Annotated in this window: 114 protein-coding genes and 2 tRNA genes (2 of these 116 running past the window's edge); 80 read left to right on the top strand and 36 right to left on the bottom strand. The window is 39.0% G+C overall.

The genetic code is table 11. The features are described 5' to 3' along the window. The 15 genes from LEP1GSC195_RS14705 to LEP1GSC195_RS14775 all read left to right on the top strand — a co-directional run. A protein-coding gene (locus tag LEP1GSC195_RS14705) for a hypothetical protein (protein WP_015682660.1) crosses the window boundary here: on the top strand, positions 1–5 show its 3' portion. It extends 469 nt beyond the left edge of the window; 5 of the gene's 474 nt are visible here — the last part of the coding sequence; the start codon falls outside the window, past its left edge; it ends in the stop codon at positions 3–5. Positions 6–23: 18 nt separating this feature from the next. After that, positions 24–1,265, top strand: coding sequence for a glycoside hydrolase family 172 protein (locus LEP1GSC195_RS14710; protein ID WP_015681980.1), 1,242 nt, complete (start codon positions 24–26; stop codon positions 1,263–1,265). Beyond that, on the top strand, positions 1,258–2,175 hold the full coding sequence (locus LEP1GSC195_RS14715; RefSeq protein ID WP_015681330.1) for a sensor domain-containing diguanylate cyclase: 918 nt from the start codon (positions 1,258–1,260) through the stop codon (positions 2,173–2,175). The genes LEP1GSC195_RS14710 and LEP1GSC195_RS14715 overlap by 8 nt, the downstream gene beginning before the upstream one ends. A gap of 147 nt (positions 2,176–2,322) precedes the next feature. Beyond that, positions 2,323–3,354: a heat-inducible transcriptional repressor HrcA gene (gene hrcA / locus LEP1GSC195_RS14720; RefSeq protein ID WP_015680692.1), complete on the top strand. Its 1,032-nt coding sequence runs from the start codon at positions 2,323–2,325 to the stop codon at positions 3,352–3,354. Positions 3,355–3,365: 11 nt separating this feature from the next. Further along, positions 3,366–3,938: a nucleotide exchange factor GrpE gene (grpE, locus tag LEP1GSC195_RS14725; RefSeq protein ID WP_015682340.1), complete on the top strand. Its 573-nt coding sequence runs from the start codon at positions 3,366–3,368 to the stop codon at positions 3,936–3,938. 22 nt (positions 3,939–3,960) lie between these two features. Further along, complete coding sequence (dnaK, locus tag LEP1GSC195_RS14730; protein ID WP_015680656.1) at positions 3,961–5,895, top strand: molecular chaperone DnaK; 1,935 nt, start codon at positions 3,961–3,963, stop codon at positions 5,893–5,895. A gap of 20 nt (positions 5,896–5,915) precedes the next feature. Beyond that, on the top strand, positions 5,916–7,043 hold the full coding sequence (gene dnaJ, locus LEP1GSC195_RS14735) for a molecular chaperone DnaJ (RefSeq protein WP_015682355.1): 1,128 nt from the start codon (positions 5,916–5,918) through the stop codon (positions 7,041–7,043). 24 nt (positions 7,044–7,067) lie between these two features. Further along, on the top strand, positions 7,068–8,030 hold the full coding sequence (locus tag LEP1GSC195_RS14740; RefSeq protein ID WP_015680752.1) for a Gfo/Idh/MocA family protein: 963 nt from the start codon (positions 7,068–7,070) through the stop codon (positions 8,028–8,030). Beyond that, complete coding sequence (locus LEP1GSC195_RS14745) at positions 8,030–8,596, top strand: YqgE/AlgH family protein (RefSeq protein WP_015681164.1); 567 nt, start codon at positions 8,030–8,032, stop codon at positions 8,594–8,596. Before LEP1GSC195_RS14740 ends, LEP1GSC195_RS14745 begins: the two co-directional genes overlap by 1 nt. Positions 8,597–8,618: 22 nt before the next feature. Beyond that, positions 8,619–9,368, top strand: a complete 750-nt coding sequence (locus LEP1GSC195_RS14750) for an SDR family NAD(P)-dependent oxidoreductase (protein WP_040507177.1) — start codon at positions 8,619–8,621, stop codon at positions 9,366–9,368. Positions 9,369–9,546: 178 nt separating this feature from the next. Then, positions 9,547–10,971 (top strand): circularly permuted type 2 ATP-grasp protein, encoded by a 1,425-nt coding sequence (locus tag LEP1GSC195_RS14755; protein WP_015682450.1) that lies wholly within the window; start codon positions 9,547–9,549, stop codon positions 10,969–10,971. Between the two features lie 9 nt (positions 10,972–10,980). Next, positions 10,981–11,949, top strand: coding sequence for an alpha-E domain-containing protein (locus LEP1GSC195_RS14760; protein WP_015681555.1), 969 nt, complete (start codon positions 10,981–10,983; stop codon positions 11,947–11,949). A 2-nt stretch (positions 11,950–11,951) separates the two neighbouring features. Then, entirely contained in the window at positions 11,952–15,209 is a 3,258-nt protein-coding gene (locus LEP1GSC195_RS14765) for a transglutaminase family protein (RefSeq protein WP_040506798.1), read from the top strand. Beyond that, entirely contained in the window at positions 15,210–17,744 is a 2,535-nt protein-coding gene (locus LEP1GSC195_RS14770) for a circularly permuted type 2 ATP-grasp protein (protein WP_015680550.1), read from the top strand. Beyond that, positions 17,737–18,618, top strand: coding sequence for a transglutaminase family protein (locus tag LEP1GSC195_RS14775; protein WP_040507178.1), 882 nt, complete (start codon positions 17,737–17,739; stop codon positions 18,616–18,618). The genes LEP1GSC195_RS14770 and LEP1GSC195_RS14775 overlap by 8 nt, the downstream gene beginning before the upstream one ends. Positions 18,619–18,751: 133 nt before the next feature. On the opposite strand, the gene LEP1GSC195_RS14780 is transcribed toward LEP1GSC195_RS14775, so the two are convergent. Continuing rightward, positions 18,752–19,114 (bottom strand): arsenate reductase family protein, encoded by a 363-nt coding sequence (locus LEP1GSC195_RS14780; RefSeq protein ID WP_015681347.1) that lies wholly within the window; start codon positions 19,112–19,114, stop codon positions 18,752–18,754. Between the two features lie 50 nt (positions 19,115–19,164). Here LEP1GSC195_RS14780 and LEP1GSC195_RS14785 point away from each other — a divergent pair, with 50 nt between their 5' ends. The 6 genes from LEP1GSC195_RS14785 (at position 19,165) to LEP1GSC195_RS14810 (ending at position 27,359) form a co-directional block, all read left to right on the top strand. After that, positions 19,165–20,250: a UDP-N-acetylmuramate dehydrogenase gene (locus LEP1GSC195_RS14785; protein ID WP_015681655.1), complete on the top strand. Its 1,086-nt coding sequence runs from the start codon at positions 19,165–19,167 to the stop codon at positions 20,248–20,250. Between the two features lie 45 nt (positions 20,251–20,295). Further along, positions 20,296–21,318, top strand: coding sequence for an endolytic transglycosylase MltG (mltG, locus tag LEP1GSC195_RS14790; RefSeq protein ID WP_015682559.1), 1,023 nt, complete (start codon positions 20,296–20,298; stop codon positions 21,316–21,318). 20 nt (positions 21,319–21,338) lie between these two features. Further along, complete coding sequence (locus LEP1GSC195_RS14795; protein ID WP_015682017.1) at positions 21,339–21,596, top strand: hypothetical protein; 258 nt, start codon at positions 21,339–21,341, stop codon at positions 21,594–21,596. Between the two features lie 158 nt (positions 21,597–21,754). Beyond that, positions 21,755–23,593 carry a hypothetical protein gene (locus LEP1GSC195_RS14800; protein WP_015681544.1) on the top strand — a complete coding sequence of 613 codons (1,839 nt, stop codon included), beginning with the start codon at positions 21,755–21,757 and terminating at the stop codon, positions 23,591–23,593. 67 nt (positions 23,594–23,660) lie between these two features. Beyond that, positions 23,661–24,251, top strand: coding sequence for a hypothetical protein (locus tag LEP1GSC195_RS14805; protein WP_015681053.1), 591 nt, complete (start codon positions 23,661–23,663; stop codon positions 24,249–24,251). A 120-nt stretch (positions 24,252–24,371) separates the two neighbouring features. Continuing rightward, on the top strand, positions 24,372–27,359 hold the full coding sequence (locus tag LEP1GSC195_RS14810) for a TonB-dependent receptor (protein WP_015680536.1): 2,988 nt from the start codon (positions 24,372–24,374) through the stop codon (positions 27,357–27,359). A 100-nt stretch (positions 27,360–27,459) separates the two neighbouring features. Here LEP1GSC195_RS14810 and LEP1GSC195_RS14815 read toward each other — a convergent pair whose 3' ends face one another. Then, on the bottom strand, positions 27,460–28,290 hold the full coding sequence (locus LEP1GSC195_RS14815) for a prohibitin family protein (RefSeq protein WP_015682250.1): 831 nt from the start codon (positions 28,288–28,290) through the stop codon (positions 27,460–27,462). Between the two features lie 24 nt (positions 28,291–28,314). Between LEP1GSC195_RS14815 and LEP1GSC195_RS14820 the strand changes: the two genes are divergently transcribed. Then, a complete protein-coding gene (locus tag LEP1GSC195_RS14820) occupies positions 28,315–28,809 on the top strand; it encodes an ankyrin repeat domain-containing protein (protein ID WP_198012783.1) in 495 nt (164 codons plus the stop codon). 330 nt (positions 28,810–29,139) lie between these two features. Here LEP1GSC195_RS14820 and LEP1GSC195_RS14825 read toward each other — a convergent pair whose 3' ends face one another. The 3 genes from LEP1GSC195_RS14825 to LEP1GSC195_RS14835 all read right to left on the bottom strand — a co-directional run bounded on the left by LEP1GSC195_RS14825 (position 29,140) and on the right by LEP1GSC195_RS14835 (position 32,018). After that, complete coding sequence (locus tag LEP1GSC195_RS14825) at positions 29,140–30,579, bottom strand: M20/M25/M40 family metallo-hydrolase (protein WP_015681280.1); 1,440 nt, start codon at positions 30,577–30,579, stop codon at positions 29,140–29,142. Between the two features lie 70 nt (positions 30,580–30,649). Continuing rightward, complete coding sequence (locus LEP1GSC195_RS14830) at positions 30,650–31,252, bottom strand: class I SAM-dependent methyltransferase (RefSeq protein WP_015682324.1); 603 nt, start codon at positions 31,250–31,252, stop codon at positions 30,650–30,652. 73 nt (positions 31,253–31,325) lie between these two features. Continuing rightward, positions 31,326–32,018: a nitroreductase gene (locus LEP1GSC195_RS14835; RefSeq protein ID WP_015681524.1), complete on the bottom strand. Its 693-nt coding sequence runs from the start codon at positions 32,016–32,018 to the stop codon at positions 31,326–31,328. Positions 32,019–32,135: 117 nt separating this feature from the next. Here LEP1GSC195_RS14835 and LEP1GSC195_RS14840 point away from each other — a divergent pair, with 117 nt between their 5' ends. The 4 genes from LEP1GSC195_RS14840 (at position 32,136) to ilvD (ending at position 37,765) form a co-directional block, all read left to right on the top strand. Then, positions 32,136–32,717, top strand: a complete 582-nt coding sequence (locus LEP1GSC195_RS14840; RefSeq protein WP_040506801.1) for a TetR/AcrR family transcriptional regulator — start codon at positions 32,136–32,138, stop codon at positions 32,715–32,717. Further along, complete coding sequence (locus LEP1GSC195_RS14845) at positions 32,714–35,374, top strand: TonB-dependent receptor plug domain-containing protein (RefSeq protein WP_015682420.1); 2,661 nt, start codon at positions 32,714–32,716, stop codon at positions 35,372–35,374. The genes LEP1GSC195_RS14840 and LEP1GSC195_RS14845 overlap by 4 nt, the downstream gene beginning before the upstream one ends. Further along, positions 35,371–36,018, top strand: a complete 648-nt coding sequence (locus tag LEP1GSC195_RS14850; protein ID WP_015680501.1) for a hypothetical protein — start codon at positions 35,371–35,373, stop codon at positions 36,016–36,018. Before LEP1GSC195_RS14845 ends, LEP1GSC195_RS14850 begins: the two co-directional genes overlap by 4 nt. A 70-nt stretch (positions 36,019–36,088) precedes the next feature. Then, positions 36,089–37,765: a dihydroxy-acid dehydratase gene (ilvD, locus tag LEP1GSC195_RS14855; RefSeq protein WP_015681650.1), complete on the top strand. Its 1,677-nt coding sequence runs from the start codon at positions 36,089–36,091 to the stop codon at positions 37,763–37,765. Between the two features lie 25 nt (positions 37,766–37,790). Here ilvD and LEP1GSC195_RS14860 read toward each other — a convergent pair whose 3' ends face one another. The 3 genes from LEP1GSC195_RS14860 to LEP1GSC195_RS14870 form a co-directional block, all read right to left on the bottom strand. After that, positions 37,791–38,810, bottom strand: coding sequence for a pirin family protein (locus LEP1GSC195_RS14860; protein WP_015682317.1), 1,020 nt, complete (start codon positions 38,808–38,810; stop codon positions 37,791–37,793). Between the two features lie 55 nt (positions 38,811–38,865). Then, positions 38,866–39,567 carry a hypothetical protein gene (locus LEP1GSC195_RS14865; RefSeq protein WP_015680964.1) on the bottom strand — a complete coding sequence of 234 codons (702 nt, stop codon included), beginning with the start codon at positions 39,565–39,567 and terminating at the stop codon, positions 38,866–38,868. Between the two features lie 240 nt (positions 39,568–39,807). After that, entirely contained in the window at positions 39,808–41,031 is a 1,224-nt protein-coding gene (locus LEP1GSC195_RS14870) for a PAS domain-containing sensor histidine kinase (RefSeq protein ID WP_040506804.1), read from the bottom strand. Between the two features lie 133 nt (positions 41,032–41,164). Here LEP1GSC195_RS14870 and LEP1GSC195_RS14875 point away from each other — a divergent pair, with 133 nt between their 5' ends. The 13 genes from LEP1GSC195_RS14875 to LEP1GSC195_RS14935 all read left to right on the top strand — a co-directional run bounded on the left by LEP1GSC195_RS14875 (position 41,165) and on the right by LEP1GSC195_RS14935 (position 55,412). After that, positions 41,165–42,916 carry a hypothetical protein gene (locus LEP1GSC195_RS14875; protein WP_040506806.1) on the top strand — a complete coding sequence of 584 codons (1,752 nt, stop codon included), beginning with the start codon at positions 41,165–41,167 and terminating at the stop codon, positions 42,914–42,916. Next, a complete protein-coding gene (locus tag LEP1GSC195_RS14880) occupies positions 42,913–44,940 on the top strand; it encodes a 7TM diverse intracellular signaling domain-containing protein (protein WP_015681919.1) in 2,028 nt (675 codons plus the stop codon). Before LEP1GSC195_RS14875 ends, LEP1GSC195_RS14880 begins: the two co-directional genes overlap by 4 nt. A gap of 97 nt (positions 44,941–45,037) precedes the next feature. After that, the gene (locus LEP1GSC195_RS14885) at positions 45,038–46,114 is read left to right on the top strand and encodes an alkene reductase (RefSeq protein WP_015681382.1); all 1,077 of its coding nucleotides are present in this window, start codon (positions 45,038–45,040) and stop codon (positions 46,112–46,114) included. 304 nt (positions 46,115–46,418) lie between these two features. Further along, on the top strand, positions 46,419–47,027 hold the full coding sequence (locus LEP1GSC195_RS14890) for a beta-class carbonic anhydrase (protein WP_015681353.1): 609 nt from the start codon (positions 46,419–46,421) through the stop codon (positions 47,025–47,027). A 390-nt stretch (positions 47,028–47,417) separates the two neighbouring features. After that, positions 47,418–47,771, top strand: coding sequence for an ArsR/SmtB family transcription factor (locus tag LEP1GSC195_RS14895; protein WP_040506808.1), 354 nt, complete (start codon positions 47,418–47,420; stop codon positions 47,769–47,771). A gap of 1 nt (position 47,772) precedes the next feature. Next, complete coding sequence (locus tag LEP1GSC195_RS14900) at positions 47,773–48,750, top strand: SRPBCC family protein (protein WP_015682704.1); 978 nt, start codon at positions 47,773–47,775, stop codon at positions 48,748–48,750. A 77-nt stretch (positions 48,751–48,827) separates the two neighbouring features. Then, on the top strand, positions 48,828–49,208 hold the full coding sequence (locus tag LEP1GSC195_RS14905; protein ID WP_015681145.1) for a hypothetical protein: 381 nt from the start codon (positions 48,828–48,830) through the stop codon (positions 49,206–49,208). Further along, positions 49,205–50,596 carry an MATE family efflux transporter gene (locus LEP1GSC195_RS14910; protein WP_015682025.1) on the top strand — a complete coding sequence of 464 codons (1,392 nt, stop codon included), beginning with the start codon at positions 49,205–49,207 and terminating at the stop codon, positions 50,594–50,596. The genes LEP1GSC195_RS14905 and LEP1GSC195_RS14910 overlap by 4 nt, the downstream gene beginning before the upstream one ends. Positions 50,597–50,609: 13 nt before the next feature. Beyond that, positions 50,610–51,032 (top strand): iron chaperone, encoded by a 423-nt coding sequence (locus LEP1GSC195_RS14915; RefSeq protein WP_015682389.1) that lies wholly within the window; start codon positions 50,610–50,612, stop codon positions 51,030–51,032. Between the two features lie 126 nt (positions 51,033–51,158). Continuing rightward, on the top strand, positions 51,159–51,905 hold the full coding sequence (locus LEP1GSC195_RS14920) for a helix-turn-helix transcriptional regulator (protein ID WP_040507180.1): 747 nt from the start codon (positions 51,159–51,161) through the stop codon (positions 51,903–51,905). Positions 51,906–51,989: 84 nt separating this feature from the next. Next, positions 51,990–52,877 carry a M24 family metallopeptidase gene (locus LEP1GSC195_RS14925; protein WP_015681618.1) on the top strand — a complete coding sequence of 296 codons (888 nt, stop codon included), beginning with the start codon at positions 51,990–51,992 and terminating at the stop codon, positions 52,875–52,877. Next, positions 52,874–54,109: an SMP-30/gluconolactonase/LRE family protein gene (locus LEP1GSC195_RS14930; RefSeq protein WP_015681968.1), complete on the top strand. Its 1,236-nt coding sequence runs from the start codon at positions 52,874–52,876 to the stop codon at positions 54,107–54,109. The genes LEP1GSC195_RS14925 and LEP1GSC195_RS14930 overlap by 4 nt, the downstream gene beginning before the upstream one ends. A gap of 4 nt (positions 54,110–54,113) precedes the next feature. Beyond that, positions 54,114–55,412: an SMP-30/gluconolactonase/LRE family protein gene (locus tag LEP1GSC195_RS14935; RefSeq protein WP_015682508.1), complete on the top strand. Its 1,299-nt coding sequence runs from the start codon at positions 54,114–54,116 to the stop codon at positions 55,410–55,412. A 720-nt stretch (positions 55,413–56,132) separates the two neighbouring features. On the opposite strand, the gene LEP1GSC195_RS14940 is transcribed toward LEP1GSC195_RS14935, so the two are convergent. Continuing rightward, positions 56,133–56,203 (bottom strand) — tRNA-Gly (locus tag LEP1GSC195_RS14940). A gap of 83 nt (positions 56,204–56,286) precedes the next feature. Here LEP1GSC195_RS14940 and LEP1GSC195_RS14945 point away from each other — a divergent pair. Together LEP1GSC195_RS14945 and LEP1GSC195_RS14950 are read left to right on the top strand one after the other, a co-directional pair. Continuing rightward, positions 56,287–57,792 (top strand): carboxypeptidase M32, encoded by a 1,506-nt coding sequence (locus tag LEP1GSC195_RS14945; protein ID WP_015681717.1) that lies wholly within the window; start codon positions 56,287–56,289, stop codon positions 57,790–57,792. A 34-nt stretch (positions 57,793–57,826) separates the two neighbouring features. Next, entirely contained in the window at positions 57,827–58,153 is a 327-nt protein-coding gene (locus tag LEP1GSC195_RS14950) for a hypothetical protein (RefSeq protein ID WP_015682270.1), read from the top strand. On the opposite strand, the gene LEP1GSC195_RS14955 is transcribed toward LEP1GSC195_RS14950, so the two are convergent. Next, positions 58,129–58,557, bottom strand: coding sequence for a DUF423 domain-containing protein (locus LEP1GSC195_RS14955; protein ID WP_015681186.1), 429 nt, complete (start codon positions 58,555–58,557; stop codon positions 58,129–58,131). The genes LEP1GSC195_RS14950 and LEP1GSC195_RS14955 overlap by 25 nt on opposite strands. A gap of 21 nt (positions 58,558–58,578) precedes the next feature. On the opposite strand from LEP1GSC195_RS14955, the gene LEP1GSC195_RS14960 reads away from it, so the two are divergent. Then, on the top strand, positions 58,579–58,914 hold the full coding sequence (locus LEP1GSC195_RS14960; protein WP_015682807.1) for a hypothetical protein: 336 nt from the start codon (positions 58,579–58,581) through the stop codon (positions 58,912–58,914). Between the two features lie 32 nt (positions 58,915–58,946). Here LEP1GSC195_RS14960 and LEP1GSC195_RS14965 read toward each other — a convergent pair whose 3' ends face one another. Then, the gene (locus LEP1GSC195_RS14965) at positions 58,947–59,705 is read right to left on the bottom strand and encodes a hypothetical protein (RefSeq protein ID WP_015682161.1); all 759 of its coding nucleotides are present in this window, start codon (positions 59,703–59,705) and stop codon (positions 58,947–58,949) included. Continuing rightward, positions 59,702–60,601, bottom strand: a complete 900-nt coding sequence (locus LEP1GSC195_RS14970) for a CPBP family intramembrane glutamic endopeptidase (protein ID WP_015681785.1) — start codon at positions 60,599–60,601, stop codon at positions 59,702–59,704. Before LEP1GSC195_RS14970 ends, LEP1GSC195_RS14965 begins: the two co-directional genes overlap by 4 nt. 78 nt (positions 60,602–60,679) lie before the next feature. Here LEP1GSC195_RS14970 and LEP1GSC195_RS14975 point away from each other — a divergent pair, with 78 nt between their 5' ends. From LEP1GSC195_RS14975 to LEP1GSC195_RS14995, 5 genes are read left to right on the top strand one after another with little or no spacing between them, the layout of a single operon-like run. Next, the gene (locus LEP1GSC195_RS14975; protein ID WP_040506811.1) at positions 60,680–61,582 is read left to right on the top strand and encodes a LysM peptidoglycan-binding domain-containing M23 family metallopeptidase; all 903 of its coding nucleotides are present in this window, start codon (positions 60,680–60,682) and stop codon (positions 61,580–61,582) included. Between the two features lie 45 nt (positions 61,583–61,627). Then, positions 61,628–62,803, top strand: a complete 1,176-nt coding sequence (locus LEP1GSC195_RS14980; RefSeq protein WP_015680800.1) for an acyl-CoA dehydrogenase family protein — start codon at positions 61,628–61,630, stop codon at positions 62,801–62,803. Between the two features lie 6 nt (positions 62,804–62,809). Further along, complete coding sequence (locus tag LEP1GSC195_RS14985; protein ID WP_015682488.1) at positions 62,810–63,841, top strand: phosphotransferase family protein; 1,032 nt, start codon at positions 62,810–62,812, stop codon at positions 63,839–63,841. Further along, on the top strand, positions 63,831–64,262 hold the full coding sequence (locus LEP1GSC195_RS14990; RefSeq protein ID WP_015681549.1) for a hypothetical protein: 432 nt from the start codon (positions 63,831–63,833) through the stop codon (positions 64,260–64,262). Before LEP1GSC195_RS14985 ends, LEP1GSC195_RS14990 begins: the two co-directional genes overlap by 11 nt. Then, on the top strand, positions 64,263–64,976 hold the full coding sequence (locus LEP1GSC195_RS14995; RefSeq protein WP_015680671.1) for a histidine phosphatase family protein: 714 nt from the start codon (positions 64,263–64,265) through the stop codon (positions 64,974–64,976). An 82-nt stretch (positions 64,977–65,058) separates the two neighbouring features. On the opposite strand, the gene LEP1GSC195_RS15000 is transcribed toward LEP1GSC195_RS14995, so the two are convergent. From LEP1GSC195_RS15000 to LEP1GSC195_RS15015, 4 genes are read right to left on the bottom strand one after another with little or no spacing between them, the layout of a single operon-like run. Then, the gene (locus LEP1GSC195_RS15000) at positions 65,059–65,748 is read right to left on the bottom strand and encodes a hypothetical protein (RefSeq protein ID WP_015682266.1); all 690 of its coding nucleotides are present in this window, start codon (positions 65,746–65,748) and stop codon (positions 65,059–65,061) included. Positions 65,749–65,763: 15 nt separating this feature from the next. Further along, positions 65,764–66,780 (bottom strand): aldo/keto reductase, encoded by a 1,017-nt coding sequence (locus LEP1GSC195_RS15005; protein WP_015682363.1) that lies wholly within the window; start codon positions 66,778–66,780, stop codon positions 65,764–65,766. A 1-nt stretch (position 66,781) separates the two neighbouring features. After that, a complete protein-coding gene (locus LEP1GSC195_RS15010; RefSeq protein ID WP_015681694.1) occupies positions 66,782–67,069 on the bottom strand; it encodes an acylphosphatase in 288 nt (95 codons plus the stop codon). Positions 67,070–67,090: 21 nt separating this feature from the next. Further along, positions 67,091–67,609, bottom strand: coding sequence for an RNA pyrophosphohydrolase (locus tag LEP1GSC195_RS15015; protein WP_015680774.1), 519 nt, complete (start codon positions 67,607–67,609; stop codon positions 67,091–67,093). Between the two features lie 72 nt (positions 67,610–67,681). On the opposite strand from LEP1GSC195_RS15015, the gene sixA reads away from it, so the two are divergent. Then, entirely contained in the window at positions 67,682–68,170 is a 489-nt protein-coding gene (sixA, locus tag LEP1GSC195_RS15020; protein WP_015680695.1) for a phosphohistidine phosphatase SixA, read from the top strand. Positions 68,171–68,228: 58 nt separating this feature from the next. After that, positions 68,229–68,300 (top strand) — tRNA-Pro (locus LEP1GSC195_RS15025). Between the two features lie 82 nt (positions 68,301–68,382). On the opposite strand, the gene LEP1GSC195_RS15030 is transcribed toward LEP1GSC195_RS15025, so the two are convergent. After that, positions 68,383–68,673 carry an LIMLP_16025 family protein gene (locus LEP1GSC195_RS15030; protein ID WP_002976077.1) on the bottom strand — a complete coding sequence of 97 codons (291 nt, stop codon included), beginning with the start codon at positions 68,671–68,673 and terminating at the stop codon, positions 68,383–68,385. A gap of 44 nt (positions 68,674–68,717) precedes the next feature. On the opposite strand from LEP1GSC195_RS15030, the gene LEP1GSC195_RS15035 reads away from it, so the two are divergent. Both LEP1GSC195_RS15035 and LEP1GSC195_RS15040 read left to right on the top strand, forming a co-directional pair. After that, complete coding sequence (locus tag LEP1GSC195_RS15035) at positions 68,718–69,812, top strand: hypothetical protein (protein ID WP_015681903.1); 1,095 nt, start codon at positions 68,718–68,720, stop codon at positions 69,810–69,812. A gap of 83 nt (positions 69,813–69,895) precedes the next feature. Then, positions 69,896–70,426 carry a DUF1697 domain-containing protein gene (locus LEP1GSC195_RS15040; protein WP_015681073.1) on the top strand — a complete coding sequence of 177 codons (531 nt, stop codon included), beginning with the start codon at positions 69,896–69,898 and terminating at the stop codon, positions 70,424–70,426. Between the two features lie 15 nt (positions 70,427–70,441). Here LEP1GSC195_RS15040 and LEP1GSC195_RS15045 read toward each other — a convergent pair whose 3' ends face one another. Beyond that, positions 70,442–71,032: a TetR/AcrR family transcriptional regulator gene (locus LEP1GSC195_RS15045; protein WP_015680891.1), complete on the bottom strand. Its 591-nt coding sequence runs from the start codon at positions 71,030–71,032 to the stop codon at positions 70,442–70,444. 137 nt (positions 71,033–71,169) lie between these two features. Between LEP1GSC195_RS15045 and LEP1GSC195_RS15050 the strand changes: the two genes are divergently transcribed. Continuing rightward, on the top strand, positions 71,170–71,919 hold the full coding sequence (locus tag LEP1GSC195_RS15050) for an SDR family oxidoreductase (RefSeq protein WP_015681929.1): 750 nt from the start codon (positions 71,170–71,172) through the stop codon (positions 71,917–71,919). Here LEP1GSC195_RS15050 and LEP1GSC195_RS15055 read toward each other — a convergent pair. Beyond that, positions 71,911–72,387, bottom strand: coding sequence for a crossover junction endodeoxyribonuclease RuvC (locus LEP1GSC195_RS15055; RefSeq protein ID WP_015681384.1), 477 nt, complete (start codon positions 72,385–72,387; stop codon positions 71,911–71,913). The genes LEP1GSC195_RS15050 and LEP1GSC195_RS15055 overlap by 9 nt on opposite strands. A 133-nt stretch (positions 72,388–72,520) precedes the next feature. Here LEP1GSC195_RS15055 and LEP1GSC195_RS15060 point away from each other — a divergent pair, with 133 nt between their 5' ends. The 4 genes from LEP1GSC195_RS15060 to LEP1GSC195_RS15075 all read left to right on the top strand — a co-directional run bounded on the left by LEP1GSC195_RS15060 (position 72,521) and on the right by LEP1GSC195_RS15075 (position 76,141). Next, positions 72,521–74,197: an acyl-CoA dehydrogenase family protein gene (locus tag LEP1GSC195_RS15060; protein ID WP_015682189.1), complete on the top strand. Its 1,677-nt coding sequence runs from the start codon at positions 72,521–72,523 to the stop codon at positions 74,195–74,197. A gap of 101 nt (positions 74,198–74,298) precedes the next feature. Continuing rightward, the gene (locus LEP1GSC195_RS15065; RefSeq protein WP_232227808.1) at positions 74,299–74,529 is read left to right on the top strand and encodes a VOC family protein; all 231 of its coding nucleotides are present in this window, start codon (positions 74,299–74,301) and stop codon (positions 74,527–74,529) included. A gap of 143 nt (positions 74,530–74,672) precedes the next feature. Next, positions 74,673–75,467, top strand: a complete 795-nt coding sequence (locus LEP1GSC195_RS15070; protein WP_156827657.1) for a hypothetical protein — start codon at positions 74,673–74,675, stop codon at positions 75,465–75,467. Further along, the gene (locus tag LEP1GSC195_RS15075; protein ID WP_015681677.1) at positions 75,431–76,141 is read left to right on the top strand and encodes a hypothetical protein; all 711 of its coding nucleotides are present in this window, start codon (positions 75,431–75,433) and stop codon (positions 76,139–76,141) included. The genes LEP1GSC195_RS15070 and LEP1GSC195_RS15075 overlap by 37 nt, the downstream gene beginning before the upstream one ends. 62 nt (positions 76,142–76,203) lie before the next feature. On the opposite strand, the gene LEP1GSC195_RS15080 is transcribed toward LEP1GSC195_RS15075, so the two are convergent. The 3 genes from LEP1GSC195_RS15080 to LEP1GSC195_RS15090 are packed head-to-tail and all read right to left on the bottom strand — an operon-like array spanning position 76,204 to position 78,631. Continuing rightward, entirely contained in the window at positions 76,204–76,887 is a 684-nt protein-coding gene (locus LEP1GSC195_RS15080) for an START domain-containing protein (protein WP_015681263.1), read from the bottom strand. A 3-nt stretch (positions 76,888–76,890) separates the two neighbouring features. After that, positions 76,891–78,144 (bottom strand): serine hydrolase domain-containing protein, encoded by a 1,254-nt coding sequence (locus tag LEP1GSC195_RS15085; protein WP_015680766.1) that lies wholly within the window; start codon positions 78,142–78,144, stop codon positions 76,891–76,893. A gap of 13 nt (positions 78,145–78,157) precedes the next feature. Then, positions 78,158–78,631, bottom strand: coding sequence for a TIGR04452 family lipoprotein (locus LEP1GSC195_RS15090; RefSeq protein WP_015681012.1), 474 nt, complete (start codon positions 78,629–78,631; stop codon positions 78,158–78,160). 23 nt (positions 78,632–78,654) lie between these two features. Between LEP1GSC195_RS15090 and LEP1GSC195_RS15095 the strand changes: the two genes are divergently transcribed. Next, positions 78,655–79,365 carry a class I SAM-dependent methyltransferase gene (locus LEP1GSC195_RS15095; RefSeq protein ID WP_015681999.1) on the top strand — a complete coding sequence of 237 codons (711 nt, stop codon included), beginning with the start codon at positions 78,655–78,657 and terminating at the stop codon, positions 79,363–79,365. 15 nt (positions 79,366–79,380) lie between these two features. Here LEP1GSC195_RS15095 and LEP1GSC195_RS15100 read toward each other — a convergent pair whose 3' ends face one another. After that, entirely contained in the window at positions 79,381–79,872 is a 492-nt protein-coding gene (locus LEP1GSC195_RS15100) for a TerB family tellurite resistance protein (protein WP_408605942.1), read from the bottom strand. 120 nt (positions 79,873–79,992) lie between these two features. Here LEP1GSC195_RS15100 and metG point away from each other — a divergent pair, with 120 nt between their 5' ends. From metG to LEP1GSC195_RS15120, 4 genes are read left to right on the top strand one after another with little or no spacing between them, the layout of a single operon-like run. Beyond that, positions 79,993–82,038, top strand: a complete 2,046-nt coding sequence (metG, locus tag LEP1GSC195_RS15105; RefSeq protein WP_015682566.1) for a methionine--tRNA ligase — start codon at positions 79,993–79,995, stop codon at positions 82,036–82,038. Between the two features lie 4 nt (positions 82,039–82,042). Beyond that, positions 82,043–83,341, top strand: coding sequence for an adenylate/guanylate cyclase domain-containing protein (locus tag LEP1GSC195_RS15110; protein ID WP_015682064.1), 1,299 nt, complete (start codon positions 82,043–82,045; stop codon positions 83,339–83,341). Then, positions 83,338–83,940, top strand: a complete 603-nt coding sequence (locus LEP1GSC195_RS15115; RefSeq protein WP_015681510.1) for a phosphoribosyl-AMP cyclohydrolase — start codon at positions 83,338–83,340, stop codon at positions 83,938–83,940. The genes LEP1GSC195_RS15110 and LEP1GSC195_RS15115 overlap by 4 nt, the downstream gene beginning before the upstream one ends. A gap of 2 nt (positions 83,941–83,942) precedes the next feature. Next, positions 83,943–84,302 (top strand): rhodanese-like domain-containing protein, encoded by a 360-nt coding sequence (locus LEP1GSC195_RS15120; protein ID WP_015681031.1) that lies wholly within the window; start codon positions 83,943–83,945, stop codon positions 84,300–84,302. Between the two features lie 68 nt (positions 84,303–84,370). Here the strand turns inward: LEP1GSC195_RS15120 and LEP1GSC195_RS15125 are convergent, their stop codons facing one another. Next, a complete protein-coding gene (locus LEP1GSC195_RS15125; RefSeq protein ID WP_015682540.1) occupies positions 84,371–84,844 on the bottom strand; it encodes a nuclear transport factor 2 family protein in 474 nt (157 codons plus the stop codon). Between the two features lie 51 nt (positions 84,845–84,895). Between LEP1GSC195_RS15125 and LEP1GSC195_RS15130 the strand changes: the two genes are divergently transcribed. Then, positions 84,896–85,417 (top strand): SRPBCC family protein, encoded by a 522-nt coding sequence (locus LEP1GSC195_RS15130; protein ID WP_015682019.1) that lies wholly within the window; start codon positions 84,896–84,898, stop codon positions 85,415–85,417. A gap of 11 nt (positions 85,418–85,428) precedes the next feature. Here the strand turns inward: LEP1GSC195_RS15130 and LEP1GSC195_RS15135 are convergent, their stop codons facing one another. Next, entirely contained in the window at positions 85,429–87,306 is a 1,878-nt protein-coding gene (locus LEP1GSC195_RS15135) for an alpha/beta fold hydrolase (protein ID WP_015681508.1), read from the bottom strand. Positions 87,307–87,398: 92 nt separating this feature from the next. On the opposite strand from LEP1GSC195_RS15135, the gene thyX reads away from it, so the two are divergent. From thyX to LEP1GSC195_RS15155, 4 genes are read left to right on the top strand one after another with little or no spacing between them, the layout of a single operon-like run. After that, positions 87,399–88,322 carry an FAD-dependent thymidylate synthase gene (gene thyX, locus LEP1GSC195_RS15140; protein WP_015682479.1) on the top strand — a complete coding sequence of 308 codons (924 nt, stop codon included), beginning with the start codon at positions 87,399–87,401 and terminating at the stop codon, positions 88,320–88,322. A gap of 48 nt (positions 88,323–88,370) precedes the next feature. After that, a complete protein-coding gene (locus LEP1GSC195_RS15145; RefSeq protein ID WP_015681920.1) occupies positions 88,371–89,084 on the top strand; it encodes a FecR family protein in 714 nt (237 codons plus the stop codon). Beyond that, positions 89,081–90,478, top strand: coding sequence for a hypothetical protein (locus tag LEP1GSC195_RS15150; protein WP_015682511.1), 1,398 nt, complete (start codon positions 89,081–89,083; stop codon positions 90,476–90,478). The genes LEP1GSC195_RS15145 and LEP1GSC195_RS15150 overlap by 4 nt, the downstream gene beginning before the upstream one ends. Positions 90,479–90,488: 10 nt before the next feature. Further along, positions 90,489–91,772, top strand: a complete 1,284-nt coding sequence (locus tag LEP1GSC195_RS15155; protein ID WP_015681786.1) for a protein-disulfide reductase DsbD family protein — start codon at positions 90,489–90,491, stop codon at positions 91,770–91,772. A gap of 102 nt (positions 91,773–91,874) precedes the next feature. On the opposite strand, the gene LEP1GSC195_RS15160 is transcribed toward LEP1GSC195_RS15155, so the two are convergent. Next, complete coding sequence (locus tag LEP1GSC195_RS15160) at positions 91,875–92,816, bottom strand: NAD(P)H-dependent flavin oxidoreductase (RefSeq protein ID WP_015681168.1); 942 nt, start codon at positions 92,814–92,816, stop codon at positions 91,875–91,877. Positions 92,817–92,834: 18 nt separating this feature from the next. After that, positions 92,835–93,131 (bottom strand): hypothetical protein, encoded by a 297-nt coding sequence (locus LEP1GSC195_RS15165; RefSeq protein WP_002976080.1) that lies wholly within the window; start codon positions 93,129–93,131, stop codon positions 92,835–92,837. Positions 93,132–93,167: 36 nt separating this feature from the next. Between LEP1GSC195_RS15165 and LEP1GSC195_RS15170 the strand changes: the two genes are divergently transcribed. Then, complete coding sequence (locus LEP1GSC195_RS15170) at positions 93,168–95,120, top strand: PP2C family protein-serine/threonine phosphatase (protein WP_015682608.1); 1,953 nt, start codon at positions 93,168–93,170, stop codon at positions 95,118–95,120. An 84-nt stretch (positions 95,121–95,204) separates the two neighbouring features. Here the strand turns inward: LEP1GSC195_RS15170 and LEP1GSC195_RS15175 are convergent, their stop codons facing one another. Both LEP1GSC195_RS15175 and LEP1GSC195_RS15180 read right to left on the bottom strand, forming a co-directional pair. Further along, positions 95,205–96,242 (bottom strand): zinc-binding dehydrogenase, encoded by a 1,038-nt coding sequence (locus tag LEP1GSC195_RS15175; RefSeq protein ID WP_015681943.1) that lies wholly within the window; start codon positions 96,240–96,242, stop codon positions 95,205–95,207. Continuing rightward, positions 96,239–96,862, bottom strand: coding sequence for a hypothetical protein (locus tag LEP1GSC195_RS15180; RefSeq protein ID WP_015681349.1), 624 nt, complete (start codon positions 96,860–96,862; stop codon positions 96,239–96,241). Before LEP1GSC195_RS15180 ends, LEP1GSC195_RS15175 begins: the two co-directional genes overlap by 4 nt. Positions 96,863–96,944: 82 nt before the next feature. On the opposite strand from LEP1GSC195_RS15180, the gene LEP1GSC195_RS15185 reads away from it, so the two are divergent. From LEP1GSC195_RS15185 to LEP1GSC195_RS15215, 7 genes are all read left to right on the top strand, one after another. Beyond that, positions 96,945–97,763: an adhesin OmpL37 family surface protein gene (locus LEP1GSC195_RS15185; RefSeq protein WP_040506819.1), complete on the top strand. Its 819-nt coding sequence runs from the start codon at positions 96,945–96,947 to the stop codon at positions 97,761–97,763. 2 nt (positions 97,764–97,765) lie between these two features. Beyond that, on the top strand, positions 97,766–98,428 hold the full coding sequence (locus LEP1GSC195_RS15190; protein ID WP_015682546.1) for a rhomboid family intramembrane serine protease: 663 nt from the start codon (positions 97,766–97,768) through the stop codon (positions 98,426–98,428). Beyond that, entirely contained in the window at positions 98,428–99,870 is a 1,443-nt protein-coding gene (locus LEP1GSC195_RS15195; protein ID WP_015682009.1) for an MDR/zinc-dependent alcohol dehydrogenase-like family protein, read from the top strand. Before LEP1GSC195_RS15190 ends, LEP1GSC195_RS15195 begins: the two co-directional genes overlap by 1 nt. A 4-nt stretch (positions 99,871–99,874) precedes the next feature. Then, complete coding sequence (locus LEP1GSC195_RS15200; RefSeq protein WP_015682597.1) at positions 99,875–102,325, top strand: hypothetical protein; 2,451 nt, start codon at positions 99,875–99,877, stop codon at positions 102,323–102,325. Then, entirely contained in the window at positions 102,322–102,744 is a 423-nt protein-coding gene (locus LEP1GSC195_RS15205; protein WP_015682048.1) for an NUDIX domain-containing protein, read from the top strand. Before LEP1GSC195_RS15200 ends, LEP1GSC195_RS15205 begins: the two co-directional genes overlap by 4 nt. Then, on the top strand, positions 102,737–103,876 hold the full coding sequence (locus LEP1GSC195_RS15210; protein ID WP_015681529.1) for a carbon-nitrogen hydrolase family protein: 1,140 nt from the start codon (positions 102,737–102,739) through the stop codon (positions 103,874–103,876). Before LEP1GSC195_RS15205 ends, LEP1GSC195_RS15210 begins: the two co-directional genes overlap by 8 nt. Positions 103,877–103,975: 99 nt before the next feature. After that, positions 103,976–104,173 (top strand): hypothetical protein, encoded by a 198-nt coding sequence (locus tag LEP1GSC195_RS15215; protein ID WP_002976060.1) that lies wholly within the window; start codon positions 103,976–103,978, stop codon positions 104,171–104,173. On the opposite strand, the gene LEP1GSC195_RS15220 is transcribed toward LEP1GSC195_RS15215, so the two are convergent. After that, the gene (locus LEP1GSC195_RS15220) at positions 104,170–105,300 is read right to left on the bottom strand and encodes a hypothetical protein (protein ID WP_015680523.1); all 1,131 of its coding nucleotides are present in this window, start codon (positions 105,298–105,300) and stop codon (positions 104,170–104,172) included. The genes LEP1GSC195_RS15215 and LEP1GSC195_RS15220 overlap by 4 nt on opposite strands. Then, entirely contained in the window at positions 105,297–105,917 is a 621-nt protein-coding gene (locus LEP1GSC195_RS15225; RefSeq protein WP_015681828.1) for a hypothetical protein, read from the bottom strand. Before LEP1GSC195_RS15225 ends, LEP1GSC195_RS15220 begins: the two co-directional genes overlap by 4 nt. A gap of 67 nt (positions 105,918–105,984) precedes the next feature. On the opposite strand from LEP1GSC195_RS15225, the gene prfA reads away from it, so the two are divergent. The 3 genes from prfA to LEP1GSC195_RS15240 all read left to right on the top strand — a co-directional run bounded on the left by prfA (position 105,985) and on the right by LEP1GSC195_RS15240 (position 109,408). Next, positions 105,985–107,046, top strand: a complete 1,062-nt coding sequence (gene prfA / locus LEP1GSC195_RS15230) for a peptide chain release factor 1 (protein WP_015681189.1) — start codon at positions 105,985–105,987, stop codon at positions 107,044–107,046. 81 nt (positions 107,047–107,127) lie between these two features. Then, on the top strand, positions 107,128–108,819 hold the full coding sequence (locus LEP1GSC195_RS15235; protein ID WP_015681866.1) for a S8 family serine peptidase: 1,692 nt from the start codon (positions 107,128–107,130) through the stop codon (positions 108,817–108,819). Positions 108,820–108,823: 4 nt separating this feature from the next. Next, positions 108,824–109,408 (top strand): hypothetical protein, encoded by a 585-nt coding sequence (locus LEP1GSC195_RS15240; RefSeq protein WP_040507187.1) that lies wholly within the window; start codon positions 108,824–108,826, stop codon positions 109,406–109,408. 25 nt (positions 109,409–109,433) lie between these two features. On the opposite strand, the gene LEP1GSC195_RS15245 is transcribed toward LEP1GSC195_RS15240, so the two are convergent. Genes LEP1GSC195_RS15245 through LEP1GSC195_RS15255 form a run of 3 tightly spaced genes read right to left on the bottom strand, consistent with a single transcriptional unit; the run spans position 109,434 to position 112,008 of the window. Continuing rightward, positions 109,434–111,044, bottom strand: a complete 1,611-nt coding sequence (locus tag LEP1GSC195_RS15245) for an ATP-binding protein (RefSeq protein ID WP_015680995.1) — start codon at positions 111,042–111,044, stop codon at positions 109,434–109,436. Then, the gene (locus LEP1GSC195_RS15250) at positions 111,044–111,646 is read right to left on the bottom strand and encodes a chemotaxis protein CheX (protein ID WP_015681255.1); all 603 of its coding nucleotides are present in this window, start codon (positions 111,644–111,646) and stop codon (positions 111,044–111,046) included. Before LEP1GSC195_RS15250 ends, LEP1GSC195_RS15245 begins: the two co-directional genes overlap by 1 nt. Positions 111,647–111,648: 2 nt before the next feature. Beyond that, positions 111,649–112,008, bottom strand: a complete 360-nt coding sequence (locus LEP1GSC195_RS15255) for a response regulator (RefSeq protein WP_084597419.1) — start codon at positions 112,006–112,008, stop codon at positions 111,649–111,651. A 188-nt stretch (positions 112,009–112,196) separates the two neighbouring features. On the opposite strand from LEP1GSC195_RS15255, the gene LEP1GSC195_RS15260 reads away from it, so the two are divergent. Continuing rightward, positions 112,197–112,586 (top strand): MORN repeat-containing protein, encoded by a 390-nt coding sequence (locus tag LEP1GSC195_RS15260; protein WP_015682151.1) that lies wholly within the window; start codon positions 112,197–112,199, stop codon positions 112,584–112,586. On the opposite strand, the gene metF is transcribed toward LEP1GSC195_RS15260, so the two are convergent. Together metF and LEP1GSC195_RS15270 are read right to left on the bottom strand one after the other, a co-directional pair. Beyond that, a complete protein-coding gene (gene metF, locus LEP1GSC195_RS15265) occupies positions 112,554–113,441 on the bottom strand; it encodes a methylenetetrahydrofolate reductase [NAD(P)H] (RefSeq protein ID WP_015681415.1) in 888 nt (295 codons plus the stop codon). The genes LEP1GSC195_RS15260 and metF overlap by 33 nt on opposite strands. 12 nt (positions 113,442–113,453) lie before the next feature. Then, positions 113,454–114,269 (bottom strand): SDR family NAD(P)-dependent oxidoreductase, encoded by an 816-nt coding sequence (locus LEP1GSC195_RS15270; protein WP_040506822.1) that lies wholly within the window; start codon positions 114,267–114,269, stop codon positions 113,454–113,456. A gap of 59 nt (positions 114,270–114,328) precedes the next feature. Here LEP1GSC195_RS15270 and LEP1GSC195_RS15275 point away from each other — a divergent pair, with 59 nt between their 5' ends. Next, the gene (locus LEP1GSC195_RS15275) at positions 114,329–115,084 is read left to right on the top strand and encodes a biotin--[acetyl-CoA-carboxylase] ligase (protein ID WP_015680838.1); all 756 of its coding nucleotides are present in this window, start codon (positions 114,329–114,331) and stop codon (positions 115,082–115,084) included. Then, positions 115,085–115,343, top strand: partial view of a type III pantothenate kinase gene (locus tag LEP1GSC195_RS15280; protein ID WP_015682199.1) — the beginning only. It continues 533 nt past the right edge of the window; the window shows 259 of its 792 coding nt (coding positions 1–259); the start codon lies at positions 115,085–115,087; its stop codon lies off the right edge, out of view. It begins immediately after the preceding gene.

The following is a 115,343-nucleotide window of genomic DNA, read 5'->3' on the forward strand; positions in this document are numbered from 1 at the left end:
AATAATTCAGACAGCAAATATCTATGTATTTTAAGTATTCTAAATTGTTCACTAAATCAAGTCGGAAGAAAAAGATTTCCTTTTTGGTGAGTTCTTTCTTTTTCTCTTTTCTTGGATTTATAATATTCATTTCTACTAATGTATTGTTTGCTGATGGATGGGAATCTTCGATTTGGAAGGATAAAACCTACCGCAACCAAAGGATTTCCAGTGCCGATCCTACCAATGGGAACGATGACTTTATCAAAATTCCAAAAAAGAAAACGGTGACTATCGCTGAGATTAAAACCAGGGGTGTCATCAAACATATTTGGATGACACTTGCCAGTAAAGATCTTATGGCTCGTAAAAATGCGGTGATCCGCATCTATTGGGACAATCATAAACATCCTTCCGTGGAAGTTCCGTTAGGTGAATTTTTTGGACAAGGCTGGGGAGAAGAATACATTTTAAATTCAGCTCCTTTGGTAGCAGCTCCCAAAAAAGGAAAGTCTATGAATTCTTACTTTCCTATGCCCTTTGAAACAGGAGCAAAAATTGAAATAGAAAATGAATCGGATGAGGATATCAGTAATTTTTATTTTTATATCGATTATGAAGAATGGAAAGAACCATTAGATTCCAGTTTACGTTTTCATGCCCAGTGGAATCGCAGTATTACACAACCTAACACCAGCAATGGGAAGGAAAATGAATGGGCCCTTCTTGGAGAAACAGAAAAGACTGTTTTTAAAAAAGAAAATTACTTCTCCGTTCTCGAAACAGAAGGCAAAGGGCAATTTGTCGGACTCAATTTATATGTAGATTCCCCAACTCCCCTTTGGTATGGAGAGGGAGATGATTTAATTTTTATTGATGGGAACCAAACAGAAGCCAATCTAAAAGGAACAGGAACCGAAGATGTTTTTAACACAGCTTGGTCACCAAAAGAAGTCTTTATGCATCCATACTTCGGATATCCACGAGTCTCGGATTCTGTTGGTTGGTTAGGTAGAACTCATTTATATCGATTTTGGGTGGAATCCCCCATAAGGTTTGAAAAAAATTTCCTATTCCTTTTAGAGCATGGACATGCAAATTCCTTGACCTTAGATTTAACCTCTGTTGCTTATTGGTATCAGAGTCTGATTCCAAAGCCAATGAAGGTTTTGCCGAAAAAAGAATTCCGCGTCAACAAACCGGAAATTAATTTTCGTCACATCCACAAGTGGCGGGATTCATTCCGAAGCGAAAAAGGTTATGGGGAAATTTGGGGAAATGAATGAGATTAATACAGATGTGTTTGCGAGAGAAATTGTTTCGCAATCCATCGATGCCATCGTTGTTTTAGATACAGATAGTAAAATACTTTTTAGTAATTTAGCATTACAGTCGTTAACTGGTTTTTCGAAAGAGGAATTAGACCAAAAAACGTTTTCTTTTCTTTTTCCTCCGAATGAGAAAGGGGAACAAAATTCCATAGAAACCTTTGTTAGTTCCAAAGATTCCCACTATATCGCCGGGTTTTTAAAAGAATTGGAACTTGTCACAAAACCAAAAGGCACCATTCCGGTAGAAATCCGTGCCTTTACCATTCGCAATGAAGACCAAATGTTTTATGCAGCAATCATTCGTGATGTGAGGGAACGTAGACGACTTGAAGAACAAAAAAATGTTCTTATCAATAGTTTGAAACGATTGGCCTACATGGACGAACTCACCATGTTGCCCAACAGGCGTTCCTTTGCTGAAACCTTACAAAAAACAGTCGCTACCGTCAAACGACGTAACAGGGAATCAGTTCTCGCAGTCCTCGACATCGATCATTTTAAGGTCATCAACGATACTTACGGCCATGACATTGGGGATTTGGTTTTGAAAAAAATGGCCAATATCTTTGTGGATTGCCTACGAGAAGAGGATACCGTGGGAAGGATCGGCGGAGAGGAGTTTGGTTGCATTCTGCCAGATACTACCACCGAAGGGGCTTCCATCGTTCTGGACCGCCTTCGGGAATCTGTGGCTAGCCACCGATTTTTCATTTTTGATAACTATTATCTCAATATCACTCTGAGTATAGGTTTTACTAAGGTGCACCCGATCCAAAAACCAGAAGAGATTTTGAAGTTGGCTGACATTGCGCTCTACCAAGCCAAAAATCATGGGCGTAACCAGATCCAAGTTTATCCTGTGTGACATAATTTTAGCAGATTCTTTTAAACTCTGCTAAAATTCCAGGCTCCAATCTTCTTCCTGCTCGACGAAAAAATACCAAATCCGTAAACTTTAAGCATAGATTAGCACTCTAATCATCAGAGTGCTAAAGGAAGTGCCAAGAAGGATATGGATCTTTCGCCTAGACATCGTTCTATTTTGAAAGCTTTGGTCGAGGAATTTGTTTCGGATAACAAACCAGTCGGATCCAAAACCCTTTCTGAAAAATACGATATCGGAGTCTCACCCGCTACCATTCGATCCTGCTTAGCAGAATTAGAGGAGATGGGTTTTATCGTGGCACGCCATACTTCGGGAGGTCGGGTTCCGACAGAACGAGGGTATCGGCTGTATGTGGATAGTTTGGTGACTCTTTTTGAGCTTACCATGCGAGAGAAACAAAGGATCCAGGAAGAGTATCTTCGGATGCAATTTCGATTGGACCAAGTGCTCATCGCCACATCCAAAGTATTGGCTTCCCTTTCGCAATCTGCGAGTGTGGTTCTTGGTCCGGAAGGATCACTCGACACACTCAAACATATTGAACTCATCCATGTAAATGGTGGAGAGGTTCTTATGATTCTTGTTATGCGGTCAGGAACTGTGCTTAATCGAAATATTTTTTTCGATTACCACATCTCGCAAGAGACCTTGTACCAAATTTCAAGATATTTGAATGATAACGTCAAAGGTTTTGATGTTCATGAAATTCAGAGTAATCTGATTCCTAAGATGATGATACAAAAGGAAGGTCCAGAAGGATTTTCTCAATTTGCACCATCGATTGCGAGAGCCATGGGATCAGATAGCCAATCTGTTGATAACTTATACATCGATGGATTGAAAAACTTATACGAAAACTTTAAGGATGAAGAGGAACAATTAGAAAACATCCTGCATCTATTTGATGAAAAGCAGTTCCTCAAAGAGTTTTTTAGCGATTATGTTCCGATGGATGGTGTTTATACCATTATTGGAAAAGATGGTAATGAGAAGTTAGGTGGTGTAACCATCATCACAACAAATTACCGAATGGGAGAGAAGAGGATCGGTTCCATGGGAATCATTGGTCCTCAGAGGATGAATTATAACAAAGCATTACCTTTGATTGAATTCACCTCAAAGTTAGTTTCAGAAATGATTACGAAATTGAGTAGATAGTAGGAGGAAAAATGGCAGAAGAAACAAACGGGTCCGTGGATGAACAAAATGTGTCCGTCGAAGAAGGGCAGACCATTACGGATGAAGCCATTGAACAAGCAGTAGAAGGTGCCGAGAAGGAACTCGATAACGCTAAAAAAGAAATCGAGACTTTAAAAGATTCTTGGTTAAGAGAACGTGCGGAGTTTCAAAACTACAAACGTCGAACTGCAAATGACTTGTTAAATGCAAGAAAAGAATCCATCAAGAAGTTTGCGGAAGGACTCACTGGTGCCTTGGACAATTTAGAACGAGTGTCCAATGTTCCGAACCAAACTCCGGAAGTAGTTGCTTTCGTTGAAGGGATCAAGATGGTTCAAAAGGAATTTTATTCCGTATTGGAAAAAGAAGGAATCAAACGTTTGGATCCGAAAGGAATGCCGTTTGATCCAATGCTTATGGAAGCAATTGCTTCTGAGGAAAGTGCAGAGTTTGTTGAGGAGACGGTTGTGGAAACTTACCAAGCTGGTTATTACCATGAAGAAGGTGAGAACAAACAATCCATTCGCCCTGCACGTGTAAAAGTGGGAAAACCACAAAGTTAATATAAGTAAGAAGGAGAAGATTATGTCTAAGGAAAAAATTATAGGTATCGATTTGGGAACCACTAACTCTTGTGTGGCGGTTATGGAAGGTGGAGACCCTGTTGTCATTCAAAACTCAGAAGGGGCAAGAACCACTCCTTCGATTGTTGCCTTTACCGCAAAGGGTGAAACCATTGTGGGTCAGTTCGCAAAGAACCAGGCAATTACGAATGCGGTAAACACAATTCGTTCTGCAAAACGTTTCATTGGTCGTCGTTTTAACGAAGCTGGTGATGAATCCAAGATGGTATCTTACAAAGTGATCCGTGCTGGAAATGATGGAGTCAAATTTGAAACCGTTTCTGGTGAATTCACTCCACAAGAGATTGCGGCTCGTGTTCTTCAAAAAATGAAAAAGACTGCGGAAGACTTTCTTGGTTACGAAGTAAAGAAAGCTGTGGTTACCGTTCCTGCATACTTCAATGACGAACAAAGACAAGCAACAAAAGATGCTGGTCGAATTGCTGGTCTCGAAGTGGAACGTATCATTAACGAACCTACGGCAGCGGCTCTCGCTTACGGTTTTGATAAGAAAAAAACTAGCGCCAAGATCGCAGTATATGACTTAGGTGGTGGAACATTTGACGTATCCATCCTAGAGCTTGGTGACGGTGTTTTCGAAGTAAAATCCACAAATGGGGACACTCATCTTGGTGGTGACGACTTTGATAACGTAGTTATGCAGTGGATGATTGATGAGTTTAAAAAACAAACTGGGATTGATATCTCTGGAGATAAAAACACAGTACAACGATTGAAAGAAGCTGCTGAAAAAGCTAAAATCGAGTTGTCTGGAACATCTTCCACTCAAATCAATCTACCGTTCATCACAGCAGATGCATCTGGTCCAAAACATTTGGACATGACACTCACTAAAGCAAAGTTTGATGAGATCACAAGATCACTTGTAGAAAGAACTCGCATTCCATGTATCAATGCATTAAAAGATGCAGGTTTGTCTGCGAGCGAAATTGATGAAGTCATCCTTGTGGGTGGATCGATTCGTATCCCTGCGGTCCAAGCTCTTGTAAAAGAAATTTTCGGTAAAGAACCGAACAAATCTGTAAACCCAGACGAAGTAGTGGCAGTTGGTGCTGCAATCCAAGGGGGAGTTCTTGCTGGTGATGTTACTGACGTATTGTTACTTGATGTAACTCCACTTTCTCTTGGTATTGAAACTCTCGGTGGTGTGATGACAAAACTCATCGAAAGAAATACAACCATTCCGACAAGAAAGTCACAAGTGTTCTCTACTGCGGCAGACAGCCAAACAACAGTTTCGGTTCATGTATTGCAAGGGGAACGTGAGATGGCAAGTGCCAATAGAACCCTCGGTCGTTTTGACTTAGTGGGAATTCCATCGGCACCAAGAGGAGTACCTCAAGTCGAAGTCACTTTTGATATTGATGCGAATGGTATCGTTCATGTATCGGCAAAAGACTTAGGAACAGGGAAAGAACAAAAGATTCGTATTGAGTCTTCTTCGGGACTCTCTGAAGAAGAAATTAAAAAGATGGTGAAAGATGCAGAAGCTCACGCTGAAGAAGATAAAAAACTTCGCGAAGCCGCTGATACTAAAAACGAATTGGAAGCGATTGTTTACCAATTAGAAAAAACCATCGGTGAATCTGCTGACAAACTCGATGAATCAGAAAAACAAAGAGCTCAGGACGAAATCAAACGTGGCCGTGAAGCAATGGAATCTGGTGACATCGAACGTATGAAAGCTTCTCGTGATTCCATCCAAGAAGTAGCAATGCAAATTGGACAAAAGATATATTCACAAGCAGGTCCTGAAGCTGGTGCTCCAGGTGCGGATCCTGGTGCAAACGCAGGTCAAGGTGCAAGTGAATCTTCTGCCGGTGGCGAAAAGGTCGTCGATGCGGATTACACCGTAGTCGATGAGGACAAAAAATAAATAGAGAAAGAAGCAAAACTATGAGCGACCGTGGTTACTACGAAGTATTAGGCGTTTCGAAAGGTGCCTCTGATGATGAGATCAAGGGCGCCTATCGTAAGTTAGCCATCAAATATCACCCTGATAAAAATAAGGGTGATAAAGAAGCGGAAGAAAAATTCAAAGAGGCTACTGAAGCCTATGAAGTGTTACGTGATGCACAAAAACGTGCGGCGTACGATCAGTTCGGCAAGGCCGGCGTCAATGCCGGTGCGGGCGGAGGATACGGAGCAGGTGCTTATACAGACTTCTCTGATATCTTTGGAGACTTCGGTGACATCTTCAGTGAATTTTTTGGAGGTTCAGGTGGCGGCGGTAGCCGTGGTGGTGGAAGAAGGTCCGGTCCTCAAAGAGGATCGGATTTACGTTATAATTTAGAAGTCAGTTTAGAAGATGCGGCCCTCGGTAAAGAATACAAAATTGAAATCCCACGACTGGAAACTTGTGTGGATTGTTCTGGATCGGGAGCATCAAAAGGATCTTCGCCAACGGTATGTCCTGATTGTTCGGGAACAGGCCAAGTCAGACGAACACAAGGTTTCTTTAGTGTCACAACCACTTGTCCACGTTGTAAAGGAAAAGGAAAAGTCATTTCCAATCCTTGTAAAACCTGTAAGGGCGAAGGCCTAACAGAGAAAAGACGAACCATTCATATTAAAATTCCTGCAGGTGTGGAATCAGGAAGCCGACTCAAAGTTTCTGGAGAAGGTGAGTCTGGCCCGAACGGTGGTCCAAGTGGGGATTTGTATGTAGTGACACATATCAAAAAACACCCAACCTTTGAACGCCAAGGGAATGACTTAATTGTTCAAAAAACGATTTCGTTATCCATGGCTTGCCTTGGGGGAGAAATCGAAGTGCCTTCCATTGATGGAAAGACCATCCAACTCAAAATTCCGGAAGGAACCGAAAGTGGACAAATCTTCCGATTGAAGGGTCACGGGATTCCTTACCTTGGTTCTTATGGAAAAGGGGACCAACATGTAATCATCAAAGTCGAAATTCCTAAGAAACTTTCTAAAAAACAGAAAGAACTTATGGAAGAATTTGCCCGCGAGTCCGGAGAAAAGGTGGGTAGTGGTGGAAAATCGAAGTTGTTTTTCCGCTGATCTTTTGGAGTATTGAGAGCATCTATGGAGAAAAAAGTCCGACTCGGAGTCATTGGTACTGGCCACATGGGCCAATACCACGTAAACGTTGCCAAACAGCTTTCTGATGCTGAACTCATCGGGATATTTGATGCCAACTTAGAACGTGCCACTCAAATTGCTGAGAAACACAAAACAAAAGCGTTTCCTACAGTGGAAGAATTGTTAAAGGAAACGGATGCCATTGTCATTGCCGCACCTACTTTCCTTCATCATAAGATCGCAAAGCAAGCGTTAACTGAAAAGAAACATGTTTTGGTGGAAAAACCTATTTCACAAACAGTGGAAGAAGCAAAAGAGTTGGTAGCTTTAGCAAAACAGAACAACTTGATTTTACAAGTGGGTCACGTGGAAAGATTTAATGGAGCCGTTTTGGAATTGGGCAAAATTGCAGAACACCCGCTCCTCATTGAATCCAGAAGGATTGCACCTTATAACAGTCGCATCACTGATGTTGGTGTAGTTTTGGATATGATGATCCACGATATTGACATTGTTTTGAACTTGGTAAAATCTGAAGTCAAAGAAGTAAAAGCAGTTGGTTCTTCGATTGTTTCCAATCACGAAGATATTGCTAGTGTGGTTCTTACTTTTGCTAATGGATGTGTTGCTTCCCTCAATGCGTCTCGTGCTTCCCAAGCAAAAATCAGAACTCTCAATATTTCTCAAAAAGATTCTTATGTATTTTTGGATTTTACCAACCAAGAGATTGAGTTGCATAGACAAGCAAGTTCAACAACTCAACTCGGAACTGGCGAAATCAAATACAGACAAGAATCTATCGTGGAAAAAATCTTTGTTCACAAAGATAATCCTCTCAAACAGGAACACGAACACTTTGTTAAGTGTATTAAAGGAGAATCAGAACCTATGGTGAAAGGTGATTCCGATATTAGTACATTAGAAGTGGCTTACAAAATCCTGGAAGAAATTCACGGCAAAAAATAATGACACAAAATCCTGATTCAACTCGCGGAAAGTTACTCATTTCCAATTCTAGCGTGATTCAGGATTTTTTTCACAAAACCGTCATCCTTATGGTTGATCATGATGATGACGGTGCTTTTGGTCTGGTTATAAACAAACCTACCGACCAAACAATGGAATCATTGATTAAAAATCTACCAGAGAGTGCCTATTCCAACAAACAAGTGTTCTCTGGTGGCCCTGTAGACAGTATGTTTGTATCTATCATTCATAATGGTAAACAAACGGAAGATCCTGGTGTGGAAATTGTGCCAGGGATTTATATGGCAAGAAGTTTTGATACTATGCTTGAAGTTCTTTCTTCTGATCAAATTCAGTTTCGCGTTTTGCAAGGATACGCAGGTTGGTCTTCCGGCCAATTGGAAAGTGAATTCGAAAGATTGTCTTGGGTAGTTTCTGATCAAGTAGACGAATCAATTATTTTTCGGGAAGACGAATCTGAGGTTGTTTGGCGAGAAGCTCTTCGAAACAAAGGTGGAATTTACAAATACTTTGTTGACCACACAAAAGATCCGTCTCTCAATTGATCCACTAAATCAAATTGCCGATATGAAACTTGCTTCCAAAAAGATTGTGCTTAGTTCAGGTTCCTCTCCTTTGGGAAAAGAACTTTTGTCTCTACTTCTTTTGGAAGGGGCACTCGTTGTAGTTGGTGATTCAAATCCAGAAGAAATTCCCAATCATCCGAATCTCCAAAAATATAAAATTGATCCTTCGAAACCGGATCAAATGGAACGATTGATTGAATCGGCTATTGAAACCTTAGACAAAATCGATGTATTCATTCTAAATTCAGAACAAATCACTTATGCGGAAGATGAAAAGGAAGATTGGAACAAACTAAAAATCCTTTTTCATTCGAATACACTGGCACCAATTCATACGGTGCAAAGGTTAACCAATTTAATTTCGGTAGGACTTCATATAATCGTTGTTAGTTCCGATTTAACAAAGATCCCTACTCCTGGATTCGGATTGTATGGATCGACAAAATCCGCTTTGGATTATTTCTGGGATTCCTTTCGTAAACAAATAGGGAGAGAGTTCCGATTTTCGAGGGTCATTGCCCTTGAGCCGAAACTTTCTGATCCGAAACGACTGGCACTTCGTGTTTTACAATCGGTGCTACGGCCGAAGAAGAGAAGGTATGAGCATATATCTCAGTTGGGAAATCGGTTTATGCTAAAATTTTTACCTTTTTTGCGTTTTTTCCGAACCTTGGCTTATGCATTTCGGTTAAAACAAGAGAAAAAGAAGAAAATTTCCCCTAACGATTTGTCGCCATCCACTGAAAACTAATCATTCCGTACTATTTATAAACACCTACATCCTTCCTTTTCCTACAATGCTTATTTTATAAACACCAAACTCCCTCCCCCTAACCTTGTTATGTCGGATGAGCCTGGAATCCATCCTTTTGGGTCATATCTTCCATTTGGTACAAATATTGCTAACTAAGTAAGCAGAGGGTACCCCCATGTTTATCGCCGACTATAGTGAAAAGAATATATATGATGAGATGTTTTCTAACGAAGGTTATCCGCGTAAAAGTTACGACTTTGTAAAAACGAAAATGGAGAGTTTGGGTGGGATCGAACTCGTAAAACGCAGTAGTTCTGCAGAAAGGGCACTCATGTCACTCGGTATCACCTTTACCTTGTATGGCGATGGTGGCGAACAAGAAAGAATTATGCCTTTTGATGTCATTCCCCGAATTGTACCGAGTGAAGAGTGGATCAGTTTAGAAAAGGGACTCAAACAAAGGATCCAAGCACTTAATTTATTTTTAACTGATATTTATGGAGAAGGAAAAATTCTCAAAGATAAAATCATCCCTAGGGACATGATTGAATCTAGTTCCGGATATCTCAAACAATGTATTGGTTTGAAACCTCCGAAAGATATTTGGATTCATATTACAGGAACAGATTTAGTAAGAGATGGAGCTGGTGCCTTCCATGTGTTAGAAGATAACCTACGTTGTCCTTCTGGTGTGTCTTATGTATTAGAAAATCGTGAAGTGATGAAACGAACTTTTCCCGAACTTTTCGAAAAGTTAAACATTCGCCAAGTTTATGATTATCCTTACCATCTAAGGTCCATGTTAGAAAACCTAACAGACGTTTCAGATCCAGTGATTGCTGTCTGGACTCCTGGGGTTTACAATTCCGCATATTATGAACATAGCTTCTTGGCTCAGAAGATGGGAGTGTACCTTGTAGAAGGATCGGATCTCATTGTAGAAAATCATAAAGTCTATATGAAAACGACCAAAGGCCTCCGCAAAGTAGATGTGATCTACCGAAGGATTGACGATACCTTTATGGACCAATCGAGTTTTAGGCCGGACTCTTTGCTTGGTGTCAAAGGAATCTTTGAAGCATTTAAAAGAGGGAATGTGGCGCTCGCCAATGCACCTGGAACTGGAGTTGCTGACGACAAAGTAATTTATTCCTATGTTCCAAAGATCATTAAATACTACTTAGGCGAAGATCCGATCATTCCAAACGTTCCTACTTACCTTTGTTCCGAAGGTCCAGATTTACAATTTGTATTGGAAAACATTCATAACTTGGTCGTAAAGGCAGCTAATGGTGCCGGTGGGTATGGAATGATCATTGGTCCAAAATCGACAAAACAGGAGCAGGAGGATTTTAAGGAACTGATCAAAGCAGATCCAAGAAACTATATTGCTCAACCAGTTTTGAATCTTTCCACAGTACCAACTCTCATTGCCGATAAAATTGAATCGAGACACGTCGATCTGAGGCCGTTCATTTTGTACGGTAAGGATATATATGTGATGCCAGGTGGGCTCACTCGAGTAGCTCTTCGAAAAGGATCACTTGTGGTCAATTCATCCCAGGGAGGCGGTTCAAAAGACACCTGGGTTCTAGGATAAGGATACTATATGTTAAGCCGAGTTGCAGAATCAGTTTTTTGGATGAATCGATATATCGAGAGAGCAGAAAACTACTCAAGGTTTATTGACGTCAATCACCAACTATCTTTGGATTTAAACGAAGAGGTTCCGAACCAATGGTTACCACTTGTACATACAACAGGTGACGTTGAACTTTTTGAGAAAAGATACTCAGAGCCAAGTCCGTTGAATGTCATACGGTTTATGACTTTTGATGAAGAAAATCCTAATTCCATATTCCAATGTCTCTCCAGAGCCAGAGAAAATGCTCGAACCATTCGTGAAAATATTTCTACCTCCATGTGGGAAGTGTTGAATGAATTTTATCTTTTGATTAAAGATTATCGTAAGGTTTATATGGAAACTTCGGAATTACATGGGGACACTCTTTCCATGGATTTGTCTGAGTTTTTAAGCACGGTTAGAAAGAGCTGCCAAAGTTTTTATGGATGTTCGGATGCTACCATTTCCCATGATGAAGTCTGGAATTTTTCACTTCTCGGAAGATTTTTGGAACGTGCGGATAAAACAACTAGAATTCTAGACATGAAGTATTTCATTCTACTTCCTTCTGTTCATGATGTTGGTTCAACCTTGGATTTATTGCAATGGTTATCATTACTAAAGTCGGCCTCTGCCCATGAGATGTACAATCAAAAATACAAACGAGTGGATCCAACAGATATCGCTGAGTTTTTGATTTTGAATGAAACGTTTCCGAGATCGATATTCTTTTGTTTACAAGAGATGCAAGAGGCTTTGGAAAAAATCTCTGGTATTAAGGAAGGATTGCCGCGTAACTTAGCCCAGGATGCGACCACAGTTTATTTGAATCGGCTTAGATCAGAAAATATAAAATCCATTTTTGATAAAGGTCTACATGAATACCTAGATGATATTCAAATTGAATTAAATCACATCGGTGCCAAAATCGTGGAACGATTTTTTACAAACTAACTATGAGTATACGAGTTGCACTTTCCCATATCACAACCTATCAATATGACAAGTCTATTAAACTATCTCCACATGTAGTCAGATTAAGACCGGCCCCACATACTAAAAATCATATTGTTTCTTATTCATTAAATATATTACCGGAACAAAAATTTCTAAATTGGCAACAAGATCCATTTGGAAATTATTTGGCTCGATTAGTATTTCCAGAAAAAACCAATATATTACAAGTAGCGGTTGATTTAGTTACTGATTTAAAAGTAATCAATCCATTTGATTTTTTTGTCGAAGAATATGCGGAGAACTTTCCATTTACTTATGATAAGGTTTTAAAGAAGGAACTGGCACCTTATTTAAAAGTTAAAAAACCGGGGAAACTTCTCGCATCTTATCTAAAAACAATTGATTTAGAACCAAGAAGGATCGTTGAATTTTTAGTGGCAGTGAATGCTAAAGTATACTCTGACGTTGGTTATGTGATCCGAATGGAACCGGGAATCCAGCCAACTGAATTGACATTATCTTCTCGTATGGGTTCTTGTAGAGATTCTGCTTATTTACTCGTCCAGATACTCAGAAATCTGGGGCTTGCCGCAAGATTTGTATCCGGATATTTGATTCAATTGAAAGCGGATGTAAAATCTTTGGATGGTCCATCGGGAGCTGAATCCGATTTTACAGACTTACATGCTTGGGCGGAAGTTTATATCCCAGGAGCTGGATGGGTTGGCCTTGATCCAACTTCTGGTCTTTTTACAGGCGAAGGCCATATTCCATTGGCTGCCACTCCGGAACCAGAATCGGCCGGACCTATTTATGGTTTTGCTGAAAAAGCAAAATTGGAATTTTCATTTCACATGAGTGTGGAAAGAGTTTTAGAAACGCCTCGTGTCACCTTACCTTACCAAGACGAAGATTGGAATCGAATCATTCGGTTAGGTGATTCCATTGACAAACGAATTAAGAAAAATGATATCAGGCTTACTATCGGAGGGGAACCTACATTCGTTTCTACTGAAAATAGCGAAGCTCCTGAATGGAATTTTGATGCTTTAGGTTTCGAGAAATATTCCAAATCAGAACAATTGATCAAGAAACTCAGTAAACACTTTGCACCAGGCGGACTTCTGCAATATGGACAAGGAAAGTGGTATCCAGGGGAACCTCTGCCACGCTGGGCGATGATTTCCTATTGGAGAAAAGATGGAGAGCCTATCTGGAACCATCCGTATCTGCTTGCAGACGATCGTTATACGGGATCGGCCACAACAGAGGATGCGAGAAGGTTCATTAGTGTTCTTGGGGAATATCTTCGAGTTCCTACTACATCGATCCATACGGCTTACGAGGATAATTTATATTATCTTTGGCAAGAAGCCAATCTACCTGCTCAAACAGAATCGATGTTAGATGATCTAAACACTTATGATGAGATGGAACGTAAACGTATTCTTAAAGTAGTCGATTCTGGTTTACATCGTGAAGTGGGATATACTCTTCCTTTAGATTATGATGTAGTCAATCAATCTTGGACATCGGATGAATGGATTTTTCGACGTGGGAAAATGTATTTAATCCCTGGAGATTCACCTGTCGGATTGAGATTACCATTACATTCGTTAGGTGGAAAGCAAACACCTTCATCCCCTGAAGATCCAGCTGCTCCCAAACCAGATCTGCCCAAAGCAAAGGAATTAGGCCAGTCACCATTTCTCACAACTACAGTTAGTTATGTGGCAGCAGAAGAACGAACGCGTACGGCTCTTTGTGTTGAACCTAGAAATGGAAACATCAGAGTATTTTTACCGCCAATCAAGTCATTAGAGGGTTGGTTACGTCTGATTTATGCGATTGAACAAACAGCCCTTGGTACGGATATTCCTATTGTATTAGAAGGGTATGAAGCACCGCATGATCCAAGATTAAATCGTTTTAAAATCACTCCCGATCCAGGTGTCATTGAAGTTAATTTTCATCCTTCCTCTTCTTTCGGAGAGATCATTGAAAAGACAAAAATTCTTTATGAAGAGGCGCACCAACTTCGTTTGACAGCAGAAAAATTTTTGATAGATGGTCGTCACTCGGGAACAGGTGGAGGAAACCATATCACTCTGGGTGGTGCTTCTGTGGGTGATAGCCCGTTCTTACGTAAACCTTCGCTTTTACGAAGTTTGGTGGCGTATTGGCAAAACCATCCAGGGCTTTCTTATTTATTTTCTGGTATGTTTATTGGTCCAACTTCTCAATCTCCTAGGATTGATGAAGGTAGAAATGATTCTTTACATGAATTAAAAATTGCATTTCAACAAATTGATTCCAGTAAACATACTTCACCTTGGATGTTAGATCGAGTGTTAAGAAATATTTTAATCGATATTACCGGAAATACACATCGAACAGAAATTTCTATAGATAAACTTTTTGATCCTGGATCTCCTACTGGAAGATTGGGACTCATTGAAATGCGGGCTTTTGAAATGCCACCTCATTATCAAATGAGTGTGATCCAACAAGCATTTATGATGGCAATCATCTGTCGGTTTTGGGAAGATCCTTATTATGGAAATCCCATTAATTGGAATACGGACTTACACGATCGATTTATGTTGCCCTACTTTGTTTATCGTGATTTTAAAGAAGTAATCCAAGATTTACAGAATAGTGGATTTGGATTTTTATCAAAAGACTTTGATCCATTTTTTGAATTTCGATTTCCTCAATATGGAATTTGTTATTTGGACGGTATGGAAATTGAACTTCGTATGGCCTTGGAACCTTGGAATGTCCTTGGTGAAGAAAATACGGCGCAGGGAACTTCACGTGGTGTAGATTCTGCAACAGAACGAGTCCAAGTAAAAGTAAAAGGCTTTCATCCAGAAAGGTATAAATTGAGCTGCAATGGGTACGAGGTTCCGCTACAAGCAACATCTGTTCATAATGAATATGTTGCTGGTGTTCGTTTCAAAGCTTGGTCACCTGTTTTTACTTTACATCCTCACTTACCTGCACAACAATCTTTGGTATTCGATGTTTACGATACTTGGAATCACAGAGCGCTTGGAGGATGTACTTACCATGTTTCTCATCCAGGAGGATTGTCTTACCAAACGATTCCTATCAATGGGTATGAAGCGGAATCCAGACGAATTTCCCGTTTTTGGACTCATGGTCATAAGATTGGAAAGAGTTTACCACCGGTCCGGTTGGAAAATAAAGCCTTCCCATCAACATTGGATCTTAGGATGGTAACATTCAAATAGATGATGACCCAAGATCCTTATCAGTTAATCGGAAATTATAAAACGATTCCTGGAGTTTATGATGAACTCTATGATGCAGATGGTCAAATTCGGAACAAATATAAGTTCTTAGTTAAATCCTTCCAAGAGCTAGGGCCTGCTGAACTAGTCAATCGACGACGTGATACAGATCGAATTCTTAGAGAAAATGGAGTCACATACAATTTATACCAAACTGATTCACCGGAAGCAAAAGAAAGGCCTTGGGACCTGGATTTATTCCCATTGGTTATGGAAAGTGAAGAGTGGAGACTGTTAGAGAGAGGTCTTAACCAAAGAGCTGATTTATTAGATGCGCTTGTAAGGGATGTATATTCCAAAAGACGACTGTTACACGAAAAAAAAATTCCTCCAGAAATTCTTTTTAACGAAACTTCCTTTCTACGTGCTTGTGATGGTATGTATGATTCGAATCACTTCCTCGCTAAGAATCCTGCCCTCCTATTTTTTGTTTGCGATTTGATTCGGGCCGCCGACGGAAACTTTTATGTTTTGAATGATAGAGTCCAAGCTCCCTCTGGTTCTGGATATTCACTCGAAAACCGTATTGTACTCTCTAGAATTTTTCCTAGTATGTACCGTGATGCAATGGTTCATCGAGTTGCGGTTTATTTTCGATCATTGCGAAAATCCTTAACTCAACTTGCAGGTGTTACTGGGCGCGAACCTGTGATTGTATTATTAACTCCTGGTCCATCAAATGAAACTTATTTTGAACATGCTTATCTTGCTGGTTATTTAGGTTACACTCTCGTGCAAGGTGGGGATCTAACTGTTAGAAAAAATAAAGTTTATATGAAAACTGTGGAAGGTTTGCAACAAATCGATTTAATTTTGCGTCGGGTGGATGACAATTTTATGGATCCACTCGAACTAAGAGGGGATTCACTACTTGGGGTTCCAGGGCTTTTAGAATCAGTGCGTTCTGGAAATGTAAAAATTGCCAATCCGATCGGAACGGGTTTTTTGGAAAACCGCGCATTGTTGCCTTTTTATTCAGACTTAAGCCGTTTTTATTTAGGTGAAGATTTAATACTTCCAATGGCACCAACGTATTGGATGGGAACACCACACCACTTTCAATTAGTTCTACAAAATCCAGAAAAATATGTTTTTAAAACTGTATCTCGTACGGATGAAGAAAAACCGGTTACCTTTATTGAACTGAGTGGGGACAGAAAGGATTCCTTTTTGTGTAAGCTGAAATTATCCCCCAATCGTTTTATTGCGCAGGAAATGATTGCTTCTGCCACTGTTCCAGTGTTAGGTGAAAATGGATTCCGCCCAGGTCGCGCTATTATGAGAACCTTTGTTTCTTCTTCCGGATCTGGTTACCAAACAATGGCAGGTGGATTGGTTCGAGTATCACCTTCATTAGATGATTTTTTTATCACTAGTCAAAGAGGAGCCTGGAGTAAGGATTTATGGGTTCTCGCAACGGAAACGCAAAAAGAGGAATCACTGCTTGTTCCAAAATCAGATCAAGTTTTGATTTCAAGAAAAAGCGCAGGAGTTCCAAGTCGGGTAGCAGACAATTTATTTTGGCTAGCAAGATATTTGGAACGATCAGAGAACCAGACAAGAGTTATACGAGAAGCTACTTTTAAAATTTTACAAGTGGAAGATGGTTACGAAAGAGAATCATTGGAGAATTCGTTAAAATTAGTAACTCACGTCACCAATAGTTATCCTGGCTTTATTGGGGATGATGCAAGTGAATTATTTGTAAATCCATTCCCAGAGTTGCAACGACTGACGTCGGATCGTCAAGTAGTGGGTAGTTTGGCTTTCCATTTAAGAAGTTTGGTAATTGCTTCTAAATCGGTTCGGGATCGTCTTTCTGAAGATATGAAAAAGATATTATTACAGTTAGAAGATCAATCCAATCATGAAATTGAATCTTATGATCAGATTATAGATTTTTTACAAAAGATCATAGTGAATCTATCTTCTTTAACTGGGTTGTCCTTTGAAAATATGAGTAGGGAAGCCGGTTGGTATTTCCTAAACTTAGGTCGCCGAATTGAAAGATCTATCAATATGATTTTGATGTTACAAGGAATGATTCGATGGGATAGTTTTAGAGATAAGGCTTCTTTTGAAACATTTTTACGAATTAACGATATCCGACTAACATACAATCGACGTTATAGTGGGAAAATAGATCAGGAATCGGTATTGGATATTTTGTTATTTGATACAACCAATCCTAGGTCATTTGCATACCAGTTAGAACAAATCAACTCAGATATCCAGTTTTTACCGGGTAAGGATGAGAAAGTTGTTTATTCGGAAGACCGCGCAGCCCTACAATTGTATACCCACTTTAAGATGAAAGACATATCTATTTTCTTTGAGTTGGAAAATCCATTAGAATCGGTTTCTGTTTGGTTAGAAGAATTGCATAATTATTTGAAACAATTGTCAGAAGCATTGTCAGCACGATACTTCAACTATACCGAAGAACAAACGAGGATCGGTGATGGCAATGGCTGATTTTAAAGTAATTCATAAAACAAAGTATAGTTACGACGATACAGTTGCTTATTGTCATAATATGGCACATATGTACCCATTGACATCCCCGCACCAAGATTGTTTTAGAACACATGTGACTGTGAATCCAAAACCGGTAGTGTCTTCCTTTCGAAGAGATTATTTTGGAAACCAAGTATTTTTATTTTCTGTTGAGGACCCACATCGATTTCTAGAAGTCGTTGTTGAGTCAACAGTTCGGACACATCAATCTCTCGGAACAGACTTATATAAATCCACACCTTGGGAAAATATATATTCACTTATCCATGAATCAACGTTAGATGCAGATTTGTTATCCATTGAATACATCCAACCTTCTTCATTCATTGCAGCAAAAGATAGTTATTCGGATTTTGCCAAGATGTTTTTTACAAATGGCAAACCTGTTTATGCTGCTGCCTTGGAGATGACTAGTTATATTTATCAAACGTTTCAATACGATCCAAAGGCAACAAGTATCAACACCCCTATTGATCAAATTCTTCATGAAAGAAAAGGAGTCTGTCAGGATTTTTCACATTTGATGATAGCTGCACTTCGATCATTAAAGATTCCTACACGCTATGTGAGTGGTTATTTGGAAACACTACCTCCTCCCGGTACTCAAAAATTACAAGGAAGTGATGCGACGCATGCTTGGGTATCTGTTTATTGTCCTACTTTCGGCTGGATGGATTTTGATCCTACAAACGGAAAGATCATAACGGAAGAGTATATCATAACGGCTGTTGGGCGAGATTACGCAGATGTATCTCCCTTAAAAGGAATTCTATTTGGTGGTGGAAAACATAAACTTAAAGTTGAAGTAGATGTGATTCGTGAACAAATATGAACTTTTAGAAAGAATTTTACTGAAGAAGTGAATTCTATTGGAGAGATTCAGAGGTTTGTGATAAAAGGAATGCATTGGGAGGCGGGTCTAGTTCCCCACCCTCAAATCGGGCGGGGTACACATATTCCCGCCGCTACCCCAACTTCCCCTTCCACTCCTCTTCTTTAAACCCGACCAAAAACCAACCGTCTCCTACGACAAACGGCCGTTTGACCAAATTTCCGTTAGCTGATAGTTCCTTGTAAATTTGATCTTCCGTGAGAGTCCCTAATTTTTCCTTCCAATTTCCCTCACGGTAATCCTTCCCCGAAGTATTAAAAAGTTTTTTAATATCACCTAAGTATTGTTTTGCTTTTTTTAGCTCGGTGACTGTCGGAGGAGTCTCGCGGATAGGGATTTGTTGGAAATCTACTTTTTTAGATTTCAAATATTTGAGGGCATTACGGCAGGTGCTACATCCGGAATATTCGTAAACTTTGGGGTTGGAACGACTCATAAGACTGATTTTCTTACTTACGATTTTTGCGGAAACTTTTTATTGGAACTATGTTTGTCCAAAACAATATTCCCTTGGCTCCACTTACGACAATGCGTTTGGGTGGTGAGGCAAAATTCTTCATTTCAATAAAGACAACGGAAGACCTGGCGAATGCCTTAGAATTTTGTAAAAAGGAAAATCAAAAATTTTTTATTTTGGGTGGAGGATCCAATACTATCTTCAGGGATTCTGGTTTTCCTGGCGTTGTCCTTCAAATGCAAATCCCTGGCATTCGTTGTTTGGATACAAATGAAAATCATACAATTTTTCAAGTAGGTGCTGGTGTCATTTGGGATCATTTCGTTGAATATACAGTAAAACAGGGATTAGCTGGAGTTGAATGTCTTTCTGGAATTCCAGGTTCTGTAGGTGCCTCACCCATTCAGAATATTGGAGCTTACGGCCAAGAAGTCAAAGACTCCATTCTAAAAGTGGAATGTATGAATGCTTCTGGCGAAATTATAATAATTTCAAATGAAGATTGTAAATTCCGCTACCGAAATAGTGAGTTTAAATCTGGAATTTATAAAGATTTTATTGTAGTATCTGTTACATTTCAATTATCTAAGTCGACTCCTCCTTGTTTGCGTTATCCAGAAGTACAAAAAGCATGGGATATTTTCAATGAAGAGAACCCTTCAAAAGAGATACCTGACTCGGAACGGCGCAATTTTCAAATGGAGACCATTAGGAATTTGGTGATCCAACTGAGAAAGAAAAAATCAATGGTGTTGGATGATAGTGATCCAAACACCCGTTCTGCGGGCTCTTTTTTTACGAACCCCATTTTAACGGAAACTCAAACCAACGAGTTTTTGAAAACCGCCAAAAACCTTGGGTTTGAAAATCCACCGCTGTACCCAGAATCACCGGGATTCAAGAAACTCTCTGCCGCTTGGCTAATTGAAAACTCTGGTATCCAAAAAGGCGCCAAATATCCCGGGGGAGTAGGCATCTCAGAAAACCATTGTTTAGGTCTAATCAATATAGCAGGCACCACTACCTCACTTTTGGAGATGGCTGAATCGGTAAGAGGAAGTGTTTTTGAAAAATTTTCCGTTCTGTTGGAAATGGAACCGGTCGTAAGACCCTAAAAAAGATTTGGTAATTGTCGATATAACAAAGAGAATGGGGATGGAATGAACTCGAAACTTAAAAAATACCTGATTCTATCAGGACTTGGTGTTTCCTTACTGCTGGTTTTGGCCTTAATTGGTTTTTTCGTTGTCGACGAAATCAAAGGGGGAGCTGTTGGTGATGGTCAAAACAAATACGAACTCATCATCGATTCAGGGGAGCCATCCTCGAGTGTAGTGCGCGAGTTAGCTGCTGCCGGAATGATTAAATCCTCCGTGTATTTCAACTATCTGATGAAGTTCACACGAGCAGGAAACAAAATCAAACAAGGTGTCTATGACATCAATGATGGTATGAGTTCCCGCAAAATTCTAGACGTCATCATTTCAGGTAAAGTAAAATTAGTAAACTTCACTGTACCAGAAGGATATAACAATCGTCAGATTGGAGATTTATTGGTTTCAAAAAAACTTGCGATCTCCCGAGAAGAATTTTTGAAAGTGGCTCAAAGTCCCGCACTACTTACAAAATACAATATCCCCGCAAAAACTTTAGAAGGTTATTTATTTCCAGAAACCTATTCGGTTCCACTAAATTATCCTTTGGAAAGAATCACTGAGATGATGATCAAAAGGTTCTATAAAAAATTAGAATCTATTCCTGAAGCAAAAGACATCAAACCGGCAGACCTTCATTTTCGTGTAGTTCTTGCATCGATTGTGGAAAGAGAAGCTGTAAGAAAAGAAGAAAGACCCATGATGGCGGGAGTCTTCCTCACTCGCATTGAAAAAAATATTAATTTGGAATCTTGTGCCACTATCCAATATTTGTTTGATAAACCAAAAAAAAGACTCTTTGAATCTGATCTAAAGATTGTATCTCCATACAATACCTATATCAATGGTGGATGGCCACCGGGACCTATTTCTAACCCCGGCTTACCAGCATTAGAAGCCTCATTCAAACCAATGAAATCTGATAAACTATTCTTTCTTCTAAAGCCAGATGGGTCTCATTATTTTTCTGCGACATTCAAAGAACATTTGGATGCAAAAAAGAAATTCATAGATGTTCTTTACCAATAGAATAGAAACCAACTAGCTTTATGGATGAAAACATTGTTGAATTAAACATCGCCATCGGTGGGATTTCTAAGGAACTTTTAGATGTTCAAAAAGCTTTAGATGCCTACCGAGAAAAACAAAAACGTAAAGAGGCCATAGACGAGGAAGCCATGACTTTTGTTTCCAAAGCGGAGCTTGTCATTGAAAAAGCCGAAAATGGAGGTCTCCAACTAACCTCAGACCAAATTCGTCGGATCAAAAGTAATCTCGTGAAAATTTTACAACGAATCCAGAAATAACCTCTTAACCAAACCTTCATAGAACCTTCACCGGCTTGTCATTCCTCTGTAACATATAAGGCGCATATTTATCTGTAGCTAGAGGGAGATTTTTTCGAATCCCTTTCGGGAAGACCCGCTGGCCAAACAAATTCGATTTTTTCGAAAGAGGATTTAAAATGAAAAAATTTATCAATAAAGGTCTGGTGTTGGCTCTCATCGCGGTGATGGGATTAGCATCAGTAGACTGTCAAAAGAAAAAAAATGATAATACTGGCTTATTGCTTGCTGCATTGTTTTTCTTGAACCAACCCGAATACACTGTAGTTCTTACTGGAACATTGAAAGGGGCAGATAATTTGCCTATGAAAGATGGAAAAGTATCCATTTCTGATGCAGAAGGAAGTTCTTTTTTATCAGGTGGACAGGGAACAATTTCTGATTTTACCACTTGTGCTACAAATGGTGCTCCACCTGCTAGTGGAACGGTGGATGGAGAATTTACGCTTCTATTTAAAACTCCATCTCTTAACGGAAAATTAGCATTTGCTCCAACTGATGCAGCTTCCGCTACGAATGCAAATGGTTGTTCTAGTGGTACAGCCCCATTTATCAATAGTCTTGCTTCAAGTGATTTTACAAACGTTACCGGCGCACCTGGTATACTATCTGTGAATTTAAAACTGGAAGACAGACAAAACATTGATCAGGTAGGATTGAGTGGAAATTCAGGATATTCCATTACCGTCAAATCAATCAACGTATTTGTAAAAGGGGAATACACTCTACAAAGCCCTACAGTTGGGGAAAACGTTTGCGATGGTCGTAGGTTAGGTGGAGGCCCAAGAATTGTATCTGGTTCCTTAACTGGATCAGAGACTTGGAACGGAGGAATTTTATTACAGGGAACTGTTTTTGTTGAGTCTGGAGTTACAATTAATGTTGCACCTGGAACTGCAATTTTTGGTCAAAGAGGTTCCTCTATCTTTTTTAAACGTGGTTCTAAATTAGTCGCTAATGGAACAGCTGCCGATCCAATTTGTTGGTCGTCCGCAAGTTCACTTGGTTCTCGTTTTCCTGGAGATTGGGGTGGAATCGTTACCATTGGAGATAGTGGGGCGACTCGAGGTTCCAATACCGAAGGAACAACTCCGCAATCCTATGGTGGAACAGGTTCATTACCAGGAACAAGTAATTTAGAGATGTCTTATAACATCGTTGAGTTTGGTGGAAATGAGGTAGCTCCAGGAGATGAGTTAAACAACTTAAGTTTATACGCTTCAAATACAACTTTAAACCATGTTCAAGCTCATAGAGGTCTCGATGATCAAATTGAAGCTTGGGGTGGAACAGGTTCTTGGAATAACATCCTAGCTACTGGTGGATTGGACGATGACTTAGACTTGGACGAAGGGTTTGGTGGTCCAACACTTGGTTCTGGCGCAACAATTACGAATTTCATTTCCCACAAATATCCTGCTGCCTGTGGTGGTTCAGTTTCTACAGATCCTCACGGTTTGGAATGGGATGGGATTCATAGTGATGGTGGGGTAGCATGTAATTCACCTAGTGCTCCGTTACTCGCTCGTTGTACTACGGCTACTTTAAATAAATTTACCCTAATTGGAGCTGGAATTGCTGGCGGACAAGCAGCAAGACTTAGAGAAGGTGTCCAGGCAACTTTATCAAATGGAATTGCTTACGGACATGCTTTAGGATTCCGTGTGGATGGAGCAACTGCAGCTACTGTTGTTACGTTTACAGCTGGAACTGTTCGTGGTCAACAAGGACAAACAACGAATACAGCAACGGGTGCACCTACTGTAAACAGTACGGTAACCTATAACGTATCTGCGTTACCGATTGTATCCGATGGTGGAATTAATACCGAATCGAATTGCGGGTTCGCAGCTACTAAGCCAGATTATACACTAAATGCAACTTATGCAGTAGCTGGACAAGGTGGAGCTGCTGATGGAAAATGGTGGGATGGATGGACGGTTTTTAGAGCTCGTTAATCTAACCATCTAAACTTGAAAAGAAAGAAACCCTAGCAAAAAAGCTAGGGTTTCTGCATTTGGAACTATGAAACAATTTTACATTATTATATTTTTTTTATTAGCATTCTCCAGCATTTTTTTCACCAGTAATTGCAATGAAAATGATTGGAGGAATGATCCTCAATACCAGAACAAGGAACTGGAAGCAAAGCTCCAAAAATCCAAAACAGAAATCTTATCTAAGAAGAAAAAAAATTATGAGCTAACCTTTGGCTATAATTCAAAACAAGATGCGATTAAATATTTTCTAGAAGAAATTCAAAAATCAGATAAGTCTATTCCGTTAAAAAGCTTTATTTCTTGGTCAGACCAAGTAGACGTAATTTTTCCAAATACTTACGGATTTGGGACAGCCCTTGATTCAAACTCACTCGAAGACTATAAAGTAATTTTATACGAAAGAGAAAAATTAGGAATGGAGATGATCCACTCGACATTATCAACTTCTTTTGCGATTCAAAATATTGAATGGGAAAAACCTCGGTTTTACAATGAATTAAAAGCTCATAAGCCAAAAGTTGTGATCCGAACAAAAGCAGGACTTCAAGAGTTAACTCAGATCAAGATGGTCTATGAGATAGGAAATAAATACATAGTAGGTGTTGTAGGGCCTTAAGGCTCTACATATAATATTACAATTTTGTAACAAACGATTCATCAATTCGTAACGTATCCGAAACTCCTTTTCATTTACCCCTCGGCTTTTATTCGAATGCTTGCCATTAGCAGGCAATTTATGAACAATTCAAAATTACTTGGAGCCATATTATTCTCTCTTTTCTTATGGATTCCAAATATAATTCATGCACAAACATCTGGAACCGTGCGCGGAACAATTATTGATTCTGAAAACGGAGAAGCAGTATTCGGTGCAACAATCGTTGTCCGGTCTGAAAAGAAATTTGCGAAAACAGATTTTGACGGTAAATACAATTTAGAACTTCCAGCAGGTAACTACCAAATAGAATACCAGATGTATGGATATGGACCTCAAACCAAATCTGTGACAATAATCGCTGGAAAACCAGTTCAGGTGAACGTTACTTTTGGTGCACAGGTATTACAAACCGTTGAAGTAAAAGATAGGGCCATCAATGAATCTGATGCTTCTTTATTGCAACTTCAGAAAAAAACAGCTTCGGTTTCAGATGCGATTGGTGCTGAAGCAATTAAAAAATCTCCAGACTCTTCTGCCAGTGAAGTAGTTAGGCGCGTAACAGGTATTACAATCATTGGAGGAAAATATGTATTTGTTAGGGGACTTGGTGAACGATATTCTTCAACATATTTAAACGATGCATACATACCCTCGACAGAGCCTGACAAACGAGTCGTTCCTCTTGACCTATTTCCCGCAAATTTAATCAAGAATATCAGAATCATTAAAACATTTGTTCCGGAAGAATCAGCTGAATTCTCCGGCGGGTTAGTTAAAATTGAAACTAAAGAATATCCTGACGATTTTACAATGACCTTGGGATTAGGTTTAGGGGCTAACTCTAACACGACTCGAAACAGATGGCTTTCTTTTAAAGGAGGCGATTTTTTAGGTAGAACAACGGAAAACCAAAAACTACCTGATCTCGTAAGTGCAGTTCCAAATTATCTCCCTTTTGAACCAGGAAGTCGATTTGGCGGTATCGATCCAAAATTGGTTAGTTTGGGTGCGGTTACATTCCCTTCACAATGGACACCTGATCAATCAAAAGCTCCTTATGATAAAAACTTTAATTTTACAGTTGGTAAAACTTTTAAATTAACTGATACAGGCCAGAGATTAGGTATTATTTTTGGTACAACACACTCTGTTGACTATAGGTTCAGAAGACAAAAAGATGCTCGCTATGTTCCCGTAAATTCTGTAGCACCAACGATAAATGAAGCTACTACTTTGAATCCTATTCAGACTCAAGATGCTGATTTATATGTAGAAGAAAGATTGTTTGGTAACAATTTGAATTTAGCGTATGAGCCAAAAGCAGGACAACAATTCTTCTTAAAAAATTTCTACTCTATCTCTTCTGAGAAATCGGTAAGAGATGCCAGTGGTTCAAATAATAGGGATAGTTTTGACTTCTATAGCTTAACAAATGATTTTATCAGTCGTCAGCTTTTTAATTCAAGTTTTGGTGGTAAACACGCATTAAACTTAGGTAGTTTAAGTAGACCACATACTTTAGATTGGCAAATGAATTATGGGGAAGCTAAGAGAGATGAACCGAATCTTACACAACAAGTTTGGCGTAGGCCTCAAGGCTCTTCAGTTACAACAATTCCAACTAGACTTGGAAACAACCCTGATGGCTCGCGATTTTATTCAACATCTGGTGATACAGTTCGAAGTGTAAGTTTTGCTTACGAGATTCCTTTTGACCAATGGAACGGATTAAAATCGTCCTTTAAGGTAGGTGGAAGTGCTCTTGATAGATTTAAAAGTTTTACATTTAGAGAGTTTGGATCTAAATCAAATATTGGTTCAACACAATCTGATTTATATCTAGTCCCTGGTGAAATTGTTTATAATCCATTAGAGTATGTTCGAACCAATTCCAATGGAGTTGGTAATAAAACTTTCTCCGAAAGACAAGTTGAGCCGAATGCTTATGATGCTTACCAAAAACTACATAGTTATTTTGGTCAAATTGATATGCCATTAATCCCAAAACTACGGTTTATTGGTGGTGCAAGATATGAAGATTCATTCCAAAAAGTTAAAACATTTGTATTAAAAGAACAATTTGATGTAAGGAAACCTGGTTACGGATGTGACTTTGAATCTGAATATGAAAGAATAGCATTAATCAACAATAAAGTTTGCCCTGCAGATAATAATGGTGTTGGTGTGATTCGTACTCGTGATGTTCTTCCGAGTGCCAATTTTGTTTATGAATTTCTTCAGGATCAAAACCTAAGGTTCGGTTACACTCAAACTTTAACAAGACCTGATTTTAGAGAGATGTCTCCTTTCGCTTTCACTCCTTACTTTGGTGGTGATAGAATCAGAGGAAATCCAAATTTACAAAGAACATACATTCATAACTTTGATTTCCGATATGAATACTTTATGGGTGGTGCAAACTATGTGGCAGCCGGTGTATTCCATAAAGATCTATCCAATCCGATTGAGTTGATTGGACAACCGGTGGCAGGTCAAATATCTCCATTTTTTACTTATGCAAATGCAAATCGAGCAACGATTCGTGGGGTTGAGCTTGATTTCAGAAGAGAATTTTTTGATAGATTCCGTTTCGAAACTAACGTATTTTTTATTAAATCTTTAGTAAACGTGATCTCTTGGGAACAATTTACTGTCGGAAAAGTTGGATTGTTAGATCCTAACGATAGGGGATTTTCTTATGATCCAACAAATATCCGCAGGCCCTTACAAGGTCAGTCTGACTTTGTTGCTAACTTGAAGTTCGACGTATATTTGAATAAATTAAAAACAACAACTATAGGTCTTTACTATAACTATTTTGGAGATCGGATTTTCATTGTTGGTGCAAATGGTTCACCTGATGCCTATGAACGTGGTGTTGGACTCACTGACATTGTATTCTCCCATAAAATGGATGATAAATTAGATTTTAAATTTGCAGCAAAGAACGTAACTGATCAAAGATTTAAAATCTATGTTAAGGACGAACTATTAAACGAAGAAAAACTATTCCGATCTTATCGAGAAGGGGTTTCTTTCTCTATGTCTGCTAGTTATAAGTTCTAAACATTCTGACATTACATTGGTAAACACTGACCCCGCAAAGCGGGGTTAGTTACTCTTGTTGATTTCGCCAACCACTCACTAAAAATTTAAACTCCTTACTTTATTTCCCTTCCGTATTTACGATAATCGGTAATCCATCTTTTCCATTCGGAACAAAAATCAATTTGTTGTTTGGGTTCTCCATTGCCTTCAATTGAATGTATCTCGGTGTCAATGATTCTGAAATCATCCGTTGCGCCTTTGCTTGCGCTTCCGCTTCAATGAGTACAGCCTTCGCTCTACCATCAGCAGAGATCTGTTGAATTTCGGCATCTCGTTTGGCAATATTGATTTCAAACTTCATTTGTTCTTGTTCTTGTTGTTTGGTGAGTTTGCTTTCGATAGCTTTAAGAATCGACGGGCTATACTCCACATCATCAATAATGACATCATCTATTTCAACATGTTTGTCTTTTAACTTTTCAGTGAGGGATTTTTTAATCTGGGCAGATACATTAGGTGTTTCTTTGGAAATGGAAACCATATTGTATGCGGATAGAATATTTCGTATTGCTGTGCGGAACTGTGGTTTTACAACTTTTTCATAGTAGTCTCTTCCGATTTCCATTTCTAAATCATAAATTTCGTTTTGGACTGGCCGGATGATGATCGCCGCACTTACTGTAATTGTTAAATCATCGCGTGTAAGCACCTCTACCTTCTCTTGGTGGCTCATCCATTGGATCGAGTAAACATATACACTATTCCAAGGCATATAGGTTTGTACTCTGGATTCTAGAGGTTTTTGGCTAAGTCCAGTGCTATAGGGCCGCCACATAAGTCCTACCTCTCCCGGACTAATGATGGAGAGACAGGATACAAAAGAGGAAAGGCTAACACCTAAAATAGTAAGGAACTGGAAACTGTTTGGAAAAATGGATCGACGTTTCATAGTTAAACCATTAGACTAAAACCGATGTTACAATTTCTATCCAGTCGATTTTTAATTCCGAAGCGGTTCTTTCTCATTTTTTTGACAACCCTCGGGCTTGGTGTTTCGTGTATGGAGGATGAATCCGTCGTAAAAGCTCCTATGAGTCCAGAACTACGTATTTTCCAAGCTGTAGAAAAGGGAAACTTAGAGCTTGTGAAAGAGCTTTTGTCAAATGGTGTTTCCATCAATGCTAAGGATTCCTTAGGCAATTCCACTCTCATCAAAGCAGTGGATGAAGAAGACCTTACAATCGCAAAATTTTTGATCGCAAAAGGTGCCAATGTCAATCTTCGCAATACCACGGGAGAGACAGCTCTCTACCGAGCCATCTATCGTGGCAATTTAGAATTAGTCAAAATGCTTGTATCGGCGGGTGCAGAGACCAAAGTCAAAACAGTGGGTGGGATCAGTCTTGTGGACCTTGCCGAAGAACGGGGCGAAGAGGGGATTCTCAAATATCTGGGTTCTTTAAAATAGGAAATCCAACTAACGAAGCGATTATACCTATACATAGAATAGCCTATTCGTTAGGCGCAAGGCTCTAGTAAATTCAATTAAACTTTTTTAACTATAGGACCCTGCACATAACAGCGACTAACGATATCTATAGAGATAAACTTTATCCATAGAATTAAAATTAGTAGATTCCAAATCTTTTTACTATAAAAGCAATAACGTAGCCACTATTCTAAGTTAGGTGGCTACGATTGTTTTCGGCGCGGATTAATTTTGACTTTGGGAAGCTTCTACTAATAACCGTCTGTCTGTTTCTCTAGTCACAGATAAATCTAGATTTTTATTTCTCTTCTACTGATTCATCTCCACAAGAGTCTCAAAAAGAATCTTTGTTCCCAGTTCCAAATTATCAATTGTCATATTTTCGTTTTTTCCATGCATCCCATCAATGTCTTCCGTTTTGAGAACTGCGGGAATGAGCCCGTATGCTTTGATACCCACTCTTCGTAAGTAAGAATTGTCTGTTTTTCCTGGAGAAAGGAAAGGAGTCACTGTACTGTTGGGAAATTTATTCACCGACACAGCAGCCAGTGTACTAAAAAACTTTGTATTGATAGGAGATACATCGGTGGGATTGATATCGGTAAAAGTAATTTCTGCTTTATATTTTTCTGCGATTTTTTTTACTTTCGAAGCAAACTCTTCGATATCCACTCCAGGTAATGTTCGTATGTCCAATCTACCGGAAGCTTCACCTGCAATGACATTCTCTCCACCTTCACCCTCAGAAGTACGAAATCCAGTAATGGACTTTGTATTGGTTGTCATCGCTGTAAGGTGACGATTACTTCGAATTGTTCCATGTAATAAAGGTTTAATCAGAGGGTTTCTAGCATTTTTTAAGAAGAATGATTTAGGAAAGGAGCTGATAGTCCCAAGTTGATAAAAGAATGCATCGGTTTCTTCTGTTATGCGAATGTCGGATTCTAACTCTCGAACTTCATTAAAAAATTGGATTAAGGACAACGCCGGGTACTGAGGAGGTGGAGAAGATCCATGCCCGCTGGTTCCGGTGATCTTTGCTCGTAACCAGATATTTCCTTTCTCCGCATATTGAATGTTAAAGATGGTGGCACCAGGAATCACAATATCTCTTGTGGCCACTCCACCTTCGTTGATGGCATACTCATAACCTTCAAAAACATGTTTTTGTTTTGAAGTCATATATTTCCCACCTAAGACAGATCCTGATTCTTCATCGGCCAAAGCCAGATACATAATTTTTCTTGTTCTTGGAATTCCCGATCGTTTTACCTCAAGAAAAGCAAGTAACTCCATAACGGCCATTCCCTTCATGTCAATTGCTCCGCGTCCCCAAACACGACCTTCACTTACCGTTCCCGATAGGGGTGGTAATTTCCACTCCTTTGCATCAAATTCAACGGTGTCCAAATGGTTTGCGAGGATGATCCCTGGCTCGGGATTAGGAACGGTTGCTGGCAGTTCAGCAATTAAATTGGGTCTTGTCGGGAATTTGGGATCAAAAACAAAACGAGAAGGGATCCCTTCCTTTGCGAGAACTCCTTGGATGTATTTTGCCACCTGGATTTCATTTCCACGAACAGAGGGGATCTTTAAGAGGTCGGATAGAAGTTTGACTGCTTCTGTTCTACGGACTTCCCAATTGACTTTGGGATACGACTGCTTTAATTCTGCATACTTTACTTTTTGACCGAAGGAACATTGTAAACTGAATACCGTTACCAATAAAAACGAAATAAAAAACTTCATGAAACTATTTCTCCCTCTTCTTCCAAAGAAAGAGAATCATGAATTTCAAAACTTGAAAGAAAAAACTAACTTAGATTTTTCGTAAAACAAGTCGGACGATGGCCGCCTTTCCTCTATGGAACGGACTTTCGTTTAGTTCAATTTCCAAAGCCTCTTCGTATTCAATGTTCATTTCTGAAAAGTCCATCCTTAAATCCTTTAGATTGCATAACATATCCGGATCTTTGGGTCCACCAGAGCTGTATTGTAACTGGTCGGGGGAGAATGCTTCTAATAATAAAATTCCACCTGGTTTCAAAGTCCTAACACAATTCCTATGAACAGTAGTGCGAATGGATTTATGAAAATGGCAATAGATCAAAGCAACCATATCCATTTGTTCAGGAGCATAAGGATAATTCAAAACATCAGAGATTTCATAATGAAAGGTTACATTTTTTTCTTTCGCGAGTGCTGTAGCCTTCTGTTTTCCTGCTTCTGATTGGTCAAAGGCAAATACATCCCAACCCAAACCCGCAGCAAACACAGCATTTCTTCCTTCTCCCTCACAAGGAAAAAGGATTCTTCCTTTTTTTAAATTTGGTAGACGAGTGCGTAAAAAATCGTTTGGGTCCTTCCCGTAAACATAGTCTTCACTCGCATAACGTTCATTCCAGAAAGTTTTAGAATACATACTGCCTCTACTGCTTGCAATTTTTTATGGTCGGATCATCATATACTAAACTCTCCAATTCAGAAATGTTTTTTTAATAGAAATGAAGTAAATCTTCGGCTGATTCTCGCGGGGTATGGAAACGATTGAGTTCAGAATCAGGTTTTGGATACCCAATACTTATTCCCATGATCACCTTTTCTTCTTTGGGTAACTCGAGAGAACTTCGAACCACATCGGGAAAGGCACCGAGGGCTGCTTGGGGGCAGGTTCCCAAACCTTCTTCTCTTGCTAGGAGGAGAACCGATTGAACAAAACAACCCAAATCAATGCCTACAAAAAAGTTAAGATCAAATTTAGATGTGATAAAAACAGCCGTGGGTGCGCCAAAAAATTCAAAGTTACGGAGCATAAATTGGTCCCTCGCATCTTTGTCTTTTCTATCAATTCCAGCCACTCCGTAGATTTTCATTCCTAAATCAAACATCCGTTTTTTGGCATCACTGGGATAGGACTCTGGCCAATTCGTTTCCGGCTGCGGAGTGGATGTGCGTGCCGCTTTTGTCAATTCTGCTGCCAAAAGATCTCGTTTTTCCCCACTGACAATATGAATCTTCCAGGGTTGGGAGTTTTTCCAACTGGGTGTACGTAAGGCTTTTTTAAAGATTTGTTTGAGGGTTTCTTCTGGAATGGGTTTGGGTAGATATTCTCGGATGCTGTGCCTGGTTTCCAAGGCTTCGGTGACGGTGGTTGCCATTTCGTGGATGGATATCATTTCAGAGTTCATTTACTTTTCTCCTAAACCACATACATACCGGTCGGTATGTATCGGCAAGAACTTTTCATACAGACCAGTTGGTATATTGTTTGCTTGGTTTCTAGATTAATTGATTTTGGAGGAGATATGAAAAAAGAACCAACTCGCATACGTCTCTTACAAGTCAGTCGGAATCTCTTTTTAAAACAAGGATACTCGGAGACGGGGCTCAATCAAATTGTAGAGGAAGCAAAAACGGTCAAAGCCAGTTTGTATCAACATTTTTCTTCTAAGGAAATGTTAGGTAAGGAGGTGCTTCGCCTTTATTCAGATGAAAACTTAACACTTCTTAGATCCTTAATGAAACGAAATCCGAAACCACTCGATTTTGTTAAGGCTTGGGTTCGTATTCTTTCAAGGGAGGCTAGGGAATCTCAACTCTATGGATGCGGAATGGCAAATTTCCGCGCTCAAATCGCACCACACGAATTGGAGATTTTGAAAGAAATTGAGAAAATCGCAAACAGTACGATTGATTGTTTGGAAGATTACTTAGAAGAGTCGGTGGAAAATGGTCACCTACCTTCTAAAGTAGATTGTCGTTTACTCGCCAAACATTTATTCTTTGTCTATGAAGGGGTTTTGCAAGGATACAGGTTACTTGATGACAGAAGGTCATTGGATGAATTATACCGAATGGCAGAAAGTTTGATCCCCGCTCCTAAATGAAACAATCGCACTTCCATTTATTTATATTATTCATTTTGTTTGGTTGGTATCATCCCACCTTAGCAGATGGTAATATAGAAGTTATATTTCAAATTGTAAAATCCAATTCAGGAAAACCAGTCACCAACGCCGTAGTCATTTCTAAAAAAGGAAAAACTAGTGGAGTTTCGAATGAAGAGGGAATCGCCAAACTTCGGTTTCCCGAACCAGGATACTATGAAATCAAAGTATCCACCGCAGACAGAACTGAATCTCTATTTCGAGAAGTTCGGTTCAAGGGCCAAATCATTTTGGTTACTATATCTGAATCAAATTTAGCGGGAATTTTAGTCAGTGGAGAAAGGGATAAAACTCCACTTTCAAGGTACGGTCTCGTCCAGGAAGAGATCAAACGACTTCCCGGAGTGTCTGGTGATTCCTTAAAGGCACTTCAAACCATTCCTGGTGTTGTGATTGGTGCTCCCGTGGGAATTCTACCATCGGTGTTTACAAACATTGGGACCAATTTACTGACAGGAAATCCTTATTCCAATAGTGAAAGGGGAGACTTGTCACTTCGCGGTGGAGGTACAAGACAAAACCAATATTACTTCGATGGATTTCCCCTTCCGTATCCTTTCCATTTGGGAAACCAATCTTCAGTTCTCAATAACAATCTTATCAAATCTTTTGATGTTTTTACTGGCGCTTTTCCAGCTAAATATGGTTATGCGACCGGAGGAATTATCGCCATAGAAGGAACCGACCGTGTGGATGAAAACAAAACTATAATTAATACAAATTTGTTTTTATCAGATGTTTATAACCAATCTAAAATCCTCCCAGGCCTCGCCATGATTAGTTCTGGTAGAAAAAATTATCCGAACTTAGTTCTATTACAAGTCTACCCGAAGGGAATTCCGGAAGATGCAAAATATGCGGAATACCAAGACTACCAATGGAAACTAATTTGGGATATCAATTCGGAACATCGTCTGTCCATCCAAACTTTTGGAACCAGGGATAGACAAGCCTATACCAAAGCCCAGGCTGATTTGGAAAGGGGAGGAGAGGATCCGCGCCCGCCGACTGGCCTCGACCGGATGTTTCGAACCGATGCGATTCGTTATATATGGAAAGGAAAAACCTTTCGAAATACTTTGTCTTATTCTCGAACTTCGTTTAATGAATTTTTTGAACTCAGGTTTACCAATCCACTGACGGCAGAAAATATCTTTGGCTTACAGAATAGAACCGCCGATTCCATTACCTATGTTCACAATGCTTTCGAATGGGAAATCTGGGAAGAACATCTCAAACTGGAAGCAGGGGTACAAGGTAGGTTTCGAGAAACCACTTTAAAGGGAGAAAATATTTCTTCTTACAACCGATTATTCTATAATGTATTTAATGATCTTTTGAATTCCAACGCGGCCTTCCGATCTGTGATTGATGGAGATCGGATTCGTTATCGTGAAAAATCTGCCTATGCAGAACTTCCATTTAAATATGGCGGATTTCGCCTAACACCCGGTGCCCGCGTTGACAATTATTCTGGAAGTAACGAAACCAATTTGGCTCCCCGGATCACCGGAGGGTACCTCTTTGAATCCACAAAAACTGGATTTATGGCGGGGCATGGAATTCATTACAATGCTCCTGTTTCCGTGGAAGCTCTGTCTGCCAAGTCAGGAAATCCTAATCTCTTTATGGAGAGAGCCGAACACAATTCTATTGGTGTGAGTCAGGAGTTTGCAAACAACTGGCAAATCAAAGTCGAGGGCTTTCGCAATATCTTTCAAAATATCATTGTCCCTGATACTTTTATTGTCGATCCCTATGCTTTGAATAATGACACTCGGATTTTTGTGAATGAAACAGCCAAGGTTCTCGCCAATCCTGTCACACCCAAAAATCTAAACTATTCCAACGCAGGGTATGGCCATTCGGAAGGCATTGAGATTTTTATCAAAAAAACCAAAGATCCAAGAGAACAGTCAGGATTATTTGGCTGGATTTCTTACACCAACTCCATCACCAAACGAATCAATAACCAATCTCGGATGAACAGTGATGAATCTAGAAATAGAAACTTACTCAATAATTCTAGAACCCTTCTCGCGCAAGGGAAGATGGGAACAAACTATATCAATTATTATGATGATAATAATTTGGAAGTGATCTACAATAATGACAAAGAGCAGTTATATGATTTGGACAGAACTCATATTCTCAACATTGTATTTGGTTATAAATTCAATCCGGAGTGGATGGTGGGCGGAAGGTTTCGCTATTTTTCAGGAACTCCTTACACTCCCATTACAAGTGCTACACGGGCAAACCAAGCGGCCACTTTCGGCTTGAACTTATATTTTCCGAACTATTCTGGAAATTATAACAGCGATCGATTTTTACCCTTCCACCAATTTGATTTGCGTATTGATCGAATTGAAAATTATTCCTGGGGTTATATCAATACCTACATTGAGTTTGTGAATTTCTATGGCCGTCGTAACCAAGCTGGGTTTGAATTTGATAATACAAAAAATTATCAGAGAAACCAAAACCCCGCACCAACTTATGATACAGTCAATTCTCCATTCATCATTTCCCAAACACCAAACGGAAAAATGGCAATCATTCCTCTGATTAATATTGGAATGGAGGTACGGTTTTGAACAGAATTCTTATCGGATTTAGTTTGATTCTTTCTTTGGTGTCTTGTTTTGAAAGCGGGAAGGAAGTGAAAAAAAAAGAAGAAGATAAACAAACCTTGTATCTGACTACATTATATTTGGTTCGGGAGTCCGGAAATTGTATCAAAACCAATACTTCCTTACCAACAAACAACCAATTTTGTAGCAGGCGGCCTTTAGGAGTTTGTTCTGTGAATCAACTCATCCTCACACAAGGGGAAGTAAATGTGATTTTAAATGAAGTTAAGAACATTCAAACAAGAACTGTCGATTGCCAAGAATCCATCCTTCAGTCGGGAATTCTAATCGCTAAGGCAACGACTACAATGGAAATCGATACCTTAAAATCTCAATATACATTTCGTGTTGTTGAGAGCTGTGAATTAGAAGGATTCCAAGTAGCAAATGGGACCAGGTTTGCCAATTTTACAGAGATTCAATGGTTGGAGTCTGCTCGAGGTAAAATAGCTAAAGCAGCCAAATCCGTTGCAGCCAATGGATTTTTACCACAAGCTAATCGTGATCGCGCTAACAGCTGTTTGAATTTGGAGTTTAAGGATTGGGAAAAAGATCTCGCACAAGGAAATCTTGAAAATAAAATCTTGGTCGAAATCAATCATCCATAAATTCAAAATCCGCTTTCCTTAACCTTGGCATCTTACATTTTGTCTTTAATCCAAAGGAAATTGAATTATTATGACTTTGAATCGATACAGCCGCACTCTTACCCAAGATGAATCCCTCCCAGCCTCCCAAGCAATGATCATTGGCTCTGGAGTTCCTTATGAAGATTTAAATAAACCTTTCATCGGAATTGGAAGTACTGGATTTGATGGAAATCCTTGTAATATGCACCTAACCACTCTTTCTGCTCTGCAAAAGAAAAGTGTTTTGGATACAAAACAAATGGTTGGTTTACTCTTTAATACCATCGGTGTGAGTGATGGAATCACTAACGGAAATGATGGGATGCGTTATTCCTTACCTTCTCGGGAAATCATTGCCGATTCCATTGAAACGATTGCGGGTGCTCATTATTATGATGGGATTCTCTTTACTGCAGGTTGTGATAAAAATATGCCAGGGGCCATCATGGCAATGGCAAGACTCAATCGTCCGTCCATTATGGTTTATGGTGGAACCATCAATGGCGGGAACTACAAAGGGGAAAAATTAAATATCGTCTCTGCCTTTGAAGCTTATGGAAAAAAAATTAACGGCAAAATCACGGAAGATGATTTTAAAGAAGTGATTAAAAATTCCTGCCCGGGCCCTGGAGCTTGTGGGGGAATGTATACCGCAAACACTATGGCAACGGCCATCGAAGTGATGGGAATGAGTTTGCCTTATAGTTCTTCTTCTCCTGCGCGCAGTGAAGAAAAAAAGAAAGAATGTATGAATATTGGAAAGTATATGTACAATCTTTTAGAAAAAGATATCAAACCTTCCGACATCATCACTCCTAAATCTATATTGAATGCACTTCGTGTGGTGACCATTCTGGGTGGTTCCACCAACGCTGCATTACATATGATTGCCATTGCAAGAACTATGGGTATCCCTCTCGACTTAGAACAAATTCAAAAAGTAACTGATACAACTCCACTCCTTGCGGATATGAAACCAAGTGGTAAGTATCTCATGGAAGATCTATTTGCTATCGGTGGAACACCGGCGATCATGAAATTCATGTTAAGCGAAGGTTTGATTGACGGATCTTGTTTGACAGTGACTGGAAAAACAATCGCAGAAAACTTGGAAGGTCTTCCTGACCTTCCGAAAGACCAAGACCTACTTCGCCCAGTGAGTAACCCGATTAAAAAAGAAGGACACATCCAAGTTCTTTATGGCAATATCGCCAAAAAAGGGGCAGTGGCAAAAATCACAGGTCATGAAGGCGAAATGTTTGAAGGAAAAGCCATTTGTTTTGATTCCGAAGTAGAAGCAAATACGGGAATTCGTGATGGGAAAGTAAAACCAGGCCATGTGGTTGTGATTCGTTATGTAGGTCCGAAAGGGGGTCCTGGAATGCCTGAAATGTTAAAACCCACTTCTGCTATTATTGGAGCAGGCCTTGGGGACAATGTAGCCCTCATTACCGATGGTCGGTTTTCCGGGGGAAGTCACGGCTTTGTTGTGGGTCATATCACACCAGAAGCGATGGAAGGGGGGGAGTTGGCTTTTGTTCAGGATGGAGACACCATTCTCATTGATTCCCGCACGAACCAACTGGAACTCAAAATCTCCTCAGAAGAATTAGAAAAACGTAGAGCCAAATGGGTGAAACCACCATACCGCATCACCTCTGGATATCTTTGGAAGTACATCCAGATGGTAAAAGACGCAAGTACTGGTTGCCTAACAGACCGTTAGGCGCTTTAAGGAAATTCCTACTCGTTTAAGTAGGAATTTCTTCTTTGCCGTCGGCATGTCTGGCAAATCTTCCTTTGCCGACATGAACCGGATCATAAGAATCCCAAGGCCAGCCGCCAAACTGTGTTTTACGATAGTCATCAAAAGCTTGTTGGATCTCTTCTTGTTTGTTCATCACAAAGGGTCCATATTGCACCACAGGTTCGGCAATGGGTTTTCCTTCTAAAATCAAAATCCTACCCGCTTCAGATCCATTCTTCAAAGTCACTGCTCTATCGGATTCGAGATTATATAGATGTTTGCCAGGGACAACTACATCATCTAAAATCAATCCTTCCCCTCGGAAGTAGTAAAGATTTCTGTTATTTCCTTTGGCACTTCCAGGGATGATAAAACTTACATCAGGATCTAAATCTAAAATATAAATTCCTACTTCGTTTTTAGGATCGCCTGCCCAGGAGTCTGGAGGCGGGTCAAGTGGTTTTTCGCCAAACAACGATCCTGCGACCGTTTTGATTTTTACTTTTTTACCATTGGAATCACTTACGAGTTTTACAGGAATGTCTTCGTTCCAAAACATTTTGAAATGTGGATCTACAAACTTATTTTTTGCAGGTAAATTGAGCCAAATTTGAAAGAGCTCCAAAGTATTATCACCCGATTCATTTATTAAAGGAAACATTTCTGAATGTTGGATTCCCGCACCAGCAGTCATCCACTGAACGTCACCATCGCCATACCTTCCCGCAGCACCTTGGGAATCAGCATGATCAATGAGACCCCTTTGGACTACAGTAACGGTTTCAAATCCGCGATGGGGGTGGCCAGGAAACCCAGGAATGGTTTCACCGTGGTACATCCTCCATCCATCTTTGCCAGCAAAGTCTTGGCCAATTTGTCTTCCTTGTAGCGAAGAGGATTCTGGGCCAAACTTTCCGTTTCCCTTGGGATAAAAATCTTCATGGTGGACACAAAACAAAAACGGATCCGATGTGGGCCATTGGAAGTCGAGTTTTTGGGCGTATACTATTGATTTGTGTTTCATGTAAAAATCCTGTCTTTGCGATACCTGTCGCTATCTATAAGACAGGAAATTCGAATCAAAAGTTTTTCACAATAGAAACATTAGCACCGAATGATCCAAATTCTTTGGAACTTTGAGAAGAGTTGATGTTAGGAACGGAACTGAGCTCAACGGGATTTTTGCCCGGTCCCCAATTGTAGCCGCTCACTTCCGAAATACTAAAAGAAGATATCTGATAGAAACCCCCATACTTTAAACCGAAAGTGTCAAAGAATTTCCAAACAAGTCCTATTTCATAAGATAAAGTGGCGCCACCGAGTCCCCGTGATAATCCTTCTTTGGATTGAAACATGGTTAAATCTGTTTTACTCACAGGGGTGCTAAAAACTACTTGTTTGTTCGAATTTAATGTTCCAGTAGATGAAGTTTCAATCCCGTAGGAGGCGAGTTTTAGCTGTCCGGCAAAAACAGTTAAATCACCTATCATGTACAAGTTGAGCCAATCAGTTAAGGAAGCAACAAATCCAAAACTCATCCCATAATTTTTAGTTCTGAACTCTACGGTTCCAGTAGAAAGAGCATACCCTTCTGTTACAGATTGTTCTCCGGTTCTTAAAAATGGAAATTTCAACTGAAATGATTGAAATGGTCCTTTAGAAGATAACTCAGAATAAGAAAAACTAAATTCATTGGAACTTGTACTGGTTAGGTAGTTTAAGGGACCTACTCCAATTTTAAAACCTACTTCATTGACCCCTGAGCGAACACGATCATTCAAATAAAGACCATTCGTACTAAAACTGGTTCGCGTGTCGTTGTAATGTTCTCCCTTTGCATAAACTAAACCGATAAAAAAATCTTCCGAGATTTGGTGTATCAGTATTTGTTTCTGTTTCGTTCTCTAGAGTTTGCGCAGAAAGAGAAACGGAAAACACGAGTAGATAAGTAATTAAATTTTTACACAAGCTTCGCATCAAAAAATATATACGAATTTTATAAAAATGAATCAGAAGAAAAATTATAGAGGTATTGTGTTTTGTCCTAAAGTAAAAAAGAAAGTTGAACCTTTATGCAACTCACTCTCCACCCAAATCGCACTGTTGTGTTTTTCCAAAAATTCCTTACATAGAATGAGTCCAAGTCCCGTTCCAGATTCTTGTTCAGTTCCTGGGGTTGATTTTTTTTTATCCAAGCGAAATAGATTCTCAATCTGTTCTTTCTCCATTCCCACGCCCTCGTCCTTGACAAAGAATACAACGGGACTTGCATGAGTTTGAGTTTCTTCAGCTATCCCTATCACAACCTGGTGATTGGGTTTACTATATTTGATGGCATTGGAAATTAAATTTCGCACCACAGTTTCAATCATAAACAAATCAGCAACTATCTGTAGCTTTGATGGAATTTGATTAGAAATATTCACATTCTTTTTGTTAGCTGAAAGATTTAATAGTCCGATAACTCTTTGGACAAGATCATAAAATAGAATAGGAATTGGTTGGAAACTTATAATCCCACTTTGAGAACGGGCCCAGTCCAATAGGTTTTCCAGTAGGGAATAAACCAAATCAGAGGATTCCTCTAACATCTTTAAATAATATACTCTTTCTGTTTCAGAAAAATGGGAATCTTTCTCGCTCAGGATTTTGGTAAATTCTCTTTGGGTTCCTAAGGGGCCACGTAAGTCATGAGCGATGATAGAAAAGAATTTATCTTTGGTTGCATTGAGCTCGGCCAATCGTATTGCCGATTGTTTTAGTTTATCCTCTGAAAGTTTTTGTTCTGTGATGTCTCTGATGATGGCACAATTGTATTGTTTTCCATCGTATTCAACTAAGTTTACGGTTACTTCAATGGGCACAGGTGTCCCATCTTTTCTTTTATTGATTGTCTCGATAGTGAAGGATTTACGATCTAAAATTTCTTGCCAATGAGCATTCCAACGATCCACACTAAACAACGGATCAACTTGGAACATTTTCATCGATAGTAATTCTTCTTTTGTATACCCATAGTTTTTACAGGCTGCGTCATTTACAAAAACATAGTTTCCATATTCATCTAACCAAACAATAGCTTCTGAAATTGTATCTATGGAAAACTGTGTGAATTGGAGAGCATGAATGAGATTTGAATGTTTCGATGAAGTATCGTCACATGTTTGTCTCAACATTTGGTTCTCTTCCTCCAAACGTTTTAGATCAGCCAATAGGGCTTCGTATGTCTTAGGTTGTAGAGACATGGATTAATGATAAAATATAATCTTGGAAATAAAATGCCAAGAACTAAGTGTTGGGATGCGTTTATTTCGTTTGGCTAGAAACTGACTTGACTTGCGGAGTTTTCCTAGATAGACCTAGACTCCCTGAAACTATATGTCTTGTTTATTTTGCCAGAAAGGATCTTCCCGTTTTTCCCGATTAGAGCCAGTGCGGGATGAAAGACAAACCCACTCTTTTCCGATTGATGACATCGTAGGGAACTCCCTGAATCCATTTCAAGAAATCTATGAATGTAAGGATTGCCATAGCCTTTGGTGGATCAAAACCCGAGGAACAGGTGATCCCAGGTCCACCTATCCAGAGTTTTACGAACAAACTGCCGAGCGAATTGATGATCAGCGTTCAGAATTGATTCGGAACCCTTCTGTATCGGGACTCATCAATCATAAAAATTCTGTATTTCCTTATTCGTTCTTTGAAGAGATTTTAGAAATCATATCCCAAAAAGAAAGAGAAGCATTAAAAACTTTATACCTCCGAAGAGATTCCGATTTGCCCTCTACGGTTAAGAGATGGCTTCTACAATGGTTTCAAAAAGAATATCCGAACGAATTTCAAGAAATCCAAAAAAAAGGATTCCCCACTTCCGCAGGCCACCTCTTTTCTTTAGAAGAAAATGAAACCGTCATTGTATCTGAATTTATAGCAAAAGACCAATTGGCTTTGATTACCTCTCTAGAAGAAAAGTACTTTATACAGGGTTATGATTTAACCGAAAAGAAAATCCTTTGGAAAGGCCCAATAGGTAAGCCGTTTTTGGAAGGTTTACCTATTCCCATTCTTTTTTACCAATCGGGTTATCTTTGTTTTTACCAAGGTTTTCAAAAAGGATCTGAATACTTTTCAAAACTAAACAGACCCGATACACTTTGTATTTATGATATTTCCGGCAAACTCATTATATCTATACCACTTGCTTTTAAGTGTTATGAAATCCTTTCTACAGAAGAACGTGATGTCTCTGAAAATAGAATTTCGCATAACTTTGGATTTACGATATTAGGCGATACATTGTATCTGCCCCACCAATTCCAAATCCAAGTTTATGATTTGAAATCGGGAAAATTAATCCGAAACATTTCATTACCAAAATTTGAAATTTTTTCAGGTAAGGCTTTTGAAACTGAATCAGGAAATCTTCTCTTCCATACATTAAAAGGAATTTTGGGAATCAATTCTTCAGATGAAATTATTTTTCAATACTTATCCCCATACCATCCTGTGTTCATTGATTCACAGTTCCAATTTTACTTTTACTACGCCATTGTCGAATCGGCCAATACAGGAGAGAAAAAAGAATTCAAACAAACTCATGATTCTGGAATTTCTTTGGTTCGAGAGTTGGCGTCTCCTCCTGTTGAATTTCCTGGTGGAGTTTATTTGCCATTTTCTTTAGATGGATCGCTTCTTTTGGATTCTCAGTTGAGAACCATTAAAGAATTTCCTTTCAGCACCACAGATACCATCGGCCCTCATTCCTTTGGAACGACAAAAACACCAGTCCTTGTCACAGAAGATCGCATCATCATTACAAATGATTTTTCCGGCATTTACATGATTGATTTTTCGGGAAATCTTTTGTTAGAAAAACAAATCCAATCAGAGGTGTTATCTGTCTTTACGTTTGATGGAAAACATACAATCATCATTCTCAGCTTTCATGATGACTATAGTGATGGTGAAGAGACAAAACTTCTTTTATTTTCCCCGAAAGGAGATGTAATCACAGAGAAATTACTTCCCGGCCCCCAAGGATTGTCGGTGAGTTTTGATGGGATTTGTGTATTCGCAAAGAACAATCAAATGTTTTCCCTATATTTATTTTCTGCGGATGATTCCAGATGAGCTTGTTTTTTAAAAGGTGGTTGTATCTTTCATTTTTTCTGTTTTTGAGTGTTTTTGGAATTTCTGCCGAAGACCTATCCATTGATATCCAAAAGAGTGATAAAGCCCCTGTTTATCTCGCTAAATCTATGTTAGTTTTGGAAGATCCAACAAATCATTTGGATTTTGATTCCATTCGTTCCCTCGCCTATGAATCAAAATTTATAAACGTTCCTTCCTCAGAGGAGGCTTTTAATTTTTCCTATTCAAAATCAACTTATTGGTTGAAAGTCCAATTAAAAAATACAAACCAAACTCCAAAAGAAATCGCGATTGTCATTTCTTACCCGCGATTACAAACACTGGATTTATACTTTCAAAATCCAAAAGAGATTAAAAAAATTCCATCAGGATACTCTGTCCCCATGGTAGAACGCCCTTACCAAAGTAGGTTTTTTGTATTTCCGATTTCGTTTCCAGAAAACACAAATGCTACGGTTTATTTGAAGGTAAAATCACCGAACTCAATCAACCTACCCATCCAATTATGGAATCGAGATTTATATGACCGTCATGAGATCAATGACCATGTCATTCAAGCCTTATACTTTGGAATTGCTTTTGCCATGATTCTTTTTAACTTGTTCGTATTTTTTATACTGAAGGATAGTAATTATTTTCTTTATGTTTTAGTCGTTTCCAGCACAGCATTTACCATTGCTTCGCATAATGGAATTGCTTCGGAATATCTATGGCAGAACTCACCTTGGATGGATCAATATTCGGTGAATTTATTTATCTCCATAGTTTTGATTCTCTTTTTAGTATTTATGAGAAGTTTATTAAACACTAAAAATTTAATTCCAAAATTAGATCGAATGAGTGTCGTTATAATTCTCTTACAGATCATTTTACCAATTTTATATATTTTTTCTTTTGAATCGTTTATTAAAATTATAGTTCTTAGCCATGCCTTCACGGCCTTTTGGATTTTGTTTGTGGGTACTATATGTTCTTTGAAAAAAGAAAGAATTGCTTATTTTTTTCTATTAGCATTCGCATTTTTATTTTTAGCACTGATTGTTTCTACAATGAGGGCGTTAGGACTCCTTCCAACCAATTCCTTTACTATTGATGGGCCACAATATGGTTCAACCGCTGAAATGATGTTACTTGCTTTTGCTCTTGCAGATCGTTACAACACCATTATCAAAGAAAAAGAAACTGCGGAAACACTAGTCAAACTAAATTTAGAAAAATCTAATTTCGAGTTAGAAGAAAAAGTCAAAGAACGTACCCAAACTCTAAATCGTACACTTAGTGCCATGAGACGAGATCTCTTTGTAGCAAAAAAAATCCAAGAGAATTCTCTCGTTACTGATCCAAAACTGATCAATGAATTAAATCTTGTGTATCGTTATCTTCCTGTATCGGAAGTCGGTGGAGATTTTTTTGACATTTGCCAATTGAACGAATCCAAATATAGAATTCTCATTGCAGATGCCACAGGTCATGGAGTGCATGCAGCGATGATTACCATGGCAATCAAAGGTTTGTATGATAACATTAAAAACTTTGAATTAGCTCCGTCGAAGGTGATGGAAATTTTTAATGAAGAGTTTATGGATAACTTTGTCTCACTCAATAGTCTCTTAACGGCATTGATTTTAGATATTGATCTATTCGAAAAAAAGATTCAGTTTGCCTCTGCTGGCCATCCGGCAGCAGTGCTTTTACAGAATGGCCAACTCTCTTTGTTAACAAAAACAGGAAGGATGATCGGACTAAAAAAACAAATCCATTATGAACAATCGGAACTATCCTTTGGGTCAAAAGATCGGCTTTTTGTGTTTACCGACGGAGTGTTTGAAGCTTTTAATTCTAAAGATGAGGAGTTTGGGGAGGAATCCCTCTACCACCTTTTCCAATCCACTCGCCATTTGACCCTTTCGGAAGTCGAAGACCATCTCCTAAAAACACTACAAAATTTTCTAAATGGTCAGGATCGCCAGGACGACTTAACCATCCTTGGCATCGATTTTTGATTTTTTTTTGGAAATTAGTTTAATATTAAATAATTATAACATCAAATCGTTCAAGTTATAGTCTATTTTCTAATAGTAAATAAAATTGGAGAACCTTGTGAAATCATTATTTTCAGAAGCGAAGTTAGGAAACCTTTCCTTAAAAAATAAAGTGGTGATGGCCCCCATGACCCGTTCCCGTTCCCTTGGAAACGTACCTGGTGACTTAGTTGCCACATATTATGAGCAAAGAGCAGAAGCAGGACTCATCATCACAGAAGGAACCTCACCTTCTCCGAATGGTCTTGGTTATGCGAGAATTCCTGGAATTTTCTCAGAAGAACAAACCAAAGCTTGGAAAAAAGTAACCGATAAAGTCCATGCCAAGGGAAGTAAAATTTTTGTTCAACTGATGCATACAGGTCGAATTGGACATGAGCTGAATTTACCGAAAGGAGCAAAAGTTCTTGGACCTTCTGCGATTCTTGCCAAAGGACAAATGTGGACAGATACAGACGGAATGAAAGACCATCCCACACCACAGGAGATGACCAAAGCAGAATTAAAATCTACATTAGAAGAATTTGTAACTGCATCTAAAAATGCAATCCAAGCAGGTTTTGATGGTGTTGAATTACATGCAGCGAACGGATATTTACTCGAACAATTTTTACATCCCTCCTCAAACCAAAGAACAGACGAATACGGCGGTTCCATTGAGAATCGAATTCGATTCGTTGTAGAAGTAGCGGAAGCTGTGAGTGTAGCGATCGGAAAAGAAAAAACAGCAATTCGTTTGTCTCCCTATGGAGCATTCAATGATCTTTTTCCATTTCCAGAAACACATGAAGAGTATTCGTTGTTAGCTGAAAAGTTAAATCAAATTGGAATTGTATACATTCATTTAGTTGACCATTCATCCATGGGTGCACCGACTGTTGAACCAGAAACGGTTCAAAACATTCGAAAGGCCTTTAAAGGAACTCTTATTTTAAGTGGCGGTTATGACGTCGAACGTGCAGAAAAAGATCTCTCTTCTGGACTTGCTGACCTTATCGCTTTTGGAAAACCTTTCCTTGCCAATCCTGACCTTGTCACAAGATTCCAAAAAAATATCCCTTTAGCTTCTTTTGATCAGACAACTCTTTATACACCTGGTGAAAAAGGTTACAGTGACTATTCTTTTGCAGGCTAACAACGATTAACAAAAAAGGTGCTTTTCTTTTTTAAGTTCTTTAGCGCCTCAAACTCTATTAAACTAAGGATTCTTTAGTGGCCTTGACCGGGCTACTTCAGGGTCCGCATTCGCTCCCGTCACCTTCCATCTAACGATGGCAGGTGACCAAGCCTTCCGTATCCCTGGCGCAGCAATCTCATCCTAAAAAGAACCTCCAATCCCTTGCCCATTTGTTAAATGCAATGAGCAGATTTAGCTGGGAAATCTTTCTTAAGAAAATACTCTTCTTGTGCATTCCGCTATATTGGACTAAATTTCCACTATGTCAAACACACTCATACAACAAGAAACAAGCAAAGTTCATAAAGAAGTCCTCGGTGCGAACGAAAAGTACGTATCAGAATTTGGAAAAAAAGGGGAATTGGCACTTCCTCCTGCGAGAAGTTTTACCATCCTTACCTGTATGGATGCAAGATTGGATCCTGCCAAGTATGCAGGCCTTGCGGAAGGTGATACCCATGTCATCCGCAACGCTGGGGGGCGTGCTAGTGATGACGCCATTCGATCCCTGGTAATTTCTTATAAACTTCTCGGTACTAAAGAATTTTTTGTCATCCACCACTCGGATTGTGGGATGCAATTGTTTACAGACCCGATCATCCGTAACCTGCTTTCCAAAAGTTTAAAAACAGCTACCATCGATTCCAATGGATGGCGCAACTTAGAAGAGTCTGGTGGTTCGGAGGAAGCTAAGTTCATTCCCTTTTTAACCTTCGAAAATTTGGAACAAAGTGTAATCGATGATGTGAAAAGAATTCGAAACCACCCCCTGATCCCTAAAGACATTCCTGTCTATGGATATTATTACGATGTGAAAACAGGGAAATTGGTAGAAGTAGTGGAGGCCACAAAGATAGGAAGAGCCTCCTAATAACTAAATTCTAGTCCAACAATATACGAATCTCCTTTTTGATCCCATCTAACAAATGTTGGCTGGGATCTTTCGATTTCCTAAAACTCAATAGTATCCTATAAAAATCTAACTTTTTTATCTGAACAAATTCCTCCAAATTTGGGCAGGTAATATCACATTAAAATATGAACTTATCAGAAATAAATTGCCGATTTTTGCGATTTGGGTTTCTGAAATTTGGAGATTGTGATAGAAGGAAGGCATTGGGTGGCGGGTCTAGTTCCCCTCCCTAATCGGGCGGGGATATTAATATCCAACCTGTACCGACGTTAACCCATTAAACCACCCCAAATCCCCTTGACAGTAAATGGAGGGTCCTTTAATTTAACCAAATGGTTAATTATCTATATGGTTAAATTAAAGGACCCTGAAGAAACGCTAAATGCTACATTCCAGGCCTTGGCAGATCCAACACGCCGGCAGATCTTGATGCAACTAGTTTCTGGGGAAGCAACCGTCCTCCAATTGGCCGAACCGTTTGAGATGAGCCTTCCTGGAATTTCCAAACACCTAAAAGTTTTGGAAAAGGCTGGGCTCATCGAAAAAGGCAAAACAGCACAATTTCGGCCCTGTCGTTTAAAGGTAGAGGCACTGCAAGAAGCCAACCAATGGTTGGAACAATACAAACGGTTATGGGAAGAGCGATTGGATCGTTTGGATGCATACTTACTAGAGTTACAAAAATCAAAAGGAAAAAATTAATATGTTTAAATCAGATGTAGTTCTAACATTAGAAGAGAAAATTGTTCGCATTGAACGTTTGTTTGATGCTCCTGTCCAACTTGTTTGGGAAGTTTGGACAAACCCTGTACATATAGAAAAATGGTGGGGACCTAAAGGATTTACAAACCCAACAGTCGAATTTGATTTCAAAGTCGGTGGATCTTATCGAATTGTGATGAGATCCCCTGAAGGAGTGGATTATCCAGTCAAAGGAAAGTTTTTAGAAATCACTCCATTCCAAAGTTTTGTGATTAGTGATTTAGTTGATGAACATCCTGATGAATGGGTAAGGGATGTTCAAAAAATGGCAGGAGTCACTGGCGATCGAGATATTTTAAATTCAAAATTAAGAGTTCTCTTCGAAGAGGCAGAGGGAAAAACAAAAGTGACTCTCTTTACTGAATTTGCGAGCAATCAAATTCGGGACGGATTTGCAAGTTCAGGTATGAAAGAAGGTTGGTCAGACAGTTTTGAAAAGTTAGAAACAAACGCATTACCTAATCCGAATCAAATCAGCTTAGAAAAGAAATTAAATCATCCTCAAGAGTTAGTTTTTAATGCACTTTCAAACCCACTAACAATTGATACCTGGTGGGGTCCGAGTGGATTTAAAACGACAACCCAAACTATGGATTTTAAAGTAGGTGGGAAATGGATTTTTACTATGCTTGGACCAGATGGAAAAGTTTGGCCAAACACGATCAAATATAAAGAAATTAGAAAATTTGATTACTTAGAATATCTACATGGATCCGGAGAAGAAAATAAAAATGATGATTTTTTAGTGAACGTATATCTAATTGCCCTCGATAAGAACCAAACATTAATTAAAATGCAACTGACTTTTCCTGATACAAACGTTCGAAATGCGGTGATTGGCTTTGGAGCCATTGAAAGTGGCCAACAAACACTTTCGAAACTCAATCAATATTTGGAGCACCAAAATGAATCTACATAAAATTAAACCATTTCTATAGTTTAAAGAAAAATCATTATAGCTGATCTAGAGAAAGCAGCCAAAGGAAATTAATAAACATGTTAAAAAGCATCATTGCCATCTTCGTTGGATTAATTTCCAACGTAATTCTATCCATCTTATTTGATACAATACTCAAAGTATTGAATATTCTCCCTTATGACCATATGTTTGTGGCAACACCAATAGTTTTGTTTGTGTTAGGTTATAGAATCATTTTCAGCATATTGGGATGTTATTTAACAGCAAGATTAGCGCCTCAAAATCCAATGAAACATGCATATATTTTGGGTGGAATAGGTTTGGTATTGGGAATTACTGGGGTCATCCTGGCGGGACATTTAGGTCCGTGGTGGTATTCTTGGTCTTTAGTCATACTCACCCCACTGATTGCTTATATAGGTGGTAAACTCTATGTATCTACGGAAAAATCCAAATGACAAGTGCTAGCTTATGGAATGATTTAAAGAAAGCTCTTGCTGGTTCTGAAGAAGATTATACCGAAGTTAGCATTAGAAAAGCAGTGTTTCTATTATCTGTTCCGATGGTTTTGGAACTTGTATTAGAATCAGTATTTGCGGTTGTGGATATTTATTTTGTTGGTGCCTTGGGAGCTTCTGCCATTGCAACAGTGGGTCTAACAGAAACTTATTTATTTCTTTTATATTCTGTAGCGATGGGTCTATCTTTTTCTGTCACAGCCATTGTTGCGAGAAGGATCGGGGAAAAAGAAAAAGATAAAGCAGGTGTTGCAGCAATCCAGTCCATTTGGATTGCTATCCTCGCATCAATTCCTTTTGCTATCGCAGGAATATTCTTTTCGAAAGAGCTTCTCACTCTCATGGGTGGAGATGAATGGGTGCTAACAGAAGGTTATCACTATATGCAATGGATGTTAGGTGGAAACATCGTAATCATTCTACTTTTTCTAATCAATGCGGTCTTTCGTGGTGCGGGTGATGCAGCAATATCCATGAAAGTCCTTTGGGTTTCAAATGGATTGAATATTATTTTAGATCCCATTTTTATCTTTGGATGGGGACCTATTCCTGCTTTTGGAATTACAGGTGCGGCCATTGCAACAAACCTTGGTCGAGGAATAGGAGTTTTATTTCAGTTATGGTTATTATTTCAAGGTGGCAAACATATTAAAATCCTCAAAACCCATCTGAAAGTAGAATGGGAAACCATTCGTGGCATTTTAAAAACTTCACTTGGTGGAATTGGTCAGATGCTAGTTGGTATGACTTCTTGGATTTTTATTATGAGAATCCTTTCCGAATTCGGAAGCCAAACGGTTGCCGGAGCCACCATCGCACTTAGAACTATGATGTTTACCTTGATGCCTTCTTGGGGTATGTCTAATGCCGTGGCAACCTTAGTCGGTCAAAACTTAGGAGCTGGAAAACCCGAACGAGCAGAACAATCTGTATGGTTCACTGGATTCTATAACATGGGTTATTTGATTCTTGTTTCTATCATCTATTTCTTCTGGAGCGAAAATCTAATTTCAATTTTCACAGAAGATCCGGAAGTCATTAAAATCGGTGGAAAATGGTTACAAATTGTATCTTTTTCCTATTTCATTTACGCTTGGTGGATGGCCGCAGGACAGGCATTTAACGGTGCTGGTGATACAATCACACCAACAAAAATCAATGTAGTCTTCTTCTGGTTAATCCAAATTCCTCTCGCTTATATTTTGGGCAAACACTTGGCTTATGGACCAACGGGAGTTTTTTGGGCGATTATGATTTCCGAATCTTCTGTCGGTGTTTTTACTCTCTGGTTATTCACGAAAGGAAATTGGAAAAAAACCAAGGTATAAAAGATATTTAGCTATGAAATCTAAAATTGCGAAATCAATCGATGAATATATAGATAACTATCCTAAAGAAGTACAACAGATCCTTCAAAAGATTCGAAGTACAATCCAAAAGGAAGTTCCAGAGGCAACGGAAGCCATTAGTTATGCGATGCCAACATTTGTGTTAAATGGAAATTTAGTACATTTTGCTGCATATGCAAAACATATAGGGTTTTATGCGCTTCCTTCTGGAAACCTTGCGTTCCAAAAAGAGATTTCAAAATATAAATTTGGTAAGGGTTCCATTCAATTTCCTTTAAATGAACCAATCCCCTATGATTTAATCAAAAAAATTGTGAAGTTTCGAGTTAACGAAAATTTAAAAAAACCAAAGAAAAAGATTCAAAAAAAAAAATCTCCAGCCCCAAAAAAGAAATCTAAGCCAAATCATGGATGAAGAGTTCTTAATTCTTCGGTGTTATTATTTTCTATTTTAACTGTTCATCTGTTCTATATTTCAGAGAAAGGAAGATAGATGGAGTTTGAAACAAAAAGTATCCTTTATTTATGGAATAGTCGAGTGATGTTTGCAACTAACAGTATGCAGACAGATTTTCACTCGCATTATGCTGCAACACTTGCCATTTCCTTAGAAAAAAATATCACCATCGAAACTGACTTAGGCAAAGAAGATTACAGAGTTGCTTTAGTAGGTCCCAATACATATCATAGAACTATTTCGCCTGGGGTGGAAATGGTAGCTCTACTCATTGACCCGGAAACTTATGAGTTTGGATCCATATCTAATTCTATTTCTTCTGGTGAAGTGAAAAGATTAGACATTCAAAATTTTTTACCTTTAATTGATACTCTTTGGTCATTGTATTACGGCGATCTAAGTGATGAAGAAGCAACCCAATTACAATTAAATTTACTACGCACAGTATATCCCTTCGATACATTAAAAACTATCATAGATCCAAGAATTCAAAAGATTGCAAAAAGAATCCGAATGGAAGTTCCGAATAGCATTCGAATGAAAGAAATTGGCAAAGATTTTTCTATTTCAGAAGATCGATTGATTCGCCTATTTAAAGAAAATCTTGGAATTCCGCTGCGAAGGTATTTGTTATGGGTTCGAATTCTGCGTGCAGTAAAAGAATTGAAGGCAGGTAATAATCTTACAGATGCAGCTCATGCCGCGGGTTTTTCTGATTCGGCTCATTTTTCCAGAACTTTTAAAGAAAACTTTGGATTTATACCATCTTTATTTTTCGGTCATCTCAAAACAGCAGAAGTCCGGTTCTGTGATTCTGATGAAAACCATTAATAAATCGTAAAAATACCGGAATCATTCAAGCACGGATGATTATAATTTGTTATTCTCTTTCTCTACCAAGGAAAAGAGAAACCTATGCCCTTAACACAAGAAAGAGGATTGTTATCTAAATTATCCTCGAAGTTTTCAAAATTCAAATCTGAATCGATCAAAATTCCCACTCTCGAAGAGAAATCAGGTTTTTTAAAAGCACAAAGACTGGCATATGATTGTGTTACGACCATTGAAAAGGAAATGAAACCTGGTTGGACAGAAAAACAAACTGCCAAACGTATGGATGAGTATTTACGTGATCATGGTGTGAAAGTGTTTCTACATAGACCATTTGCTTGGTTTGGTGAACATGCAAGGTTTGATGGATACAAACGTTTCACTCAATTCCATCCTGGTAAAAAACAGTTAATCGAAGAAGAATCATTTATATTAGATGTATCTCCCGTTGTAGATGGTTACATAGGTGATATTGGTTATTCTTCCTCTTTAATCAAAAACTCCGAACTCGATAAAGGAATGGAATACCTATTACATCTTCGAGAAGAAATTCCTAAATATTTTAGTTCTGCGATGACTTCATCAGAGATTTGGTGGAAAATTGATTCGGAAGCAAAAAAATCTGGCTTCGACAATGTACACGCATTGTATCCCTTTGCCGTTCTTGGACACCGAGTGTATAAGGTAAATCTTCCAAACATTTCCTTTCCCTTATTACCAATAAGCTTTGCCAGTTGGTTCAGTTTGCAGGGTTCTTATGAATTTTTATCCCACAAAGTTTTGCCTGAATTATTAACTCCAGATCATGAAGGGAATAAAGTTGGATTGTGGGCGATCGAACCGCATTTAGGTAAAGGAAAAACTGGATTTAAGTTCGAAGAGATCTTGGTAGTGGAGGAAAACAAAGCTTACTGGTTAGACGATGATGTTCCCCATGTAAGAAAGTATAAAATGACCAAGGAATCAAAATGAAAACTAAAAAATATCAATATATAGTTTTAATCTCTTTATTCTCAGTTAGTTGTAGTACTGGTAATATTAAAATTGGAAAGGCTTACAAACTGGGTAAAGTTCCGGATTCTATTCTCGAAGCAAGTAAACCAGATCCATTTTTAACCAATCTAACTGTCAATATACAGGAGTTACCTGGTCACGACGATCTCATCTTTGACAACAAAAATCAAATTGGATTTGCTTCTGGAATGGATGGTTGGATCTGGAAATTGGATTTGAAATCAAATTCAGCAACTGCTTGGGTAAAACCTCCGGTAAATCCTGCCGGATTACAATTTGCAAACAAAAAGAATGAATCCATATTAGTTTGTGCTTCTAGACTGGGAGGCGTAACTTATGACGATACACAAAAAGTTGGCTTGTATGAAGTAAACATCAAATCAAAATCAATTATTCCTCTAGTATTAACATTACCTAAAACAGAAAATTCCGACTTTGAAACTGTATATCCTGAATCCAAACGACCTAACTTTGCTTTAAAAAGTCTTAACGAAACAAATTCTAGAGCCTTTTCTTTATGTAATGATCTTGCTGTTTCCGAAGATGGAAATAGAATCTATATCTCCGAACCATTTGAAAGGTCTGATGCAGCTATGGGAAGTGGTGCTGTACCAGAGGCGATTGGACTCTACCCTCATGGCAAACTTTGGATGTTTGATAGAAAACAAAATACAATCTCTCTTGTCATGAGTGGATTTACTTTTGTGGATGGAATCATCATAGCGGACCATTCCCAATCTAAAGAAGAATCAGTAATTATCACCGAGACTACAAAGTTTAGAATCATCAAAGCAAACATCAGCGGAAAAAAAGAAGGCACATCAGAGGTTTTATTTGAAAACCTTCCTGGTCTTGCCGATGGATTGGAAAAGGATCCTAAAGGAAGGATTTGGGTTGGTATCATCAAACCACGTTCTGGTCTTGTGAACTTCATCCATAACAATCCATGGCTCAAACCATTTCTTTTATCCCTTCCACAACGAATCCTTCCGATTGCAAAAAAAACAGGAATTCTTGTTCTCGATTCCTCTGGAAAAAAAGCCATTTACTACTCGATGCATGATGGATCTAAAATTAAAGACATTTCTGTTGCCGTTCCAAACTTAGATTCTGTGTATTTTCCTTCTTTTGATACTTCATCTCGAGGGTTATATTCAATACCAATCGTTAGTCTTAAATTAGGTGAATGATTCAATGAAAATAAACCTCATCCAAAAAACGTTCCAGGCTCATAAGAAATTTTTTTCACTTCCAGCCATTAGTCTAATTTTGATTTTAATTTCTTGTCGAACACCGGAAGAATATTTCAAAAACCAAATCAAAGAGCCGGTAGACCTTCCTTACAATCCTTCATTTGAGTCTGTAAAATCGGATGGAGATCCTATCAAACAAAATGTAACTATCAGTGGATCTGTTTTACCTGCTCAAGATGAGATCCTTCTGCAAGAAGATTTGGGAAGAGCCTTCGTAGCTTCGATTGATGGTTGGATTTGGAAAGTAGATCTAAGCAGCAATAAAGCAGAACCATTTGTAAAAACTCCGCTTTTGCCTGGAGGAATGGTCTTTCATCCTAAAAATAGCGACATCATCTTTATGTGTTTAGCACGGGGAAAACAACATACTACAGACCTTGTTGATGGGCCTGGGATTTATGAATTAACCATTTCAACAAAACAATTACGTAAGATCGGAACTCGTGTTCCTATTGTAGATAAAACTAAAGAACCGTCAGACAACCAGATTGGTATTTTTTTTCCAAAGAACAAAGAAATAAAAATCCCACTCTCCGAACTTAATAATACTAACAGTCGCAATGTGGAAAAGGCAGATGACTTGGCAATTAGTAAGGATGGTGAACGAATTTATTTTACAGAACCATACGATCATCCAAACTCAATTCTTGGAGTGAGTTCCCAATCAAAACAGGAAGTACTGACATTAGGACGTAATGGTCATCTTTGGAAATATGATTTAAAAGATAATACAGCAAGCCTAATAGCGCACAAATACACATATTTAGATGGAATTCTTTTGGAATATACGCAGGGAGAAACAGAATCATCCATCCTTCTCAATGAATTATCAAAATCCCGCCTTATTCGATTACACCTAACGGGAGATAAAGAAGGAAAAGATGAGATTGTGATCGAAGGGCTTCCTGGGTTTCCCGATGGTATGGATAGGGATGCTGCCGGTCGCATTTGGATCGCTATCCCAGTAGCAAGATCCAAACTGGTTACTTGGTTACACAAACATCCATTTTGGAAACGCCTTGCCCTCTATATACCAGAAAGCCTCCAACCTGTTTCTAAAAAAACAGGAATCCTTGCACTTTCACCTAATGGATCTAAGTTGATATATTACTCTCTACATGATGGTAGTTTATTCTCTTATATCATTGTCGTTGTTCCAGGAAAGGAAAAATTGTATCTGGCCGTGTATCAGGACGGCTTCAAAGGATTCGTCACAATGCCTTATCCTAACAATCTTTAGTTGAAAAATTTGGGCGCCTCGCAATCTATTCATTAGTCGGATAATATATGTGAGGCGATCCCGCTCTCCGTTCCAATCTTTCCCTTCGGGAAAGGATTTCCACTACGATCGGTGGCGCAAAGAGGATCTCCATCCAAACAGAAGCTGATTCAACCGAGAACTAAGAGAAATATGAACTTTTTGGAACTAAATTTTTTAAGATTTCGAAAAGGAATATTCTGATCGGGAAGATTGTGGTATTTAGAAACCATTGGGAGGCGGGTCTAGTTCCCCACCCTCAAATCGGGCGGGGATACGAATATCCAATTCTGTACCGCACGGGCGAAGGGACTAGCCCTCTCCTCTGTTCGGACATCCTGTCCTTTCGGTGCTCCGAGGCACGGTGTTGCTAAGTCGAAAGCCATTGTGGCTGTTTGCTGTAACAGTCGTTCCCTATGGGTCACTCCTGGTCCAGCTCGCACCCTTCGGATTGATTCTTAGATTAAAATTGGATTTTGGGAAAAGTTTGGAGTCTGTCTTTTGCGGGCGAAGGGGCTCGCCCTCTCCTCTGTTCGGACATCCTGTCCTCACAACGCTCCGAGGCACGGCGTTGCTCGTCGAAAGCCATCGTGGCTTTCTTTCTGAAATAGTCGTTCCCTATGGGTCACTCCTATTTCAGGTCGCACCACTGTTCGAGCCAACTGGATCTTGAATGTTGATTGGTTTTTGAAAAGATTGTCATGCGGGCGAAGGGGCTCGAACCCTCGCCAGAAGCTTGGAAGGCTGCTGTGCTACCGTTACACCACACCCGCGACAGTAAATACATAGTTTTGGCTGGGGGTAACGGGTCAATGATTTTTGGTTCCAGAAAGTGTGGTAGGGAGAAAATGAGACTATGGCTCTGCCCCAAGCACTCGAAAATTACCGAAAACAATATCGTAAAATTAAACTTTTCCAAGACGTTGCCTCCGTCCTCCATTGGGATTCTGAAGTAATGATGCCAGAAGAGGGTCGTGAATACCGATCGGCGCAGATTGCGGCCGTAGCAGAACTCACCCACGACTGGATGACAGACAAATCTTTCTTAAACCAAATCCAATCGGCAAAACAATCCATAAGCGAGCTTCCCGAATCAGAACGATCTCTATGGAATCGCGAATTGGAAGTCCTTATGGAAGAAAAAGAGAAAGCAGACAAATTACCTTCTGAATTTGTTTCGGAATTTGCTAAGGTAACGAACCTGGCTCACGCAGAATGGGCAGAAGCAAAAAAAGCAAAAAACTTCCAATCCTTTGCCAAACGTTTAGAAGAACTTGTCCAACTCTCTAAAAAACAAGCAAATTACTTTGGTTATACGACAGAGCCTTATGATGCATTACTCGATAGTTATGAAAAAGGTGCTAAAGCAAACCAAATTCAAATTTTGTTTTCTGATTTGAAAGAATCTTTGGTTCCCATTGTTGCCACCGCCCCTAAATTCAAAAATCCGTTTCCAAGGCCTATTTCTGTAGAGAAACAAACCAAATTTTGTAATCGATTGCCTGCGCTCCTGGGACTCACAACAAAAGAATCTAGATTGGATACAAGCAATCATCCATTTTCTACAAGTTTGGGACAGGGAGACAAACGAATCACAACGAGATACTCTGAAGCCGATCCACTCTCTTCCATCTTTGGTGTGTTACACGAAACCGGTCACTCTCTATATGAATCTGGACTTTCGGCAATGCCCGATTGGCCAACACCCATTACGGAATTTTTAAGTTTAGGAATCCATGAATCCCAAAGTCGATTGTGGGAAAACCAAGTAGGGCGTTCCTTACCATTCTGGGAGTTTGTTTATCCCATTTTACTTTCTGATTTCGGATTAACAGAGAAAGAACTTCCCTTCCAAGAACTTTACCAATACATCAATAGTACAGAAAAAACAAAAGTGAGAGTCGAAGCTGACCAAGTCACTTACAACCTTCATATCATTCTACGATTTGAAATTGAAAGAGATCTCATCAATGGAAAAATTCAAGTAAAGGATTTACCAGAGATTTGGAATACAAAGATGAAGGAAAGTTTTGGCCTCAAAATTGATAATGATTCAGAAGGTGTATTACAAGACATCCATTGGTCGATGGGAGCGTTTGGTTATTTCCCGACTTATACTCTCGGAAATATTTTTAGTTCACAATTTTTTAAAAAATTTACAGAAGAGTTTCCTGATTCGCATAACAAGTTTTCTGCGAATGGTGATTTCTCTGACCTTTTGGGTTGGTTACGAAAAAATATCCATTCGAAAGGCAAAATTTATGATGTAGATACTTTGATGAAACAAACTACGGGTGAATCCCCCAATGCCAAACATTTGATTTCCTATTTGAATGGAAAAATCAAAGAAGTATCTAAATAACTGTTTTTAGATGATTAAATTTTAAAGGAAATATATGTCAGGATCAGAGCCCGCACTTGAAAAACTAAGCCAATTATCATACTTTGATAATCTTGCATTGTACTATTTATGTATTGAAACACCTCCTCAAACACTTGCTTTGGCGTTTATGCAAATGGATGAAAAAATTGCAGGTTCTATGCTCGGAGTTTTGGATGTACAAAAGAGAAAGTATGTACATGAACTAATGGCATTACAAAAAGATAGCCCGGAAGAGGCTAAAAAAGCCGCCGCCGAAGGGTTGTTACTCATCGCCGACGGATTAATTTCCAGAAATTTAATTAGTAAACAAGGGCATTATTTCTTTGGAACAAAGAGATAAAAGGACCCAACACCCAAACTAATCCAGCCAATTAAAAAACTCACTCCGCCTATGGGAGTGATGGCTCCAAGAATTCGAATTCCCGTAATGGCTAGGGCATACAAACTAAAAGAAAAAATTAGAATTCCTAAAAGGAACATCCAAGTTGCTACTTTTAAATATGTTTTGCTTTTGTTTGGAGATTCTAGAACTAGCGATTGTTGTAATAATAGAAATGCTGCTAATGCTGACAGTGTGTGATAAAAATGATATCGGTTTCCCGTTTCAAAAATTACCATGAGTTCAGGGCTCACAATTTTTTTTAGTCCATGGGCACCGAAAGCTCCGATGGCAACAGCTAAAAAACCGGAAAGGCAAATCAACAGGATTAAAACCGCAGAGGATTGCTTCTTGACAAGATTCATAAACGATACTTCCTATTGCCTATGACTTCAGATACATCCGGAAAGAATACTAAATTTGTTAGAGTTTGGCGACAACTCAATGTGGAGGATGTAAAAAAACAACTACTCTATATCGATGATCTTTATGGAACTTGTGGAAATTGTAAAAAACTAGGACTTAACTATCTAAAGGATAAAAAATGTCCCGATTGCGGAGTCACTTTCAAATATTTAGCAACTAAATTGAGTAAGGTGGCAGATATTGCCAAGATTCTAAGCCGAATCGATAAAGAAGGTTTGGATTTAACCTTAATTGAGAGAGAAGATTTTGAAAGATCCAGTGCCTCAGATGCCGCAAGGGATCTCTTCAAATCATAACAAAATTCTAAATTTCACTGGTCGTGATGGGGCTAGAACTTAAACGACCAACCAAATTGTGCCGTTTTGTTATGCGCTGATGTATCTTCCCAAGCATCAAAGGCACGAACAGCGCGAGAAACAGCTAACGCAGCAAATACGCCGACTGCATTTGGTGATTCCCAAACATTCCCGGGGCCTTTCACGTTGGCCAAATTGTCCCATAAATTCTTTTTCGGTAGGTTTTCTTGGGCATACATATATGCGCCACCTGCCAAAATCAAATCAAATAATAGATAAATACTCATACTGACAAATGTGTCTCGACCAGTAAATAGAGGAGAATTCCAGGAGTTGTAACCAACAGAAGCCATTGGAGAAATTAAATTCAAACCTTGAGACAAAACATGGTACTTTTCTGATAATGGAACTGCTGATTCATGGGGAGGTTTTTGAAGAAATTCCTGTTCCATGATTTGTTTCCACATTCTTTCTTGGCCTCTCCTTGGAGACTCAACACGAATGATGGAATCGGGTGACGTTTTTCCTACTTTTCCCACGTAGATATTAAAGTCATAGGGGTTTTTCCAACGGTTTTTATATCTGTAAACAAACCCTTGCGTTTTATCATCTGCATAAAAATCAGGATCTAGTTTGTTTAGAAGTGCCACCAAACGAAGATTAACGTCTTCTGGGCCACCCAAAATTTCCACTGTCTCACCAGCAAAGAGCGAACCTGCCATACTCGTTGAAAGTAAGACAACAAAACAAATATAAAATAAAAATGAATGGAACCCTTTAGCCGATTTCATGATTGGACTCCAGGAAGTTGAAGGTATGCATTGATTAAACCTAACGAATTGTATGTTGCATGGCAGGCCATAGCTATCCAAATATTTCCAGTTTTAATATAGATATATCCAAAGAACATCCCTACACCGCAAATGATGAATGGAATGGCGATGGATGTTCCTTCACCATAATGGAGCCAACCAAAAAGTAAGGAAACGATGAATAAACCTTCATGGGCAAGATTTTTATCAATAAATGCTTTTAGTAAAAAACCTCTAAAAAAGATTTCTTCGAGGATTCCCGTAATGATTCCGACAACATAAATTCCCCAGGCCAGTAAATATCCATTTCCATGCAGAGCTTCATAAAGTTTTTTCGCAAAAACTCCCGATTCAACTGGAACGGATAATTTTTCTAACAATAAACCGAAGAGAACTACAACAATGAAACAGATAAATCCGTTGGCTATCCCGCGCAGTAAAATAGGGATAGATAGTTCATCTTGAAGGTTAGTGACAGGAATTTGTAATACTTTTTTATAAAGTAGATATCCTAATCCCACATAACATAAGAACCACGGAATCGAATGTCCCAATAGATAATGAGGTTTTTCTGAAAACACCTTATCATAAAACTGAGACAACAGTAAACTTGGATTCTCAGTTATTTCTTTCTGGAATTGTTCTTTGATAGGTGTTACAATTTTTTCGTATTCAGTCAGCATGGTGGCAAAGTCCATTTTACCTTCCCAATATTCTTCATAGAGGGGGAGTAACTGGTCTTCGGGAATTCGATCACCAAGCACCGAATTGTTAACAAACGCTAAAAATATAACGGAATAGAAAAAGGAACATACATAAACGAGACCCAACGAATAGGCGGTGAGCCGAAAGATCTCAAAAAAACGATTCTGCATCTGCCTTACAGTTCCTCAATTTCGGCAAGAATCGTCATCGTTTTTTTGGGAAATGGCCGATATTCAAATTAGAAGATTATGTCTAAAACCGTCGATTTTCTGAAATGGACCCTGTTTCTATGCTGCAGCAGCGGATTCTCGTCACTCATTTCCGGTCCTATTAGTTTGGCGAATTTGGAATATTCCAATCCCTCTCTCAAGAATCTTCGTTCTGAAATCAAAGAAAACTTACGAATCTCTAAATCGGGAGCAAGAAGAGAAGAACTCATCCCCCTCAAATACTACCAATATAAAGTTCGCAAAGAGGATAATTTCTTTAAAATTATGGCTCGGACGGGAATGGACTTGGAGACTCTTTCCTCTGTCAATGAGCTAAGCTCTCCTCATGATTTATCACCAGGTATGATTTTAGAAATTCCCAATATGCGTGGAACCTTTCATCCGGAAGAAACATCAGGCGATGAAAAAACCAAGCAAATGTTAGTTGATAAATATAATATCGATCCAAATAAATTACAATATGATTCAGAACGAGAAAAATGGTTTTTACCTGGAATATCTATGGGAAAATCTGAAAAATCATTTTTCTACGGATTTGGATTTCAATTCCCATTGACTGAAGCTAGAATCTCATCTGGTTTCGGTAAACGATTAGATCCATTCACGAAAAAGGATACCTTTCATGGTGGGATTGATTTGGCCGCCGAACAAGGATCAGACGTTTTCGCCTCTATGGATGGTGAAGTTATTTTTAAAGGTAAACAAGGTGGTTATGGAAATCTAATCATTATAAAACATAGTTTAGGATATGAAACTCGCTACGGACATCTTTTTGATTTTGATGCAAACATAGGTCAGAAAGTAAAAAAGGGACAAAAAATTGGAGAAGTAGGACAAACAGGTAGAGCGACCGGTCCACATTTGCATTTTGAAATTAGAAGAAATTCAAAACGTGAAAGACCTATTTTTCGATCTCATTAAAAAAAGATTTACGTTTCATATTGATTCTTGTAATTCTGGGAATCAATGGACTTTGAAATTCCCCAAGAAGTGGAAACACTTCGCAAAAACATCCAAGACTTCATCACAAATGAAATCATTCCTCTGGAAAAACATTACGATTATGAAAAAGGTCGAATGCCAGAAGATATCAACCAACAAGCGCGCGCTAAAGTAAAAGCCTCCGGTTTTTGGACTCCACACCTTCCTAAATCAGAAGGTGGACTGGGTTTAGATTTAGTCGGAACTTGCATAGTATTTAGTGAACTGGGTCGTTCACCTATTGCTCCCTATATATTTAATTGTGATGCTCCAGATGAAGGAAACATGCATTTGCTTTCTCTTGCAGCAACGGAAAAACAAAAAGAACTCATTTTACATCCGTTAGTCAAAGGGGATTTGAGAACTGGTTTTGCTATGACAGAACCTGCCCCTGGTGCTGGTTCCGATCCGACAACCTTACAAACCAATGCGGAAAAACAAGGGGATAAATACATTATCAACGGTCGCAAATGGTATTGCACTGGAGCCAATGGTGCTAAGTATCTGATCGTGATGGCAAAGGTAAATGGAAGTTTTCGAAAAACTACCATGTTTCTCGTACCAACAGATGCCAAAGGTTATACCATGGTTCGAGAAATCGACCTCATGGGCTCCCATGGTCCCGGCGGACACTGCGAACTCAATTTTGAAAATGTAGAAGTTCCAGAAGATATGATCCTCGGTCGTATTGGAGAAGGATTTCGGCTTTCTCAGGAAAGGCTTGGTCCAGCTCGATTGACTCATTGTATGCGTTGGACAGGAATGGCAAGGCGAGCATTATCGATTGCGCGAAGTTATGCGAAAGAAAGACAAGTTTTTGGCTCTCGTATTGCGGACCACCAAGGAATCCAATGGATGTTTGCCGAAAGAGCTACTGAAATTGAAATGGCTTTCCTTCTCACATTGAAAGCTGCTTGGTTATTAAAAACTGGAAAAGATGCACGCCAGGAAACCTCTATGGCAAAGTGGAAAGTCAGTGAATCTTTGTGTAATACCATCGATATGGCGATTCAAATCTGCGGAGGAAAAGGATATTCACGTGACCTACCACTTGAGTTATTTTACCGCGATGCAAGGGCTGCAAGGATCGCTGATGGGCCATCTGAGGTTCATAAAATGGTAATTGGTCGAAACTATATATCAGAAAAATGGGACTTTTAAGGATTCATGGAAATTAATGAATTACAGGTAAAAGTAGAACTCCATTTATCAGCCGTTTGGAAGGAGAATGTAAAGGTCTCGCAAATCCATCATTTGAGTGGAGGTGCTTGCCAAGACAACTATGCTTTGGACTTGGCAACTAAAACCGGTAAACGATCGTTAGTTTTGCGTACGGACAAAGGAGGAAGTTTACTTTCTTCTCTTTCCAAACGAGATGAGTTTAAAGTTGCCGAGCTTGTTTACAAAGCTGGTGTCAAAACTCCGACGCCTGTTTTCCTCGAAGAAACTCCTGAGGTGATTGGTGCTCCCTTTTTTTTAATGGAAAAGATTGGTGGCAAAGCAACCGGCCGTTACATCACCAAAGACAAGGAATTGGATTCGTATCGTAAAACTAATATGGTTTCTGATTTGGCTGAGAACCTCGCCAAACTCCACACTGTAAAACCAAATTTGGTTTTAGATGAAGAGTTAAAGCAAAAACTAAAATTTGTCACAGTAGAAAATTATATCTCAGTTGCCATATCTGATCTAAGACAATCGTTAGATGAACTTCCTGAAGCACACCCTGCCATCGAACTTTGTTTGTTTTGGTTAGAAACCCATACACCTTCCGTTGATGATATTGTTCTGGTTCACGGAGATTTCCGAACTGGAAATTTTATGATGAATGCCGAGGGACTCCAAGGGATTTTAGATTATGAATTCGCCCACTTTGGGGATCGCCATGAAGACATCGCTTGGTTGTGTATGCGTGATTGGAGGTTCGGTCGCCTAAACAAAGAAGTCGGTGGTTTTGGAGATCGCAAAGATTTTTACGAAGCCTACCAAAAGACATCCGGCATCCCAGTTGATCCGTTTAAGGTAACATTTTGGGAGATTATGGGTAATGTTCGCTGGGCCATCGGGAGTGCACAACAAACGGAAAGACATTTATCTGGTAAAGACAAAGGGATTGAACTTGCAGCCATTGGTCGGCGCACAGCAGAAATGGAATGGGAAGCAATGCGACTCATTGAGGAATTAGAACATGCAGTATAGACCAGAAACAAAGGAACTTATTTCCTCCATACAGGATTTTTTAATGAAAGACCTTCTTCCTAAACTGGAAGGTGATGATCTATTGTCCTATAAAACATTAGTATCTTGGAATATGTTAGGTGTGATTGCAAGAGAAACAGAATCGTCTGAATTAGACTCTGATTGGAATCGTATCTTGAACTTAAATCTAAAAATCTCTAAATTGGAAGAAGATTACAATCGGGACCAGTTCTCTAATTTAAGTCGTAAAGAAAAATACAACGTTCTATTTGATTGGAATAAAAACCTTGCCAAAGATATTCGTGATCAAACGGAAAAAAATATAGGTGAAGATTTAAAACCAGGAGGAAAGGTTTGGAATTTCGCCAAAAATCAACTAAAGGAAACATTGAGCATTTCCAATCCGAGGTTCCAAACCTAAATGTCTTTATTGTATTTGGTGCGTCATGGGCAGGCAGACAGACTCGGAAAAAATTACGACCAGCTAACGGAACATGGTTGGAAACAAGCTAAACTACTTGGTGACTATTTCAAAAACCAAAGAATCGAATTTGATTCTGTGTATACTGGTACACTCAAAAGGCAAAAACAAACGGCGCAAGGGATCATCGAAAGTTTTACTAACGATCGCTTTTGTATCCCCGAACCTATAGAAAATTCCGCTTGGGACGAATTTGATTCAAAAATGTGGCTTGGTCTTGCAGCTAAGATTCGTCATGCGAATGTTGGTTTTGCTAATTTATATGAATCTTATAAGAAGGCTTGGGAAGAAGGAAAAGAGGAAACAAGGGACTACTTCCAAGAACTCATTCAAATTGTTTTAGATGATTGGGTTCATGGAGTTTGGGATCCTGTGGAACCATATACTTTTAAAGAATATGTAGATAAAGTTTCTTCTGGCCCAAAGGAAATTCCTGGAAACGTAAAGAGCACTCTTGTGGTTTCGTCCAGCACACCCATTGCCATCATGATGGGCCTTTCTTGCAAAATGTCACCGGTCGAATTTCCTGTGTTTATGAAATCAATCACCAATTCTTCTCTTAGTATCTTTCGTAGAGAGAACGATCACTGGGAGCCTGTTAGTTGGAATAATACTCCTCATTTACAAGATCCAGATTTAGTGACTTTAGTTTAGAGATTATAAAATAACGAATTGTAAATTGAATCGAAGTCAATTGGTTTGTTTCCAGTGAAATGAGAACAAACCAATTGAATTTTTATTGAGCAAAAGACGATAGAAGTTTGATTCGATTTTTTGCTTTTTGTCCCCAGCCTGTTCTTGGAAAATTTTTATATAAATGATCCATTGCTGCTAGCTCTTCTTCATTGGATTTACTATGACGAATGGTAATTTTTGGTTCTTCTTGGAATTTAAAATCAACGGTTACATGAAAACTCCCTAAAAAAACAACAGTTCCTGGTTGTAGATCCACTCGTGATTTTTCAATATCTTTTCGATCAAAGTCGATATCGATTTTATTCGGTTGTTTTGTACTTCCAAATGCAAAGTCAGAAGCACCGCGGTTTAATAGATGGACTGCATCATGAATTTCATACTGGCCTTCTTTTAAATTCTGGAAGTAGTAGTAGTGTTCGGAACTTTCATTGTATTCAAAGTTTTTTTCCCCTTTTTTTAGAGTTACCTTTTGAAACCTTGGATCAATCAATTCATCCAAAATCATTTCATTTTTAACGATTGTCATGTGAACAATAATCAGACTACTTTGAGCATTTTTGGGACCAAAACTAGAACATTCAGGAAAAAGGTAAGTGATTAAAAATAATATTAAAAACTTTCGAAAAACTCCAGAAGTAAACTTTTCGAACTTCGATATTTTTTTCTCCAAAGGAACCGAATTACCTTCAGGCTTTTTTTCTAAATGATTGTCATGTGGATTGGAACTCATTGGTTTTTAATTACCTTAACCCATCGGATATTGAATCTTTTTGGAAACAAGATTGATTTCTGTTAGAATTTCTTCTGATAAAATAACATCCGTTGCTTTTAATGATTCTTCTAGTTGGGCCACAGTATTGGCTCCAATGATGGTAGAAGCAACATAATCATGTTGTTTACTCCAAGCAACGGAAAGAACTGTGGAACTCAATCCATATTTTTCGGCAATTGCCATAAGCTCTACGGTGGATGCCAATGTGTTTTCATTTAAGAAACGATAGGCCATTCGTTTTTGTCTTTCCCCTTCAGCCATATAACGAACAAATCGAGAACCTTCTGGTGGAACAGATCCATTGTATTTTCCAGTGAGTACTCCTCCAGCAAGAGGAGAATAGGGAAGTAAGGAAATTCCTTCCTTTCGACAAACTTGTGCTAACTCATCTTCAAAACGACGATTTAGAATCGAAAAATTATTTTGAATGGAATCATAACGAATGAGGTTGTGTTTCTCTGAAGTCCAAAGACTTTTCATGAGCCCAAAAGATGTTTCATTGGAACAACCAGCATAACGAATTTTCCCTTCGTCCTTTAGCTCACTGAGGGCTTCCATGGTTTCATCGTAAGCTACATCATGATCTGGCCAATGAGTTTGGTATAAATCTATGGTCTCTACACCTAATCTTTGTAAGGAGCCTTCGATCGCACGACGGATATGATATTTATCTAGAGCCGTTTTTCCTTCACGAAGTGGGGGACTAAACCAACCATGACCGGGTCCTGCAACCTTGGTTGCTATGATGATTCCATCCCGAGGTTTTGTTTTTAACCATTTGCCAAAAATTTCTTCAGTTCTGTGGACCCAAGATTTTTGGGGAGGAACAGGGTATATTTCTGCCGTATCATAAAAATCGATTCCTGCATCATAAGCACGATCCAAAATTCTAAATGCCTCATCTTCGTTACACGATGATCCAAAAGTCATGGTACCCATACAAATTTCGGATACCACCATTCCTGTTTTGCCAAGTCTTCGTTTTTTCATGTTATTTTTTAATTAAAAATGTTCTGAATTGGTTTTTGGGATCACTCCATTCAATGACATGATCTTTCACCTTTGCTTTGGTAGGGCCTCGTTGCATGGCTCTGTACAAATCTTCGATAAAAAGTTTGTCACCCTCCATAACGGCTTCTACTTCTCCATTGGGTAAGTTTTGAGTATAACCTTTGAGTCTCATTTCCTGGGCTTTTTGGAGGATGTAATAACGAAATCCGACCCCTTGTACAATTCCCCTTATTACAATTCTCGCTCTTGCTTCTTCTGATTTTCCCAATGAATGTCTCCTTTCTAGAACCTACTTGGATTTTGATTTCTCTGCAATGTAATTTTGAATGGCCGATTTAAAAAGAGGAACAAACTTCTCATAGACGGATCGTTTGAACTCAACCACCGATTGGATGGTATCTTCAATTTCCATAAATTGAATGGTCAAAAACTCTTGTTCATGATGGACCAAATCACATTCTTCCAAAGTCCCGTCCCAATGGAAAAGGATCCATCTTTGTAATTGACCACGAAATTTTTGTAAGTGTGAATTGAGACCAAGAGAATTGGGAAAGTCGTAGGGAATCCAATCGGGATATTCCGTTATATAAGTTGCTTTTTTGATCCCAAGTTCTTCATATAATTCTCGTTTAGCGGCATCCAAATAATCTTCGTCTTCATCAATGCCACCTTGAGGGAACTGCCACGAACCTGGGAATTGTACTCGTTCCCCTACGATTACTTTTCCTAAAGAATTAAAAACCACCATGCCTACGTTTTTGCGGTAGGGTTTGTCTGTCATATTCCTTAGAATGTCTCTATCATTCATTTTCGCAAGAAATTCCTTAATTTTTTGTTTCTCCGTAAGTCCGTGGTTTCAATCTTGGGATTAGGAGATTCTATGAAGATCATTTTGGTTCGTCACGGTGAGGCTGAAAATGCAACTCCTACCATTTCCGATACCCAGCGGGAACTAACAGACAAAGGTATCAGTGATATTCATAAAATCGGAAGGTTTATTAAAAATTCTGCATTATCCGTAAAACAAGTCTATTATAGTCCTTATCTTAGAACTAAACACACTGCCGAAATTCTTTCTGATGAATTGAAATACAATGGGGAAATGTTGGCATCCGATGATCTGGCTGCTGGAAAAGGTTGTTCCGATATCATCTCTTGTTTGGTGAATTTTACCAATTCCGATACAGTATTGTTAGTTGGTCATAATCCAGACATTACTTACTTTGCAGCAAGACTCCTCGGAAATGCAACCGTAGCCGAAAATTTAATTTTCCAACCAGGTTCCACCATAGCCATCAATGTAGCTCGAGAAAAATTTGCGCATGGCCAAATTATTTGGGCGATTTCACTAGACAATTTAGGTATTTGATTTCTTATTAGTAAGACTTGACCCGTTTTGGATCGTAAGGTTTTTGGATTTCAGAACACGGGGTGTAGCGCAGCGGTAGCGCACTTGTCTGGGGGGCAAGGGGTCGCCGGTTCAAATCCGGTCACTCCGAAGTTCAATTCCTAAAAAACCCAGCAGGCCTGCGAACAAACCTGCCGGAAGAAAATTCAGGATGATGATTTACAAAATAAAACTTAAGAAGATTTGCTTTCGTTCCCTTCTTTGACTTTGTCCAAATACTTAACTACGTTATCTTTGAGTTCGTCAAAACGAACGATTCCCCAAGCAATACCCATTTTTACTTTTAAAGCATTGTCACTAGTGTCACTTTCACCTTGTTCTTTTAACTTTTGAAAGTTGGTTTCGAATTTGCTTTTTTTCTCGTTCAAGTCTACGACGAGTTTCTCCCAAACTTCTTTGGAAGTCTTTACGGCGCCAATTCCAGCATTTACGATATCTTGAAGCTTGTTTTCCACATTGCTCATCGGATGTTACTCCTTATGGTTCCATTATTTTGCAGTGCACAATAATGTCTAGAAAGAATTTTCTGGAGGAATCTGAAATCCTGAACCAAAATGGTCGGATGCGCGTAAAAACCTTATGGACTCTCCTTTCCATTTCCATCCTCGTTTTCCTGATTTTGGATTGCGGTGGTCAAATCCAGGAAAAGCCGATCGCTGGCTGTGAACGAATTTCTGGAACTCCCGGCCCCGAAGATTTAGATCTTATCCGAGACATTTCTACGGTCATCGTTTCTTCCCATGAACGTCGAAATGGACTGAAAGATATTGGAGCTTTGTTTGAAGTTTCGCTTCAAGATACCAATCAGAAATTAGAAGCCAAAAAAATAGAAACCAATTATCCTGAAAACTTCAGGCCGCATGGAATTAGTTATGCGAAAGTGAAAGGTGTGGATACTTTAGCAGTCATCTCTCATACATTAGTAGATGAAAATCCACATACGATTGAAATCTTTGAACGCTCCAAAGCTGGTAAATGGACACATACAAAAACTTTGAGTGATCCCACTCTCACAAGTCCCAACGATATCTTTATGAATGAAGCGGGTGAAATTTTTGCTTCCAATGATAATGGAACAAGCAACGCCTTCCGCAAGTATTGGGACATGATCATTCGCAGTGCTCGTGCTGACATCGCTTATTATGATGGAAAAACATTTCAGGCATTGGACGTTCCCGTAATGCTTGGGAATGGAATCTACATTCGTAAAAAAGGAAACGCAGAATTATTGTATCGCTCTGTGTTTGCAGAAAAAGCCATCCGAGTGTATCAAGTGGATCGTACTGCAGGAAAGATCAACTTAAAGTATTTGGAATCCATTGCCATTGGTGCAGGACCCGATAATATTTTAGAAGATGAGAATGGAATCCTTTGGCTTGCGGCCCACGATTCTACTTATAAATTCATTCGTCATGTGATGAATAAAACCAATTTAGCACCGACTCGCGTTTTTAAAATCAATCCGGAAAACAAAGAAGTTACGGAAGTGTATGCCAATGAAGGGGCGGAAATTTCTGCCGGAAGTACAGGACTTGTTTTCAAAAACAAACTTTTGATCTCCCAAGTGTTTGAAGATTTTCTTTTGGTTTGCCCAAGGCCTTAGGAAAACGACCTTTTTGAAATTATGGATCCGATGGTGTTGAAAGATGCCATTGGATTGATAACAAATTAAGGACTTAACTCACCATGAAATACATCGCCTTATTTAGAGGAATCAATGTGGGAGGAAACAGAAAAGTGGAGATGAAAAAACTAAAGATTCTTTTTGAGTCATTAGGGTTTAGTAATGTTTCCACTTATATCAATTCAGGGAATGTAATTTTTGAATCAGCGAATGATCCAAAAACAGTGTTGTTGAAAATAACAGCTGGCCTGGAAAAAAATTTCGATTTTGAAATTCCTACTCTCGTTAAGACAGAAAAGGAAATGAAAAAAATTGCAGATGCCATACCGAAAGACTGGCAAAATGATCCAACCCAAAGGACTGATGTTGCGTATTTGTTTCCCGATATAGATTCCAAAAAAACCATCGAGGAACTCCCTTTCAAAAAAGATTTTGTCGATGTTCGTTATTTTAAAGGAGCTATCTTCTGGAATATTAAAAAGGAAGATGTAAACAAAAGCCAACTAGCCAAGATCATTAGTCATAAATTATATAAGTCTATGACGATTCGAAATGTAAATACTGCGAGATTTTTAGCAGGAGAAAACAAGTAGGAAAAACCAATCATATCAAACCAATCCCTTCAACACCGCTTCTATTGTTTGAACTAACAAAGGTTCCCGATTCTCTTCGCAGTGTTGTGCCACAAGTTTTGGATGAGTGAAAGCTGTTCCTGCAGAAATCAGAATTTCTGTGACCATGTTTACATCTTTCTTTTTTAACTTTTTTTGTTCCATGGCTTCCGTAACCAACTTCGACATTTGGTTGCGCATGTTGGACAAATGAGTTTGGATGAATGGTTTGGATTGTTCGGCGGCCATATCAAATGCCTTGTACAATTCAGGATCCAGTTTCACTTTCTCCAACTTCATTCGGTGTAAATTTTGAAACCAAGTGAGGATCTTTTGTAAAGGATCTCTTTTTTCCGAAACCAATAAATCTTGTTTTTGGTCCAGATTCACAAGCCACCTTTCGGAGACAGCGTCTAGTAATGCGGTTTTATCCTGGAAATGGGAGTAGAGGGCCGCGTGGCTAATTCCCATTTCTTTGGCCACATCCACCAAGCGAACCTTCTCAAATCCCTTCGCCCGCATTTGGTCGATGGCAATTTCCACCGCTTTATCCTGAATTTCTGAGGGTGTGAGACCAGTCCGAGGCATAGGGAAATTCTTGGATTTCCATCTTCCCGGTCAATTCTAAATTACAAAATGAAAAAAACGTTAGTTTTGAAACTTACGGACTTGACATTTTGTAACTTACATAATATTGTAAATGTAAGTAAGGGAACGGTAACAAGATGCAATTGAATGGAAACACAATATTGATTACGGGCGGAACGAGTGGGATTGGACTGGCTTTGGCCGAAAGACTTTCAGGCCTTGGCAACCGCATATTAGTTTGCGGAACAAGTGCAAAGAAGATAGAAGAGATCAAAAAAACTCATCCTGATTGGGGAACTTATCTTTGTGATGTCTCTCGTCCCGAAGAAAGAGAACGGTTGTTCTTTGCGACAACAAAAGATTATCCAGAGATCAATGTCTTATTCAATAATGCGGGAATCCAACGATATCCCAAACTAAATGAAGTGGAACCTTGGTCGGATTTGGGAAAGGAAATCGATATCAACTTGGGAGCTCCCATCCACCTTTCTATGTTATTCGCTAAACACCTGTTTGCAAAAAAGAATGCTGCGATTTTAAATACGACTTCTGGATTGTCCCATATTCCTTTGGCTTATGCTCCAGTCTATAGTGCCACTAAGGCCGCATTACATTCTTTCACATTGACACTACGGTTTCAATTTCGCAATGAACCAATCAAAATCATAGAGGTTTCTCCTCCTATGGTAGATACGGATTTAGGAATCCCTAACACACATACGGCAGGATTGAATTTAGATGAATATGCGGACAGTGTGATCAGTGGATTGCAAAATGGAGATCTGGAAATCACCACAGGTTTTTCAACTATCTCAGCAAATGCCAGTCGAGAGAAAAAGGATGAAATCTTTATGTCTATGAACCAGGCCAGGAGTGGTTCAAACTAAAGACCGGCCCACAAAGGCACAAGCGATGGCATCCCAAGAATCATCGTGGCCTTTGAGATCTTTAAATCCTAAAATCATTTGGATCGCTGCCCGAACTTCTTTTTTGGTAGCGTTTCCTCTTGTGGAGATTCCTTTTTTGATTTGGGTTGCTGTTAAAGAAACTGCAGGAATTTGTTTTTCCCCTAGAGAAAGAAGAATGACCCCTCGAGATTCGGCGACCTTCATTCCTGTGGTGGTATTTTGAACAAAAAACAATTCTTCAACGGCAGCTACTTCTGGTTGGAATTCCGTCAGGATGTCCATCAGTTCGGAACGGATTTGGAGCAAATTATCTGGCGAAGGGGTTTTGGGAGCAACTTCAATCGTCCCGTAAGTTAAGAGCGTTGGATTGCGGCGTTGGCCTTCAGGAAAGGACAAAATGGCATATCCAACTCGGTGGGATCCAGGATCAATTCCGATGACTTTCAATAATTTCTTTCCAAGTTCCGTACTTTTGCCCAGTTTCGGTCTCCCTGACCCAAAACCTAGTCTAAAAATGAAAATGACAGGGTACTTTCCTTCCGTATAGTGGAAGAAAACCACCCGCAGGAACGTTAAACACATGACCGCAACGGCAGTGAAACTCGAAAAATCCCAGGCGGAGAAGGCTCTTAGTGCTCAAGCCGCCCTCCTCAATGATGTAACCAAACGACTCGCTCTGAAAAATTCCGACAACGGCAAAGTTTCCGTAAGCAAAATGGACAAAACACAACATGTGTTTTACCAATTGGCTTGGATGACAGCTCAACAACGTGTTGCTGAGAACTTTATCGTTTATGCTTGGGATGCTTCCAAGGGAACGGGCGAAATGGAACAGAAAATGGCCCTAACTTTTGCGGCTGAAACTGTTTCTAGTATTCGTTCGGAACTTGCAGCTCGTCCTGCTGAGTACGAACTGACTTACAAAGAACTATTCTCCAAACTTTTTTCCGATGAAATCAATGTTTATGTGGAAGCAGCTTCCAAAATGGAAAACTACGAAGCCATTGTAGACAAGATCGTTGATCTTGGACACTTCGGTGCCTACGGTCTTTCTGAAGACCATGAAAACTTCCGCGGAATCTTCAAAGACTTCGCTGAAAACGTAGTGGTTCCTCATGCAGAACACGTTCATAGACATGACGACCTCATCCCACAAGAAATCATCAATGGACTAAAAGACATGGGTTGTTTCGGTCTTTGTATTCCAGAACAGTTCGGTGGAATCCAACCAGACGATCGCCCGGATAACATTTCCATGTTAGTGGTAACGGAAGAACTTTCTCGTGGATCACTCGGTGCTGCAGGATCTCTTATCACAAGACCAGAAATTATGTCCAAGGCTCTCCTCAAAGGAGGAACCGAAGAACAAAAAAACAAATGGTTACCACTACTTGCCTCTGGTGAAAAATTTGCCGGAATTATGGTAACAGAACCTAACTATGGTTCTGACGTAGCTGGTGTATCCGTTACGGCAAAAGAAGTGGATGGAGGATTTGTCATCAATGGTGTCAAAACCTGGTGTACATTCGCAGGTTATGCGAACCTTCTTCTTATCCTTTGCAGAACAGAAGCTGATCCAAGTCTCAAACATAGAGGTCTTTCTATCATTCTTGCCGAAAAACCTTCGTTTGACGGACATGAATTCAGCTACAAACAAGACGGAGGCGGAACCATCCAAGGAAAAGCAATTGGAACCATTGGTTACCGAGGAATGCACTCCTACGAAGTATCTTTCGAAGATTATTTTGTTCCAAAAGAAAACCTTCTTGGTGGGGATGCTGGACGCGGCAAAGGTTTCTATTTCCAAATGGAAGGATTTGCTGGTGGACGTATCCAAACCGCTGCTCGTGCCAATGGTGTGATGCAAGCGGCTTTAGAAGCAGCACTTCGTTATTCCCAAGAACGCAAAGTATTCTCAAAACCAATTTACGATTATACTTTAACTAAGTTCAAAATCGCGAAGATGGCTATGATTGTGCAAGCAACTCGCCAATACACAAACTATGTAGCAACTCTACTCGATAACCACAAAGGTCAAATGGAAGCAACACTTGTGAAATTGTATGCATCCAAAATTGCTGAGTGGGTAACTAGAGAAGCTATGCAAATTCACGGTGGTATGGGTTACGCAGAAGAGTATCCAGTATCACGTTACTTTGTGGATGCTCGTGTATTCTCTATTTTTGAAGGTGCAGAAGAAGTGATGGCACTTCGCGTTGTTGCGAAGGACCTTCTTGACCAAGCACTCGCTTCCTAATTGAGAAACTAAATCTTGTCTTTGCTGGAAGGGTTCGACCTGACGGCAAAGGATTAAACTGAAAAAGGCCCGAATCCTCGGGCTTTTTTTATGCCTTTTTAGTGAGCTATTGTTTTACTGAACTATGGTTATGCGATGATCCCTCTATTCCTCAGAATTCCAGCGTATATTACCATGTAGATTCCATTGATCTTTTGTATTCAGACTACAACAAGAAAGGAATTGTTTATAAAAATGCTCATTTGATGGATAAACCTTGGGGGATGAGTGAGTTTTATGTTGTGGATTTGGATGGCAATTTATTGAAATTTGGACAAAGAATTGATACGTAATAACATAAAAAAAAGATTCGAATGTCTAATGCTAATGGGCAGGAAAAAAACTTATGTTTGTTAAATGTTATCTTTCAGTTTGACTTTGTATGGCCAACTATATCGGAATAGGAATTATTTTCTAATTGGAGTCTGAAGATTCAGTGAATTTAAATCGAATATTATTTTTCTATTTCCCTCTATTGAGTGTTTTAAGTTTTCAACTCTCTTGCAAAACTCCCATGCCCGAGTTAAGTTCGGAAGCAAAACTATCCAAAGGGAAAATGATCTCCATTCGATGGACAACCTCTGATCCCGTATTGGCAAAAGTATTTAATGAAGTTTTTCCTGTACCACCGGCCCTCCTTTTGAATGAAAATGCGAACGTGACAGACCTAACAACGGTCCCACTTCCTGAACCAAATCCCGACCATGCTCCGAAACCAAAAAAAGAAAAACCGGTGGACCCAAATGAACTACCTAGATGGGATCGTGGATTCGAATTATCAAATATAGACAATCTAACATTAGTCATTCGAAAAGAAAGCCAAAGACCATTCTATAGCGTCGGTATGAGTCTTCTTGCCTTGACCATGCTGTATTATGGTACGATGGAAACAGAAGCGGAACTTGTCTGGACATCCGGAGAATCCAATCTCCATAGAATTTCATTTTTATCTACTTACGAAACCATTTGGGCACCAATGCCATTTTATATTGGAACCGGTTCTACGATTGTGGCACCGGCTTTTAATTCGAATCGTTATCCATCCAGTTTACAAAAATTTTGTACCCAAGAAAAACCAAGTAAACTACGAGAGTCTTTAGAGCAAACACAGTCCGAAAACTGCAAAGAATATGAAATATTTTTAAGGCGGTTGTTCTTACAAAATTATGACACCATCCATTCGCAATTGAAGGAATGGGAAAAGAGAAATCAGGATTGGTTTCAACCATAACAAAGGGACAATTCCATTTGATTCAAAATCTAAAGTTTACTCATCTATTTTTCCGTAAGTCCGTTGTTGTTATTTCTGTTTATTTGTTTTCAACGTTCATTCCTATAAAGGATTTAAACTCGATTTCAATCCCAAAAGAAAATTGGAATCTAGTTATGTATGGAGGAATTTTCACAACGACTGACCTGATTCCCATAGTGTTTCGCCAGAAAACGGATTATAAAGAATCTTATATAGGCAGTTTGGGAATTTCAAGGCCTCTCGATTATCGGATTCGATGGTTTGATTTTTTATGGGAAGGGAATGTGACCAAACATTTTGGTGAAATGAACCACTGGGAATTAAACGGTTTTTACATTGTGAAAATTGACAGAATGTATGGTTCCCCCATTAGTTTGTCGTTAGGGGAAGGATTGTCACTTGCCTCTGAAAATCCAAAGTTAGAAAACAAGGCCAAAGGATACTATTTAGATGGATTACAAAAAGATGCTATAGAATCGCGAGCTCTTCTTAACTATATGATGGTGGAGATTAGTTCTTATTTGCCCTTTGAAAGAAAAACAGAACTGTTTTTGCGGGTCCATCACAGGTCCGGTATTTTTGGACTATATTGCCCACCCGATCCCAATTGTGGATCCAATTTTGTGAGTTATGGGTTTCGCACTTCTTTCTGATTCCACAGCACAACCTATAAACATTGCACTGTAGAACCAAATCCTCGATTTAATAAAAAAAACTATTTTGGGTTTGTTCCCGTTGGTTCTTTGATCCAATCAAATTTTGTGTCTTTGTGTTTTCCTTCTTCCACTAACTTATGTATGTTGAGAAGTGATTCATAAGGAGTATCTGTTAAAACTAAGTTGATTACGGATTGTGGCACTGATCCACCTGGTTCAAAATGTGCTTGGTATTCAATTTTTAGTTTTCCATTTGTTAGAGGAATGATTCTCCAAACACCTTCAAAGTTTTCCATGCGAGTGACACCAGAAGGAACAGGACGAGCATTAGAATCTAAACGTTTAATTTTCATAACGGTCGCCAATGTTTTTTCATTTTGTTCAAAACCTCGATCCATAATCAAATCACGATCATTTACTGGCCATGGGGCACCATTTCTGAGATACACGATCGACTTTTTCTCCGTACCAGAAAGAACAGTTAGTTCCTTACATTGGTGGTAAAGATTTTTACAGGAAGCAGGGTCAGTTAATAGGGCAACGATTTGAGAAATGGAAGCATCAACTTCCGTTCGTCCCAAAAATTCATCCAGGTTGGATCCGGCAAAAGGACGAGTCAAAACTTGGATTCCTTTTTTTCGTTTGGACTCCGACCATTCAGGAGTTTGGGCAATGAGTGAAGATAGACTCGATAGAATGGAAACTCCTACCAAGGTCAGTGTAAGGATTTGTTTTTTTGTCATGGGTTACCTGCCTATTTGTAAATGAATGAGAGGTCTCACTGTCTCTGCAAAGAATAATGAGGTTGATGAAGCTGGTAACAAACTCAATCCATTTTTTCTTCCTATATTATTTACAGCAAGGATCGCCATATAATTTCGATTTTTATCCAGCCAAGGATAGAATCCGTTGATTCCAATACTATGAGAGATAAGATCGCGATCACATTCTGCGGGAATATCCGTAGTGGTACAAAATCTCCAGTTGCCTAGACCATATTGCCATCGGTAACCGAATGCAGAGAATTGAGAATAGCCAATCTTAGCGCCTTGGTATTGGTCTGCTAAAATTTCTGTTACCGAAGTTGTAGAAAGAAAATTGGCTATATTGGCGCCTGCTGCATTTTTTGCAGTTCCATTGGTCAATAGGGCATTGAGCATTCGGGCATAATGTTCAGGTGAAATAGAAAGTCCAAAGGCTCCTGACAAACTTCCATCAGTGACCTCTGCAGTTCTATAATTGCCTCGCCAAACTGCTTGGCTTGCATCCCATCCTAGAGGAGTCACAATTAGTTGAGTAAATATTGTATCCCAAGTTTTGCCACAGGAAATTTCTAACATACGTTGTGCGACTGCCATATGGTTTGAATTGTATTGAAATAAAGCTCCTGGTGTTCCCGTGGACTGGTCTCGGATTTCATTAACACAACTGTCTTTTTGTGTGCCGGACGCACCCACTGGTAATGTAGAAATACAAGTTACTTGACCCGATCCATTCCCTCCACCGGCATTGAGTCCAGAGGTAAACGACAATAACTGGCGGAGTGTGATGGTTCCCTTGGTTCCTGTCCAACCGAGAACCTGCGCAGTCGTCCGAGATAAAGTAATCGCACCTGCCACAGCGCCATTATTACAAGAGTTGGTATTGACTGTGCCACAATCAGCTGCGACACCCCCCGCGTTACAATCAATGGCTCGCATGGCTGTAATGGCAGTCACCCATTTGGATCCAGAAGCGATTGGCCTGTAGGTATTATAATCTAATACAGATTGTCTCGCATAGATTCTGTTACCTGACTGGTCATAAACTTGAAAGCTAGCACCTTCATCAGTAGTTTTTGCATACTGATCAAAACAAGAATCGATGGTAAAACAAGAACTCGCGATACCTGCCAAAAGTAAAGATTGTGCATTCTTATCCTTTGAAACGGATTTGCTGCAATTGACAAATACAACAAAGGAAAAAAGAGATATCAATAATAGATGAAAAGTAGATTTCATAACATTCCTCATTTTAAAAACGGATAGGTTCGATGGTAATGATCTTTCCTGTATTTTCTAAATCGCAGGAGGCAAATTCGGGAAGTAATAATGCATCTCGAGCTACTCCACCAACAGTTGTTAAACTATCATATATGGATCCTAAAACCAAAGCGCCTTTACTGCGTATATCGGATTCACATTGCAAAACAGAAGATTCCATAAACGAATCGTTATCTTTTATCTCAGACACATAGGGATAAAGGATTTTGGTTAGAAATCCATTGATAATGAGGAGAGGCGAGATGGGACCTTGCCCGCCCTTCATTCCTGACTGGGAAAGCCAGTATGCCGAAGCTGTTGTTTCTGCCTCAAATATAGCTTCTGAAATTCTTTTTTTTGCTTCAGTGCCCCTGATGGCACCGTAAGTTGGAATTCCAATTCCTTCTGTAAGCATACAATTTGTCAGAAAGACAAAGAAAAGAATGGATAGAAAAATTTGCTTCATGAGAATTTTATCCTTAATAGAGAATGAAACGGTCTGTAAACTTTTCCTTTCACAACATGGTTCGAATCCCAGAACCAGAACTTATGGAAGATCCTACCCAGGTAGAGTCTTATGCCAGTGCTGATTTTGAATCGGCCCATTCCTTTCTGATTCGTAAATTCCAAGATAGACTGCCACAAAGATTCACACCAGAATCCGTTTTGGATTTAGGTTGTGGTCCTGGGGATATGTCTTCTCGGTTGTATTCACAATTTCCGATGGCAAACTTTACGTTTTTAGATGGTTCCGAATTCATGTTAAATTTTTGTAAGAAGCGTATCGGTACACTGCTTCCCAAAAAAAGAAACAATAAAATTGAATTTAAAAAAGAACTCATACAAGATTTTGTTCCTGAATCATCGTATGATCTAATCTTTTCAAATTCTTTATTACACCATTTACACGATCCTTTTGAATTTTGGGCCGCCGTACAAAGATCGATTCATCAAGATAGTTTTATCTTTATCTCCGATCTAATGAGACCGGATTCTTTCGCAAGCGCACACCAACTAATTAAACGTTATGCGAATGAAGAATCTGAAGTATTAAAAAAAGACTTTTACAATAGTTTACTTGCAGCTTATCGAATTGAAGAAGTGAAGGAAATGTTAGAGATTGTTCGGCTAGATACAAAATTGAATTTAGAACCAATCACCGATAGGCATTGGATCTGTTATTCTAAGCAAAGACATTAAACGAAAAGAAATACCTTAAGTAAGGTATTTCTTTTCGACTCTGACTTTATCCATGTGGCTGATTTTTAGTTCTGACGCTAGGTCTTCCAAAAATAGGATTTCTTCCTGGTTGAGAGCACCATCAGAAGCAACAATACAGACAGCATCTTCAAAAAAATTTAATGCATATTCATCATTATCCAAAACTACTTTGGTAATGGTTTTCATTGGGAGAGGATTTTCAAAAGTCTTCGAAAGAATTTCTAAAACTGGTTTTTTCTGGGACTGAAATCCACTGAGGAGGCAATCAGGTTCAAACAGTACATTCACCAGTTCCCCTACGATATCCCCTTCTTTCTTTTTGAATTGACCATCGGCATTACAGGCATACGACCACAAACTAAGAAGGACTTTGGCATATTCAATGTGAAGGTCACTTTCGATATCCAGAGTCGACTGGATCGATTCCGGATGTTTGTTTTTGTTTCCCTTGACTTGTTTCAAATTTTGAACGATTTTCTTTGCCATAACAAACAGGAATTTTATTGCCTCGGATTCTCCGTTCAACTTCATTTTTTTACTCTTTTCTTGATTTTTCCCAAAAATGGGCTGAATTGGAACTTCGAATCAGGAAACTGGAATTAATCTATGTCGAAAAACATACTAGTTACAAGTGCTCTTCCCTATGCCAACGGTTCTATCCACTTAGGCCATGTTTTGGAAGCAGTCCAAACAGATATCTGGGTACGTTTCCAAAAGTTAGTAGGAAACAATTGTTATTTTTTCTGTGCCGATGACACTCACGGAACTCCGATTATGATTGCCGCAAAAAAAGCAGGCAAATCTCCCGAGTCCATGATTGAAGAGGTACAAAAGGAACATTATAAAGATCTATCTTCTTTTGGCGTATCGTATGATAACTATTATACGACAAATTCTGAAGAAAATAAAAAATACTCAGAATCGATATACCTTACCTTAAAGAAAAATGGTCATATTGTAGCTCGTAACATTGAACAGTCGTATTGTGAACATGATCAAATGTTCCTACCCGACAGGTTCATTAAAGGCACTTGCCCTAAATGCGGTGCCAAAGACCAATATGGTGATTCTTGTGAAGTTTGCGGAACCAGTTACTCTCCTAAAGATCTAAAGGATTCGTACTGTTCTATTTGTGGAACAACTCCTGTTCTCAAAGAATCCAAACATTTGTTTTTTAAACTCCAAGACTTTCAATCCCAATTACAAACTTGGATGGAAGAGGGAAGTCGTTTGAATGAAGGAGCACAGAAAAAACTAAAGGAATGGTTTACCTCTGGGTTACAGGAATGGGATATCAGTCGTGATGGCCCTTACTTTGGCTTTGCGATTCCTGAAGAAGAAAACAAATATTTTTATGTTTGGTTAGATGCACCCATTGGATATATGGCGTCGGCATTAAACTTTTTTAAAGATGAAAAGAAGTTTAACGAATTTTGGAAAGAGGGAAAGGGAGAGATAGTTCACTTTATCGGAAAGGACATTCTGTACTTTCATGGGCTTTTTTGGCCAGCGATGCTTATGGGATCTGGATATAAAACACCAGCGCAACTCAATGTTCATGGATTTTTAACTGTGAACGGTGAGAAGATGTCCAAATCAAGGGGAACATTTATCAATGCTTCCACCTTTGCAAAGTACTTGGATATCGAACATTTCCGATTTTATCTTGCCTGTCGATTGGGCTCTGGAATGGAAGATGTGGATATTTCTTTTGATGATTTTGTCTCCAGAGTGAATTCCGACCTGATTGGAAACTTGGTGAATTTAGTTTCTCGTGTTTCCACTTCCATCCTTGATAAACTGGATCGAAAGTTAGGTGTTCTTTCGCCGGAAGGAAAATCTCTTGTAGAGGAACTTCTTTCGAAAGATGCAGAAATTCGAGAGTCCTATGATTCGCGTAACTATTCTAAGGTGATGCGAGAAATTACCGGCCTTGGTGATAAGGTTAACAAATACGTGAATGATTATGCTCCTTGGAACCTCATCAAAACCGATGTGGAAAAAGCAAGAGAGGTGGTGACAACCTCGCTCAACTGTGCTAAGATTTTGTTTACATATTTAGCACCTGTGGCGCCAAACATAGTGAGTTCTTTGGCATCTCTTTTCCAAGTTCCTAATCTAACTTTTTTAAATCTTACCGAGACTTTGGAAAACAAAGTCCTAGGGCCCTACCAAATGTTATCAAAACGCGTTGAGGAAAAAAATATTTCACTTATGATTCAGGAAACCAAAGAAGCTTTTGAAAAAGCAAATCCAGAGAAGTCTAAACAAGAACCGGGAAAAACATCAGGTCCTGATTCAATTTCTGCAACTGTATCGGAAGATGGATACATTTCGATTGATGAACTTTCCAAAGTAGAACTTCGGGTGGGCCTCATTCTGGAAGCAAACTCAGTGGAAGGGGCCGATAAACTTCTGTTTGTGAAAGTAAACTTGGGAGAAAAGGGAATTAAAAACGTTTTTGCTGGGATCAAAGCCAGTTACACGGCCGAAGAGTTGGTTGGAAAAAAAGTGGTAGTGGTTGCCAACTTAAAACCTCGCCAAATGAAATTCGGCCTTTCTGAAGCGATGTTACTTGCCTCGGGAAAAGATAAAACATTATCTTTATTTGTCCCTGATCGTGATGCGAATCCAGGTGATCTTTTAAAATAAACCAATGCCAACAAAGTCGGAACAAATCTTACGGGAAAAGGAGATTGAAGGGATTAAGTTTAGCCTATACGGAAAAATTATTATCTTTTCGCTCCTCACCATTGGAACCTTCTTTGTTGCTCAGACTTTATTTGAAATATTAACCATAACTTCTATTTCGTTATCTTTAAATGTAGTTCTATATATTTTATCCAAGTTTTTGAAACAGGGGAAGTTTGTTTCTTTTGTTGGATTATTTTGTGTGATGATTGATTTATTTATCATCACCATCCTTCCGTTCATTTGGTACAATGCTGTGGGAGGAGAAGCACAAGTTCCAAGAACCTATTTAATTAAAACATATTTACACTTTATCATTGCTGGAACTTTGGTAATGAATGCATTTAGCATCCAACCCATTTACCCAATGATTTATGCATTGGGAGTTGTTGTAAGCCAAGCTGGGATTTTGGTGTATGCACAGCAAGACCCCAGGTTTGTGAGTACGGAAAGTTTTAAAGAAGCCTTCCTTGGACCTGCGGCCCATGTCAATAATTACATTATGTCTATGGGAATCATTGGTGTTTTAGGATTTTTTTTAGCATACCTCACCTATCGTGTTAGGCGAACAGTCCTTACGGCAGTCACAAACGAAATTAAAATGACGCAACTTTCCAGGTACTTTTCTCCCAATGTTGCCAGCCAAATGGGCCAAGCTGGGGACGATTTTTTTAAACCAGGGGGAAAAGAATCAACTGTCGCAGTATTATTCTGTGATATAGCAAATTTTACACAAATTTCGGAAATCCTTGGCCCTGAAAAGACCATGTCCCTACTTTCTGAATACCATAGTTTTATGTTAGATGTTGTCTTCAACCATGGGGGGACACTAGATAAGTTTATCGGTGATGGGATGATGGTTACTTTTGGAACTCCCCTTCCAACCAAAGATGATGCAACGAATGCAACTATGGCAGGTGTCGCCATGTTACAAGCGTTATCTCTTTGGAACGAGAGTCGAGAAAGATCTGGAGAAAAACCAATTTTCATTCGAATTGGAATTCATTATGGGTCTGTCATCGTTGGTAATGTGGGCGTGGAGAAACGATTAGAATATACTGTTATCGGTGATACAGTCAATGCTGCGAGTCGGCTGGAATCTTTGGGAAAGGATTTGAAGAGAAACTTTCTCATCTCAAAAGAATTATATGATCAAATTTCACTCGAGTTTCGACAAAATCTTAAGGTCAAATCCATGGGTACACTTTCGCTTCGGGGAAAAACAAAAACTACTGAAATCCTAGCAGTGGAGACAAGTCTATGATCCAACTTCCTACAGGAAAAGAAATTACGATCATTTCCAAACCGTCTTTGGATTCTAAAGAAGTCAGTTTACGAGTTGTTGGTTCCAAATTAGCGCAAGATTTTGTAGATCATTTTGATTTCGCCAATAAACAGTTGTTTGTCGATTGTGATGAAGATGCTTTATTAGAAATCGATCCTGCTCTGAAAACAGAAAACAAACGTCTGTTATGGGAATCTGGAAATCTAAAATTCACGGCAGAAGAGTGGAAGTCCTTTCAAGAAACCATTCCCCCTCTTTCACCATTTCTTGCTCAAGACCTTTCTGGAAAGGAATTGATGTTAGCTTGGGGAAAAAAGGAAAGTCTTTTCTCTGCTGTGGAATCGGGACTTGGTACTTATTATAGTCGGTCCAGAAATGGAAAGTGGGTGAAAGGAGAAGAGTCCGGTCATTTACAGAATTTATCTGAAATCTATGTACATTCTAATCCATTTTTTATCCAATATGTTACCAATCAAATTGGGGCCGCTTGTCATACCGGATATTATTCTTGTTTTTTTCGTGAGCTTGGGCCAAATGATTCCATTTCCTTCGTCTATCCTAATAAGGTAGGAGCATAGTTTTGAATCGAATCGTTCTAATTGGATTAGTTCTAGTTTGTGTAGTCTTTATTGTTTATAAATTAAAAACTTCGTTAGGTGCAAACCAAACCCAACTGAAAGAGAAAATAGATGGTGGGGCTCTTGTGGTAGATGTTCGGACTACTGCTGAATTTCAATCAGGGCATTTTCCTGGAGCCATTAATATTCCGGTAGACCAAGTTTCGAAACGTCTGGATGAATTTGGTGATAAAAATCGATCTATCGTTGTTTATTGTGCGTCTGGCGGTCGGAGTGGAAGTGCTAAATCATTTTTGGAATCTGTTGGATTTGTTGACGTGATCAATGCGGGTGGCCTCTCCAACATGCCAAACCCTGAATGAATCCTTTAGCTTAGGTTCAACGAATATTTCATTAGGGAAGAGAATCTCCCTTCCCTAATAATACAAAACTACATTCGTTTTCTTTTCATATATAACTGTAATCCAGTCAATGCTTCTTTCTTTACTTTGTTTCCGAGAGCTGGCCACCAACCGAGTAGATAACCAACTGGGCCCATTGCCATGCCCAACCATTTCCACATAAAAAAGTGATCTTTATGCGAAACTATCTTACCATCAGAAAAGGTAAATTTTGCGTGAATTTTGTTGTGAACCGTTCTACCTGTTTTACTAAAACTATAGTCTGCTTCCCAATCAGCAGAACCTTTGGCATCGTCTGCTTTGATATTAGAAAAACGAATGGTAAGATTTTGGCTTCGTTCGATTAACATAAGCCACATTGCACCTGCTTCTTTTCCTTTGAGTGAACCAAAAGCAGGGTCTTGGAATTCGATATCGGGGTGGTAACAACTTACCATGGTTTGTCCGTCTTTGTTTTGGAAGGCTGTGTAAAACTTTTGGATCAACTGTTCGTTTGCATGCATTGTGGGAAAGATTATGATTGATTTATCCTAGTCTTAGCAAGAAAAAAAGTTATGAAACGAATTCTTCTTTTCTCTTTTGGAACCAGTTTTTTGCTCATTGGGCTCGTTGTTCTCTTTTTAGCCGTGGGTTACTTTCAAGATCCCAAATTCCACTCTGAAACCAGCGAATGGTTGAAGGCAGAACCAGAAGATATATGGAACTACATCACTGATATCCAAGACCTTCCCAATCGCCGAAAGGAAGTGGTGGCTATCAAAATTTTAGAAACCAAACCGGATGGAACACCGACGAAGTGGGAAGAAACACCCGATATGGGCGGGTATATGATCTTTGAACTTCGCGAGTCCATACCAAACAAACGTTGGAAAATTGAATTAACGGATGCAAGTTTTAAAATGAGAGGGTCTTGGACTTATACATTGGAAAGAAAGATTCCAGGAACGGTTGTGACGATCACTGAAGATTCCGAAATCACAAGCATTCCCGTAAGAGGAGCTTATTTCCTTGCCGGTCGTGATGCCACCCTCCAAAAAGAGATGGAGCTCATTCACAACCGGTTTAGCGGCCGTTAGGGGAATTTAGATTATTTTAAACCTTGGATCCATTCATCGATCCCCTTACAAATCTTTCGAACCGTTTCCCCGTGAAAAATAATCCCTAGGTGGCCTTGTTCATAATAAGTGATCACCTTGTTTTCCGACTTGAGGTCTTTCAGTTCTGCAAGACTTTCTTCGGGAACAATTTTATCAACAGTTCCCACCACACTGTAAATGGGCATATTGAAATTGTTTAGAAAGTTTTCGGTATAATTGATACGACCGTCATTGGACCAGAAACTTCTCTCGTTAGAAATTTGGCTTTGGAAAAATTGCATAATCACAGAGACAGATTCTTCACAAAACACGTCTTCCATGAGAAAATACCATTCTGGAGGGGTGATTTCTTTATAACCCACAAAGTCTTTGATGGTTAAAACTTTGGTTCCAATGTTATAACTAAAACTTCTTAAACTGGAATGAAGGTTCAAAATCAGTTTAAAGAATTTTTTTAAGTCAATGGTTTGGATGGTAGCCTGCATGGAAAAACTTGCCATACTCAAAATCATATCGGAAATCATTTTGTGCGGGAGCAAACTGAATCCACGTTTCAGAGTATCAAGTCCAATGAAGTTGGACTTCAAACTAATATAGTTTGGTGAAGTAATGGAAACAATTCCTGCAATGTATTCTTCCGGTTGTGGTAAATTGAATTCTTCTTTTAATTCTTTGATTTTTTCATACGAAGATACATAAAAACGAGGAATCATTCCCCCCATACTGTGACCAAGCACCACGGTTCTTTCGCTTGGATAATGCCAACGAATCCAACGAAGGATTTCCGGAAAATCGTCTTGGATGTAATTATCAACCGTCCATCCTTCTTTTTTTCCATGTTTTGGCATGGTCTGTCTAGACCTACCACGCATATCCATAAGGAAAACTCGGTATCCATATTTAAGAGCCAGTTCTTTTGCGAGTTTGTCCATCACGGAACGTCGGCAGAAAAAACCAGGGATCAGTAATAGGTTTTTCCCAGTATTGTTTAGTTTCTCAGGAGTAAAACTTTTAAGAGAAACCGCATAACCATCGGTAGTTGGTATGATGAAGGATGCATCCATTCTATATTCAATGTTATACTGGTGTGATTTGAATATAATGGAAGTAACAGGTTCTTTTTGGTCTTTGGTGGTTGTGTAAAATAAATTTCTTGAATTAGAAACAGTATCGGCTTTTTCGATATTCTTTTGGGCAATGTAATGGTCATTACCTGATTCCATTTCCTTTGCCACAACAAATTCAATCACATCGAACAACGAATAGAGTTGGAGGGTGAGTGGGCGAAGTTTTTCTTCTGGAATCGGATCTTTGGTGATTCCCCATAAAATTCCGATGGGATTTTCATTCACAAAGAGAGGAATTCCAATCGCATGGTTCATAGTTTCTGAGAGTAACACTTTTTTCTCAGGATGGATTTCTTCTTCTTTCAAATTGACAAAGATAACTTCTGGTCTAAGGCCTTTATTGAAATCAATGATGGACTTACGAATGAATCCAGCCGACTCATTCCGAGGATCGCCTAAGTGGATGGGGCGAGATTTTTTGATGTATTCTTCAATGCCCGGAATGCGGCGGCGTTCCGCAATTTCCTTTAGTTTGAAGTGAGTGGCGGTAGCCACAATTTTCATTTCATCTTGGTCGATGACTTCAAAAATCGAAAAGTTGAAAATGGGATCGTCGTTGAAATCAACCAAGGAAACCATTTTATTTGTGAAGGATTGCCAAATATTTTCCAAAAATTGGTAGGTAGTTTTTGGGACCGGAAAAATAAAAATTTTGTCCGGGCTCACCATGAGACTTTTATTGCTGTCCCTGGTGGAAATTTTGATCAAACGATCTTCCAGCGAATTTTCTTCAAGAGCCATTTAGCATCCTTTCTATTTATGATGGCGATACGGTACGCTATAACTCTATTTTCGACTTTTCATCTGCCTGTGAACTAAAAAATAAAGCTAATATGCAACAATCTGATTTCGAATCCATTTCAAGAGTTTCCGTTCCCGAATTAGACTCCATTCTGGGAAAACCATTCCCGATTTTGGACGATGGATTTATCAGACTCGTTGATTACATGGGATCTGATGAATCGATCGTTCAGGCTGCACGCGTTTCGTACGGAAAAGGAACAAAAAAGGTAAATGAGGACCGAGGCCTCATTCGTTATTTAATGCGCCACCGTCACAGCACTCCCTTCGAAATGTGCGAACTAAAGCTACATGTTCGTGTTCCTATGGACACATGGCGTCAGTGGATTCGCCACCGTATGGCCAATGTCAATGAATACTCTACGCGTTACTCCGTAGCCATCGATTCTGCTCAAACTACTCTGCCGGGTGAATGGCGAGTCCAATCCGTTGGGAATAAACAAGGAAGTGATGGATATTTAGAATTATCCAAAGGTGACCACCTAACGAAAAAAGAAACAGAATTCCAAAAGTTTGCTACTGATATTTACAATGAAAGATTAGAGATGGGTGTGGCAAGAGAACAAGCTCGGAAAGACTTACCACTGGCGACCTATACAGAAGCTTATTGGAAAGTAGACCTTCATAATTTACTGCATTTTTTGGCCCTTCGCATGGATGACCATGCCCAATTAGAAATACGTCTTTTTGCAAAAACTATTGGAGAACAGATTGTACAAAAATGGGTTCCCAATGCATGGGAAGCATTTGTCGATTATCGTTTGAATGCTGTAAACCTAACCAAATATGATACCCAAATCATTCATGCATTCAATACAGCGGGAAAAGAAGGGGCAAAGAAAAAAGCCATTGAACTAGGGTTACTGGACGAACAAGGAACCACTGCAAAAAAAAGCCGGGAACGTGAGGAATTAGAATCTAAACTAAAAGATATGGGATTTTCTATTCCTTGGTAATTTAAGCTACAAACGAATTTATAAATTCGGTTGATAATTTTTTTCCTTATGTTTGTTAGAGGGATTATGAGCCTCAGAATCCTTCTAACCCTTTCTTCCTTAATCCTGATCAGTGTTTCCCTTTCTGCGGAAGAATTTGCCGTGGCAACTTTCACCCGTGGAAAGGTGAGTTTTCTCTCTGTCTCCGATTCTTCCAAACTTTGGAAAACCCTTAAAGTAAACGACATCCTAAAACCTGGAGACAGAATCAAAACAGGAAACGGATCTAAAGTAGATTTTCTTTACCAAGAAACTGAAATTCGAATCCAACCTAACACAGATTTTACATTAAAAGAATGGAATTCTGACAAAAAGGTCGCAAAAGCCTATGTGGAAAAAGGGGCAGCCTGGTTTCGGGTCAGTAACTTTAAAAAAGGAAGTTTTGAAGTATCTACTCCAACGACAACGGCAGGTGTCCGAGGGACAGCCTTTGGCGTGTTCTTCGAAGAGAAGGAAAAAAAAGGTTATACTTGTGTTTGTGAAGGTCTTGTGAACATCAATGGTTCCGATTTTGCAAAAGGAAGCGGTGGAGCTTTAAAAATGGGAGCCACAGATTTGGAAAAAAATGATTACAAAGATTTAATCACCAAAGAAGGTGCTACCATTCAGTTTAGAGAAAAACGAAAAGAGATAGCTATGTTGTCTCGATGCCTTCCTTGTCACAAACCAGTGGGTTGGGAAGATACCAGTTTTACTCCGGATGAAACTTACGGTAAAAAGTGAAAAAAAATTTCCGATTCATTGCACTTTTCTGCTTCTTCACCTATCCAATCTTTGGTGAAGAAGTTATTTCAACTAAAAAAGACGAACCTGATGGTTACTATGGACTAAAACTAGGTGCCATCTTAACCCCTACTGCATCCTACCGCATTCGAGACAAAGCCTCTGGAACTACAGACTTATCCCCCTCCGACAAAGCTGGATTTTCCCTTCCCTGGACCATGGTTTCTATTTCCAAAGAATGGGAAAACACAGGCATTAAAGCAGAATTTTGGGGAGAAATTCTCCGTAATGATGCTCTTACTAATGACACATTAGCTGGTACTGGTAATAAATCCAATCCTTATGTATTTCTAGTTAGGCGAGCAAATCTTGCAAAGACCTTTGAATTGGGAAATACAAAACACCAAATTCAATTTGGGATGTTTGAACTACCTCATATGTTTTCGGTTTGGTCTGGAAACTATGATTGGCGTTACTTTGATAAATCGCCATTAGAGTCCATGGGTTTTGCAAAAGATCCGGTAGATCTCGGAATTAATTATATACTTCGTTGGAATTCCTTTTCTGTCCAAACAGCGGTTGTGAACGGAGAAGGTTATCGTAATACCCAGAACACTACCAACACAGGATACGATGTCATTGGAAAACTAGGATGGGAACCCACGTGGTCCGAAAATCTCAAAACGGGACTTCATCTTTTAGGACGGGCTTCGAATGCGTTTGGTTATGCGAGTGATGAATGTAGGGAAGGAAAAACAAGTTGCCTACGAAGTGATGGAAATCCAGCTACAAGAAAACAGGGAAGTGTTTCTCTCAACCAAGAACAAGTCATTGCAGTCGAATCCCACTTAGTTTGGAAAGAAACTCTCAATTTAGGATTGGGGGGAATGGTAAAAAAACAACTCGGCGGTCGGATTGTGGATCGTCTAGCGCCTTACCAACCAGCCGCTATGGTGCCCGAATCGGTTGGGCGAGGGGCCTATGTTTGGGCCGGTCTCGGTAATGGAACCTTTCGCCTTGTAACCCGTGGAGAGATTGCCACTGGAGGGCCAGCACCGGGCTTGCAAGCTACAGAAACAGTGGAAAGGGAACCATGGCTCCGATTCAAACCAGGTACCACGGATCCTCTCTATTCCAACCAATCCTACTACATCACTCGACAAATCTTCGCAGAATGGTTCTTTACTCCATCAGCTCGGCTGGCATTGGGATATACTGAGGTTCGTTCTTATGATTCTAAAGGAGAGCCAAATAAATGGTATGTAGACAGTACCGGGGAGACATCAAATCGTGTCGAATATATAGAACAGTTTTCGAAACCTGTTTCGCATCCGATCTCCGAATATGGAAGACTGGATAGAAGTATTGTTTTGAAAGCCACAGCTACGTTCTAAGACAGAGAGTATGGTATCTGAAATCCAAGCCTTTATTGAGTCCCAGTTGTCTTCTGGTTCTTTTTCTATCCTAAGCATTTTCTTTTTAGCTTTAGGGGGACTGCTGGCAGGGCTTTTGCCCTGTGTTTATCCATTATACCCCATCACTGCAGGAATTTTAAAATCTCGTGTTTCCAAACACAAATGGTCTCATCCATTGGTGTATTATGTAGGGCTTGCAACCATGTATGCTGTGTTTGGTCTGATCGCAGGTCTTAGCGGAGGTGCGTTCAATTCTTTTTTGCGTTACCCAGAAACCCAAGTAGTTCTTTCTATTTTACTTTTTATTCTGGGACTCAGTGTAGCGGAGTTTTTATACTTTCCTTTTTTCTCTGGGGATTTAAGAAATTCGGCAAACGTAAGTTATGCGAATACTTTTTTTCTTGGAATCGGTGCTGGCCTTCTTTCCTCTCCTTGTGTCGGCCCTGTGGTTGTTTCTATTCTTGTACAACTCATTACCTACCAAACCGAAGGGATTCGTATTGTACCGATCCTTTTGACCTCATTAAAGATGTTTGTTTTTGGTTTGGGCTTAGGAATTCCTTTTTTACTCATTGGAGTTTTTGGATTTGCCCTACCTAAATCTGGTAAGTGGATGAAATCGGTCCAGTGGATTCTTGCTCTTTTCATTTTATACTTTTCCTATACTTATCTAGAAAAGGCATTTGCCCTCTGGGGTCTGGATACTGGTTTGTCTGCAAAAGTATTTCTTATTTGGAGTTTGGCGTTGAGCTTTCTCTATTTACAAAAGAAAGAAGGCCTTCCTTGCGAAAGAATGAAACTTTCCCTATTACAAATGGGTGCCTATACTTCGTTTGTGGTTCTTGTTCTCCTTTTACAGCCTGCTGTTTTTAAATTCCAACCAACACAGGGGGAGGCAAAGTCAGTCCCAACAGAAGTGCATGGGAATTTAGAATGGCATAGGTCGAAAGCAGAAGTGTACCGGATCGCCAAAGAAACGGGTAAACCGATATTTATCGATTTTTATGCAGACTGGTGTACGAACTGCAAAGAGTTTCAAAAACTAACTCTAAGTCATAAAGAATGGAATGAAACTTTAAAAAATAAAGCGATTCTTTGGAAGGTATACGATACGGATCCTATTTTTGAAGAATTTGCGAACGATCCGAACTATCCTGAACTCAAAATCGGTTTACCTTTTTTTCTGGTCCTCAATCCAGAAGGAAAGATGGTTTATAAATCGAATGATTATTTGGATACCAAAGGAATGATCGATGCGATTTCAAAATTTTAAGTTTTTTTGGAAATTGGAATCGATTTAGAAGGAAAAAACGCTAATACCAATCCTTGTTTTTTATGCGAACCGGTCGAAAGAACCGATTCGCATTATCTTTGTTTAGCGAGGAAGATTGTTGACTGTTGCTAGGTATTCGCTTGCGATTTCCTTTACAATTTCACCGGCTGGTTTTACTTCATGGATTTGAGCCACACCTTGTCCGGCAGACCAAATGTCTCGCCACCTTTTGTATTCTTGTTCGATGGCTTTTTCTCCCCCAGCATGACCAGCGGCAATTTTTTTAGGGCCGTCTTCTAAAATATCTGGAGAACGTTCCACCGATTTTGCTAACCAGTTGGCTGGGATTCCTGAAATTTTTTCTGTATAAACGATTTCATCTGGGCTTGAATCAATTAACATTTGTTTGTATTCATTTTGTGCCCTAGACTCTGGTGTTGCGATAAAACGAGTTCCGATGTATACTGCATCTGCCCCTAAAGACAATGCCGCGGCCATTTGAGATCCTGTAGAAATGGCTCCCGCAGCAATGACTGGCAAACCAATTTCTTTCTTCAGATAAGGGATTAAGGCAAAAGGAGTGATGGCACCCGCATGTCCACCGGCACCTTGGGAAACGGCAATCAGTGCATCCGCCCCAGACTTTGCCACAATGTTTGCGTGTTTTAATGTGGTCACATCACAAAACAAAATTGATCCATTGGATTTGATTTCTTTAGCTATAGTTCTAGGTGTTCCCAGACTTGTAATGATGAGTTCTACCTTTAAATCCATAACCACTTCAAATTGTTTCGCCCAATTGGGGTTATGTTCTTTGTGTAGGATTAAATTGACACCGATTGGCTTTTTTGTCTTGGAACGAATTTCTAGGATTCCTTCGCGTAACTGTTCTGGAGTTCTATAATTTAATGAGGGAAAACATCCAATTCCCCCTGCTTCTGAAACCGCCACCACTAACTCCGGATAGGAGACGAGGAACATGGGGGCTGCAATGATCGGTAGATCAATTTTCAACATTTCACTGATTTTTGTTTTGATTTTCATAAATCTCCTGTTATACGATTATGGTTGAGTCGGTTTTGGAATCAGATTAGGTAATTCAGCGGAATATTTTCCCGATCGAGGGATACAACTCATCGCAAAACCTTGGATAATGTAACAGATAGAATCTTGAGAGATACACTTTAGTGATTTCTGGTATTCTTGTCCGTCAATTTCCGTGGCGATGGAATAACATTCCATTTTGTCTTCCACGAATCGTTCTTGGGCGGTTTTCTCTTCTTGGGCCATTAGCGCAGTAAGAGACAATAATAGGAGGGGAAGTAGGTAAAAAAATGATAGGAATCGATTGCGATTCATTGAACTTAATCCTGCTTATCCTATAGGAATAAAAATTTGAAAGAAGTCAAATCATATAAATCGATCCATACTCTCTTACACTTTGTTCTTTATTTGGGGTTTGTGATTTTATTTTGCGGGTGTTTGGACTTACATTCTGAAGTAGCACCTGACCGCCAATTCCAACAGTCCGTTTACCTTTTGGATCGATACTACTATTGGTCATCTGAGGAATTAAAAGACCCCCATTCGATTCCAGACAATATTTGGAAACAAATGGAACCCAATCGGTTGGGATTTGAATCATTAGAAAATCAATACTTATATGTTAAATTTAGTGATCAATTTGTCAGGCAACTCAAAAGTCCTGTTCTCTATGCAGAAATCGCATTGGAACAATTTAAAATCTTTCAAGGGAACGATTTGGTTTTTGAATCAAAACTACAAGATCATTTTTTTCCTTATATCATTCCATTAAATCAAAACCCATCAGGTTCACTCATCATCCAATTTCAATCGAGGTACCGCGGTTATATTGGAATGGATCGAGATGTGTATTTAAAGGATCATTCGATGGCGCTAGTCGACCTGTTTTTAGATAATTTCTCTGAAACCTTCTTTGCTCCGATTTTACTTGTGCTCTCCACAATTTTTCTTGGTTTTTATTTTCTTAGAAAAAGAGAAAATATTTTTTTGAATTTTTCTATCCTCTTGTTTTCCGCATCGCTCATTGAAGCTTTAAACGGGTTTGTTGGTTTTTCACTGACTCAGTTTTCTTATCTAGTTGTTCCTCTTACTTATATAAATTTTGCTTTTTTTCCTTTTGCACTTTTACTTTTTTTGATCGGGATCTTTCCTCCATTCTTTCGCAATTTATTTAAAATATTAGCAAGTATTCATCTCATTGTTTTTTTCGTATCCATTGTAAGTAATTATGAGGATGGAATTTCTTTTCTCAATAGTGAAGACGATTACAATTGGGTGATTGTATTAGAAGCAATTGGAGCCATTTTTTCTTCAGTTTATGTTCTGATTAAAGGCAATAAAAATTTGCGAACAATCACTTCGGGACTCCTCATCATTGTGTTTGCGGGACTACATGATATTTTGGTGGATCTTGAATTGTTTCGGCATGGACACCGAATCATTCATTATGGATTTTTTTTAATGTTAGTTTTGTTTGGATTTTATGTTTTCAAACATTATTGGCAACTTTTACATTCAATAAACCGAATGAATGCCGAATTGCGTATAAAAAATAAAGAATTACAAAGGTTAATCCAAATTGATAAGGATTTGGCTTTGGCCCATGCACTTCAAAAATCATTGTTATCACCGAAATACAATGAAGATGACAGAATTCGTATCATTGGATTTTCGCAAAACTTAGAGTCGGTGGGTGGTGATTATTTTGATCATACCAAAGATAGTATGGGAAATTGGGCCATACTTATGGCAGATGTTTCGGGTCATGGAATTTCTTCTGCAATGGTGGCTGCTATGTCAAAGATGGCTTTTGTGGGAGCTGGACCTTATTTACAATTTCCATCCAGAGTGTTTCATTTAATGAACAGGCATTTGGTTGGAAAAACAAAAAATCTTTTTATTACTGCTTCCTACGTGTTTATTGATACGGAATCTTATACTGCTACATTCAGTAATGCAGGTCACCCAGGTTTTTTTCTGATTCGAAATTCCGAATCGGATGCCATTCATTTGAATGTTAAAGGGAAACCTTTGGGTTTATTTGCTCATTTACCTTTTGCAGAGGAAATGGTGAAACTAGAGCCAGGAGATAGAATCTTACTCTATACCGACGGGATTTTTGATCTACTCAATGAGGATGGTGAAAGTTTCGGTGAGGAAAGACTCAAATCATTGTTATGGGACAATCGATACCAAAAATTTCAAGAATTGGCAACAATAGTGCAAGACTCCCTCTTTAGGTTTTCTTCTGGATGGAAATACCAAATGGATGATTTGAGTTTTCTATTAGTAGAAATTAAATAGAATGGAACCTAAATTTAAACCTTGGGGTTATCTCTGTTAAATCCAAAACTATGAGGGCTAATCCGTCAATCGTATATCCAGAAACTATAATTCTGGATTGATGATAAAACGAATGGGATTTCCTTTTTTCTCTTCCAAAGCATGTAAAAACTCATTGGTTTCTTCTAACTTATGAACTCCGCTAATCGATTTTGTTAAACTTAATTTTTTATCTTTATAAAGTTGAATGAGTTCAGGGATTGCTCTTCTGTCCGATCCATAAGAACCTGTGATTCTAATTTGTCGTTCGATCAGAAAAAATGGCATCGGAATTTCTAATTTGTTTCTACCAATTCCAACAAGGACTATTCGGCCTCCGCGACTCATTGCCCGAACAGAATTTTCTATATTTGGCATATAACCAGAAAAGTCACATAACAGATCTATACCCCCCGATTTTTCTTTTAAAACTTTTCCCACTTGCATGTTTTTTTCAACTAAGATGAGTTCGTCGGCCCCGTAGGCTTTTGCATTTTCTAAGGAACCACTGTCAATGTCGACTGCAAAGATACGACCGGCTCCTAAAGCTTTTGCAATGGCAACGGCATGGATTCCGAGTCCCCCACAGCCGATGATGGCAACGGTATCGCCAGGTTTGATTTCACCTTGGTATTTTACGGCATGGTAAGGAGTGGAGACGGCATCGGCAAGAATGGCCCCCTCTGTAAAAGGAATTTCGTCAGGCAAGTGGTGTAGATATCGTTCTTCGATTTGTAAGTATTCGGCAAAACCACCCCGTTGGTTGAATCCAAGCACTCCGATTTCTTCGCAAAGATTTTCCCTGCCCGCCAAACAATGTTTACACTTTCCGCAAGAAGTTCCGGCGCTGACTACCACTCGGTCTCCTTTTTTGAACTTAGTGACCTCCTCTCCAATTTCATCCACAACCCCGGATGTTTCATGTCCAGGGACACAGGGACTATAACTGGCTTTCATTTTTCCATGAAGAACCAAGTGGATGTCTGACCCACAAATTCCACAGGCTTTGACTTTGATTTTTACTTGGTTGGGAAGAAGAGTAGGGAGATCCAATTCTTGAATTTCAAGAGATCTGGCACCTGCGGGTAAAACTGCTGCTTTCATTGAAAGATTCCATCTAACTCCGTCAACATGTCGCTTGCATCCGTTTCATTCAATTGTTCTAACGTTACTTCGATTGTATCAGTGAGATAGTATTTATAATTTTTATATGAGGACAAAAAAGTTTTTAGTTTCTCTTTTTCATCATCGGAAAGTCGGTTTTCCATATTGAGCTTACATAAGGCAAGAACAGCGAAAGCAGATTTTAATTCATCAGAATTAGAAGCAATGACAAAGAGTTCGCGAATGTCTAACTCAGCAAAAGTGGGAAGTAAATCGGAGATAAGTTCCATGGCACCGATGGGAATGGCTCGGTCGAGGGATTTGACATAATTCAGCAAGACTCGATAACTTTTTGAGTCACCTACATAGGATAAAAGATAAACCATACCAGATAATAGTGATTTATGATATCCCCAACTCAGTCGACCCGAGTCGGCTTCCCGAATGATTTGGTAAATCATAGTCCAGGTGTTTTTATCACCATCCGCAGCTAATTTCATCAAATCCAAAAGGCGTGATTCCCAGACCGGTTGGTCCATCTCGGATTTAAGAAGGTCAATGGCTTCCAAAGGGGAAGTTGGTAGTGATCCTAACTTTTGCACAGGTTCCTCTCTCGACATAATACTAGAATATGAGACGTATAAGTCTTTTCTTTTTTATCATGCTAATGTTTTCTGCGTACGACCGAAACTATTTCCATAGATGAAACGTTTTTCGGTAATAATACTACTCTTTCTGACTGCAATTGGAGAGATGACACCGGACCAGTCCAGTTCCAAAGCTACCCAGTTAATCCGTGTTAGCTATGGACTTAAGGACAACTACGAGTTTCTACGCATTTTAAATTCTACAATTAGCAATAGGGGGACAGAGGATCAAAAAAAGTACTTCAAACGTTGCGTACAACACCATATAGAATCTGAAATTCTCCATTTACAAATGGATTTGGGACGTTCCTATGCAGAACTTAGAAGAACACAAGGTTTACTTATCCAACTTTACATTTATGTTTTAGAAGATGAAATTGAAGAATTGGAAATTGAATTAGGTCGTCTGGCAAGACTTGCCAATGGCAAAGAAAAAACAGAAACCAAATCTTATCTTCGTTTAGGATATCGTGAAATTGCTGTTGCAAAACAGAAATTACTCGTAGGAAAAAACATTCGACCTTATTTGTATTTGATGAAACTCCAAGAGTTGTCCTATTCTTTGAAGTCCCTCAAACAAGCGGAAAAGTACATTGTGCTTCTCGGACTATTACATGATTCTATAGACGAGTTTGATAAAGAAAGTCGTAGTTTTGCAGATCTGGTACATGAAGTGAACCGAATTATCGTTATCGACCGTGAAAAGTATTTACGTTTGCTCTACGATAGCCATTTTGATTCTTATGGAACTCTTGATTATTATGAACTGATTTGGAAACAACCTGATTTACATGAATTGGCTGCCGGAATTCCCGGTTTTGATCCATCGTATGTAAGAAACCCAGAAGAAGCAGTTCCATCCACATTTCAATAGTTATGCGATCATTTATTTGGGAATTCCCCCTCACTGCTGGTTTTTCTTTATTTCTTTTTTTGTTATACCCGATTGTTTCTATTTTTTTTCCAGATTTGATCGGGCCATATTTTATCGCAACACCGGGAGAATTGGAACCAATCAATTGGATTCTATCTACTTTCTTCCACGGATCGGGAGCTCATCTTCTTTCTAATTTATTTTTTCTCCTGCTACTCGGTCGAGTTGTAGAAAATCGAGTGGGTAAGGGGAAGTGGCTTCTTTTTTATTTTATGGCAGGAATATTATCAGTGTTAGGTGATGGAGTTGTTAGGGGACTAATTTTGGGAGATAGAACCCCTATCGTGGGAGCAAGTGGGGCCATTTCTGGTTTGGCATCTGCGGCAACATTACTTTCTCCTTTTCGTTTTCCCATATCAAAAAGAAAGTCCATTCCCTTTCCCGTGTTTCTATTTGGTTGGATGATGGTCTATTCTGATGTTACTAATTTGTTTGCGCGCGACCAAGTGGCACACTGGGCTCATCTTGGCGGTTTTTTCTCCGTCTTTGTTACGAGTTACTTACTCGGTGATAAAGAGAGGCGAGAAATCAGACAGGGCTTTCTTTTGAACTTTACCTTTTTTACATTGACTATCATTCTTCTTTTTTTTATCAACAATAGGTAATGAACCTAAAATTCCGAGCGAAGGATTACACATCCGGTGACTCGTTTGAATCAGCAGAATACGAGTATTTTGGCAATGAAACGGAAGGTTGGGAGATCAAACGAAATGGTAGTCCCTACCTCCATTTAGGACCTGGTTATATCCCTCTCAAAACGATTTCTTGCGGTGTTTGCTCCACAGACATTGACCGACGTTTTTTACCTTTCCCCCTCCCGCAAATCATTGGTCATGAAGTCCTAGCAGAAGGTCTTGGTGAGAACCAAGGCAAACAGTTTGTTGTCGAAATCAACGACACCTTTGAGGCTCGTGGAGACAAAAACTTGGATGCCTTTTGTAAAGAAGGAATCCCGACCCATTCCCCGGAAAGAAGAGTGCTTGGGATCGATCGACTTCCAGGAGGTTTTGGTCCTTATATTTTAGCACCGATCCATGCGGCCATTTCCTTGGAAGGAGTTTCTCCAAAAGCTGCGGTTCTTATGGAACCTTTTGCAGCCGCCTTACAAGCGATCCTTGCTTCTCCTCCAAAATCGGGGGATCATGTGGCAGTCCTTGGACCACGTCGTCTAGGGAGTTTAATTTTAGCAGCTCTTGCTTCTTATCGGAAAACAAATCAGTCAAATTTTCGCATAACAGCAATTACTCGCCACGATCATTTAGTAATTTTATCCAAAGCCATGGGTGCCGACGAAATTGTTGATCTTCGAAAAACTGATTTTACCGAATTAAAAAACAAATTTGATATAGTTTATGATACAACTTCCACAGCTTCCGGTTTTGAATCTGCACTACAAATTGCCAAACGCGAAGTCCATCTCAAAACAACCAATGGCCAAGTGATGGCAGGAATTGCCCATTTGACAGAACTTGTAGTCGATGAACTTTCAATCCTCCCTTATTCAGAGTCCAATACATTGTTTCATTGGCAAAAGGAAACTCGCAAAAACCAGAATGTATTTGTGTTTAGTAGTGTATCGGAAACCATCAAAGAAAATCTAAAAAAACAATTCATTGTATTTGAGGGAAGTTCTTCGGATGGAGAAACTATTTTAAATTCGGATGTTTTTTCCAATAAACTTCCTCGGTTTGACCTTGTTGTTGTATCGAATCCTGATGAGTTGAGTCTTGCCATCCGACCCAATCCCAATCATGAAAATTCCTTAGTTCGTCCGAGAGGAGCAATCCTAGTAGACTCTACTAACTCCAAAAATTGGCCAGATAATTCTAGTTTGGTGGCTAAGTTCTTTGCCAATGGAAAAGAAATTCATAGTTCCCGTTGTGGAGATTTTCATATCGCAATCTCACTACTCCGTGACAATCCTGACATCACAAAGGCACTCGAGACAAATTTGATTTCTCATCGGTTTTCATCGGACCAATTGGAATTGGCTTATTCGACAGCAAAAGATCCATCCAGTGTTAAGGTAGTGGTTGATTTTACATAAAACTATGACAGAACCGAATCAGATACATACTTCTTTAGGACCCGTGCTTGTACCTGTGGAAGATGGCCTTTGGGAGATAGACCTCACACATTTAAGAATTTTTTTTGGACTTTCGATTCTTTCTCGGACAATTGGGGAAGAAATTGGAAACCAATTAAATTCTCTTCCCGGTGATTTATCTTTTACTTATAAAATCAATCCGAACATCAACCATGAGTTAGTGGATATGCATATCCAACATGTCCAGGTTTTTGCAAGAGCCGGAATTTTGAAAGATTGGGTTTTGTTTCGAGAGCAATTTGAAGAGAATTTACGTTTTGTATTTGGATCTTTTCAACAACAATCGGTAGCAAAAAAAATCCATCCAGAATTTTACGGAGAAGATCCCAACAGGAATTCTTCTGTATCTTTGTTATTTCCATTTGAGGCGGACTTTGTCCACCCTTCAGGTTATTACATACTGATGGAAAGGGTCGCAAGCCAATACCGCATAGGTGACTTTTTTCTTCGCATAACAATAGATACACAAGAAGATGGATGTTTGAATTTAGCAAATATCAAACATGAAATCATTAGTGATGCACATACAAGAACTTACATTGCGGGAGCTTCTAAAATTAGCGAATCTTTAAGCAATGGTATGATCAATGCGGCCCAAAAGGGAGAAACTTTTTATGAAGAAGAGAATAGCCATTTTAGTAAGGTATTCTCGCAAATCGAAAAAACCCCCCTCGGAAAACTCACAAACATCAATTTTTATTGGGAAGAACAATACCGAAACTTGATTTTGAGTTCGGATCCAAGTGTTTCTTTATCGATTCTAAAAAAACTTTTCCTTTTATTGGAAGATTCTTCTGCTTCTAAAAAAATCAAAGAGGGGAATACCATTCGCGCCCTTATTGGTAAGGTTTCAGTTTACGTTGATCTTTCCCGTTTGGATCGTGTTTTGAACTTTAGCATCAATCAGAAGAGAACCTTACTCGATTCTTCATTTTATCTGAAACGAATGCCTTTATTGGAACAAATTGCAAATTCCAACGGCCATAATTTTAGTTTTGAAGGAATTAATGTTTTTTTAATTCATCACATTACTTCTGAAATTATTTCACTCATTGAAGCTTTTCGACGATTAAAAGTAAATTCTTTGGACGTTGCTTTTGTTAAATATGGTGGAAACATCCCTCCTGTGTATTTGGATATTTTGTTGGATATTCCAACAGAAATGTTTTTTATGGCGGGTCTTGAATTCAAACTTACTAAAAACAACACTCCTTATTATGGAGTATCCCCTTTGTATAGCGATTTTGAAATCCATTCCGCGTTCCGCCATAAACTGGAAGATGCTAGATTAGGTTTTTTCGATGCAATGAGGAGATTGGCAGTGTTTTTGTTCTTAAATAAGTTGCTGTCAATTATTCCTAAAAATGAAAAATTAATTTTGATTGAAGACGGTGGTTACGTTGCTCCGATTCTAAATGAACGTGCATTAGATGGAGTTTCCTTTGGGGCAGTTTTAGATGAGTTTTGGGTAGAAACAAAAGATCGTTCCCTTAAAGACAAGCCATTCAGCGAAATTCTAAAAACCTATGTCATTGGTACGGTTGAGCACACTCGAAACGGTTATGATCGTTTGGTGAAAGTGAAAGAAGAGAAGAAGTCTTTATTTTTACCTGCCTTTTCCATTGCCATCTCTAAAGAAAAAACACAAGAAGAATCTAAGGAAGTTGCTCGTTCCATTTTGAATGCCTTGGACAACACTTTGCACGGAATCGGAAAGGTTTTATCAAAAAGAAAAGTTCTACTGCTCGGGTCAAAAGGAAACATTGGTGGTTTTTTAAAACAATACCTAATTGGCGGCTTCCTTCATGAAAATAATCTAGATATCTTAGAAGTGGATAGAAAATTAAAATCAGAGTCGAGATACATAAAATCAGATTTCTCTCATGTATCAGATTCTGAATTTGCAGAAATTGATCTTCTTATTGGTGTTACTGGTGAATCCATTATTTCGCCCAAAACTTGGGAATCGTGGATACTGAATAGTAAACATAAACAATTGTTTATTGCCTCCGGTTCTACAAAAACAGTAGAATTTGCTGATTTTATCAAATGGATTAATGAATTAAATCTATCCGAAAATCCAAAGTTAAGCGGTGAAGATTTGACTATTTCCTTTCATCGGATTTTAGATCCGCAAACGCAAATGGATTTGGGATCTAGAATTCTTTTTAGGATAGAGAAAAAACAAATCGAAAAAGAAGTGTTTCTTATTAGTGATGGAAGTCCGGTGAACTTCTTGTTTTTTGGAGTTCCGACAGAATCGATGGATCCAATCATTTCGCAACTTGCTAGTGTATCCTTAGGTATGGTTCAATATTATAAATCGCAAAAACTTCCGAAACCGGAGTTGTATGCAGTAGATCACCAAATCGATGTTTGGGGAAAATTTCTGTGAGTAAACATGGTTTTTTTCAAATTACACAAAAGTTGTTTCTTCGCAATGGGAATCAATTGTTGGTTTTACGAGATAGAAAGTCCGGTCACGGTGATCTTCCTGGTGGCCGGATGAACGAAGATGAATTTTTTTCTGACTGGTCCGAGAGTATTTTTCGGGAAGTTTCCGAAGAATTAGGAGACCAAATTAAAATTGATGTAAATCCTGAACCAATTTTTATTCATAAACATAGGGTGAATGATGGAAATTTCCCTTGTGTCATCATTGCTTATTCCGCCAAACTTGTGGGTGGAATCATTCAGTTATCTGATGAACACGACTTTATGGATTGGGTTGATGTAACAACTTTTGATCCATCCAATCTTTTTTCGGAGTATATGTTGGATGCAGTCCAACTTTATTTAAAAAAATATGCATAATTTATATGTTCCGCCTTATAAAATTCTTCTCTTTATCATTTTGTTTGGTTTCGGTTTTTTTTCTGCCTCATTTCTAAAAGATGATCAAACTACATTACCAAAATTTGATATTCCAAAACCAGATATTAGTTTTGATTTCAAATTTGATTTTAATTTTAGCAAACCTGAAGTGGATGAAGATATTTCGAAACCTACAAAGTCATGGAATGATGTAGCAATTCAAACCAATGGAACAGACCGAAAGTATGGAAATCTAGTCGGAATTCAGTTGGTTTTACAACCGGAAGACTTTGTTAAAGAAGAGTGGTGGCGAGAAAGAATCGAAGAAACTTTTAAAAAAGGAAAAGTCGCTGGAATTTTTGATCGCAAAACAATAGTTATCCTACCTGAACATACGGGAACAGGATTATTGTTCCTAGATGAAAAATCCAAATTTTTAAATGCAGATTCGTTGGAATTAGCTTTAAAATCCAAAGGGGAAACCTTTACCGTTTCTGATTTGTTTTATTTAAAAGCAGAAAAAATGGCGGAAGTATATGTTCGAACATTTTCTGAATTAGCAAAGGAATATAATGTTCCCGTTTTAGCAGGAACTATCATTTTACCAAATCCAAAGATTGTAAAAGGAAGTCTTGTCCTCGACCCCAAAGGCCCATTGTACAACGTTGCGGTACCATTTTCTGCTGATGGAAAGTTGATGGATCCGCTTGTTAAAAAATCACTATTAACAGAAGAAGAATTAAAATTTCTTTCTGCAGGAGAAATCGCTCAGGACCGTGTTTGGGTTGTGCCGGGATGGAAGGTCGCCATCCTCATTGGTCAAGAAGTCTTTGATATTAATATATATAACCGTCTCGTCGGAAAACCAATCGATGGTTTAATTTCTCCATCAGCAACATATCCAAATATGAAATGGCAATCGTTAGATTTAGAAGATCCTAATGTTTGGAAACAAGAGGGGATGGCAAAGTATATTAAATCAACGAAAGCACAAGACCTTGTGCAAGTGTTCTTAGCCGGGCATTTATATGGAAAAAACTGGAACGGAAAAACTTTTAATCTTCGCGACTTTGCCAACGAGGATCAGGTTGGGTCGGTAGAAAGTCCTACGATCTTAAACTTGTACTTTTAATTTTCTGGGGATAATGCAGTTTTTTAAATCGTTAATTTTGAGATCGGGTATAAAATCGATTTGACAGCGCATACCTTTCCACAAAAAATTTTCAGAGTCATGGCACAGAAGTCCCTTCCTAAAAATGAGTTTTATGTAAAATGCCCTTTGTATTCTAAAGGACTATCTGTTTGTCCTAGTTCCAAAGATCGTTTACAAGCAGAGGATATCGACAGACTCACTTCTCATTGCATTACTGACACTTATAAAGCTTGTGATATCTTCTCTGCTAAAAAAGAAAAAGAACAAGCTGCTTAACCGTCACTCAACTTCCTAACTTTTTTAAAATATTCATAAATCATCCAGTCTTCTGCTGAAAAATTCAGATCATCTAACACCAGTTCACCCCTTTTGCTTTCGTAAACAATTCGGTCTCCTGCGACTCCCCACAATCTTTCAATAAAGAAGGGGAAGTGTTCCTTTTTGCCAGATACCTTCCATTTCATGGGTTGGTTGGGCTCGTTTTGGTTGGTAGCAATGAATTCGTCTTTGCCAGTCATTCTCCACGAGAATGCTTCGCGAGTTACAATGGGGATTCCTCGGTTGATGGAAGGAGTTTTGCCTTGGTGGTAGACAACTTCTTTCAAATAGAGGTCACCAATCTTTCCGCCCACGATATATCCCGAAAGGCCATTGTTATAATAAAATCTTGGTAAGACTATATCTTTAGAAAGGAGTGTAACACGTTTTGATTCCAAATTCAAAAAGAATAAATTGTAAGAGCCTCCGATTCCGGACCAAACTAAAAACTCGTTCCCGATTGATGTTATGTGGTTGTGCGTTTTTAATTTTGGAAAAGGAGTAGGGAAAAGATCTCCAGAAATGTATTTTTCAGGTTTTGAGTTTTCACCTGTTTTTTCAACAAAGAGTTGGTTTTCAAAAAAATATAATAACAGATCTCCTGAATTGGTGATTGCCATTCCCGTTTTGCAAGGAATGTGAACAATGGATTCATGTTCCAATGAGGAGTCGGAAGTCGAATAACCAAATAAAGCACAACCCCCATATTGTTTTAATGGGTATTGAACAGCCACATAATTTCCGTTTGCTGAAATTTGTATCGAGTCAGGACGTAGTTTTAATTCAATAGAATTTCGGTTGTCATTGACTAAATCTTTAAAATATAGAGTTTTGTTTTCTGTCCAAACGATCTTTGTTCGGTCTTCAGAAAGTACAAACAAACGCGGTTGGTTCGGTTTATTTTTAGACAGAATCTCTGATGTTGAACGATTTGCAGAAAGTCTATCTTGTAATAGAACTAAAGCCTTTTCATACTTTTCTTTTGAAATTAAATCTTCAATTTCAGAAACTAAAGATTCATGTTTTGATTGGCAAGTTATAAAAAATAAAGTAACAATTGGGAATATAAAAGAAAATAATTTCACTGAGACTCCAATAATTCTCGGATTTCTTCGGCATGGATTTCTTTAGAAAAAAGATCCATTGCTGTCTTGCCAACACGTTTTGTATCATAATAGGCAAAGGTTCCAGTCACTATGGCCCCTCCAATCGGAATCCAACGTGCAAACTGTTTACGGATAATTGATTTAGAAATTAGTAATCCCAGTTTTTCTAACATAGTTTGAAATACTTTAACGGTAGTTGGGCGAATTAAAATTTTCAGAGATGATTCTTCGATAATTTTTCGAAATACATGTGCTCCGCCATGTTTGAATAGGCAATAAAGTAACAATTCTTTTGTTACTTGTACTTCTTTTCCGTAGAGGGCAGCTATATCCAAAATCAAATGCCCTTGGATTCGGTACATAAAAAGTAATTCAGGCAGGATACTGAGAATCCCCAGGGGGCCAGGGGGAAGCGAGCAGGTGGCACTGACGAGCCCCGATTTAAAGGAAGCATTTTGGACCAGTTCTTGGATGAGATGGTCTGGGGGTTGGATTGTGGGCGCATAGGGACTTCTGTAGTCCTCTAAGCCGGCAAATAATTCGACTAGGCCTTCTAAAAAACCTTCGGATTTAGCCTGAGATGGTGTTTCGCTCACGGGTTTCTTAAATCCTCGTTAGATTTTGGTTTATCAAAAACAGGCATTCTATATCCTTTCCATAGACATGATAGATAGATTGAAAAAAATTCAAGAAAAATACCTGCGTATCGAGGATGAGCTCGCCAAAGCCACCGCATCCGATACATTGAAGAATCTATCGAAAGAAAGATCTCGCCTAACGCCCGTATATACAAAAGCTGATGAATATTTAAGAATCACCAAAGATTGCCAAGACGCAAAATCACTTCTTGAATCCGATAATGATCCAGACATGCATGCCATGTTGAAATCGGAAATAGAAGAAGGTGAGAAAAAACTAGAAGAGTTGGCAAAAGAACTCGAAATCATGTTGTTACCTCCAGATCCAAATTCTGGAAAAAGTATTCTTGTGGAAATTCGTGCTGGAACAGGCGGGGAAGAATCAGGGTTGTTTTGTGCAGATCTATTTCGTATGTATAATAAGTTTGCTGATAAACAAGGTATCAGGGCAGAAATTATTGATGCAAGTCCTACAGGCATCGGTGGTTTCAAAGAAATTGTATTTTCGCTAGATGACGATAAGGCTTACGATTTATTTAAATTTGAATCTGGTACGCACCGAGTACAAAGAATTCCGGAAACAGAATCTGGGGGAAGGATCCACACTTCGGCAGTAACAGTTGCTATACTTCCGGAAGCGGAAGAAAAAGAAGTAGAAATCAGGGAAAGTGATCTACGTATAGACGTATATCGCTCGTCAGGTGCTGGTGGACAGCACGTAAACACAACTGACTCCGCGGTTCGGATTACACATATTCCTACCGGCATTGTTGTCGCATCTCAGGAAGAACGTTCTCAAATTAAAAACCGTGATAAGGCGATGCGAGTATTACGTGCAAGGATCGTTGATCAAATGGCTGACGCAGCAAAACAAAGTGCAGATGCTTTAAAAAAAGCACAAGTTGGATCTGGCGACCGGTCTGAACGAATTCGAACTTATAACTTTCCTCAAGGACGTTGTACTGACCACCGTATCGGTTTTACGAGCCATAATTTACCGGCTATCATGGAAGGAGATTTGGACGAATTGATCGATGCATTGGTTCAAGAGGATAGATCCAAAAGATTGGCGGAAGCAAAAGCATAAAAAAGATTCTAAATTTGAAAGGAATTCGGTTGATTCGAACCGTCTGACTGTTATAAGGAATAGGGCAGGAATTTCTATCAGATGAATCGATTGAAAACCATATTTTCTCTTCTTGCTTTAGTGAGTCTATCGCTTGGGAATTGTAAACCTATCAATGACGACGAAAAGATAAGTGACCTATTTCTATACTATCTTCTTTTCCAGGCGTTAGCAAACGCAACCGAAGAAAACTGTTCATTCTCTCCCAGTTCCAGTGATGCACTTTACAATGACGAATGGCATCTACGTAATGTTGGCCAACTTGGTGGTACTGTTGGCGAAGATGCAAATGTCAGTCCAGTTTGGAATCAAGATATTTCTGGAAACAGAGTGATTGTCAGTGTGGTTGATGACGGTTTGGATATTCGACATGAAGACCTATCACAGAATATTTCAGTGACTGCACGCGGATTGAATCTTTTAAATGGAACCATTTATCCAACCCATTCCTACTCTAATAGTTTTCATGGGTCTGCAGTGGGCGGGGTGATTGCCGCTAGAGGTGGGAATAATCTTGGCGTGCGTGGGGCTGCACCTTGCTCAAAGTTAGTTGGCGTCAATATTCTTGAAAAATCCACTATCTATACCTCTGATGAATACAGGGCAATGGTAAATGAGTCTTCGCGAGTTTCCATTTCCAATAATAGCTGGGGTTCTCCTGATGGCTATGGATGGCTTTGGCCTTCTAGTTCCCTTTGGCAGCAGGGTATCAATGAAGGCATTCGCCAAGGAAAATCAGGAAAAGGAACGGTCTATGTTTGGGCAGCCGGTAATGGAGCCAACGGTGGGACGATTGTAGCTCCCATACTTGTCGACAATGCCAATTATGATGGGCAGGCCAATTTTTATGGTGTAATGGCTATTGGTGGGATCGGCCAAAATGGAAAGAAGGCAGCTTATTCGGAATCAGGTGCTAATTTGTGGGTCGTTGCACATACACAAGGCAATAGTGCAACTGCCTATACGACCGCTATCTCAACGACTGATGCTACTGGATCTAATGGTTTGAATGTGGGTGGCAGTTCGGGAGATTATTCACTTGGGAACTATACAAAAAAATTCAACGGGACATCTTCTGCAACACCTTTGGCGGCAGGTGTTATCGCTCTTCTGATCGGCAAATATCCAGAATTAACTTGGCGCGACGTACGTGAGTTAGTTGCTTATAGTGCAAGGAAAAATGACGCGAGTGATACAGACTGGGCTCTGAATACCGCCGGATTAAACATTAATCATAAGTATGGATTTGGTGCTGTCGATGCGGTCAGTTTACTGACAAAGGCTAGCACATGGACACCCATTACAGCCGGACTCATTACTTATACTGCAACAGCTTTATCGCCAAACACACCTATCCCCGATAATGATTTAGTGACTGGCGCCACTGTCAATTATACAGTTGGGAGTACTATTAACTATATTGAATATGTTGACGTAGAGTTTACTTCTAACCACAGTTACTTTCCTGAACTTAGTATTGAGATTACTTCTCCCAGTGGAACAAAAAGTGTCCTCACAGAACCACATGCCTGTGTAAATCCATATAACAATAGTTTGTGTTCTTCGGGTAATACTTCAATAGCCTCCATGACAGGTTCTTCAACCTATCGTTTTGGCTTGGCCCGTCATTTAGGAGAAAATCCGAATGGAATTTGGGTTCTCAAAGTTTTTGATTCCAGTGCAACTGACACCGGACAAATCAACTCAGTTCAATTACGAATTTATGGAAGGTAAATCTATGGCTCATCAACCAAGATCAAATTCATTTTTCAGGTTATTCATTGTGACTTTTGTTGCATTAGGTTTTTTTGCTTTCTTGAATGCTGAACCAAAAGAGCCACCCAGTTCCATCTCCTTCGTTGAAGGTGGAGTTACAAAAACCTTTTATCGAAATCCAAATCTTGTGGCTGAATATGTAGACCTAAAACAAATTTCAAACAATCAACAAATTGATCCAGGCAAACAAGGAATCAAATCTGGATGGAACATTCGGCCACCGGGTAAAATATTATTTCCGAAATCTTCCAAATCTGCGACAACTTCTAAAGTAACGGAAGTTTATTCAACAGCCGTGGGTATGGGACCAAATATTGTTTTGCCAGGAATTTTGATTATTACTTTTTCTAGCGATCAGTCGCCAACTTCTCTGGATCGTATTGCAAATAAATACGGAATCCAAATTCTAAATCAGCTTTCCCCTCGTTTAGTCAGTTTTCAAACAGAGCCGGGATATGTATCTATCGAAAAAGCGAATGCAATCCGTTCAGAATCGAATGTAATTGAAGCTTATCCTGATATTGCTGTTGAAAAAAGTCTGAAATAATATTCGCATAACCAAAATAAGATGGTTACAATGCCAGATAAAAATACATCAATTTTAGAATTTCTTGTTTTCTTACTGGCTTTGGAAGATAGGATGTGATTCCTGCTAAAAAACTTTTACTAATATCTTCTTTTTGTACATTGGCGGAAATGGCAATGATCGGAACGGAGTCACTTGCTCTAATTTGATTAGCTACTTCAATCTTTCTTATTTCTCTTGTAGCCTCTAACCCATCCATTTCTGGCATTTGCATATCCATCAAAATGATATCAAATTTTTGGGATTTGAATTTTGCTAAAGCCTCTTTTCCGTTATAGGCTATACTAATATCGATTGGGTATTTGCGAAAAAAAGTTTTTATGATAAATATATTTTCTTCTGAATCTTCTGCCAAAAGTATATTACAGCTTGGAAAATTCTCTGGGTTTGGAAGTTCTAAATTAAGCCAGTGTTGGTGAATCCCCGAATTTCGTTTGATAAAACCCTCGTATGGGATTTCGAAAGAAAATTTAGATCCGACTCCTACATGACTAACAACAGAAATCTCCCCACCCATTAATTGGATTAATTTTTTTGTGATGGTTAACCCAAGCCCAGTTCCCCCATACTTTCTCGTAGTAGAACTATCTACTTGCGTAAAACTTTCAAAAATAGAATTCAATTTTTCTGATGGAATGCCTATACCCGTATCCTCCACCGAAATTCTTAGGTTTTTCTTATCTTCGCATAACAATGTATTTACGAAAATATTGCCTTTTTCTGTAAATTTCATCGCATTACTTAACAGATTAATTAAAACTTGCTGTAATCTTGTTGAGTCACCGGCAATACTCTCGGAAATCTCTTCATCTATTTGAAATTGTACATCTATCCCTTTTGCCTTTGCTTTCATATAAAATAAGGAAACAGTTTCACTCATTAGGTCTCGAATCGAGAAATGGATATGCTCCATTTCGAGTTTTCCTGATTCGATTCGAGATAAATCCAGAATGTCATTAATAATATTAAAAAGAGCCTTTCCTGAATTCCGAAGAACGGTTAAGTATTCTTGTTGTTCTTCAGTTAGATCTGTTTCATTTAAGGTGTCTGTCATTCCAAGGATTGCATTCAACGGAGTTCTAATCTCATGGCTCATCGATGCTAAAAAATCTGTTTTTGCTTGTGATGCCTTTTGTGCTTCAATTTCTCTTTGATTGGCTAAAGTCATTTTTTCGCGTAAAAGTTTTTCACGGACAACTTGTTGCGAAACATCTGAAATTTGAATCATACAAAATTGGTCAGTTTCATCTTCGATCGAAATAGGTATGATGTGTAAGTATTGATAAATGCGTTTTCCTATTTCTCTGTTTTTTTCATTATCATAAAGAGGGAACGGAAATGGATTAAGTGTATGTGTCAATATAGAGTATTGTGAATACTCTAAACAAAGTTCAACGGATTTGAATGTTCTTGTATCTTTTAGTTCAGGAAAAACGGCCAAAAAAGAAGCTCCGATTAAGCTTTTTTCTTTGAAACCAGAGCTTTTAATAATCCAGCTATTTGCTAAAACGATATTGAGATTTTTATCCAGAATAAGGATTCCTATTCCGGATTTCTTAACAATCGTTAGTAAGTGCTTTTCACTAAGAGAATTCACTACTTCAACTTTTCAATCAGTACTCTAGAAAGATTTTTGATACTATCGAAATTTAGAATGAAAAATATATAACCTTTAATATCTTTTCCGCTTAGTTTATAATCAATGAAAACTAGCAGAATAGAATTGTCTTTTTTGGGGCTTCGCCTGAGGAGAAGTTCTTCATATTTTCCAGCAAAGAACTCGGGAATATGGGTTTCGATTTTGTAATCAGACATTTTTGCCAAATTCGATAAGATAGCATTTAAGATAATGTTTCCTATTTCGCTTAAAGCATCCTTCTCAAATTGTGAAACTTCATTTAAGGCAACATAGTCTTTCATCATCATTTTTACTATTTCCAAACTTGCACTTTTATGAAATAACAGAAACGCAGAGCCCTCACCGATTCCACCTATGAACTTTTGTTCGATTGTACAAACATCTTGGTCGGCAAGATATTCTATATTTTTTGCTTCTTCTGTTGTGATCAGTTTTAGACTAGGTACGGTAAGCAAAATCTCGTCAGAAATCATTTCACTCATTAATTTTGCTGCACCACCCAAACTAATGTTGAATAGTTCACATAAAGAATCCCGTTCTATTTCAGTTAGAAAATTCATATTCAATCCAAGTGAGAAATTATTTTTTCTGCCGTAACTGGTTTTTCTACAAAATCGATTCCAATCAATTTTGCCCTATTTTTGATCGCATCTTGAATGTTAGCTGTAATCAAAACCACTTTTGTATTTTTGTAATTCTTTTTGAGGTCTTCTGCCAAATCCAACCCTGATAGAGCACCTGGCATATTTTGGTCCAAAGTGAAAAAATCGATATCTTGGTGGTCAGTTAAAAGTGATTTAGCATCGTCAGCTGAACTAGCTTCCAAAATTTCCCAGTCAGGGTATTTATCTAAAATAATCTTTCGGATCATTAAACGAGTAACTGTGCTATCGTCTACGATTAGCGCTTTTTTTTGTGACATATGTATTGCCTTAATTCCGAACTAGTTTATATATGAGATTGCACCTAATAATTGACGGAAAAAAAACCATCTCCCAGCCATACATGCGATCTAAATACTTTTTATTATTATTTTTATACCTTTTCTGCCTCTGTAAGTCGAATCAAAAAATTTGTGAGGGTGAAAATTGCAGGAATGGAAAATTCCAGGTGGCCTATGAAAATGGAGATCGTTTTGACGGAGAATTCTTCGAAGATATCAAACATGGTTCAGGGATTTACCATTATTCTAATGGTGATGTTTTTGAAGGTGAATACCAGTTTGGATATAAAGAAGGTCCAGGAGTCTACCGTTATGCGAATGGAGACCAATACATTGGTTCGTATTCTAAAGGAAAACGCCAGGGCTTAGGGAAGTATATTTATTTTGATGGATTGATTTTAGATGGTTATTGGGAAAATAATCACTTGCAAGGTAATGCAAAAATAGTAAATGCAAAAGGGAGTTTGGTGTTGGAAGGAACTTGGAAAGATAGCCGGTGGATAGGGATCGCACCGACATCCTCATCAACCAATACTGTCGAAATTCCGAATCCCTAGTGACTCATAAATTTTCCGAGTCGCCTTCGATTTGTTAAGCGTGTACATATGGATCCCGGCGATTTTGTGATCCAATAAATCTCTTACTTGTTCTGTAGCCCAATGGATACCAACATTTTCTGCGTAAACATCATCTTCTGCACGAGAAAGAGATTTTAATAATTTTGCCGGGAAATTTGTTCCTAAGGATAGTTCTGCCATTCTTGCCATCCCCTTTCTGGAAGAGATAGGCATAATGCCGGCGATGATAGGAACTTTGATTCCTGCAATTTCACAGCGTTCTACAAAATCATAAAAGTAGTTATTGTTAAAAAACATCTGGGTGCAAATGTAATCAGCTCCCTGGTCAACTTTCCATTTTAAAAATTCAATTTCTTTTAAGCGGTTGGGAGTAGAAGGATGTCCTTCGGGAAAGCCAGCAACACCAATCCCCATTTGCGGAAATTCTTTTTTTATGAACGCAACTAATTCACCAGCAAAGGCAAACCCATTTTCCGTTTTTTGAAATTCGCTTTGTCCTTTAGGGGGATCCCCTCGCAAAGCCATGATATTGTGAATTCCACTTTTTTCGTAGCGTTTGAGAATACCTCGGATTTCCTCTTTGGTAGAGCCTACACAAGTAAGGTGACTAACGATTGTTAAGCCTGTTTGTTCCTGGAGTTTCACAACCAAATCATGTGTGAGGTCTCTCGTCGACCCTCCAGCCCCATAAGTAACACTTACATAGGCTGGGTTCATTTGAGACAATTCTTGGATGTTTCGGAACAAATCCTCTGATGCTTCCTCATTTTTTGGAGGGAAAAATTCGAAGCTGATGGTTGTTTGTTTTTTACCGAGAACCTGAGAAATGTGCATAAAACCTATCCTCTAAACAGGAATATTTTTCTCAAGCCCCTTGTTAGCCAAGAGCCAACCTTTTGATGCTTTTGTTTTCACTGCCAACCAGAGCGCAAATTTAGGAAACAAAGCAGGGAGGATGACAATGGATGCTCGCAAATAAGATGGAACCAAAACTTCACCAGGATTTTTTTTGATAGCATAAATAATTGCATCGGCTACCTGTGAGGGCTCGATGATCGGGGTAAATAGGGAAGGTTTGACTCCCTCGATCATTCTTGTATTGACCATTGTGGGGCAAATCCAACTAACACCGATTTGTGTTTCGTAAAGTTCCATTTTTAGGGCTTGTGAAAAACCAACCATAGCATGTTTTGTTGCAGAATAGGTCACAGTACCTTCGGTTCCGAATTTCCCAGCAATGCTTGCTAAATTGATGATGGCCGCTTCTTTTTGTTCTTTTAAGATAGGGAGGGAGAGATATACCAATTTCATAGGGCCGGCGACATTGATTTGGATGGCTTTGTTCCAAACAGAAAAATCTTTTCCTTCATAATACCCACTAGGTGCAATTCCTGCATTGTTTATTAGAACTTGGAAGGTGAGTTTTTTCTTTTGGATTTGTTTGATAAGAGATTCAATGTCTGATTCTTTAGAAAGGTCACAAGCAAATCCGTAGAATTTTCTACCTAATGATTCCACTTTGGTTTGAATTTCTTTTAATAATGGTAACTTAATATCAACGCCGATGATATCATTTCCTTCTTTTGCCAATCGTTCTGCTGTTAAAGCACCGATTCCCATTCCACATCCAGTGATAAGTATTGTATTTCCTGACAGTTTCATATCCTAAATCTAGCGCTTTTTTTACTTTCGTCAATCCGAATCGAGAGAGAAATAGACGCATGGAATATAGATTGTTAAAATCGGAATTAGGTCACAGGCTTCCTACTGTCACATCTACAAATGAGTGGATTCGAGATGTTTCCATTCCGTTTGGATCGTGGGTGATTGCGGATGAGCAAACAGCTGGAAAGGGTCGCGGACAAAATGTATGGCAATCGTTAGGCGAAGATCCTCTGATTTTTTCTGGAAAAATCAGATTGTCGGCTGCCGAAATTTCTCTTCCCTTGTTATCGATTTTTGTTTCTTCCGCAGTGTTAAAAACGATTTTTCATTTTTTCCCAGAACGGGAAGAGGACACAACGGTCAAGTGGCCGAACGATATCTATCGCGGAGATAAGAAAGTCGGAGGAATTTTAGTTCAATCCGAATTTGCGAACGGAATTTTTGATGTGGTGATCGGGATTGGACTTAATTTTTTCGGAAATACAATCCCCGATGCCTTGAAAGACAAGGCAACTTTTTTGTGCGATTCCGCATTAGAGGAAGGAGTACTGGAACGATTTGTTAATCAACTGGTTGTTGATTTAAACCAGGCTGTGATTTCGTTATTAGACCAAGGGCAAGTCCTTAAAGATTTAGTTTGGATTGAGGACCATTCCTTATTAAAACACAAAGTGATTGAAACAGAGTGGCAATCCAGAATGGTTCGTGGACGTGTTTTGGGAATTGATGAATTAGGATTCCTTCTCATTATGACCGAAACCGGCGAAAAGATTGAACTTATGGACACCTCACCAAAATTTCGGATTATATAAATGTCAGAATCACCATTACTACTAGTTATCGATGTGGGAAATACAAACACCGTATTTGGTGTGTTTCGTGAAGGGGAGGACACACCTGACTTTCACAAAAGAACTGTGACAAGGAGAGATAGGACCTCCGATGAACTGGGCCTTTTTTTAAAAGGATTTTTAACTCAGGAAAATGTTAAGGCAGATCGAGTAAAAACAGCCATTTACTCCAGTGTAGTGCCGTCATTGAATCCAATTGTAGAACGTATGTTGGAAGATT

Source organism: Leptospira wolbachii serovar Codice str. CDC (genome assembly GCF_000332515.2).
Lineage (GTDB): Bacteria > Spirochaetota > Leptospiria > Leptospirales > Leptospiraceae > Leptospira_A > Leptospira_A wolbachii.

Excerpts from the sequence above, each read along its gene's own strand:
- grpE (WP_015682340.1), top strand. The coding sequence starts at position 3,366 with ATGGCAGAAGAAACAAACGGGTCCGTGGATGAACAAAATGTGTCCGTC.
- LEP1GSC195_RS14740 (WP_015680752.1), top strand. The coding sequence starts at position 7,068 with ATGGAGAAAAAAGTCCGACTCGGAGTCATTGGTACTGGCCACATGGGC.
- LEP1GSC195_RS14900 (WP_015682704.1), top strand. The coding sequence starts at position 47,773 with ATGTTTAAATCAGATGTAGTTCTAACATTAGAAGAGAAAATTGTTCGC.
- LEP1GSC195_RS15035 (WP_015681903.1), top strand. The coding sequence starts at position 68,718 with ATGTCTAGAAAGAATTTTCTGGAGGAATCTGAAATCCTGAACCAAAAT.
- LEP1GSC195_RS14860 (WP_015682317.1), bottom strand. The coding sequence starts at position 38,810 with ATGAAACACAAATCAATAGTATACGCCCAAAAACTCGACTTCCAATGG.
- LEP1GSC195_RS15155 (WP_015681786.1), top strand. The coding sequence starts at position 90,489 with ATGGTATCTGAAATCCAAGCCTTTATTGAGTCCCAGTTGTCTTCTGGT.
- LEP1GSC195_RS15190 (WP_015682546.1), top strand. The coding sequence starts at position 97,766 with ATGCGATCATTTATTTGGGAATTCCCCCTCACTGCTGGTTTTTCTTTA.
- LEP1GSC195_RS14905 (WP_015681145.1), top strand. The coding sequence starts at position 48,828 with ATGTTAAAAAGCATCATTGCCATCTTCGTTGGATTAATTTCCAACGTA.
- LEP1GSC195_RS15085 (WP_015680766.1), bottom strand. The coding sequence starts at position 78,144 with ATGAAATCTACTTTTCATCTATTATTGATATCTCTTTTTTCCTTTGTT.
- LEP1GSC195_RS14925 (WP_015681618.1), top strand. The coding sequence starts at position 51,990 with ATGCCCTTAACACAAGAAAGAGGATTGTTATCTAAATTATCCTCGAAG.
- LEP1GSC195_RS15185 (WP_040506819.1), top strand. The coding sequence starts at position 96,945 with ATGAAACGTTTTTCGGTAATAATACTACTCTTTCTGACTGCAATTGGA.
- LEP1GSC195_RS15215 (WP_002976060.1), top strand. The coding sequence starts at position 103,976 with ATGGCACAGAAGTCCCTTCCTAAAAATGAGTTTTATGTAAAATGCCCT.
- LEP1GSC195_RS14875 (WP_040506806.1), top strand. The coding sequence starts at position 41,165 with ATGTCTTGTTTATTTTGCCAGAAAGGATCTTCCCGTTTTTCCCGATTA.
- LEP1GSC195_RS14795 (WP_015682017.1), top strand. The coding sequence starts at position 21,339 with ATGGATGAAAACATTGTTGAATTAAACATCGCCATCGGTGGGATTTCT.
- LEP1GSC195_RS14965 (WP_015682161.1), bottom strand. The coding sequence starts at position 59,705 with ATGAAATCGGCTAAAGGGTTCCATTCATTTTTATTTTATATTTGTTTT.
- LEP1GSC195_RS14815 (WP_015682250.1), bottom strand. The coding sequence starts at position 28,290 with ATGAAACGTCGATCCATTTTTCCAAACAGTTTCCAGTTCCTTACTATT.
- LEP1GSC195_RS15000 (WP_015682266.1), bottom strand. The coding sequence starts at position 65,748 with ATGAGTTCCAATCCACATGACAATCATTTAGAAAAAAAGCCTGAAGGT.
- LEP1GSC195_RS15235 (WP_015681866.1), top strand. The coding sequence starts at position 107,128 with ATGAATCGATTGAAAACCATATTTTCTCTTCTTGCTTTAGTGAGTCTA.
- LEP1GSC195_RS14985 (WP_015682488.1), top strand. The coding sequence starts at position 62,810 with ATGGAAATTAATGAATTACAGGTAAAAGTAGAACTCCATTTATCAGCC.
- LEP1GSC195_RS14805 (WP_015681053.1), top strand. The coding sequence starts at position 23,661 with ATGAAACAATTTTACATTATTATATTTTTTTTATTAGCATTCTCCAGC.
- LEP1GSC195_RS14755 (WP_015682450.1), top strand. The coding sequence starts at position 9,547 with ATGTTTATCGCCGACTATAGTGAAAAGAATATATATGATGAGATGTTT.
- LEP1GSC195_RS14770 (WP_015680550.1), top strand. The coding sequence starts at position 15,210 with ATGATGACCCAAGATCCTTATCAGTTAATCGGAAATTATAAAACGATT.
- LEP1GSC195_RS15255 (WP_084597419.1), bottom strand. The coding sequence starts at position 112,008 with ATGTCACAAAAAAAAGCGCTAATCGTAGACGATAGCACAGTTACTCGT.
- LEP1GSC195_RS14980 (WP_015680800.1), top strand. The coding sequence starts at position 61,628 with ATGGACTTTGAAATTCCCCAAGAAGTGGAAACACTTCGCAAAAACATC.
- LEP1GSC195_RS15115 (WP_015681510.1), top strand. The coding sequence starts at position 83,338 with ATGATCCAACTTCCTACAGGAAAAGAAATTACGATCATTTCCAAACCG.
- metG (WP_015682566.1), top strand. The coding sequence starts at position 79,993 with ATGTCGAAAAACATACTAGTTACAAGTGCTCTTCCCTATGCCAACGGT.
- LEP1GSC195_RS15175 (WP_015681943.1), bottom strand. The coding sequence starts at position 96,242 with ATGAAAGCAGCAGTTTTACCCGCAGGTGCCAGATCTCTTGAAATTCAA.
- dnaJ (WP_015682355.1), top strand. The coding sequence starts at position 5,916 with ATGAGCGACCGTGGTTACTACGAAGTATTAGGCGTTTCGAAAGGTGCC.
- LEP1GSC195_RS15165 (WP_002976080.1), bottom strand. The coding sequence starts at position 93,131 with ATGAATCGCAATCGATTCCTATCATTTTTTTACCTACTTCCCCTCCTA.
- LEP1GSC195_RS14950 (WP_015682270.1), top strand. The coding sequence starts at position 57,827 with ATGTCAGGATCAGAGCCCGCACTTGAAAAACTAAGCCAATTATCATAC.
- LEP1GSC195_RS15045 (WP_015680891.1), bottom strand. The coding sequence starts at position 71,032 with ATGCCTCGGACTGGTCTCACACCCTCAGAAATTCAGGATAAAGCGGTG.
- LEP1GSC195_RS15100 (WP_408605942.1), bottom strand. The coding sequence starts at position 79,872 with ATGGCAAAGAAAATCGTTCAAAATTTGAAACAAGTCAAGGGAAACAAA.
- LEP1GSC195_RS14820 (WP_198012783.1), top strand. The coding sequence starts at position 28,315 with ATGTTACAATTTCTATCCAGTCGATTTTTAATTCCGAAGCGGTTCTTT.
- LEP1GSC195_RS14995 (WP_015680671.1), top strand. The coding sequence starts at position 64,263 with ATGTCTTTATTGTATTTGGTGCGTCATGGGCAGGCAGACAGACTCGGA.
- LEP1GSC195_RS14895 (WP_040506808.1), top strand. The coding sequence starts at position 47,418 with ATGGTTAAATTAAAGGACCCTGAAGAAACGCTAAATGCTACATTCCAG.
- LEP1GSC195_RS14930 (WP_015681968.1), top strand. The coding sequence starts at position 52,874 with ATGAAAACTAAAAAATATCAATATATAGTTTTAATCTCTTTATTCTCA.
- LEP1GSC195_RS15180 (WP_015681349.1), bottom strand. The coding sequence starts at position 96,862 with ATGTCGAGAGAGGAACCTGTGCAAAAGTTAGGATCACTACCAACTTCC.
- thyX (WP_015682479.1), top strand. The coding sequence starts at position 87,399 with ATGCAACAATCTGATTTCGAATCCATTTCAAGAGTTTCCGTTCCCGAA.
- LEP1GSC195_RS15160 (WP_015681168.1), bottom strand. The coding sequence starts at position 92,816 with ATGAAAATCAAAACAAAAATCAGTGAAATGTTGAAAATTGATCTACCG.
- LEP1GSC195_RS15130 (WP_015682019.1), top strand. The coding sequence starts at position 84,896 with ATGAAACGAATTCTTCTTTTCTCTTTTGGAACCAGTTTTTTGCTCATT.
- LEP1GSC195_RS15275 (WP_015680838.1), top strand. The coding sequence starts at position 114,329 with ATGGAATATAGATTGTTAAAATCGGAATTAGGTCACAGGCTTCCTACT.
- LEP1GSC195_RS15195 (WP_015682009.1), top strand. The coding sequence starts at position 98,428 with ATGAACCTAAAATTCCGAGCGAAGGATTACACATCCGGTGACTCGTTT.
- LEP1GSC195_RS15110 (WP_015682064.1), top strand. The coding sequence starts at position 82,043 with ATGCCAACAAAGTCGGAACAAATCTTACGGGAAAAGGAGATTGAAGGG.
- LEP1GSC195_RS15080 (WP_015681263.1), bottom strand. The coding sequence starts at position 76,887 with ATGACAAAAAAACAAATCCTTACACTGACCTTGGTAGGAGTTTCCATT.
- hrcA (WP_015680692.1), top strand. The coding sequence starts at position 2,323 with ATGGATCTTTCGCCTAGACATCGTTCTATTTTGAAAGCTTTGGTCGAG.
- LEP1GSC195_RS14970 (WP_015681785.1), bottom strand. The coding sequence starts at position 60,601 with ATGCAGAATCGTTTTTTTGAGATCTTTCGGCTCACCGCCTATTCGTTG.
- LEP1GSC195_RS15015 (WP_015680774.1), bottom strand. The coding sequence starts at position 67,609 with ATGAATGATAGAGACATTCTAAGGAATATGACAGACAAACCCTACCGC.
- LEP1GSC195_RS14920 (WP_040507180.1), top strand. The coding sequence starts at position 51,159 with ATGTTTGCAACTAACAGTATGCAGACAGATTTTCACTCGCATTATGCT.
- metF (WP_015681415.1), bottom strand. The coding sequence starts at position 113,441 with ATGCACATTTCTCAGGTTCTCGGTAAAAAACAAACAACCATCAGCTTC.
- LEP1GSC195_RS14910 (WP_015682025.1), top strand. The coding sequence starts at position 49,205 with ATGACAAGTGCTAGCTTATGGAATGATTTAAAGAAAGCTCTTGCTGGT.
- LEP1GSC195_RS14710 (WP_015681980.1), top strand. The coding sequence starts at position 24 with ATGTATTTTAAGTATTCTAAATTGTTCACTAAATCAAGTCGGAAGAAA.
- LEP1GSC195_RS15030 (WP_002976077.1), bottom strand. The coding sequence starts at position 68,673 with ATGAGCAATGTGGAAAACAAGCTTCAAGATATCGTAAATGCTGGAATT.
- LEP1GSC195_RS14750 (WP_040507177.1), top strand. The coding sequence starts at position 8,619 with ATGAAACTTGCTTCCAAAAAGATTGTGCTTAGTTCAGGTTCCTCTCCT.
- LEP1GSC195_RS14780 (WP_015681347.1), bottom strand. The coding sequence starts at position 19,114 with ATGAGTCGTTCCAACCCCAAAGTTTACGAATATTCCGGATGTAGCACC.
- LEP1GSC195_RS14835 (WP_015681524.1), bottom strand. The coding sequence starts at position 32,018 with ATGAACTCTGAAATGATATCCATCCACGAAATGGCAACCACCGTCACC.
- LEP1GSC195_RS14830 (WP_015682324.1), bottom strand. The coding sequence starts at position 31,252 with ATGTATTCTAAAACTTTCTGGAATGAACGTTATGCGAGTGAAGACTAT.
- LEP1GSC195_RS15040 (WP_015681073.1), top strand. The coding sequence starts at position 69,896 with ATGAAATACATCGCCTTATTTAGAGGAATCAATGTGGGAGGAAACAGA.
- LEP1GSC195_RS15060 (WP_015682189.1), top strand. The coding sequence starts at position 72,521 with ATGACCGCAACGGCAGTGAAACTCGAAAAATCCCAGGCGGAGAAGGCT.
- LEP1GSC195_RS14715 (WP_015681330.1), top strand. The coding sequence starts at position 1,258 with ATGAATGAGATTAATACAGATGTGTTTGCGAGAGAAATTGTTTCGCAA.
- LEP1GSC195_RS14800 (WP_015681544.1), top strand. The coding sequence starts at position 21,755 with ATGAAAAAATTTATCAATAAAGGTCTGGTGTTGGCTCTCATCGCGGTG.
- LEP1GSC195_RS15135 (WP_015681508.1), bottom strand. The coding sequence starts at position 87,306 with ATGGCTCTTGAAGAAAATTCGCTGGAAGATCGTTTGATCAAAATTTCC.
- LEP1GSC195_RS15240 (WP_040507187.1), top strand. The coding sequence starts at position 108,824 with ATGGCTCATCAACCAAGATCAAATTCATTTTTCAGGTTATTCATTGTG.
- LEP1GSC195_RS14955 (WP_015681186.1), bottom strand. The coding sequence starts at position 58,557 with ATGAATCTTGTCAAGAAGCAATCCTCTGCGGTTTTAATCCTGTTGATT.
- LEP1GSC195_RS14935 (WP_015682508.1), top strand. The coding sequence starts at position 54,114 with ATGAAAATAAACCTCATCCAAAAAACGTTCCAGGCTCATAAGAAATTT.
- ilvD (WP_015681650.1), top strand. The coding sequence starts at position 36,089 with ATGACTTTGAATCGATACAGCCGCACTCTTACCCAAGATGAATCCCTC.
- LEP1GSC195_RS15050 (WP_015681929.1), top strand. The coding sequence starts at position 71,170 with ATGCAATTGAATGGAAACACAATATTGATTACGGGCGGAACGAGTGGG.
- LEP1GSC195_RS14760 (WP_015681555.1), top strand. The coding sequence starts at position 10,981 with ATGTTAAGCCGAGTTGCAGAATCAGTTTTTTGGATGAATCGATATATC.
- LEP1GSC195_RS15200 (WP_015682597.1), top strand. The coding sequence starts at position 99,875 with ATGACAGAACCGAATCAGATACATACTTCTTTAGGACCCGTGCTTGTA.
- LEP1GSC195_RS14870 (WP_040506804.1), bottom strand. The coding sequence starts at position 41,031 with ATGTCTCTACAACCTAAGACATACGAAGCCCTATTGGCTGATCTAAAA.
- LEP1GSC195_RS14765 (WP_040506798.1), top strand. The coding sequence starts at position 11,952 with ATGAGTATACGAGTTGCACTTTCCCATATCACAACCTATCAATATGAC.
- LEP1GSC195_RS15005 (WP_015682363.1), bottom strand. The coding sequence starts at position 66,780 with ATGAAAAAACGAAGACTTGGCAAAACAGGAATGGTGGTATCCGAAATT.
- LEP1GSC195_RS14890 (WP_015681353.1), top strand. The coding sequence starts at position 46,419 with ATGTCAAACACACTCATACAACAAGAAACAAGCAAAGTTCATAAAGAA.
- LEP1GSC195_RS14990 (WP_015681549.1), top strand. The coding sequence starts at position 63,831 with ATGCAGTATAGACCAGAAACAAAGGAACTTATTTCCTCCATACAGGAT.
- LEP1GSC195_RS15250 (WP_015681255.1), bottom strand. The coding sequence starts at position 111,646 with ATGAATTTTCTAACTGAAATAGAACGGGATTCTTTATGTGAACTATTC.
- prfA (WP_015681189.1), top strand. The coding sequence starts at position 105,985 with ATGATAGATAGATTGAAAAAAATTCAAGAAAAATACCTGCGTATCGAG.
- LEP1GSC195_RS14880 (WP_015681919.1), top strand. The coding sequence starts at position 42,913 with ATGAGCTTGTTTTTTAAAAGGTGGTTGTATCTTTCATTTTTTCTGTTT.
- LEP1GSC195_RS14945 (WP_015681717.1), top strand. The coding sequence starts at position 56,287 with ATGGCTCTGCCCCAAGCACTCGAAAATTACCGAAAACAATATCGTAAA.
- LEP1GSC195_RS15075 (WP_015681677.1), top strand. The coding sequence starts at position 75,431 with ATGGGAAAAGAGAAATCAGGATTGGTTTCAACCATAACAAAGGGACAA.
- LEP1GSC195_RS15090 (WP_015681012.1), bottom strand. The coding sequence starts at position 78,631 with ATGAAGCAAATTTTTCTATCCATTCTTTTCTTTGTCTTTCTGACAAAT.
- LEP1GSC195_RS14745 (WP_015681164.1), top strand. The coding sequence starts at position 8,030 with ATGACACAAAATCCTGATTCAACTCGCGGAAAGTTACTCATTTCCAAT.
- dnaK (WP_015680656.1), top strand. The coding sequence starts at position 3,961 with ATGTCTAAGGAAAAAATTATAGGTATCGATTTGGGAACCACTAACTCT.
- LEP1GSC195_RS15125 (WP_015682540.1), bottom strand. The coding sequence starts at position 84,844 with ATGCATGCAAACGAACAGTTGATCCAAAAGTTTTACACAGCCTTCCAA.
- LEP1GSC195_RS14775 (WP_040507178.1), top strand. The coding sequence starts at position 17,737 with ATGGCTGATTTTAAAGTAATTCATAAAACAAAGTATAGTTACGACGAT.
- sixA (WP_015680695.1), top strand. The coding sequence starts at position 67,682 with ATGAAGATCATTTTGGTTCGTCACGGTGAGGCTGAAAATGCAACTCCT.
- LEP1GSC195_RS14845 (WP_015682420.1), top strand. The coding sequence starts at position 32,714 with ATGAAACAATCGCACTTCCATTTATTTATATTATTCATTTTGTTTGGT.
- LEP1GSC195_RS15145 (WP_015681920.1), top strand. The coding sequence starts at position 88,371 with ATGTTTGTTAGAGGGATTATGAGCCTCAGAATCCTTCTAACCCTTTCT.
- LEP1GSC195_RS15270 (WP_040506822.1), bottom strand. The coding sequence starts at position 114,269 with ATGAAACTGTCAGGAAATACAATACTTATCACTGGATGTGGAATGGGA.
- LEP1GSC195_RS14840 (WP_040506801.1), top strand. The coding sequence starts at position 32,136 with ATGAAAAAAGAACCAACTCGCATACGTCTCTTACAAGTCAGTCGGAAT.
- LEP1GSC195_RS14960 (WP_015682807.1), top strand. The coding sequence starts at position 58,579 with ATGACTTCAGATACATCCGGAAAGAATACTAAATTTGTTAGAGTTTGG.
- LEP1GSC195_RS14785 (WP_015681655.1), top strand. The coding sequence starts at position 19,165 with ATGTTTGTCCAAAACAATATTCCCTTGGCTCCACTTACGACAATGCGT.
- LEP1GSC195_RS14915 (WP_015682389.1), top strand. The coding sequence starts at position 50,610 with ATGAAATCTAAAATTGCGAAATCAATCGATGAATATATAGATAACTAT.
- LEP1GSC195_RS15095 (WP_015681999.1), top strand. The coding sequence starts at position 78,655 with ATGAAACGGTCTGTAAACTTTTCCTTTCACAACATGGTTCGAATCCCA.
- LEP1GSC195_RS14825 (WP_015681280.1), bottom strand. The coding sequence starts at position 30,579 with ATGAAGTTTTTTATTTCGTTTTTATTGGTAACGGTATTCAGTTTACAA.
- mltG (WP_015682559.1), top strand. The coding sequence starts at position 20,296 with ATGAACTCGAAACTTAAAAAATACCTGATTCTATCAGGACTTGGTGTT.
- LEP1GSC195_RS14810 (WP_015680536.1), top strand. The coding sequence starts at position 24,372 with ATGAACAATTCAAAATTACTTGGAGCCATATTATTCTCTCTTTTCTTA.
- LEP1GSC195_RS14975 (WP_040506811.1), top strand. The coding sequence starts at position 60,680 with ATGTCTAAAACCGTCGATTTTCTGAAATGGACCCTGTTTCTATGCTGC.
- LEP1GSC195_RS15210 (WP_015681529.1), top strand. The coding sequence starts at position 102,737 with ATGCATAATTTATATGTTCCGCCTTATAAAATTCTTCTCTTTATCATT.